The 96,318-nt window shown below is 50.9% G+C and carries 96 protein-coding genes and 4 pseudogenes; 72 read left to right on the forward strand and 28 right to left on the reverse strand.

The window, feature by feature from the left end; genetic code table 11:
* Window positions 1-775, reverse strand: a pseudogene (locus AWJ19_RS17870) (L-threonylcarbamoyladenylate synthase); the annotation flags it as partial.
* A 256-nt stretch (window positions 776-1,031) separates the two neighbouring features.
* On the opposite strand from AWJ19_RS17870, the gene AWJ19_RS17875 reads away from it, so the two are divergent.
* A complete protein-coding gene (locus tag AWJ19_RS17875) occupies window positions 1,032-2,504 on the forward strand; it encodes a hypothetical protein (RefSeq protein ID WP_068725759.1) in 1,473 nt (490 codons plus the stop codon).
* Window positions 2,505-2,829: 325 nt separating this feature from the next.
* Complete coding sequence (locus AWJ19_RS17880; protein ID WP_068725890.1) at window positions 2,830-3,777, forward strand: DMT family transporter; 948 nt, start codon at window positions 2,830-2,832, stop codon at window positions 3,775-3,777.
* A gap of 79 nt (window positions 3,778-3,856) precedes the next feature.
* Here AWJ19_RS17880 and AWJ19_RS17885 read toward each other — a convergent pair whose 3' ends face one another.
* Genes AWJ19_RS17885 through AWJ19_RS17895 form a run of 3 tightly spaced genes read right to left on the reverse strand, consistent with a single transcriptional unit; the run spans window position 3,857 to window position 5,329 of the window.
* Entirely contained in the window at window positions 3,857-4,612 is a 756-nt protein-coding gene (locus AWJ19_RS17885; protein WP_068725761.1) for a class I SAM-dependent methyltransferase, read from the reverse strand.
* Window positions 4,590-4,973, reverse strand: a complete 384-nt coding sequence (locus tag AWJ19_RS17890; RefSeq protein WP_068725763.1) for a cupin domain-containing protein — start codon at window positions 4,971-4,973, stop codon at window positions 4,590-4,592. The genes AWJ19_RS17885 and AWJ19_RS17890 overlap by 23 nt, the downstream gene beginning before the upstream one ends.
* 17 nt (window positions 4,974-4,990) lie before the next feature.
* Entirely contained in the window at window positions 4,991-5,329 is a 339-nt protein-coding gene (locus AWJ19_RS17895) for a cupin domain-containing protein (protein ID WP_068725767.1), read from the reverse strand.
* Between the two features lie 148 nt (window positions 5,330-5,477).
* Here AWJ19_RS17895 and AWJ19_RS17900 point away from each other — a divergent pair, with 148 nt between their 5' ends.
* The 7 genes from AWJ19_RS17900 (at window position 5,478) to AWJ19_RS17930 (ending at window position 13,580) form a co-directional block, all read left to right on the forward strand.
* Window positions 5,478-6,137 carry a Crp/Fnr family transcriptional regulator gene (locus tag AWJ19_RS17900; protein ID WP_241781798.1) on the forward strand — a complete coding sequence of 220 codons (660 nt, stop codon included), beginning with the start codon at window positions 5,478-5,480 and terminating at the stop codon, window positions 6,135-6,137.
* 78 nt (window positions 6,138-6,215) lie between these two features.
* Entirely contained in the window at window positions 6,216-7,148 is a 933-nt protein-coding gene (locus AWJ19_RS17905) for a hypothetical protein (RefSeq protein WP_068725769.1), read from the forward strand.
* Window positions 7,149-7,415: 267 nt separating this feature from the next.
* Window positions 7,416-8,330, forward strand: coding sequence for a class I SAM-dependent methyltransferase (locus AWJ19_RS17910; protein WP_068725770.1), 915 nt, complete (start codon window positions 7,416-7,418; stop codon window positions 8,328-8,330).
* Between the two features lie 143 nt (window positions 8,331-8,473).
* Window positions 8,474-9,433 carry an ABC transporter substrate-binding protein gene (locus AWJ19_RS17915; protein WP_082707974.1) on the forward strand — a complete coding sequence of 320 codons (960 nt, stop codon included), beginning with the start codon at window positions 8,474-8,476 and terminating at the stop codon, window positions 9,431-9,433.
* Between the two features lie 312 nt (window positions 9,434-9,745).
* Complete coding sequence (locus AWJ19_RS17920; RefSeq protein ID WP_068725771.1) at window positions 9,746-10,513, forward strand: SDR family oxidoreductase; 768 nt, start codon at window positions 9,746-9,748, stop codon at window positions 10,511-10,513.
* Window positions 10,514-10,647: 134 nt separating this feature from the next.
* On the forward strand, window positions 10,648-11,007 hold the full coding sequence (locus tag AWJ19_RS17925; RefSeq protein WP_068725772.1) for a hypothetical protein: 360 nt from the start codon (window positions 10,648-10,650) through the stop codon (window positions 11,005-11,007).
* A 188-nt stretch (window positions 11,008-11,195) separates the two neighbouring features.
* A complete protein-coding gene (locus AWJ19_RS17930) occupies window positions 11,196-13,580 on the forward strand; it encodes a polyprenyl synthetase family protein (RefSeq protein ID WP_068725773.1) in 2,385 nt (794 codons plus the stop codon).
* A 67-nt stretch (window positions 13,581-13,647) separates the two neighbouring features.
* On the opposite strand, the gene AWJ19_RS17935 is transcribed toward AWJ19_RS17930, so the two are convergent.
* From AWJ19_RS17935 to AWJ19_RS17965, 7 genes and pseudogenes are all read right to left on the reverse strand, one after another.
* The gene (locus tag AWJ19_RS17935) at window positions 13,648-14,502 is read right to left on the reverse strand and encodes an alpha/beta hydrolase (protein ID WP_082707975.1); all 855 of its coding nucleotides are present in this window, start codon (window positions 14,500-14,502) and stop codon (window positions 13,648-13,650) included.
* Between the two features lie 119 nt (window positions 14,503-14,621).
* Window positions 14,622-15,389 carry a dipeptide/oligopeptide/nickel ABC transporter ATP-binding protein gene (locus tag AWJ19_RS17940; protein ID WP_068725775.1) on the reverse strand — a complete coding sequence of 256 codons (768 nt, stop codon included), beginning with the start codon at window positions 15,387-15,389 and terminating at the stop codon, window positions 14,622-14,624.
* A complete protein-coding gene (locus tag AWJ19_RS17945; RefSeq protein WP_068725776.1) occupies window positions 15,386-16,177 on the reverse strand; it encodes an ABC transporter ATP-binding protein in 792 nt (263 codons plus the stop codon). The genes AWJ19_RS17940 and AWJ19_RS17945 overlap by 4 nt, the downstream gene beginning before the upstream one ends.
* Entirely contained in the window at window positions 16,177-17,025 is an 849-nt protein-coding gene (gene nikC, locus AWJ19_RS17950; protein WP_068725778.1) for a nickel transporter permease, read from the reverse strand. Before nikC ends, AWJ19_RS17945 begins: the two co-directional genes overlap by 1 nt.
* A 23-nt stretch (window positions 17,026-17,048) precedes the next feature.
* On the reverse strand, window positions 17,049-17,969 hold the full coding sequence (nikB, locus tag AWJ19_RS17955; protein WP_068725779.1) for a nickel ABC transporter permease: 921 nt from the start codon (window positions 17,967-17,969) through the stop codon (window positions 17,049-17,051).
* Window positions 17,969-19,476, reverse strand: a pseudogene (nikA, locus tag AWJ19_RS17960) (nickel ABC transporter substrate-binding protein). Before nikA ends, nikB begins: the two are co-directional and overlap by 1 nt.
* A gap of 231 nt (window positions 19,477-19,707) precedes the next feature.
* The gene (locus tag AWJ19_RS17965) at window positions 19,708-20,577 is read right to left on the reverse strand and encodes a hypothetical protein (protein WP_128083639.1); all 870 of its coding nucleotides are present in this window, start codon (window positions 20,575-20,577) and stop codon (window positions 19,708-19,710) included.
* Between the two features lie 341 nt (window positions 20,578-20,918).
* Between AWJ19_RS17965 and AWJ19_RS17970 the strand changes: the two genes are divergently transcribed.
* Both AWJ19_RS17970 and AWJ19_RS17975 read left to right on the forward strand, forming a co-directional pair.
* Entirely contained in the window at window positions 20,919-21,281 is a 363-nt protein-coding gene (locus AWJ19_RS17970; protein WP_068725783.1) for a BlaI/MecI/CopY family transcriptional regulator, read from the forward strand.
* Between the two features lie 2 nt (window positions 21,282-21,283).
* Window positions 21,284-23,428 carry a M56 family metallopeptidase gene (locus tag AWJ19_RS17975; RefSeq protein WP_068725785.1) on the forward strand — a complete coding sequence of 715 codons (2,145 nt, stop codon included), beginning with the start codon at window positions 21,284-21,286 and terminating at the stop codon, window positions 23,426-23,428.
* Between the two features lie 88 nt (window positions 23,429-23,516).
* On the opposite strand, the gene AWJ19_RS17980 is transcribed toward AWJ19_RS17975, so the two are convergent.
* On the reverse strand, window positions 23,517-24,068 hold the full coding sequence (locus AWJ19_RS17980) for a DUF1697 domain-containing protein (protein ID WP_068725787.1): 552 nt from the start codon (window positions 24,066-24,068) through the stop codon (window positions 23,517-23,519).
* 192 nt (window positions 24,069-24,260) lie between these two features.
* Here AWJ19_RS17980 and AWJ19_RS17985 point away from each other — a divergent pair, with 192 nt between their 5' ends.
* The 7 genes from AWJ19_RS17985 (at window position 24,261) to mnhG (ending at window position 30,748) form a co-directional block, all read left to right on the forward strand.
* Window positions 24,261-24,869, forward strand: a complete 609-nt coding sequence (locus tag AWJ19_RS17985) for a hypothetical protein (RefSeq protein ID WP_068725788.1) — start codon at window positions 24,261-24,263, stop codon at window positions 24,867-24,869.
* Between the two features lie 67 nt (window positions 24,870-24,936).
* Window positions 24,937-27,807 carry a Na+/H+ antiporter subunit A gene (locus AWJ19_RS17990; RefSeq protein WP_068725790.1) on the forward strand — a complete coding sequence of 957 codons (2,871 nt, stop codon included), beginning with the start codon at window positions 24,937-24,939 and terminating at the stop codon, window positions 27,805-27,807.
* On the forward strand, window positions 27,807-28,142 hold the full coding sequence (locus AWJ19_RS17995) for a Na(+)/H(+) antiporter subunit C (RefSeq protein WP_068725792.1): 336 nt from the start codon (window positions 27,807-27,809) through the stop codon (window positions 28,140-28,142). The genes AWJ19_RS17990 and AWJ19_RS17995 overlap by 1 nt, the downstream gene beginning before the upstream one ends.
* Window positions 28,139-29,617 (forward strand): Na+/H+ antiporter subunit D, encoded by a 1,479-nt coding sequence (locus AWJ19_RS18000; protein ID WP_068725793.1) that lies wholly within the window; start codon window positions 28,139-28,141, stop codon window positions 29,615-29,617. The genes AWJ19_RS17995 and AWJ19_RS18000 overlap by 4 nt, the downstream gene beginning before the upstream one ends.
* A gap of 6 nt (window positions 29,618-29,623) precedes the next feature.
* Window positions 29,624-30,103: a Na+/H+ antiporter subunit E gene (locus AWJ19_RS18005; protein ID WP_068725795.1), complete on the forward strand. Its 480-nt coding sequence runs from the start codon at window positions 29,624-29,626 to the stop codon at window positions 30,101-30,103.
* Window positions 30,100-30,393 carry a Na(+)/H(+) antiporter subunit F1 gene (locus AWJ19_RS18010; RefSeq protein ID WP_068725797.1) on the forward strand — a complete coding sequence of 98 codons (294 nt, stop codon included), beginning with the start codon at window positions 30,100-30,102 and terminating at the stop codon, window positions 30,391-30,393. Before AWJ19_RS18005 ends, AWJ19_RS18010 begins: the two co-directional genes overlap by 4 nt.
* On the forward strand, window positions 30,368-30,748 hold the full coding sequence (gene mnhG / locus AWJ19_RS18015; RefSeq protein WP_068725799.1) for a monovalent cation/H(+) antiporter subunit G: 381 nt from the start codon (window positions 30,368-30,370) through the stop codon (window positions 30,746-30,748). The genes AWJ19_RS18010 and mnhG overlap by 26 nt, the downstream gene beginning before the upstream one ends.
* 64 nt (window positions 30,749-30,812) lie before the next feature.
* Here mnhG and AWJ19_RS18020 read toward each other — a convergent pair whose 3' ends face one another.
* Entirely contained in the window at window positions 30,813-32,066 is a 1,254-nt protein-coding gene (locus AWJ19_RS18020; RefSeq protein WP_068725801.1) for an MFS transporter, read from the reverse strand.
* Window positions 32,067-32,335: 269 nt separating this feature from the next.
* Here AWJ19_RS18020 and AWJ19_RS18025 point away from each other — a divergent pair, with 269 nt between their 5' ends.
* Window positions 32,336-33,439 (forward strand): metallophosphoesterase, encoded by a 1,104-nt coding sequence (locus AWJ19_RS18025; RefSeq protein ID WP_068725802.1) that lies wholly within the window; start codon window positions 32,336-32,338, stop codon window positions 33,437-33,439.
* A gap of 85 nt (window positions 33,440-33,524) precedes the next feature.
* Here AWJ19_RS18025 and AWJ19_RS18030 read toward each other — a convergent pair whose 3' ends face one another.
* Entirely contained in the window at window positions 33,525-34,286 is a 762-nt protein-coding gene (locus AWJ19_RS18030; RefSeq protein WP_068725804.1) for a DUF975 family protein, read from the reverse strand.
* Window positions 34,287-34,870: 584 nt separating this feature from the next.
* Entirely contained in the window at window positions 34,871-35,095 is a 225-nt protein-coding gene (locus tag AWJ19_RS18035; protein ID WP_068725806.1) for a hypothetical protein, read from the reverse strand.
* 404 nt (window positions 35,096-35,499) lie between these two features.
* Between AWJ19_RS18035 and AWJ19_RS18040 the strand changes: the two genes are divergently transcribed.
* Window positions 35,500-37,347: a serine hydrolase domain-containing protein gene (locus AWJ19_RS18040; protein WP_068725807.1), complete on the forward strand. Its 1,848-nt coding sequence runs from the start codon at window positions 35,500-35,502 to the stop codon at window positions 37,345-37,347.
* Between the two features lie 98 nt (window positions 37,348-37,445).
* Here the strand turns inward: AWJ19_RS18040 and AWJ19_RS18045 are convergent, their stop codons facing one another.
* Both AWJ19_RS18045 and AWJ19_RS18050 read right to left on the reverse strand, forming a co-directional pair.
* Complete coding sequence (locus AWJ19_RS18045; protein WP_068725809.1) at window positions 37,446-39,506, reverse strand: methyl-accepting chemotaxis protein; 2,061 nt, start codon at window positions 39,504-39,506, stop codon at window positions 37,446-37,448.
* A gap of 164 nt (window positions 39,507-39,670) precedes the next feature.
* Window positions 39,671-40,957, reverse strand: coding sequence for a hypothetical protein (locus AWJ19_RS18050; protein WP_128083640.1), 1,287 nt, complete (start codon window positions 40,955-40,957; stop codon window positions 39,671-39,673).
* 331 nt (window positions 40,958-41,288) lie between these two features.
* On the opposite strand from AWJ19_RS18050, the gene AWJ19_RS18055 reads away from it, so the two are divergent.
* A complete protein-coding gene (locus AWJ19_RS18055; RefSeq protein WP_068725812.1) occupies window positions 41,289-43,286 on the forward strand; it encodes an AraC family transcriptional regulator in 1,998 nt (665 codons plus the stop codon).
* A gap of 113 nt (window positions 43,287-43,399) precedes the next feature.
* On the opposite strand, the gene AWJ19_RS18060 is transcribed toward AWJ19_RS18055, so the two are convergent.
* Complete coding sequence (locus AWJ19_RS18060; RefSeq protein WP_068725814.1) at window positions 43,400-43,777, reverse strand: PilZ domain-containing protein; 378 nt, start codon at window positions 43,775-43,777, stop codon at window positions 43,400-43,402.
* Between the two features lie 447 nt (window positions 43,778-44,224).
* Between AWJ19_RS18060 and AWJ19_RS18065 the strand changes: the two genes are divergently transcribed.
* The 5 genes from AWJ19_RS18065 to AWJ19_RS18085 are packed head-to-tail and all read left to right on the forward strand — an operon-like array spanning window position 44,225 to window position 47,556.
* Window positions 44,225-44,809: a TetR/AcrR family transcriptional regulator gene (locus tag AWJ19_RS18065; protein WP_082707986.1), complete on the forward strand. Its 585-nt coding sequence runs from the start codon at window positions 44,225-44,227 to the stop codon at window positions 44,807-44,809.
* Window positions 44,810-44,829: 20 nt separating this feature from the next.
* A complete protein-coding gene (locus AWJ19_RS18070) occupies window positions 44,830-45,651 on the forward strand; it encodes an ABC transporter substrate-binding protein (protein ID WP_068725815.1) in 822 nt (273 codons plus the stop codon).
* Window positions 45,652-45,693: 42 nt separating this feature from the next.
* Window positions 45,694-46,338 (forward strand): amino acid ABC transporter permease, encoded by a 645-nt coding sequence (locus AWJ19_RS18075; protein ID WP_068725816.1) that lies wholly within the window; start codon window positions 45,694-45,696, stop codon window positions 46,336-46,338.
* 19 nt (window positions 46,339-46,357) lie between these two features.
* On the forward strand, window positions 46,358-47,104 hold the full coding sequence (locus AWJ19_RS18080) for an amino acid ABC transporter ATP-binding protein (protein WP_068725817.1): 747 nt from the start codon (window positions 46,358-46,360) through the stop codon (window positions 47,102-47,104).
* Between the two features lie 17 nt (window positions 47,105-47,121).
* Window positions 47,122-47,556, forward strand: a complete 435-nt coding sequence (locus AWJ19_RS18085) for an OsmC family protein (RefSeq protein WP_068725818.1) — start codon at window positions 47,122-47,124, stop codon at window positions 47,554-47,556.
* Window positions 47,557-47,728: 172 nt separating this feature from the next.
* On the opposite strand, the gene AWJ19_RS18090 is transcribed toward AWJ19_RS18085, so the two are convergent.
* Window positions 47,729-48,616: a sulfurtransferase gene (locus AWJ19_RS18090; protein WP_068725819.1), complete on the reverse strand. Its 888-nt coding sequence runs from the start codon at window positions 48,614-48,616 to the stop codon at window positions 47,729-47,731.
* Between the two features lie 277 nt (window positions 48,617-48,893).
* On the opposite strand from AWJ19_RS18090, the gene AWJ19_RS18095 reads away from it, so the two are divergent.
* The 4 genes from AWJ19_RS18095 to AWJ19_RS18110 all read left to right on the forward strand — a co-directional run bounded on the left by AWJ19_RS18095 (window position 48,894) and on the right by AWJ19_RS18110 (window position 52,759).
* A complete protein-coding gene (locus AWJ19_RS18095) occupies window positions 48,894-49,907 on the forward strand; it encodes a phosphotransferase (protein ID WP_082707987.1) in 1,014 nt (337 codons plus the stop codon).
* A gap of 244 nt (window positions 49,908-50,151) precedes the next feature.
* On the forward strand, window positions 50,152-50,661 hold the full coding sequence (locus AWJ19_RS18100) for a DinB family protein (protein ID WP_068725822.1): 510 nt from the start codon (window positions 50,152-50,154) through the stop codon (window positions 50,659-50,661).
* A 612-nt stretch (window positions 50,662-51,273) separates the two neighbouring features.
* Window positions 51,274-51,804: a helix-turn-helix domain-containing protein gene (locus tag AWJ19_RS18105; RefSeq protein ID WP_068725824.1), complete on the forward strand. Its 531-nt coding sequence runs from the start codon at window positions 51,274-51,276 to the stop codon at window positions 51,802-51,804.
* Window positions 51,805-51,835: 31 nt separating this feature from the next.
* Window positions 51,836-52,759 carry an alpha/beta hydrolase gene (locus AWJ19_RS18110; RefSeq protein WP_128083642.1) on the forward strand — a complete coding sequence of 308 codons (924 nt, stop codon included), beginning with the start codon at window positions 51,836-51,838 and terminating at the stop codon, window positions 52,757-52,759.
* 588 nt (window positions 52,760-53,347) lie between these two features.
* Here AWJ19_RS18110 and AWJ19_RS36760 read toward each other — a convergent pair.
* The 3 genes from AWJ19_RS36760 to AWJ19_RS18120 form a co-directional block, all read right to left on the reverse strand.
* Window positions 53,348-53,542: an FAD-binding domain-containing protein gene (locus AWJ19_RS36760; RefSeq protein ID WP_241781799.1), complete on the reverse strand. Its 195-nt coding sequence runs from the start codon at window positions 53,540-53,542 to the stop codon at window positions 53,348-53,350.
* A gap of 8 nt (window positions 53,543-53,550) precedes the next feature.
* Window positions 53,551-54,717, reverse strand: coding sequence for an FAD-binding domain-containing protein (locus AWJ19_RS18115; RefSeq protein WP_241781800.1), 1,167 nt, complete (start codon window positions 54,715-54,717; stop codon window positions 53,551-53,553).
* Window positions 54,718-54,817: 100 nt separating this feature from the next.
* Window positions 54,818-55,189 carry a hypothetical protein gene (locus AWJ19_RS18120; protein WP_068725826.1) on the reverse strand — a complete coding sequence of 124 codons (372 nt, stop codon included), beginning with the start codon at window positions 55,187-55,189 and terminating at the stop codon, window positions 54,818-54,820.
* A 212-nt stretch (window positions 55,190-55,401) separates the two neighbouring features.
* Between AWJ19_RS18120 and AWJ19_RS18125 the strand changes: the two genes are divergently transcribed.
* Genes AWJ19_RS18125 through AWJ19_RS18145 form a run of 5 tightly spaced genes read left to right on the forward strand, consistent with a single transcriptional unit; the run spans window position 55,402 to window position 58,927 of the window.
* Window positions 55,402-56,373 (forward strand): ABC transporter ATP-binding protein, encoded by a 972-nt coding sequence (locus AWJ19_RS18125; RefSeq protein WP_068725827.1) that lies wholly within the window; start codon window positions 55,402-55,404, stop codon window positions 56,371-56,373.
* Window positions 56,366-57,115 (forward strand): DUF2705 family protein, encoded by a 750-nt coding sequence (locus AWJ19_RS18130; protein ID WP_068725829.1) that lies wholly within the window; start codon window positions 56,366-56,368, stop codon window positions 57,113-57,115. The genes AWJ19_RS18125 and AWJ19_RS18130 overlap by 8 nt, the downstream gene beginning before the upstream one ends.
* Window positions 57,115-57,495, forward strand: coding sequence for a GntR family transcriptional regulator (locus AWJ19_RS18135; protein WP_068725831.1), 381 nt, complete (start codon window positions 57,115-57,117; stop codon window positions 57,493-57,495). The genes AWJ19_RS18130 and AWJ19_RS18135 overlap by 1 nt, the downstream gene beginning before the upstream one ends.
* 2 nt (window positions 57,496-57,497) lie before the next feature.
* Complete coding sequence (locus AWJ19_RS18140; RefSeq protein ID WP_068725833.1) at window positions 57,498-58,199, forward strand: ABC transporter ATP-binding protein; 702 nt, start codon at window positions 57,498-57,500, stop codon at window positions 58,197-58,199.
* Window positions 58,193-58,927 (forward strand): hypothetical protein, encoded by a 735-nt coding sequence (locus tag AWJ19_RS18145; protein ID WP_068725834.1) that lies wholly within the window; start codon window positions 58,193-58,195, stop codon window positions 58,925-58,927. Before AWJ19_RS18140 ends, AWJ19_RS18145 begins: the two co-directional genes overlap by 7 nt.
* Before the next feature lie 84 nt (window positions 58,928-59,011).
* On the opposite strand, the gene AWJ19_RS18150 is transcribed toward AWJ19_RS18145, so the two are convergent.
* Window positions 59,012-59,389, reverse strand: coding sequence for a PilZ domain-containing protein (locus tag AWJ19_RS18150; protein ID WP_241781801.1), 378 nt, complete (start codon window positions 59,387-59,389; stop codon window positions 59,012-59,014).
* Between the two features lie 126 nt (window positions 59,390-59,515).
* Here AWJ19_RS18150 and AWJ19_RS18155 point away from each other — a divergent pair.
* A pseudogene (locus tag AWJ19_RS18155) lies at window positions 59,516-60,119 on the forward strand (pentapeptide repeat-containing protein).
* A gap of 91 nt (window positions 60,120-60,210) precedes the next feature.
* Here AWJ19_RS18155 and AWJ19_RS18160 read toward each other — a convergent pair.
* Window positions 60,211-60,495 (reverse strand): hypothetical protein, encoded by a 285-nt coding sequence (locus AWJ19_RS18160; RefSeq protein ID WP_068725838.1) that lies wholly within the window; start codon window positions 60,493-60,495, stop codon window positions 60,211-60,213.
* Between the two features lie 211 nt (window positions 60,496-60,706).
* Here AWJ19_RS18160 and AWJ19_RS18165 point away from each other — a divergent pair, with 211 nt between their 5' ends.
* Complete coding sequence (locus AWJ19_RS18165; protein WP_068725840.1) at window positions 60,707-62,338, forward strand: sensor domain-containing diguanylate cyclase; 1,632 nt, start codon at window positions 60,707-60,709, stop codon at window positions 62,336-62,338.
* 114 nt (window positions 62,339-62,452) lie between these two features.
* On the opposite strand, the gene AWJ19_RS37370 is transcribed toward AWJ19_RS18165, so the two are convergent.
* Window positions 62,453-62,578, reverse strand: a complete 126-nt coding sequence (locus tag AWJ19_RS37370; RefSeq protein ID WP_277815823.1) for a hypothetical protein — start codon at window positions 62,576-62,578, stop codon at window positions 62,453-62,455.
* A 252-nt stretch (window positions 62,579-62,830) separates the two neighbouring features.
* On the opposite strand from AWJ19_RS37370, the gene AWJ19_RS18170 reads away from it, so the two are divergent.
* The 14 genes from AWJ19_RS18170 to coaD all read left to right on the forward strand — a co-directional run bounded on the left by AWJ19_RS18170 (window position 62,831) and on the right by coaD (window position 71,930).
* Window positions 62,831-63,628, forward strand: coding sequence for a glycoside hydrolase family 73 protein (locus AWJ19_RS18170; protein WP_068725842.1), 798 nt, complete (start codon window positions 62,831-62,833; stop codon window positions 63,626-63,628).
* A 20-nt stretch (window positions 63,629-63,648) separates the two neighbouring features.
* Window positions 63,649-63,915: a holin gene (locus AWJ19_RS18175; protein WP_128083644.1), complete on the forward strand. Its 267-nt coding sequence runs from the start codon at window positions 63,649-63,651 to the stop codon at window positions 63,913-63,915.
* 116 nt (window positions 63,916-64,031) lie between these two features.
* Entirely contained in the window at window positions 64,032-64,454 is a 423-nt protein-coding gene (locus tag AWJ19_RS18180; RefSeq protein ID WP_068725844.1) for a hypothetical protein, read from the forward strand.
* Window positions 64,455-64,604: 150 nt separating this feature from the next.
* Window positions 64,605-64,739, forward strand: coding sequence for a sporulation protein YjcZ (locus AWJ19_RS35925; protein WP_197071804.1), 135 nt, complete (start codon window positions 64,605-64,607; stop codon window positions 64,737-64,739).
* 149 nt (window positions 64,740-64,888) lie between these two features.
* Window positions 64,889-65,347 carry a GNAT family N-acetyltransferase gene (locus AWJ19_RS18185; protein WP_068725899.1) on the forward strand — a complete coding sequence of 153 codons (459 nt, stop codon included), beginning with the start codon at window positions 64,889-64,891 and terminating at the stop codon, window positions 65,345-65,347.
* Window positions 65,348-65,361: 14 nt separating this feature from the next.
* Entirely contained in the window at window positions 65,362-67,071 is a 1,710-nt protein-coding gene (locus AWJ19_RS34170) for an alpha/beta fold hydrolase (RefSeq protein ID WP_082707978.1), read from the forward strand.
* Window positions 67,072-67,317: 246 nt separating this feature from the next.
* Window positions 67,318-67,830: a hypothetical protein gene (locus tag AWJ19_RS18195; RefSeq protein ID WP_082707979.1), complete on the forward strand. Its 513-nt coding sequence runs from the start codon at window positions 67,318-67,320 to the stop codon at window positions 67,828-67,830.
* A complete protein-coding gene (locus AWJ19_RS34175; RefSeq protein ID WP_082707980.1) occupies window positions 67,823-68,050 on the forward strand; it encodes a hypothetical protein in 228 nt (75 codons plus the stop codon). The genes AWJ19_RS18195 and AWJ19_RS34175 overlap by 8 nt, the downstream gene beginning before the upstream one ends.
* Before the next feature lie 17 nt (window positions 68,051-68,067).
* Window positions 68,068-68,370, forward strand: a complete 303-nt coding sequence (locus tag AWJ19_RS18200) for a hypothetical protein (protein WP_241781802.1) — start codon at window positions 68,068-68,070, stop codon at window positions 68,368-68,370.
* Between the two features lie 141 nt (window positions 68,371-68,511).
* On the forward strand, window positions 68,512-68,898 hold the full coding sequence (locus AWJ19_RS18205; RefSeq protein ID WP_241781803.1) for a LytTR family transcriptional regulator DNA-binding domain-containing protein: 387 nt from the start codon (window positions 68,512-68,514) through the stop codon (window positions 68,896-68,898).
* Window positions 68,899-68,997: 99 nt separating this feature from the next.
* On the forward strand, window positions 68,998-69,669 hold the full coding sequence (locus AWJ19_RS18210) for a stalk domain-containing protein (RefSeq protein WP_068725850.1): 672 nt from the start codon (window positions 68,998-69,000) through the stop codon (window positions 69,667-69,669).
* 377 nt (window positions 69,670-70,046) lie between these two features.
* Complete coding sequence (locus tag AWJ19_RS18215; protein ID WP_068725851.1) at window positions 70,047-70,430, forward strand: hypothetical protein; 384 nt, start codon at window positions 70,047-70,049, stop codon at window positions 70,428-70,430.
* Window positions 70,431-70,765: 335 nt separating this feature from the next.
* A complete protein-coding gene (gene rsmD / locus AWJ19_RS18220; RefSeq protein ID WP_082707984.1) occupies window positions 70,766-71,428 on the forward strand; it encodes a 16S rRNA (guanine(966)-N(2))-methyltransferase RsmD in 663 nt (220 codons plus the stop codon).
* Entirely contained in the window at window positions 71,412-71,930 is a 519-nt protein-coding gene (gene coaD / locus AWJ19_RS18225) for a pantetheine-phosphate adenylyltransferase (protein ID WP_068725855.1), read from the forward strand. Before rsmD ends, coaD begins: the two co-directional genes overlap by 17 nt.
* On the opposite strand, the gene AWJ19_RS18230 is transcribed toward coaD, so the two are convergent.
* The gene (locus tag AWJ19_RS18230) at window positions 71,902-73,131 is read right to left on the reverse strand and encodes a nucleoside recognition domain-containing protein (RefSeq protein ID WP_068725856.1); all 1,230 of its coding nucleotides are present in this window, start codon (window positions 73,129-73,131) and stop codon (window positions 71,902-71,904) included. The genes coaD and AWJ19_RS18230 overlap by 29 nt on opposite strands.
* A 137-nt stretch (window positions 73,132-73,268) precedes the next feature.
* Between AWJ19_RS18230 and AWJ19_RS18235 the strand changes: the two genes are divergently transcribed.
* Window positions 73,269-74,318 (forward strand): SepM family pheromone-processing serine protease, encoded by a 1,050-nt coding sequence (locus tag AWJ19_RS18235; protein ID WP_068725858.1) that lies wholly within the window; start codon window positions 73,269-73,271, stop codon window positions 74,316-74,318.
* On the opposite strand, the gene AWJ19_RS37635 is transcribed toward AWJ19_RS18235, so the two are convergent.
* Window positions 74,296-75,006, reverse strand: coding sequence for a nucleotidyltransferase family protein (locus tag AWJ19_RS37635; RefSeq protein ID WP_347231130.1), 711 nt, complete (start codon window positions 75,004-75,006; stop codon window positions 74,296-74,298). The two genes, AWJ19_RS18235 and AWJ19_RS37635, sit on opposite strands and share 23 nt — an antisense overlap.
* On the reverse strand, window positions 74,994-75,530 hold the full coding sequence (locus tag AWJ19_RS37640; protein ID WP_347231129.1) for a nucleotidyltransferase family protein: 537 nt from the start codon (window positions 75,528-75,530) through the stop codon (window positions 74,994-74,996). Before AWJ19_RS37640 ends, AWJ19_RS37635 begins: the two co-directional genes overlap by 13 nt.
* Before the next feature lie 149 nt (window positions 75,531-75,679).
* On the opposite strand from AWJ19_RS37640, the gene AWJ19_RS18245 reads away from it, so the two are divergent.
* The 20 genes and pseudogenes from AWJ19_RS18245 to hrpB all read left to right on the forward strand — a co-directional run.
* Entirely contained in the window at window positions 75,680-76,201 is a 522-nt protein-coding gene (locus AWJ19_RS18245) for a DUF177 domain-containing protein (protein WP_068725860.1), read from the forward strand.
* 53 nt (window positions 76,202-76,254) lie between these two features.
* Window positions 76,255-76,428, forward strand: a complete 174-nt coding sequence (gene rpmF / locus AWJ19_RS34190) for a 50S ribosomal protein L32 (protein WP_019911234.1) — start codon at window positions 76,255-76,257, stop codon at window positions 76,426-76,428.
* Between the two features lie 571 nt (window positions 76,429-76,999).
* Entirely contained in the window at window positions 77,000-77,596 is a 597-nt protein-coding gene (gene fapR / locus AWJ19_RS18250) for a transcription factor FapR (protein ID WP_068725862.1), read from the forward strand.
* Window positions 77,580-78,569, forward strand: coding sequence for a phosphate acyltransferase PlsX (plsX, locus tag AWJ19_RS18255; protein WP_068725864.1), 990 nt, complete (start codon window positions 77,580-77,582; stop codon window positions 78,567-78,569). Before fapR ends, plsX begins: the two co-directional genes overlap by 17 nt.
* A gap of 8 nt (window positions 78,570-78,577) precedes the next feature.
* Window positions 78,578-79,567 carry a beta-ketoacyl-ACP synthase III gene (locus tag AWJ19_RS18260; protein ID WP_068725902.1) on the forward strand — a complete coding sequence of 330 codons (990 nt, stop codon included), beginning with the start codon at window positions 78,578-78,580 and terminating at the stop codon, window positions 79,565-79,567.
* Window positions 79,568-79,641: 74 nt separating this feature from the next.
* On the forward strand, window positions 79,642-80,565 hold the full coding sequence (fabD, locus tag AWJ19_RS18265; RefSeq protein WP_068725866.1) for an ACP S-malonyltransferase: 924 nt from the start codon (window positions 79,642-79,644) through the stop codon (window positions 80,563-80,565).
* Window positions 80,566-80,607: 42 nt separating this feature from the next.
* A complete protein-coding gene (fabG, locus tag AWJ19_RS18270; protein WP_068725868.1) occupies window positions 80,608-81,357 on the forward strand; it encodes a 3-oxoacyl-[acyl-carrier-protein] reductase in 750 nt (249 codons plus the stop codon).
* Between the two features lie 122 nt (window positions 81,358-81,479).
* Entirely contained in the window at window positions 81,480-81,713 is a 234-nt protein-coding gene (locus AWJ19_RS18275; RefSeq protein WP_019911228.1) for an acyl carrier protein, read from the forward strand.
* 220 nt (window positions 81,714-81,933) lie between these two features.
* A complete protein-coding gene (fabF, locus tag AWJ19_RS18280) occupies window positions 81,934-83,172 on the forward strand; it encodes a beta-ketoacyl-ACP synthase II (protein WP_082707985.1) in 1,239 nt (412 codons plus the stop codon).
* A 15-nt stretch (window positions 83,173-83,187) separates the two neighbouring features.
* Window positions 83,188-83,890: pseudogene (rnc, locus tag AWJ19_RS18285) on the forward strand (ribonuclease III).
* Between the two features lie 205 nt (window positions 83,891-84,095).
* Window positions 84,096-87,665: a chromosome segregation protein SMC gene (gene smc, locus AWJ19_RS18290; protein WP_068725872.1), complete on the forward strand. Its 3,570-nt coding sequence runs from the start codon at window positions 84,096-84,098 to the stop codon at window positions 87,663-87,665.
* 29 nt (window positions 87,666-87,694) lie between these two features.
* On the forward strand, window positions 87,695-88,699 hold the full coding sequence (gene ftsY, locus AWJ19_RS18295; RefSeq protein ID WP_068725874.1) for a signal recognition particle-docking protein FtsY: 1,005 nt from the start codon (window positions 87,695-87,697) through the stop codon (window positions 88,697-88,699).
* Between the two features lie 384 nt (window positions 88,700-89,083).
* Complete coding sequence (locus tag AWJ19_RS18300; RefSeq protein ID WP_068725876.1) at window positions 89,084-90,547, forward strand: circularly permuted type 2 ATP-grasp protein; 1,464 nt, start codon at window positions 89,084-89,086, stop codon at window positions 90,545-90,547.
* A 72-nt stretch (window positions 90,548-90,619) separates the two neighbouring features.
* Window positions 90,620-91,573, forward strand: coding sequence for an alpha-E domain-containing protein (locus AWJ19_RS18305; protein WP_068725878.1), 954 nt, complete (start codon window positions 90,620-90,622; stop codon window positions 91,571-91,573).
* Window positions 91,570-92,436, forward strand: a complete 867-nt coding sequence (locus tag AWJ19_RS18310) for a transglutaminase family protein (protein WP_068725879.1) — start codon at window positions 91,570-91,572, stop codon at window positions 92,434-92,436. Before AWJ19_RS18305 ends, AWJ19_RS18310 begins: the two co-directional genes overlap by 4 nt.
* A gap of 305 nt (window positions 92,437-92,741) precedes the next feature.
* Window positions 92,742-93,551, forward strand: coding sequence for an SDR family NAD(P)-dependent oxidoreductase (locus tag AWJ19_RS18315; protein ID WP_068725881.1), 810 nt, complete (start codon window positions 92,742-92,744; stop codon window positions 93,549-93,551).
* Window positions 93,552-93,702: 151 nt separating this feature from the next.
* Window positions 93,703-94,047 (forward strand): DUF1801 domain-containing protein, encoded by a 345-nt coding sequence (locus AWJ19_RS18320; RefSeq protein WP_068725883.1) that lies wholly within the window; start codon window positions 93,703-93,705, stop codon window positions 94,045-94,047.
* 27 nt (window positions 94,048-94,074) lie between these two features.
* A complete protein-coding gene (locus AWJ19_RS18325; RefSeq protein WP_068725885.1) occupies window positions 94,075-94,464 on the forward strand; it encodes a DnaJ family domain-containing protein in 390 nt (129 codons plus the stop codon).
* Window positions 94,465-94,743: 279 nt separating this feature from the next.
* Window positions 94,744-95,028 (forward strand): hypothetical protein, encoded by a 285-nt coding sequence (locus AWJ19_RS35930; RefSeq protein ID WP_068725887.1) that lies wholly within the window; start codon window positions 94,744-94,746, stop codon window positions 95,026-95,028.
* A gap of 89 nt (window positions 95,029-95,117) precedes the next feature.
* The coding region (hrpB, locus tag AWJ19_RS18335) for an ATP-dependent helicase HrpB (RefSeq protein ID WP_068725888.1) at window positions 95,118-96,318 on the forward strand (1,201 nt) is incomplete at its 3' end.

Consider the following 96,318-nt stretch of genomic DNA (forward strand, 5'->3'; position numbering starts at 1 on the left):
CTCCGCCGGCCTGCGCTGCCCCCCCGGGTTCCCCGGAAGGCGGGGCAGCAACGGCACCAGCCACTGCCGCCAGCTGCTCGGCAGTAATCCCGCCCGGACGGAGGATGACGACGGTTCCGTCCGGCTGTACCTGGACTACCGTCGATTCGACGCCGACTCCGGTAGGCCGTCATCCGAGACCCCGCCGATGTAACCCGGCGAGGTCCTCCATTACATGGGCGGCCGCCGTGGGGCTCGGCCGCCCGGAGCCGGTTGGCGCTCGGCGCTGCCACGGGCAGCCGGAGCGCTCAAGCAGGGCCAGCGCTGCCGGATGATCCGGCATGCGCACGGCAACGGTGTCCAGTCCCGCTGTTACACGCGGGGACAGGACACCGGGGCGTACCGGCAGCACCAGGGACAGCGGGCCGGGCCAGAAGGCATCCATCAGGGCAGCGGCGGCCGGATGGATGTCTGAGACAAGCCCGTCTAGCTGCTCCCGCCGGGCAATATGAACAATCAGCGGATTGTCGGAGGGACGGCCCTTGGCGGCGAATACGGCCTCTACGGCAGCGGTATTCCGCGCATCCGCGCCAAGGCCGTAGACCGTTTCCGTCGGAAAAGCGACCGTGCCCCCGCCGGCCAGTATGGCGGCAGCTTCTTCAAGCGACTGATGGTCAGCAGCGGAATATTGCCGTTCAGCAGCACTGCTTCCGGCAGGCTCCAGCCGCCAGTAACGGGTTTCGCTGTATGGTTGTGTCCTGTGCTGGACAGCAAAGGAATAAGGGTTGGACATCATAGTTGCATCACGAACTTTCTGTTGGAATTTCTATGCAGCGGATTGAAACGGGATTCAGCTGATCCTGTAAATAGTAACATACCTGTTCGTTAATTTACAGGGATAACCGGCGTTCTCACAGCTGCAGCATAAACAGATTTGCCGTCTGAATAGGCACAGCTCACCAAATGGGTTATATTACTTGGGATGGAAAATTAAAGAATCTGCGAGGAATGCAATCCGCAAGAAGCCAGTGACAACGGGAGGAGACGTAGATATGCGCAAAATGGTAGTACGGTTTATGGCAGTCATTATGACCGCAGTTTTATTTGTACCGGCTGGTGCACGGGAAATTGAAGCTGAGGCCGCGGTTCGTGCGGTCAGTGTGGCGGGCGGAACTGCACACGGATTGGCCGCATGGAGCGACGGAACGGTTACCGGCTGGGGGTATAACAAGTTCGGCCAGGTTGGTGACGGAACGACAATCGATCAATACATCCCGCGAAAAATTTCCGGACTCACAGATATTGTTCAAGTGGCCGCCGGTGCCAACAATTCCTTTGCCCTGAGCGCAGCAGGGGAAGTATGGGGCTGGGGCTCAACCTACGGGACATATACGAGCCTTGATCCATTGTCACCTGTACAAAGAACCAGACCGTTCAAGCTCGAGGGGCTGCAGAATGTGGTTTCAATCGTCACGAATAGTTATACAGGCCTGGCAATAAAAAAGGACGGCACAGCAACGATGTGGTACCCGTCTTTCGAATCAGCTGATAACAGCCCGATGCGTATGATCGTGCGTTACCTGCCGCTGCCCGGTGTTTCCAGAATCAAATCGGCTGTTATTGCCGGTAACGATGCGCTGTTTCTTACCGGAGACGGTGCTGTAAAACAGCTGAGCATCTATAACAGCGTATACGGCAGAGTCCGCTGGGCCAGTGATCCCCTCACTGTGAACACACTTGCCGATTCGGGGATCAGACAAATCGCCGCCTCGGGTGACAATGATGCCTTCCTGCTGCGCACAGACGGCCAGGTACTGCGCTGGAACCGTACGCTGCAGACACCGTCTGCGGTTTCAGGTCTGGGCAGCAGCTACAAGCTTCAGACAGGCAGCAACAAGCTGTTTGTGGTGAAGATGAACGGGACGCTCTGGCAGTGGAATTACAATGCCGGTGGAGCAGCCAAGCCGTTTCAGATCCCAAATGCCCAGAGCATCACTGAAGTATGGGGCACCACGGGAACCTTTGGCTTTGCCCAGCGCAAGGACGGCACGCTGCTGGGCTGGGGGGAAGGGTTTTACGGCGGTCTTGCAACGGGCAGCGGTACTGTAACCAATGACAATACCATAGCAGCCGTACCGGTTCAGCAACCGCTCCAATATTCGGTGAACGGGCAGGCCGTTGATTTTTACGGGACTTCGGCGGTGGTCGGAGGCAAGCTGTATGTCCCTTATACCAGTGTGTTTAAGGCCCTTGGAGTGAAGGCGAATATGAGCCTGTCCAATCCTGATCCGAAATATAACAACTACCGGTTTACCGTGTGGTCGTTTGTCTATGGGGATACCACCGTGCACATCAAAACCACAGATCCGGCACAGCTGTTCATTAACGGCAAAAAGTCAGGACAGGCGGTTACGCTGCATAATTATTCTGACACCACCCTCTTCCCGCTACAGCAGCTAGCTGAACTGCTAGGTATACGTGTGAACTGGAATCCGGCAACCGGTGAAGTGCGGCTGGAGGGCTGATCTGGTCCAAAGAATCCCTTAGTCGCTGTCTAGTTAAATAGAAGTTTTGCTTAAATTTAAATCATTTAAGGGTTGACACCACCTGACTTGCCGTGTAACATATGAAAAGTCGTCATGCTAATAACTTCAATATTTCTCGTATAACCCCGCAGCCGTTAAGGCATGGATAGGGCGGGGGTTTCTACAGGAAGCCTATTCTTCCTAACTACGATGTTAAAGACCGTTAAGTCGGTCCTTATCACGGAGTTAGGATTTTTTGCGTGCTGCGGCAATTCATAGACTAAGAAGTTCAGAAGATTCAGGAGGCCTATTTAACATGAAAGATATGAAATACCTGATTTCCGTGCTGATCGGAGCGATGAGCTACGGTATCCTGTCAACAATTGTTGTACTGGCATACGGCCAGGGTTACAAGCTTGGTGAAGTGGTAGGAACACAGCTGCTGACCGGCTGCATACTGGCCTGGCTGCTGGCTGCCTTCACCAAGGTGAGAGCAAGCCGCAAGCTGAGCAGCGGCGGAAGCACAACGCCAGCGGTTACACCCGCATTTCAGGCGCTTACCTGGAAGCGCCGGCTGCTGCTGATGCTGGCCGGAGCACCGACTGTGGTTACAGGTCTGCTCTACTATCAGTCCCTGCGCTACATTCCGGCATCGCTGGCGATCATTCTGCTGTTCCAGTTTACCTGGATCAGCGTGCTGATCCAGGCTGTCAGCAAACGGCAGCGTCCGGATAAAATCACCATGCTGACCCTGCTGCTGCTGTTCGGCGGCACTCTGCTGGCAGCAGGAATTCTGGGACAGGGAACCTCCCAATTCAACCTGCTGGGGGTTGCACTCGGGCTGTTGTCAGCCGTCAGCTATTCCCTGTTCATTATTTTCAGCGGCAAAGCGGTTCCGGCAGCACATCCGGCATACCGCAGCGCATGGATGGTCACAGGCGGAATGGTACTGCTGTTCATTATGTTCCCGCCGCACTTCCTCTTTAACGGGCTCCTGTGGGGACCGCTGCTGCTGTTCGGCTTTCTGCTGGGTCTGTTCGGTGCATTTATTCCGCCGGTTATGTTCGCAATAGGAGTTCCGCATATCGGCGGAGGGATGGCCGGAATACTGGGTGCAGCCGAGCTACCGGTAGCCGTCCTGATGTCGTCCTTCGTGCTGAATGAGCATGTCAGCGGCCTGCAGTGGATCGGGGTTGTACTGGTCCTTCTGGGAGTTGTGCTGCCAGAGCTGTATAAGCTGCGCTGGAGTAATTCGGAGGCCGTTGCTTCTTAAGCATTGCCAATGAAAAAGAGGTGTCCCAAATCCGCTACCGGCGGATTGGGACACCTCTTTTTGCTTGTTCGGGCAAAATTTATTGCTTGCTGCTGCATACAGCGATATAGTTCAGATCCTTGCCTGTTGTATTGAAGAAGCTGTACATCTTTTTGAACTGGACGCGGTTTTCCTTTTTCATGGCATTCCGGAAAATACGCAGCGTACCTGCCAAGCCTTCATCGCGGAGCATGCCTTTAATGCTCATAAGAGACATCTGTCCGGTCGCGTTGTCCACCTTCTTGAAGCCGGCGGAGTAGAACAGGCTTTCCCAATGAGCAACAGGCAGCGGTTCCACGTTGACGTTGATAGTACTGCGCAGCTCGGCCAGCTCATCGGCCATATTGTCTTTGGCAAATGTGATATCATGTGTGAGCAGTACGCCGCCGGGCTTCAGCACCCGGAAGTACTCGGCAACTGCCTTTTGCTTGGCGTTCTGGGCCAGCATCGTCAGCATCGCCTCATTGATGACAACGTCAAAGCTGTTATCCTCAAAAGGCAGCTTCATCGCATTTCCCTGCATGACCTGAATATAGTCTGTTAGTCCGGCAGCCTTGATATTGCTTCTGGCCTTGTCCAGCGCCCGGTTATCCATATCGATGCCGGTAATGCGGCATTGATATTGCCGTGCCAGCTGAATGGAGGTTGTGCACATATTGCATGCAACCTCCAGCACTTTGCTGTCCTTGCTCAGCCCGGCATGTCCGATCAGCCAGTTTGTTGCAGCCACACCACCGGGACGCAGCCGTTTTTTGCCCAGCTTGGCCAGAAAATTATGCCCGACTTCCTTTTTCACTGATCCGGACCTCCTTTTTGTCAGGCTTTACGACCGTCAGCAGCATCTGAAAGGCTTCCTCTGCATATAGGGCATGGGGGATATTGGCAGGCAGAATGATGGTCTCACCGGCCATCACGTTGTATTCCTTGTCTGCTATAGTGATCCGGGCATGTCCCGACAAAATATTAACCATGGCATCGCCAGGAGAGGAATGTCCGCCAATCGAGGAGCCTTTGTCCAGCGACAGGAGTGTCATGGCCAGACTGGGACGCTGGACCAGTGTCAGACTGGACACCTGCTGTTCTTCCACTGTAATAATATCCCGCAGGTCTATTACTTCTGCCTGCGGCAGTTTTTTAATAAATCCGCCTTGTTCCATAAAATAAAACCTCCTGATTAGAGTTTGATCTGCAAAAATTTACAGCCTTCGGGTGCGGAGAATTCATGCCACGTATCCGCCTGAATCCAGAGTGAGGAACCTTCGGGGAGGCTGCAGAACTGGCCGTCCACGAGCATCTCCAGCCCGCCTTCGAGTACATGGATAAGCTTGGAGAATGGCGAGGTTTCAGAGCTGATTGTTTCATCCCGGTCCATGGCATACAACACCCAGCCGGGTGCCGCTTCATCTCCGCCGGGCAGACCGGCAAAGCCCAGCGGCCTGCTGGCGATCCGGTAAGGCCTGATCTGAATCATATCTTTAAACGAGAATACTGTACCTGCACTGATTCCGTTCATATTGTCCTCCTGTATCAGTTGATAGATTGCCTGCGTTTGATATAATGGATACTAATATGAGAATCGTTCTCATTTATTGAATTGTAGCAGAGTTTTCTCCATGACTCTGTTGCCATGGCAACAGGAGGAAGATAAATTGCAGGAATATATGAATAACTTACAGAGTACTGTGTTATTTAAAAATTTCACTGAATTTGAAATACGGGCTGCCTTAAGCTGTCTCCAGGGGTCTATTAAGGATTACGCCAAAAAGGATGTCATTTTCGCACAGGAGGAGCTGCTGGATTCTGCAGGCATTATTCTCTGCGGCAATGTACTGCTGTGTAAGGAGAATATATCGGGAACACGTTTTATCTTTTCTGAGCTGGGGAGCGGAGATATATTCGGGGAGACAGCGCTGCGCCTGGCGCAGGAGCCCAGCGGCTATGAGGCGGTAGCAGGCTCGGACTGCAAGATCCTGTTCATTCGTATAAATAAAATCATCCGTCCGGGCAGCCAGACCTGCCAGCTGAGGGCACGGATTATCGAGAATATGATGTTGCTGCTGCTGGAGAACAACCGGGCCGTATATCAGAAGCTGGATCTGGTCTCCCATAAATCACTGCGGGAAAGAGTGCTTCATTATTTGAGCCTGCAGGCGCAGAAGAACAATTCATCCAGCTTTGAAATTCCGTTCAGCCGCAGCGACCTGGCCGATTATTTGACGGTTGACCGCAGCGCATTGTCCAGAGAACTGCAGCGAATGGCGCAGGACGGGCTGATTGCCTTTTCCCGTAACCGGTTTGAGCTGCTGGCCGCGGATGCCTGAAGCCTGTGATTCATCAATTCCATATTTGTCCAAGTAGTCACAATAGGCCAAATCATTCACACTACAGGAGGCTAAGACATGAAACGACTACAGAAGACATTGGCGAAAACGGGCAGGGCTGTACTGCTGGGAGCAGCTTTGACTCTTACTGGAGGCACGCTAGCGGCAGGCGCACAACCGGTCTCTGCGGCTGCAGCAGCTGATGCCCAGGCCGTCTATAATCAGTTCCGCAAATATATCAGCAACCCGTCAAGCCTGGCTCAGGCACGCAAATATCTGATCAACCATATAGATGAAGCCGGCTTCTGGTATGCGACCGTAATGACACTGCAGCTGGAAAATGCCCAGAAGGCTGAGCTGGGACGCTTTTCGGAAAAAATCTATCCGGAGAGTGTGCAGAAGGTACTGATGGAAGCTGACATTACCAATGATCTGACCTATACACAGCTGCTGCAGCGGATAAAGGATACAGGAGTCCGCCAGCTTATTGAACAGACCTGGGATAAAGGGTATAAGCTGGAGACCAGTGAGGGCATGTATTATCCGGTCGTGCATTATGAAGGATTTAAAGTGTTTAAGCCTTATATCGGCAAAGACATCTCGGCCTATATTGATATCATGGCAGCAGAGAGCAATAAGCCGTCAACTTTTGATGCTGCTGTCGTAATAAGCTGGGATGAGCTGATCGGCAGAGCGGCAATCATGAGTGATTTCGTACAGGATTATCCGAAATCGAACCGTATTGCAGCCGTAAGGGAAGAACTATCCTATACAGTTCCCATGGTTATGCTTGGAGCAGATAATACCCCGGCCTATGATTACGATACCAATGAACTTGACCCTGAGCTCCGCCGGGCCTACGACGATGTCCTGCTGGAGGGTCCCGGTGACAATGAATTGCTGAATATCATCGCCAAGCTGATTCCGCTGCTGGATGCATCCGGCAATAAGCGTACAGAGGAGGTTTCAGCTTATCTGGAGCAGGTGGTAGACCGCTATACCAATCTCTGATCTGACCTCCTTGCAGGAAGAACCAGATCTATTTGAAGCAAGGGATTTTGAACGGATATTAAAGGAACAAATCAGCCAAAAAAAGGACTGAACAGCATCCCTCTCAGGGAAGTGTTCAGTCCTTTTTTACATAAAAAAATGCCTTATATATGGCGAACATGTGAAACTTATAAATTTTATACCTCTATTATACCATAAAATAACAAAAAAATCAAGTATTGTTTGACCGGCCAGCCGGATGTTACAACTGGAATGAGGTGATTAAAGATGAAGAACAGAAGCTTGACCGCTCTGGTCAGCGCGTTTGCCAGAGCCTATCATGCAGAGCATAACCAGCATCCCGTATTTAATGATAGTCTAGCCAGGGCTATGCTGACAGATGAGGAGTACCGTAACATCGGATTTAATATGTCACAAGGAACCGGGTTCTTCCTGCCGGAATTCAGAGGTTCACAGGAGGAAGGGCTGAGGGCGGTTGTTGACTGGCAGCTGTCTCCGACTCCGCTTGGCCGGGCAGCCTTTACCGAGCAGGCACTGCATAATGCGGTAATGCTGGGAGCAGGCCAGTATCTGATTGTTGCGGCCGGATATGACACGTTTGCTTACCGTCAGCCGGAGTGGGCAAATCACCTGCAGATCTACGAGATTGATCATCCTGCCACAGCAGAGGACAAGCGGCGGCGGACAGCCGTGTTACCTAACGGCAAGCCTGCCAATGTACATGAGGTGCCTGCCGATTTGACAGAAGCAGGGTGGGAGAAGCAGCTACTGGCGGCTCCTGAATTTGATCCGTCCCGCATCAGCTTCAGCAGCCTGCTTGGCATCAGCTACTATCTGACCAAGACTGAGTTTAAGCAGCTGCTGTCAGTGCTTGCAGATAGGCTTCCTGCCGGAAGCAGCTTTGCCTTTGATTATCCCGACGGCCTTACCTTCACTGCGGAAGCCGGGGAGCGGACCCAAAAGCAGCTTATCATTGCCGCACGGTCAGGCGAGCCCATGAAGGCGAGCTATACTTATCCGGAGCTGGAGCAGCTGCTGGAGGATTGCGGGCTTCTGATCTATAGGCACCTTACACCGCCGGAAATAACCAGGGAGCTGTTTCAGGCCTACAATGACAAGCAGCCGGAACATCCTCTTAGCGCTTTTGATAATGTGAACTATTGTCTGGCAGTTAAAAGGTAGTGTATAACCGCCCCTTTAGCAGTTCGTCCATGTTATTTGCCCGAAAAGTCCATGTTCAAAGCCTGCAGATTTCTCTATCATAACTACTATGATAATGATTATCATTATTAACAAAATTATATGTTGGAGAGTGGTAGTAGGCTATGAAAAAGAGAATTATGGGTATGGTACTTGCCGGGGTCATGGCACTGGGCATCGGTTCTGCAGCAAGCGTGAGTGCAGCTCCAGTCAACGTTGCAAAAGCTACAACGGCCACGCAGAAGATTACTTATAAAGGCAAGGTATACACCGTACCGGCCAAGACTGATAATATCGTCATTACCGGGGCACTGGAAGCAATGGAAGACGCGCTGGTATTGAATTTTAAACCAAAAGGCATGATTACAGTCGGGGGTAAATTCCCTTCATTGTTCTCTAAAATTTCAACCGGGGTTAAGGGAATCGGCGAAAAAACAGAGCCTGACTTCGAAGCCATTCTGAAGATCAAGCCTGCCGTTATTCTCAGCAGCACCAAATTCCCGGCTGAAACCAATGAAAAGCTGGCTAAAATTGCGACAACTATTCCTGTATCCCATATTGCAACAGACTGGATGGACAACCTGAAGCTGCTCGCAGCGCTGACAGGTAAGCAGAAGGAATCCACCCAGGCCATCGTTAAATACCAGAATGAGCTGAAGGTGGCCAAGACCAAGCTTGCCCCTAAATTTAAAGATAAGACAGTAGTAGCGGTACGTATCCGCAGCGGCAACCTGTTCCTGTATCCTAAGGATGTCTTCTTCAACCGTTCCCTGTATGCGGATCTCGGCGCAGCCGTGCCAAAAGAAGTACAGTCGGTAAAGGCACAGCAGAATATTTCTCTGGAAGCCTTCGCTGCAATCAATCCGGACTACCTGTTTGTGCAATTCTCAAAGGATGAGAATGCAGACAACCCTAAGGCACTGGAAGAGCTGCAGAAGAACGCGATCTGGAAGAGCCTGAAAGCAGTGAAGAACGGAAATGTCTATGTTAATCTGGTAGACCCGCTCGCTCAAGGCGGAACAGCCTACAGCAAATTCTCCTTCCTTGAAGCTTTGATGAAGACCAAGCTGTACACAGGCAAATAAAGAGAAATCATGTATAATTTTCATAAAAATGCAGGGAGCCGCAAAACGGCTCTCCTTTTTTTACGGTTACAAATAAAAAAATCAGATAACAGTGTGTTTTTTTACAAAAAGGAGTATTCGATCAAGTGTTTCTATGGTACAATTTAACTAATTTGTCGAAAAAGCTCGCATGAGGGCGGATTGTAACAGAGCGGGGATGCTGCCGCTTCATTACCGATTCCCTGTGAATACCTCCCGGGCTATTCTCCGGCTAGTTATTACCCGGATTCAAACGGCAAAGCCAGCAAATTACAACAAGAAAGCGGTGTTTAGATGAGTAGCAGATTTAATGGGAAAGTAGCAATCGTGACCGGAGCAGGAAGCGGGATCGGACGGGCTACAGCCCTCAAGCTTGCCAGTGAAGGTGCATCAGTAGTCTGTGTGACCATTTCCGAATCGGGAAAAGCTACGGTCCGTGAAATCACTGAACAGGGCGGAGAGGCGCTTTTTATCCAGGGCGACGTTTCTAAAGAGCCTGTTGTACAGGGCGTTATCCAAGAAACCATCGAACGCTACGGTAAAATTGACTGCCTGTATAACAACGCAGCCATCACCGGTGACAACACGCTTGTAGTAGACTATCCTTTGGAAACGTTTAACCGCGTTATCGAAACAAATCTCTACAGCCAGTTCATGATGATGAAATATGCGCTTCCGCATATGACATCAGGTTCATCCATTCTGAACTGCGCCTCCCTGCATGGTACTATCGGCATGGCCGGCGATGCTGCATACTCCGCAAGCAAGCACGCCATTATCGGCTTGACCAAGTCTGTAGCGGCTGAGGTGGGTCACCTCAACATTCGTGCGAATGTGCTTGCACCGGGACCGGTTCCGACTGTGATGATGGGCCGTTATGAGCGTCTGCTGTCTGATGATGTGGAAGGTCTGCAGGCGGCAATTGCCTCCGGTACGGCACTTAAGCGGTATGGTACTCCGGAAGAAGTAGCGAACTTTGTCTGCTTCCTGCTGAGTGAAGAGGCAGGTTTCATTACAGGTACTGTTCATTTGATTGACGGTGGCTATTCAGCTACCAAATAATAGCTCTTCCTGACAGGGAACTGTATATTATTAAATACATTAATTATATTCCTTTTTCTCTCAACAAAGCTTAAACAAAAACCGATATAAATCATATGTACATATGATTTAATATTATACTTGGAGGAATCAGCATGCCTTACACAATGGAAGTTAACACTGCAAAAAATCAAGTGGTTGTAAAAGCAATGGGCCTTACCGAAGCAGATGTGCCTTCTTACATCTCCGATTTCGAAAAAGCAATGAAACAGCTCAAACCGGGCTTCACCGGGATTACTGATGTAACAGGTTCCCCGACCATTCTGTCCCCTGAGGTTGCTGCAATGCTGGCTCCTACAGGTGAAATGGCTGTTGCCAACGGTCTTGGCGGCTGGGTTTATGTTGCTAACTCTCCAATCTGGAAAATGCAGATGAAGAGACTGTTCGGAAGCTTTGCTGTACACTATCCGACTTATGAAGAAGCAGATGCTTACCTGCTAAGCCTGAAGAAATAAGCTGCAGCATTACAGGAAGGGCCCTTCGGGGCCTTTTTTTTATACATAAGTTCAGATGCAGTATAGATTGAGCGTAACCTTCCTGCCCACAGTCCGTATAAGGAGGAGAAAAAGCCTGCACCGTGTTTGTTTAGCAGGACAAATCCAGTTGTTTACAGTACAAATAAGAGCCAAGGGTTGTGCATCGAATGAAAGAAAACTTCAGGAAGACAGCAACAGAGGAGTATGGCAATGCGGAACAGAAGGCGCTCAAATACTTCACGGCACTTCATAACCAGGTTACCAACAAATTGCAAATCCAGGTCCTGACCGAAGACATTCAGATATGGAAAAGAAATCATCTCCGGCGCTTCAGCGGATTATCCTTTTTCTCAAGAGCAGGCCGTAAACCGGATACCCGGGATTTTTACCGGTACATTCAGTGGCTTAAAGTTACAGGGAAGCTGACAGAATATCTGAACCGCAGCATCTCCTATATGTACATGAGAGATTTAGGCAAGGATTTGAATGCTCCGGAGACGCAGCGGCGCATACAGCGCACAGCTGATGATATGAGCCGGCTTCTGTCAAGACCCCCCGCCAGGAACGGCACTACGGGACCGGAGTTTATGAATCTGGCGGAGGTGTACCGCTGGGCCCGGAAAGAAGGTATAGAGACGGCAATCATCTGGCTGTTCAAGAAGCTGCGGGCCGTAGCTGCCCATATTCCCGAGGGAATGAGCGCAGAGCATGCCCAGCGCAAGCTGATCAAGATTATTATCGGGGTTGTCCTGCATGTCATTGACGAAATGGGGGAAGATGCAGCGCCGGCGGAGCGCTCCCGCAGACTGGACGCTGCAGTGAGGCTCGGTTATTCCTACGGTCTGACCTATCCGTTTGTGGATGATCTGCTGGATTCGAGTATTCTGACTCCCCTTGAAAAGGAGCAGTATTCCGCATTAATCGGCAGTGCACTGCTGTCCGGGGAAGTGCCTGAGCTGGGCGTATGGTCCGGTCAGAACAGGCAGCTGATACAGTACATCCATAAGGAGCTTACAGAAGCATTTGTCTATATCAGGGATCATCAGGATGCGGACAGCCGGCAGACCTTTTTTGCCCAGTCCCATGTCTTTTTTCAGGCTCAGGATATTGACCGGGTCAAGCTTCTTTCCTATAAGGAATACACCAATGAGGAGCTGTATATCCCCGTCATTCTGAAATCGTCCTCATCCCGGCTGATTGCCCGTTCAGTGATTAGTGCTCCCCCGGATGAAGGCTTTGAGGAGCGGACCTTTTTCTTCGGCATTTACAATCAGCTGGCGGATGATTTTGCCGATATGGAGCAAGACCTGAAAGACGGGGCTGTCACCCCTTATACTTATTATTTAAAGTATCATCAGGAAAGGCCTGATCTGATTAATCCTTTTGAAGTCTACTGGGCGGTTGTTGCCAACCTGATACACAGTGTCTACCATTCTGATTCCAAAGCACGCGAAGTTATACTGGACAGGGCGGTCAACGGGCTTAAACGGTACAGGGAACGTGCTGGAGCCGTCAAATACAATGAGACGATGAAGCTTTTTGCCGGCGACTTAGGGGAGTTGGGCCGTTTACTGCAGAAAATGGTCAGCAAGGCGGATGACGTGGACTTTTTTGACAAGCTGCTGCGTGACGGGTTAATCGATCAGCTCAAACAGGATGCCCGGGAGCAGGAGGAATTCTCCGGCACCCTGCAAAATGTCCGCTCCCTGATCAATAATGAACTGAGGTTCAGCAGTCCGCAGAGCCTGCCGGTTATGCAGGAACGGCTGATCCATGCCGCCAATTATAGTCTGGAAGGGGACGGGAAGCGGGTGCGTCCCATTCTGACCTGGGTTATGGGTGTGAACGGATACGGGCTGGACGCACCGGCAATCATGCCTCTGCTGCGGTCGCTGGAATATATGCATACGGCATCGCTGATCTTTGATGATTTGCCTTCGCAGGACAACGCGCCGACCCGCAGAGGACGCGAGACGCTGCACCAGGTTCAGAGCAGCGCGGTAGCCGAATTAACCGGACTGTACCTGATCCAGCAGGCGACCTTCCAGCAGGCGTCCCTGATCCGCTTCAAGCCGGAGACCGTATTGGGCCTGATCCGTTATTCGGCGCAAAAGGCAGCGGATATGTGCATGGGACAGATGATGGATCTCGATTCCAAAGGTAAAGCCCTGACTTTGGAGCAGCTGGACAGGATATGCTTTTACAAGACAGGAGTCGCTTTTGAGGCTTGTCTGGTGATGCCGGCGATGCTGGCTGAAGCGGAAGAAGCGGAGATTGAAGCACTGAAGCGGTTTGCTTACCATATGGGGATTGCTTTTCAGATCAGGGATGATCTGCTGGATGTGGAAGGGGAAGCTCATGTGCTCGGCAAGCCCGCCGGCAACGACGTACTCAATAACCAGTCGAATTTCGTCTCGATTCTCGGGCAGGATGGTGCCGGAAAGGAAATGTGGCAGCATTACTGTCTGGCAAGTGACGCGCTGCAAGAAATTCCCCGCAATATCCCTTTCCTGAAGCATCTGCTTAATTATGTGGTGAACCGGGAGCGGTAAATGAGTATGCTAAAAAGCCCGCATAGAATGCGGGCTTTTTTGTGCTTTTTGGTAAGCTTCAGGGTTATCAAACCATCCGCATAATTTCGTCCACAATCAGCCGGGGCTCTGAATACATGATCATATGCCCGGAACGGCTGGCTTCGACGAGCCTGCTGCCCGGGTGGCCTGCCGCCGTTTTCCGGTGGGCTTCAAGCAGCACAGGTCTGGTCTTCTTCTCCATCCGCGAAATATGGGTGCCGGAGATGATGGTCAGGGGGATACTGCCGAGCGGCACCGGCTGGTCCAGCAGTCCTTTCAGATCCCGTATGAAATCCCTGCCCTCTGCAAGTATGGTCCGGCCTGCCTGCGCCGTAAAGTCCTCACGCTTGTGATCAGCATAAATCTCGGCAGGCTGAACCCTGCCGGGTCTGCTCCCGATCAGCTTGTACAGGCCGCTTTTCATCATCAGTGGAATAATGAAGTCCATTCTGCCGTAATGCTTCGCTGCAGCCTCGCTGAAATACATGCTGCAGTTTTCATCCGTCGGATCGACGAGAATCAGCCCACGGATCAGGCCGGGGCCAAGTGAGGCTGCCACAGAACGGACAACCGGTCCGCCCCAGCTGTGGCCGACCAGAATGAACGGTCCGCTGCCAAGCTGCTGCAGAAGACAACTCAGATCCCCGGCAATACGGGCGAGCGTCCGTGGAGCAGAGTCGGCTTCGCTGCGGCCGATGCCTGCCCGGTCGTAAACGACAGCGCGTGTTGCTTCCCCGATCAGCGGCTGTACAAGCCCCCAGCATGAGCGGGACATTCCCATGCCTGATTCGAACACGACAGTGACTGCTCCGCTTCCTCTCTCCATATAATGAAGCTTACGGCCGTCAGGAGTTTCTATATAATGGCTGATTCCGAATGGATGTGTTTGTGTATCCGGCAATAGCGTCTCCCCCGTCAATTAAGAATGATTATCAATTGGTTTCATTGTAAGCGAAGGGAAGAGAATGGACAAGCCTTGCCGCAAATACAAGACAAATAGAGCAGGGCTCAGTTTATTATTCAATAGATGGAGATTAGCTCTTTCGTATATTCATGCCTGTCCTCCGCGAACATGTCCTGCCGGGCAAATTCGTCAACGAATTGCCCTTCACGCATTACCAGTAGGCGGCTGCTCATCCGGCTGACTGCAGCCAGATCATGGGAAATAAACAGATAAGCCAGATTCAGCTGGCGCTGCAGCTGCTCCAGCAGCGTGAGAATGGCCCCTTGGGATAACACATCGAGACTCGCTGTCGGCTCATCGAGCACAATCATCGCCGGTTCTATGCTGATCGCCCTGGCTATGGTTACCCGCTGCTTCTGGCCGCCGCTCAGGTCATGAGGATAACGTCCGGCGAGGGAAGAGGGCAGCTCTACTGCTTCCAGCAGCTCATCAACAAAGGCAGAGCGGGAAGAGCTGCTGAAATAGTTGTGCTGCATATGGCGGCTGTACTGGTTATACGGGTCCAGCAGGCTATCTCTGATGCGCAGCCGCGGATTAAGAGCCGCAGCAGGATTCTGGAACACGATCTGCATGTCCCGCCGGTAGGGGTTCAGCTGCTTTTCATTCAGCTGCTGGATCGGCTGCCCCTTGAAGGTTATAGTTCCGCCGGTTACCGGCTCAAGCCGCAGCAGACAGCGTGCCAGTGTGCTTTTTCCGCAGCCGCTCTCTCCAACAAGGCCCAGGCATTCGCCCTGTTCCAGGCTAAAGCTTACGCCACGGATAGCGTGTTTGCCGTTCTTGTATTCTTTGGTCAGCTGTTCTACGGACAGCAGAGATGTACTCACCCGCCCACCTCCTGTAGTCCGGACGGCAGGCGGGTCAGCACAGGGGCGGCAGCGATCAGCTGGCGCGTATAATCGTGACGCGGGTGATCGAGCACCCTGTGCGTTCCTCCGGCCTCCACAATCCGGCCTTCCTTCATGACGGCAATCCGGTCGGTATGCCGCCGGACATGCCGCCAGTCGTGGGTGATAAACAGGATGGAGCAGCCGGTGTCCAGCCGCAGCCTGTTCAGCAGGCTCAGCACACGGTGTCCGCTTACACTGTCAAGTGCTGTAGTGACTTCATCCGCAATAAGCACATCCGGTGTGAACAGCAGGGCAAGCGCGATGGAGGCGCGCTGCAGCTGGCCGCCGCTTAGCTGAAAGGGATACCTCCCCGCCAGGCTGCCTTCCAGTCCGACGGATTCCAGGGCAATAGCGGTACGGCTCCGGGCTTCTTTGAGATTTTCTTTATCATGGATGGCGATCGCCTCGCTGAAATGCTGGCCGATGGTACGGAAGGGGGCGAAGGCAGCCTGATAATCCTGGAAGATGTAAGCCAGCCTCCGGCCTAACACCTGTCTGATGTTTCGGCGGTTCATTCCAGTCAACTCAGTATCACCTAAACGGATGCTGCCTTCGGCAGACAGGTTGGGCGGAAGCAGAAGGCCGGCACTGCGGGAGAGCAGGCTTTTGCCGCTGCCGCTCTGCCCGACCAGGGCGTGCCATTCTCCCGGCAGGACATTCAAAGACACACGGTCAACGAGCACCCGTGAACGGTTACGTATCGTAATCTCATCAAAATGCAGCATTATCCGCGCACCTCCTTTTTAACGTCGTATAGATCCCGGATTGAATCTCCCAGTACCGTAAAGCACAGGACGACTAGTACAATTGCCAGTCCAGGGAAAAGCATCAGCTCGGGAGCAAGCTGGAAGTAGGGCCTTGAGTCGTTCAGCATCGCTCCCCATTCCGGTGTCGGCGGCTGCACACCAAGCCCGATATACGACAGCGAGGAGATCAAGAGAATAACCTTTCCCAGATCAAGACTGGCCAGGACCAGTACCTGTCCGGCAATATGCGGGAGCAGATGCCTGGTGAGCATCCTGGCCGGAGACAGACCGTTGGTACGGGCAGCGAGCATGTAATCCTGCTTGGATTCGGTTATAACGGTGGTTCGTACTACCCGGGCATAGCTGACCCATTTCACCATTACAATGGCTATGATCATGCTGTGCAGACCGGGCCCGAGCAGCCCGCTGAGTACAATGACGACGATCATGTCCGGGAAGGCCAGGAAGCCGTCGGCAATACGCATGAAGACGCGGTCCAGCCAGCCGCCGCGGTAACCGGCTACCATGCCTGCCGCGGTGCCAATCAACAGTGCGGCGGCGAGGGCAAGCAGGCTGTATCCTATGGTCTGCTGTCCGCCGAGCATCAGCCGGGTCAGCACGTCACGGCCCAGATGGTCCGTTCCCAGCGGGTGATCCAGGCTTGGCCCCTGCAGGCGGATGCCCAGATCCGTCAGCGTCGGGTCATGCCGCAGAACAAAAGCTGTATAGAGGTATACAAGAAGCAGGAGGGCAGCGAATATAGCGGCTGCGCCAAGCCGCAGCTTCCTGGCTGGACTGGTCTGAGTCTCTTTTAGCAAGCGTAGCATTTCTACACCCCGCCTCCTTTTAATCATAGCTCAGGCTTCAAATAACGGTTAAGAGAATCAACCCCTGTATTTACAGCAAATACAGTAATGGCCATAACGAGAATATAGCCCTGGATAACCGGGTAATCACGCTGGCGGATGGAGTCCACAATCAGTTTCCCGATGCCGGGATAAGCAAACAGCACCTCGATGACGACGACTCCGCCGATCAGGCTGCCCAGACTGACGCCAAACACCGTAATGACAGGCGGCAGGCTGTGACGGAAAGCATAAGTCCAGAAGATGCGCCACTCCGGAATGCCTCGGGCTCTGCCGGAGACGATGAATTCCTCTCCCAGTGAGTCCAGCAGGCTGGAACGGAGCAGCCGGAGATAGACGCTGGAAATGGCCAGTCCGAGGGTAAGAGAAGGCAGGATCATCGAAGAGAGGCCGCTGCGCCCCATTGTGGGGAGCCAGCCCAGCTGGACGGCGAAGAGATCAATCAGGATCAGGCCGAGCCAGAAGCTGGGCACGGCTGCACCGATCACGGACAGGGAGCGGCTGAGCTTGTCGAGCCAGCTGTCACGGTAAAGCGCGGACAAAGAGGCAAGCGGCAGGGTGAGCATGATCATGACTGCCAATGAGCCTAATGTCAGCTCCAGAGTAGCCGGCAGGCTGTCAGTAATCAGCTCAAAGGCCGGCTCGCCGGTGGCATAAGAATTGCCGAAGTCCAGCTGCAGAAATCGTCCCAGCCAGTGTCCATACTGGACAAGGAGCGGATCATTGAAGCCCATTTCCTCGCGTAAGGCTTCAATCTGTTCCTGGCTTACCGAGAGCTCGTCAACGTTCAGTATGGTCAGCGCGGGATCTCCGGGAGCAAGCCGGATGAACAGGAAGCTGATAAAGGTTATAAAGAGCAGAAACAGGACAACTTCTAGAAACTTGCGGGCAATAAGACGCAGCATTATTCCTGAACATCCAGTTCATTCGTGATCATGTAATACTCACTCCGGGTAGTTACCCAGTTCTTAACCTTCTCACTGTTATAAGCGACAATGGTGGACGGATGAAGGATGAAGGAGTTGATCATCTGCTCATGGACATAGCTGGCAGCCTGTTCTGCTAATGCTGCACGTTCTTCTGCACCCACGGTCTGATTCAGCTTATCAATTATAGCAGTCAGCTCCGGCTGTTCGGCCCCGCTGAAATTAAGGGCTCCGTCCGGATGATAGGTGGCATTCAGATAATAGCCGGCATCTCCGCGGGGAGCGGTCAGATTGCTGTAGGTGGCCAGATCCCAGTCCCGGTTCGAGGCCATATAATCCTCGGGCGTATCAATCTGGCGGATTTCAACCGCTACCCCGATCCGTTTCGCATCTGACTGGAAGACCTGGGCAATCAGCGGAAGGTCAGCACGGGCGCTGTATGTAAGCAGTACTAGCTGAAGCGGCTTGCCGTTCTTCTGCATAACCCCGTCCTGAAGGGAGTAACCTGCTTCATTCAAATATTGGACAGCGGCTGCTTCACCGCTTGGCCCCGGTTCAAAGGATGGGGCGAACGGCAGGGAGGGCAGGAAAGGGCCTTTTGCAGCTTCACCGTAGCCAAGGAGGATAGTATCCACGATCTCCTGCCGGTTAATCAGCGCATCCACCGCGCGGCGGACCCGGACATCCTGCATGCTGTTGCGCTCCATGTTCATCGTCATCTGATGCACACGGAAGGTAGAGGTAGCCTCTACTTCGATCCCTTTTTGTGCCCGCAGTACTTCCAGGCTTTCCACTTCGGGACGTAGACAATGTCTACCTGGCCGGACTGCAGGGCGAGCGTGCGGGCATTGGCATCCTCGTTAAAGGAAAAGGTGACGGAATCAAGTTTGGACGCACCGTCCCAGTACGCATCATAGCGCGCAAGCTCAAGCTTGCTGCCCGGGGCGAAGGAGACAAGCCGGAACGGGCCGGTGCCGGTGAGCCGCTGGTTGAAATCACTCTCCGTCACATCAATGATGGACACGTTCGGGTTGACCAGCTCGCTGATGAACTCCGGAAAAGGCCGGGTAGTCGAAATCCTCAGCTGATTGCCCTCCGCTTCAATCTGACTGATGTTGAGCGCATTGCGGATGGCAACGTTCTCGGTCATGGCCCGCTCCAGCGATGCTTTTACAGAAGCGCCGTCCATTGTTTTGCCGTTGTGGAACGTGATGCCTTCCCGCAGGTTAATGGTCCAGTGTATACCGTCCCCTCCTTCCCAGGATTCAGCAAGCCAGGGGACGACCTTCAGCTGTTCTTCGTCCAGCTTGACCAGCGTTTCGGTAATGCCGGCGCGCAGCGGGACATAGCTGGAATCGACATGCGGATCGAGTGAACGGGTGGAGAAATTATAGAGGAAATGGATATGCTTTTTATCTGTGCTTTCGTCTGAGGCGCTTTGCGGACTCTCTGAACATGCGCTTAATAGAGTCAATATAACGAGCATGGGCAGACTCAGGCAGAGCCGGAAGGCTGTGCGGGAGGAGAAAAAACGCAGCGGAGATGGTTGTGTACTCTTTTTCATGATGCACCCTCTTAATTAGTAATGGTTACGAATAAAGATATTATCGTAAATATTACGATTAATCAAGAATAAATCTTTTAGATACGGCAAAAGACCGAATCAGCTGCTCTGAGAGAGCGGTGATCCGGCCTTCAATCTGAAAGGTATAGGTGTTCAGGTAAGCTGCCGCTTCAATACTTCTGCATCCTCGATGCATAACGGATTCGCCCAAAAGTCCACATCCGGACGCTCAAGAAGTATTTTAAAGTTCCTATACTCAGCCATAAACGCTTTAACAGGATGATTTGTTAAACGGTATCCGTTTTTTATATCAAGCAGCCGCATTTGCTGGAATAAAGCTTCTCTGCCCGCAGCAAGGTCATTAAGATTAATGATCCAATAAGGAAAATCACCACAGGGGCTTAACATCATTAACAACCGGTCCTCCTCAGCCGGACCTTCGCTAAATAGCCTGCCCGAAGGATAATATACTAAACGCTGCTCCCTGGATCGTTCATTAAATTCAAATTGCTGATACTGGAGGTCTAGCGGCTTGCCGGTGTACTCAGTAACGATGTCATCCAAACAATTCTCGTACCATAAGGCATTTTCCATTGTGTCGGCTTTTTCTGCATTGAAGTAGAGAGAATCAAACCTTTCCGCTCGAATAGGTCTGCCATACCAGGCCCCGTCATCAGAATAAATATACCCTTTTGTCAGTTCAGCCAAGGCAGAGGCAATAAGGCCATAAGCCAGATTGATAATTGCAGGCTGCCCCGCTGATCTGCGGAATGTCCAGTAATGCCCGATAGACAAAGAGTCAATCACGTTGATGTATGTATCTCCATACTCTCTGAAACTATCCCAAATCTCCAAAGTGAGCTCATCAACTTTACAGTAATAGGCATCCGTCCCTCCGCCATCACTCGGTTCAACATAAAACCAGGCATACTCTGCATCCCAATCTGCAGTTTGGAGACTTGCATCACCTGGCAAAAGGATGGCTTCATCCAGTCGGACATGAATTTGCGGCATCTGCTTCACTTCATATCCTTCTAAAAAGCGGCTCAGCTTCCTGTTAGAAAGCTCCAGCAATGCTGTTACAGCTGGAACTTCAGGGATCCCCGGGTACACTTCAAAAGTTGTGCTGATTTTTCCTGTACCTCCTTATAGTTACTTCTATGAAATTATAAAACAAACCATTGCAATATAGAAGATTTTAACAATACATTCGATGTAATAAAAAACTTGAGGAGACTGAAACAAGTAGCTAAAGTGCGCCAGCTGCCTTTTTATGTGCTTGAGTATCGACAAATCGGTCTACAAGTTGTAAACTGGTAAAAACAGGAGGTCTACAAATTGTAAACCGTGAGGGGTTGAATATATTGAAAACAGTAAAGCTGACGGAAACAGAGGCCAGACTGGCAGAGCTGATCTGGAAGGGGGAGCCGCTGCCCTCCGGAGAGCTGGTGAAGCTGTGCGAAGCCGAGCTGGGCTGGAAGAAATCGACTACCTATACCATGCTGAAACGGCTGGAGGCTAAAGGGCTATTTCATAACGGAGAAGGAACGGTGGTGTCACTGATCAGCAAGGAGGATTTCCATGCTGAGAGAAGCAAGCAGTTCGTGGAAGAGACGTTCGGGGGATCGCTGCCGCGCTTTCTCGCTGCGTTCACGCGCAGCCGGAAGCTGGAAGAGAAGGAGATTGACGAGCTGCTGAAGCTGATTAACGAGAAAGAGGAGGAATAGTCATGACGGCTATTTTTCAGACCGTGCTGCAGATGAGCGTTGCCGGAAGCTATGTCATCACACTCGTACTGGTTGCCAGGGTCATGCTAAGAAAGGCACCTAAGCTGCTCTCTTATATCCTTTGGTTCGCGGTGCTGTTTCGTCTGCTCTGTCCGTTATCCTTTGAAACGTCCTACAGTCTGTTGCCGGAACTGGGGACGGGCAATCTGCAGACAGCCGCAGACGGTATACAGACTATAGTGCAGCATCCTCCGGATTCAGCGGCAGAGCCTTCAGGACCGGCAGGCGGTACGGCGGGAGGCACTATTGGCGGTTCCACTGCGGATGAGGACGGCTTGGCGGCAGGTACTGCTTCACCGGGAAAGGCTGGAACACTCCCTGTGGCAGCTGCAGCCGCCAAATCATCATCATCAGAACCCTGGCAGACTGTGGCAGGGTATGTCTGGCTCGGCGGAATGTCAGTTATGCTGGCGGGCGGCCTTGTCTCAGCCGTTCGGTTAAACAGGCAATTGAAGGGGGCCCGGCATCAAAGTGGAAACATCTACGAGTGGGGCGGGGCGAAGACTCCGTTCGTGTTCGGCCTGCTGAAGCCCCGCATTATTTTGCCTGCAGGGCTTGGAGAACATGAACGCGGCTATATCATCCGGCACGAGCAGGTTCATATCAGCAGGCTTGACCATCTGGTGAAGCTGGCCGCTTTTGCCGCGCACTGCCTGAACTGGTTCAATCCGCTGGTCTGGCTTGCTGTCCGATTCATGGATGAGGATATGGAGAAATCCTGCGATGAGGCGGTGATCCGGGAGCTGGGCAGCGGCATCAAGAAGGACTATTCTACCTCGCTGCTCTCGCTGTCGACAGGCAGAACCTTTACAGGCCGCACTCCGCTTGCCTTCGGTGAGAACAGCACGAAAGGGCGGATCAAAAATATTCTGAATTACCGGAAGCCGTCCTTCTTGGCGGTTGCGTCAGCAGCAGCATTAGTCATTATAACTGTTGCAATTGCCGGTTTAACGGGGAATATGCGCTCACAAACGCTGACTGAACACGATTATGCCAAGCAATATATAGCGGACCAGATAGCTGGGATAGAGAACGGGGTAAGCGGCGCTGTCATTGTAGACAGCGAAATGACCGTGTTTGAGCAGGCCGGCCGGGTAGAGGGTCTGCTGCCGGAGCCGCTTGAACTGTGGCGGCTGGAGTACCGGCTGGAGCCGGATGACCTCAGCAAGCTGCCGCTGGCTGGCGGTATGAACGCGGTCGACGGTAAGATTACGGAAGACAGCAGTATGGGTAAACCGGTGCTGGTGTTTGCTTATGAAGGAGATACTCCACGTTATGAAGGTGTAATCTGGAGTGCGGAATACGATCTGGGTACACCGGCCGGACGGGAAACGGCCCTGCAGGTCTTCTTTGAGGGCAAAGGGATGCTGGAACATGAGACGTACAGCGGTAATCATGCGATTGCGAAGTTTGAGATGTCGGATGGAACCTCTGCCCATCTGCTGCTGTCCCAGCCGGCAGTGCAGGGCGATTCCGGCATCTGGGTTGTCGAACGCTGGAAGGATGGCAACGGCTATGAGTATTTCGAGACTCCGGATACATCCTTACCTTCCGCAGATTATTTTGCCGGCCTGCAGGCAGAGGCAGACCAGGGGCAGAAGGCAGCTGAGCTGCTGGACCCTGCACAGGCAGCGGCTGCATTCGTACAGGATGAGCTGGGCTGGAACCTTACCAAAGAGCAGATTGAGCTGCATATTCCGGCTACAGCTGCAGATTTCACTGTCTCCCCGGTAAGTGAGCTTCTGGGGTACGTCAGCGCTATGACTCTGACGGAGCCCGGATTTAAATTCGATAATGCGGAGTGGCTGACAGAGGATGAAGATCCGGCCAGGCTGCGGAGGCTGGGCATTGACCCGGAGCGTGATATGCCGGGAGGCTTCTACGTCCTGAATAAGCTTGCCATCAAGGACCCGCTGGAGCTGTCGGACGAAGCAGAGTTTATTATTATGGACGGAGCTTCACCCAAAGCAGTCAGCAGGGCGGAATTTGTAGAGCGGCTTGATATAATGTCCGACTCCGGGATGCTTTGCACCGTAACAACGCAGGATGGCAGGGTAATCCGGATAGCAGAAAGATATTTGCCGTAGCGTTAAATAGAGGCCGTACCTGAGAGCTTACAGCTATAAGCCTTAGGTGCGGCTTTGATGTTTCAGAACATCCGGAGGTGCAGTTTTTTTATGCCTGCTGCGCTTCTGCCGCCAGCATAAGCTGGTAAATCTTGCGGGTCGTATTCACATTACGCACGGTCATAAGCTTGTACACTGTGCTGCCGATGAGCTTGGCCATTGCACTTTTGATTACATTCTCGCGCTCCACGGAATACAATACGGCGCCGGGAACGTACAGGAGGGTACCGATTCCGGGCTTCAGCGGCAGCTTGTCCAGTACGGATTCATCGTCTGCTTCATCCCACAGGAACATGACATCGCTTCTGAGCTTGTCGTCGTTGCTCCAGGAGTCAGGAATGGCCTCCATGACTGTACGGATCTCATCCAGGCTCCGGATCAGTACTTTAATGTTAAGGCTGAAGTCTTTTTGAATAGCCTGTTCGAGCAGATCCGGCAAATCCTCCCGCGAATGATTAGCAGCAAAAATGATATTCCCGGAGTTGATATAAGTAGTTACTGAGGTCATTCCGGCCTGTTCAAACGTCTGCTTGAGCAGCTTCATGCTGATGATATTGTTTCCGCCGACGTTAATGCCTCTTAGTAGTGCAACATAGATCATCCTAATCCCTGCTTCCTGTCATCTTGACTTTACCATGTCCGTAAACTTTACAAACAGTATGTTAATCGATATACTTTAAATATAACATTTCAGGGTGCAGAACAACAGAAAGGGGCTTACGCCAGTAGGCTCCTTTTGTATTTCTTGCCCAATTCAAACAGGAGGGCGAAGGTCATTCACAAGGAAAAGATTATGGTATGTGTTCATTATGGTCCCCACGGAGAGCGTTTAATCCGGCGCGGTGTCCAGCTGTCCGAGCTTATCGGGGCACCGTTGTATGTGCTTAATGTCGATAGTTCAGACACGGATGAATACAATCAGAGCAAGGAAATGTTTATGGCTGTCTGGAAACGTCTGGCTGAGGAGGCCGGCGCTGAGTTCATGGTCCGCAAACGCCGGGGCCGCAAGACTACAGATGTTATCGTCGAAGCAGCTGAAGAAAAAGAAGTAACCCAGATCATTATCGGACAGTCCGCTCAGACCCTGTGGCAGGAGCTGACCAAGCGTAATTTTGTCAATGAGCTGATCAGCAAAATGAAGATGATGGATCTGCATGTTGTGGCTGTCCAGCGGATGCGCGCGGGTCTTGAAGAAACGCATGAAGAAGGCGTTGTTTCCTATCTGGTCAAAAACGGAGGTGTTTATCAGCTTAGCGATGAGCCGGAGGGAACAGATTTTATTAAAGGGAAATTTTTTCATGAATTGCATACCGAATTTGAGAATGGCTTGTTCAGAATTGAGCAAGATGGTAAGGCGAGATATTTGCATATCTGCGAGGGGGTTTTGACCGACCCGCTGTAGCCATTATTTGCTTCCGGGAGTAAGTACCATTGTTCACAACTTAAAAATACAGGGTGGAAAAGGAGGCTTGCCTTTGCTTCATATAACCGTTCTTGTTCCGTTTCTGCTGGCCCTAATGATAGCGCTTCTACGCGGGAAGCTGCCGAAACTCCATAGAGGGTGGATGGTGCTTGCCGGACCGCTGGCGCTGTTCGTTTATTTTTTGACCCGCATACCGGTCATCAAGGGAGGGGACTCCGGATACGAGACTGTATCATGGATTCCGTCACTTGGCATTGATCTGGTGTTCCACCTGGATGGATTAAGTTTGCTGTTTGCATTGCTGATTACAGGGATGGGGACGCTCGTCATCACCTATTCCATTTACTATCTGGACAAACGAAAGGAAGAGCTGACCCCGTTTTATGTGTATTTGCTGTTATTCATGGGGGCTATGCTTGGAGTCGTACTGTCCGATAATCTGATGGTGCTGTACGGTTTCTGGGAGTTGACCAGTGTATCCTCATTCCTGCTGATTGCTTTTTGGCACCGCAGACAGAAGTCGCGTTACGGTGCACTCAAGTCGATGCTGATTACCGTTTTCGGCGGTCTGGCGATGTTCGCAGGCTTCCTGATGCTGTATGTCATGACCGGGACATTCAGCATCCGGGAAATCTGGAGCCAGGCTGGCGATATTAGCGGACATACGCTATTTATACCTGCGATGCTGCTTATCCTGCTAGGGGCCTTTACCAAGTCAGCCCAGTTTCCGTTTCACATCTGGCTTCCTGATGCAATGGAAGCGCCGACTCCGGTCAGTGCTTACCTGCATTCGGCAACCATGGTCAAAGCCGGCCTGTATCTGGTCGCGCGTTTCAGCCCGGTGTTTGCGGGGCAACATGAGTGGTTTTGGATTGTGTCGGGTGTCGGCCTGATCACCTTGATCTATGGATCGATCCAGGCGATGAAGCAGACGGACCTGAAGGCTCTGTTAGCCTACTCCACTATCAGTCAGCTAGGACTGATTATGGGATTACTCGGAATGGGATCGGCAGCTTCATTCTATACGGGTGAAGAAGCTGTATACTATACCGCCGCAACAACGGCAGCGCTGTTCCATTTATTTAACCATGCCATATTTAAAGGTTCATTGTTTATGGTTGTCGGAATCGTCGACCATGAGACGAATACCCGTGATCTGCGCAAGCTGGGCGGGCTGGTATCACTGATGCCGGTTACCTTTACAGTTGCGCTGATCGGAAGCTTCTCGATGGCGGGTCTGCCGCCGTTCGCCGGATTCCTTAGTAAGGAAATGTTCTTCACTGCAGTTCTGAATATCAGGGAGCTCGATATCCTGAGCGTGCAATCCCTGTTTACAATCGTTCCGGTTGTAGCCTGGATTGCAAGCATCTTTACCTTTGCATACAGCATGATTATGGTTTTCCATACCTTCTTCGGAAAGTACCAGCCTGAGAAGCTGGATAAGAAACCGCATGAGGCGCCGTTCGGGCTGCTGCTGTCGCCGATCCTGCTGGCTTTGCTGGCAGTGGTGACTGGCCTGTTCCCGAATATGCTGTCCAAAACGCTGATTGTACCGGGTATGAATGCGATCCATCCGCAGATAGCAGCGGGCTCTCCTTTTTACGTCAATATTTATTTCTGGCACGGCTTCACTACCGAAGTCTGGATGACGCTGGGTGTTATTATTCTGGGGATTGTTGTGTACCGGATCTATGGCCGGCTTAGCCTCGTGGATAAAGAATGGGGCAGAGGCAGAGGCTATACGCTTAACCAGGTATATGACGGAAGTATCCGGCTCGTCGAGCGGACTTCACGTTCGATTACCGGGCTCTATATGACGGGCTCAATGCGGCATTACCTGATGTATATTTTTACATTGATCATTGTGGTTGTAGGCGGGTCCATGCTGTATACAGACGGCATTACCCTGGGTCAGGGCGAGTATGCTCCGGTATCCTTCTTTGAAGTAGTTGCCGTATTGGTCCTTCTGACCGGTACACTGGCCATTCCGTTCGCCAAGTCCAGGGTGTCGGCGATTCTGCTGACAGGCATGGTGGGCTACATGGTAACGCTGCTCTTTATCCTGTTCCGTGCACCTGATCTGGCACTTACCCAGATGATTGTCGAGGTAGTGTCTGTCACACTGTTCCTGCTCTGCTTCAGGCATCTGCCAAGGCTTGGGCGGGAGAAGGTGAAATTCAAGCTGAAGCTGCCGAAGCTGATTATATCCATCGGGTTCGGAGCAACCATGACGCTGGTCGCCCTGGCGGCGCTTGACAGCAGCCCGTTTGAATCCATATCAACCTTCTATACAGAGAACAGCTATAAGCTGGGCGGCGGCAAAAACATCGTCAATGTTCTGCTGGTGGATTTCCGCGGATTCGATACCATGTTTGAAATTACCGTATTGGGACTGGCCTCGCTGGCCATTTATTCCATGATCAAGCTGAAGGTGGAACCGGATAATAAGCCTGCAGCAGTTAAGAGCATGTTTGACGATGAAAAGCCCCTTTACTCCCGCAGCAATGACGTGCTGCTTCAATCGGTAGCGAAGGTAGCATTCGTCATCATCATTACGTTCTCTTTATATCTGTTCTTTGCCGGTCACAATAATCCGGGCGGCGGCTTTATCGGAGCCCTGATGGCTGCGGCAGCGCTTATACTGCTGGCTATCGCGTTCGGTATGGATTTTGTTGAAAAGGTTCTTCCGGTCAATTACCGTGTGCTAATTGCAGTTGGTATCCTACTGGCTTTCCTGACCGGGATAGGGTCGTTTTTATATGATGTACCCTTCCTCAGCCAGGACTTTGGCTATTTTGATCTGCCGGTAATGGGTACAACCGAGCTGACCACAGCGATGCTGTTTGATCTGGGTGTCTACCTGTCGGTTATCGGTGTCACAATGAATATAATCTTTACGATCGGGAGGGATAACTGATGGAACTCCTTATTGCCCTGGCGATCGGTGTCTTGTTTACTGTGGGTGTGTATCTGGTGCTCTCCAAAAGCCTGCTTCGTATCCTGCTGGGGACGACACTGATTACTCACGGGGTTCATCTGCTGCTGCTCACCATGGCCGGACTCAAGACCGGTGCTTCACCGCTGCTTGGCGAGAAAGCGGAATCTTATGTCGATCCCCTGCCGCAGGCGCTTATCCTCACTTCGATCGTAATCAGCTTCGGGGTGTCGGCTTTCTTCATCGTTCTTGCTTACCGGGCTTACCGTTCGGCAGGTATGGATGATGTGGAAGGCAGCAAGGGGGAGAGACCATGAACAACCTGCTGGTGCTGCCTCTGCTGATTCCGGCTTTTACGGCAGTGATCCTGATTTTTCTGAAAGAGCAGATTGGCCTGCAGCGTATTATCAGTGCGGTCAGTGTGTTTCTGAATATTGCAGTTGCGGTAACGATTGTGTACCAGGTTAAAACGGATGGAATTCAAACGCTGCATATGGGAGGATGGCTGCCGCCGTACGGCATTATCTTTGTTGCAGATATGTTTGCGGCGCTGCTGGTCCTGGTGACGGCGGTCGTAGGTGCAGCTTGCCTGTTCTTTTCCTTTGCCAGCATCGGTGAGGAGCGGGAGCGGTTCTACTACTACACGTTTTTCCACTTTCTGCTCACAGGCGTGATCGGATCCTTCCTTACCGGTGACTTGTTCAACCTGTTCGTTTGCTTTGAGGTGCTGCTGGTTGCCTCCTATTCCATGATTGTGCTGGGCGGTACGAGAGTCCAGCTGCGCGAGACGCTGAAATATATACTGGTCAATGTCATTTCCTCTGCTCTGTTTGTAGCAGCAATTGCTTATCTGTATGGTGCGACAGGCACGCTTAACATGGCACATCTGGCTATGCGTGTCGCAGAGGCAGGACAGGGCGGCGTCATGAATGTTATCGCTGTGCTGCTGCTGCTCGTGTTCTCACTCAAGGCGGGTCTGCTGCTCTTCTTCTGGCTTCCGGATTCCTACAGCGCTCCTCCGCTGGCGGTAAGGGCATTGTTCGGCGCATTGCTGACCAAAGTAGGACTGTATGCCATCACCCGTGTGTTTACGCTGATCTTTATCCATAATCCGGATCTGACGCATTCGCTGATGGCCTGGATGGCGGGAGCAACGATGATTCTGGGAGCGATCGGAGCGCTGGCGTACAATGATCTGAGCCGGATTTTCAACTATAACATAGTAATAAGCGTCGGCTTTATTGCTTTTGGTATTTCAGTTCTAACCGAGGATTCGCTCAGCGGGGCCGTGTTCTATCTGATGCATGACATGATTGCCAAGGCGCTGCTGTTCTTCCTGGGCGGAATGATTCTGGCCGCTTCCGGAACAGAGCAGCTGAAACAGATGGGCGGCCTGATCCGCAGATACCCCTACACAGGGTGGATGTTCTTTATACTAACGCTTGCCCTGGTGGGTGTACCCCCGCTTAGCGGGTTTGCCGGCAAGGTTATGATGATCCGCAGCGGGTTTGGTGAATTGCATGTAGCACTTTCGCTGATTGCGCTGGCGTCAAGCTTCGTTGTTCTGTACTCGCTGATCAAAGTGTTCCAGGAAGTATTCTGGGGCGGCGAGAGAAGTGAGGAGGAGATTCATCCCCTGCGCTACAAAGCGATGATGGCACCGGCTGCTGTACTGTTTGTCCTTCTGATTCTGATGGGTATCGGTGCCGAGACGGTGAACGAATATGTTCTCCAGGCCGGAGCTGTCCTGGCTGATCCGGCACAATACATTAACGCTGTCATGAAGGAGTAGATGCGGATGGCTTTTCAAATATTGTTGAATTTCATGATAACTTTCCTGTGGATGTTCCTAAATAATGACTGGACGGCTTCCGGCTTCATTGTCGGCTATGTGCTGGGTATTGTTGTACTGTTCGGATTACGCCGGTTCTTTAACGGCCGCTTGTATATTGACAGAGGATGGGCTGTAGTAAAACTGGGTATATTGTTTCTCCGGGAGCTGGTCGTATCCAGTTATGTGGTAGTAAAGGCGGTGCTGAGACCCAATCTAAACATACGACCTGCTATTCTGATGTACACCACGGAGCTGGAGTCGGACTGGGAGATTGCCGTGCTGATTACCCTGCTCTGCCTGACTCCGGGATCGGTTGTTCTGGAGGTATCCAAAGATAACCGGACCTTATATATTCATGCTATGGATATCGAGGACGCCGAACAGTTCAGAGACAATATCCGCAATACGTTTGAACGCGCGATTCTGGAGGTGTCCCGTACATGATCCACTTTATACTCATGCTGTCGGTTTCCATCATGGTCATTTCTATAGGCATTTGTGCCTGGAGGCTGGTGAAGGGGCCGTCACTGCCTGACCGGATTGCCGCACTGGATACAATCGGCATTAATCTGCTGGCCATGGTGGCGGTGCTCTCGGTACTCTTTAAGACCCAATCCTTCATTGAATATATACTGCTGATCGGAATTCTCTCTTTTATCGGAACGATGGCCTTTGCCAGATATATCGAAAGGAGAGTGGTGTTTGAACATGGAAGTGATCAAAACGATAGTTGAGCTGCTGTTTGCACTGCTTATTCTGACTGGGGCGCTGTTAAGTGCGGTCAGCTCGTTTGGACTGATCCGTCTCCCCGATGTGTATCTGAGATCCCATGCCGCGGCCAAAAGTGCCACGCTTGGTGTCCTGTGTGTGCTCAGCGGCGCGTTCCTCTACTACGCCTTTTTCCTCGATTACATCAGCGCGAAGCTGCTGCTGGGGATTGTGTTCGTATTCATGACCTCGCCTTTGTCGGCTCACCTGACCGGGCGTGCTGCCTACCGGACCGGCGTTCCGCTGTGGAACCGGCGTATCCAGGACGATTTGAAAGAGGTCCTGGAGAAGGAGCGGATCAAGTCTGACCCGACTGCATAGCTTCAGAATTGAAACAGGGATGTCTTCCGGCCATGGCTGGCTGAGGGCATCCCTGTTTTTATGATTAAATGCTGTGTTGCAGTTTCTTGCGGTTATGCTGAGCGGTACGTCTGCGGTAAATATGCAGCATTACATAGGAGAGGACAAATGCTGCTGTTACAAGCCATAACGGAATCCGCGGGTCCAGCTTGTAAGCCCAGCCGCCGATGATGCCCGCAGGTGCGGTGAACAGCAGGATCAGCACAGACAGCATGGAAAATACCTTGGCCCGTTTGTCATCATCAATGGCGTTCTGCACGGCAGCTTCCAGATAAGGCGAGCTGATCATCAGTCCTACAGCCGCCAGAATAGTGCTGAGTCCGATCCACAGCAGGCTGGAGGAAGGGTAGATCACCAGCATGACATTCGAGACTGCAGACAGTCCAAATCCGGCCATCATGGCGTTATGGGCAGCCTGATCGGGAATCTTGGGCATCAGCAGCCAAAGCGTCACCAGCATAATGACGGAGGAGACCGCAGGGAAAAGAGAGATGATTCCGCTGTCAATCCGTAAGTAGTCTGCCATATAAAGCGAAAGATAAGTCGTCTTCAGCGTTGCCTGGAAATTGAATAGGATGTATACGCCAAATATCAGCAGCAGATTGCGGTCCGTTCCCAGCTCCCGGAAAGCGCCGCCATATTCGACCATGCTCTCTCTGAGTCCCAGCTCACGGGTCTCCTGGCGCTTCCTGATCCCAGCCTCCGTCTCACGTGTCGTCAGCTGGCGTCCGATAAACTGAAAGGTCATGAAGAGAAAGGCGATCACATACATAATCCGCATGCCTGTGACCATACCGTACTCATTCACAAGGAGGCCGCCCAGCGGTGCGAATAATCCGCCTATCACACCGATGATCTGCAGCAGGGTGAATACATAGGTCCGGTCAGAGGGACGGGTATCCTCAACAATCAGACAATAAAATGCGATATGCGGCACACGCTGGAAGCCGTTAATGATGGCAGCCGCCACAAAAAACCACAGGTTCTGCGAAAAGGCCCATAACAGGGTAGCCAGACTCCAGCTGAGCAGGTCAAAGTACAGAATTGCCCGTTTGCGGCCCATGCGGTCGGTCAAATATCCGCTCAGCAAAGAGGAGAGTACCTGCACAATCAGACCGATGGTTGTAATCCAGCCGATGTTCAGCTCGGTCAGTCCAAGCTCGTACATGTACAGGGTAGCATAGGTGGAGAACATGCTGTACGGAATCAGGAAAAAAGGCTCAAAGGTCAGGCAGCCCCGGCTGTTTCCCTGCAGCCGCGGAAAAAGAGTTTTTGCCATGAAGAAGTCCTCCGGATAGTAGTAAGAGATTATGAAGTCCAAACTATTAAATGATAATTATAAGATAATGTCAATATAAGTGCTGATAGAGAGGGCAAGTAACCGGCTGTGGCAGAAACTGCTTCTATATAGAACTCGTGCCTTGTACGTAACCGCGGAAGTTGCAGCGGGGTTTGATGTTACAGTAGACTAAGTTATAGCAACAGCTGAACATCCGAAAGGAAAAGATCATTTAATGCTGCGCTTACTCCAACAACAAGGTGGTTATCATGTTTATTATCCTCGGACTCGTATTTATTCTTTTATACGCTGCAATTGTATTCTATATCGGCTGGAGCGGCTGGAGCTGGATTAAGCCCGCGGTATCGTCCAGATTCCGTCTGGTCTATATCATTCTGCTTGTTTTTCTGGCAAGCTCGCTGATTCTGTCCAGGGTTGTTGCCGGATCAGCTGTTCTGAGTGTAATCGGCAGTTATTGGCTGGCCCTGTTCAGCTTATCTGTGCTTGTGCTGCCTGTTATCCATCTGATCGTGTGGTTAACGAAGCTGTCCCGGCTGCCGCGCCATGCCGTCCAGAAATGGTCAGGAATCATCACTTTGCTGCTGCTGGCTGGTCTGATCGGGTTCGGCAGCTTTAATGCTTTCAGTCCGGTGACACGCTCCTATGACATCAGGATCGACAAGCCCGGCCCGGAGAGCGGCAAGCTGCATATTGTGATGGCATCGGATATGCATTTTGGCTACCTGTCCGGCAAAAGCCATGCAGAGCGGATGGTCAGAGAGATCAACGCACTTAAACCCGATATCGTGCTTCTGCCAGGTGATATTGTGGATGATGACATTATGCCTTACAAAAATAAGGGGATCGGGGATATTTTGTCCGGAATAAAAGCGCCGCTTGGTGTGTATGCCTCCTTGGGGAACCATGACCGGTTCGAAGGGGAGACACAGGAGCTGATCAGCCTGCTGGAGGAGAGCGGAATGCAGGTGCTGTATGACGAGACAGTCCAGGTTGGAGACTGGCTGACACTGGTAGGGCGGAAGGATTACAGCGATAAGGAGAGGGCGGGGCTGGCTGATCTTATTAAAGAGACAGACCGCACCAAGCCGGTTGTGATGCTGGAGCATCAGCCGGTTGAATTCGCCACCGCAGAGGAGCAGGGCATTGATCTGATGCTGTCCGGCCATACCCACCGCGGGCAGATCGCGCCTGCTAATCTGATTACCTCGCGGATTTTTGAAAATGACTGGGGTTATCTGCAAAGAGGGCAGATGCACTCCATCGTATCCTCCGGATACGGCTTCTGGGGACCACCGATCCGCATCGGTTCCCGGTCGGAGATTGTGTCTATACAGGTGACGTTTGCTGACTGAATGGCTATTGCAAAATGTCACAAATAAGAAAACACCAGGAGCAGCCTGAGGGCTGCCTCCTGTGTTTCATTTAGCGGAGATTCCATTATTTAAAGAATGGGGGTTCCATCAAACGGAGCTCATACTCATTTGTTAAACCTCCGGCAAGCGCATTCCGGCGCAAGTCCAGGTAAAGCTCTGCCTTCGTCGCATTGACATAAGGCTGCACAAACAAGACGCCGATGCCGAGTGCCAACAGGCCCAGCAGAATCCAGCCGATAAAGCTCAGATCAAGCACAAATATCCGGAATTTCTGACCGTGTGTCATTTGTCTGCTTAATTCCACTGCCCGTTTGTAACCAATGTTCGGATTGTCCGCAAGAATGAACGGTACCTGACTGTACGAATAGGATTTAATGATACCAGGAATGATCAGAAGCAGTGTCCATAAGAAAAGTAAAAAATTTCTCCAGAGCATTGTGCCCACTATAGCCCAGTAGCGGTCCATTCTGAACGAATAACCAATATGCCGCATACTGACTTCACCTTCGGCAGACTGCTTGAAATAACGCTGGGAGCCAACAATTAGAGGTGAGCCAATCAGAATATGAAAAGCAATTCCTAACAATACGATGAACAAGCCGATGAACACTGCAATAAAAAGAAGAGGCCCTAAAACACCCCAGTCGGAAACAATACCCGAGTTTGTAATTTCTGTCCGCCCCGACGATCCCCAGTTTCGGTTAAAACTTGGAATGCCCGCACCTTCCCCGAGAATGACCAGGATTAAGCTGACTACAAAAGCCTTCCAATACGAGGTACGGAGCACCTCCTTGGCCCTTCGTTTCAGTTCTCCGCGTTCCCACATAATAAAACCTCTTTCATATGTATTTTGTTCTCAGTCTTACAATAGATACCATAAAATATGCCATAAGACAAACTATTCATGACAACCTTACTGATGCTTTTTTTGAATATATGCTCATGATAGATAATAACTCCAAATAAGGAGGTCTTCTTGCCGTTAAGTACCGCTATATTTTTGTAGATTTGCAACTCCAGCGTAGTGGTGCCTTAGGTTACGAGAATCTTCGGATTCTTGGCATTAGTCAGATCCAGCTTGTACGTTGCACCCTTGGCGGCATAAGACAAGAAGATCAACTTGCTTTTGAAAAGTGGTAAGTTGAAAATCATAAAGAAACGGAAAACTCCGTCAAAAACAGGTTAAATCACATCAGAAAAGAGCCGACAGCCCTTTACGTGGATTTTTTTTTGCCACTTTCTCTGTTTATAAGTCTGTGGGGTGACTGCAGCTAGTGACCGTTGATAATAAAAGTCCAGGTGGAAGGAGGGCTCAATAGGCTGAGTTTTTCTCATATGTAAAGCCGACTGACCATCCGCAGGTAAAGCGTTCGGAAGTCCAGTCCGGCTGGCGTGCTTTTAATGGTCCGATTAGCTATTCTGCTTATCCGCAGATCCGGATTCCTGACGCTTGATTGCTTCCTCATCGCGCACTGAATTCAATTCATATTCGTTCTGGTGAAATTCCTTGAGCATATTACGGTAAATATGGGCCTCCTGATGGTTCAGACCATCACGGTTTTCTTTCAAAACCCAATTTTCGACTGTCTTTTTAAGAAGTTCGCCTTTCCGCTCCAGCAGTTCCGTGTAACCCAATGTACTTCATCCTTTCAGATTTAAGAGTGCAGACTCCCGATTGAGCCTGTATAGTTGGTGATCCGCATTTTTAACTTCACACCCGGCGTAATGTTTATCATTATACAGGAAAGCCTGATTGTGCCCAATTTGTATGAGCCGTATTCATAGGGGGTGAGTGCAGCAGAGACAGGAACAGCAGACCTCAGCGGACCTCTCCTTACAAGTACGCCCATATGCTCCGGTATGCTGGCAGAAGCGTCTGCTGCTGCATAAATGTCTTATTCATCTTTTTTATATTATTACCAAAGAATTTTGGTAGAATAGGGGGACTGCAGAAATTTACCAGATAACGAGGAGAGGTTTTATTGTTAAGAAGAGGGATTATATTTGTATTCTCGGCCCTATTGCTATTGTCAGGAAGTATGACAGTATTTGCATCTGAAAAAACAGGAGGGGGTGCTACACCTTCCGGAATTCCGCTGGCCGGACTGGAAGCTTTTGTAGATAATTATGTAAAAGAGTACATAGGACAAAAGACCGTAGGTGCATCCATTGTTATGGTGAAGGATGGCCAGGTGGTTCTGTCCAAAGGTTACGGCTTCGCCGACGTGGAGCGGCAGATTCCGGTTTCACCGGATACGGTGATGGAGTGGGGCTCAATCAGCAAGCTTGCCGTTTGGACTTCAGTGATGCAGCTGGCTGAACGAGGGAAACTGGATCTGAATCAGGATATCCGCAGCTATTTGCCGCCGAATTTCCTTACCAGGCTGAAATACGACGAGCCGATTACGATGCTCAACCTGATGAACCATAATGCCGGATTTGAAGAGTATATGTTCGATATGGCCTATCAGTCTCCTGAGGAAGTGCAGTCACTGGAAGCGGGACTGCAGCTTGCCCAGCCGGCACAGATTTTCAGACCCGGAGAGGCTGTGGCTTACTCGAACTACGGGAATTCACTGGCTGCCTACATTGTGGAGTTAATCAGCGGGGAGCCTTACGATGAATATGTACAACAGCATATTTTTGATCCGCTGGGCATGAAGAATTCCATTGCGCATTCCGTTGTAGAAGACCGTCCAGAGCTGCTGGAGCATAAAGCTAAAGGATATCTCTTTGAAAAGGAAGGCTCCTTCAAGCCAGGATCATGGAATTATATGTCCATGTATCCTAACGGCGGCAATAACGGCACTGCAGAGGATCTGGCCAAGTTTGCAATGGCTTTCATGCCTGAAGACGGAGAACAATCGCCTTTGTTCAAGAAGCATGACACGCTGGATACAATGCTGTCCCAAAGCTATTCCCCGGCTGAGGGAATGCCTGGCATTGCCCATGGCTTCTGGGAGTATCCCGGTTTGCACCGGACGCTGGGACATGGCGGAAATACAATTGCTTTTGCTACCAATCTGCAGATTGTTCCCGAAGACCGGTTTGCCGTCGTCATCATGACCAATCAGGCCAGCGAATCCAATATTGTTCATGGTTTAACCAAAGCAATAGTGGGCACACGTGAGCAGCCGGTTGCTCTGGATCTCCCGGATACCTCAGAGGTGCAAGGCAAGTTCATGGCTGCACGCCGTCCGGGACATGGCTTTATGAATCTGTTCCCTTATCTTACGCTGCTGAAGCTTGAGCCGCAGGGAGAGGATCAGCTGCAGGCATCCCTTGCAGGCATGACTGCAAGCTATAAACAAGTGGAGCCGTACCTTTACCAGAAGGTGGGCGGAGATTCTGCACTTGATGTCTGGCCGATGCTGTATGCCAAGATGAGGGATGGCAAAGTGGAGGCAATCTCAGTATATACCTCTGACTATTTACCGCTTCCCGCAGGTAAAACCATGCCGATACTTATTGTAAATACTGTACTTGCAGTGCTGGCTGTCCTCTACTTTATCATTTCTCCGCTTGTATTAATGGTTCAGGCGGTCATGAACAAAGTTAGATCCAATACAAGCCCAGTGGCGCGTGCCGGCAGCCGCAGACTGGTGATTGGTCTTACCCTAACGGGTACGGGCATTGTGGCGAATAATATGATTTTGGCTGCAAGGATGCTTAGTAACAATGAGCGTGCGTACTCTGAAGTATACCCTCAGATTGTAGTGAACTATGGCCTGACAGGGGTGGCAGTGCTATTTGTCGCGTTACTCCTGTTATCCTGGAAAAATAAACGGCGGGCATTAACCGTTCGTGACAAGCGGATGGCTATACTGCCTATTGTAATGATGGCTGTACTGGTGGGGCTGCTTATTTTCTGGCAATTTTACAGCTAAGCGAGTTTGTGGTAAAGCCAAACAAATAGCCTGCGCAGACGCAGGCTATTTGTTTTGATTAGATTGGACGGTTGGGGCGGGCGCTTAATGTTAAACCGTCACTCCACCTTAAACTGCTTTAGCTCTTCCTCCAGCCTTTGGGAGACTTGGCTTAACTGTCTGGATAGTTCGGCAACCTGCTCAATGCTGCTTAATTGCTCCTGCGTATTGGCACTAACCTCCTGTGTAGAGGCGGAATTCTCCTCGGTGGTGGAAGAGATGACCTCGATTGCCTGTAAAATTTCATCCTTGTGCTTGTGGATAACAGAGGTGTTATTGCTGATCTGAATCATCCGTAGCTTTAACTCCTCTAAATCCCTGTTCAGGTCAAAGAAAACCTGCTTGGCATTCTCTACAGAGCTGGCGTTTTCCTCGGCAATCTTCAAGGCATTGTTAGTGTGCTCTACTGAGATTATTGTTTTTTCTTCGATTGCACTGACTTTTTTGTAGATTTCCTGAGTCGCTACTGCTGTTTGTTCAGCGAGCTTGCGTACTTCTCCGGCAACTACTGCAAATCCCCGGCCATGTTCACCTGCACGTGCCGCCTCAATAGAAGCATTTAACGCCAACAGGTTGGTCTGGGCAGCAATTTGATTCACAGTGCCTACAATGCCCGTGATCTCATGACGGCTTGTATCAATGGCCTCTATAATAGATGACACCGCCTGAGTGGATTTGTGATTGTCTTCCGCTGATTTGGACAGCTGCTCTACCAGGGCAAGACCTGATTCACTCAGCTGTGCAGAAATTTGCGCCATATTTTCTACAGCCTGTGCGTCACTGGTAATTTCATTAATTTGATCTGACAGTGCACCTGTTTTGTGCAGAATACTCTCTGATTCCTCTGACTGATAGTTTGTGGCGTTTGCAATCTCATTGATGGCCGTCGCCGTTTCGTTCATTGTTGTTGCTGTTTTGGAGGAGATAGCCTGCAGATTATGGGAAGATTGAGCCAACACCTGAGTAGTATTTGTGATTACTTGAATCATTCCCTGAATCCTCTGGACCATGCTGGAGATACCTTGGGCAATTTGCCCGATTTCGTTGCTAGAATTTTCTTTGAACTGAACCGTCAAATCCCCGTCCTCAATCCGTTTGATTGTGGAGAGCAGTCTTGGTATGGATCTAAGCAGGTAGCGGAGTGTGACATAACTGATCAGCACCAGCAAAAGGGCAGCTGCTGAAAAACCGGCAATCGTGCTCCGGGTAAAGGATTTCAGTTCGCTGAGCGCTTCTTGCTGAGTAATGGTCAGGCCGACAGACCACCCTGTATCCTCACTGGTAGCATAACCGATATAACGGGCTTCCCCATTGTCGTTAATCAGCTCAACGCCGGTATCGCCATTAATCATTTTTGTGCCGATTAAGCCGAGGTCACCCGGAATCTCATTGATTTTTTCATTCAGGACTTTCTCTTTGTCGGGGTGATACAGCAGGTCGCCGGAACGGGTAGCGAGCATGGAATAACCGGTGCTGCCCAGAGAGTAGCTCTGCATGATCGCCGGGATGTCATCAAAAGCAATATCTGCGGCAATAAAGCCGATCAGCTGATTGCTGTCATTTTTAATCGGATAAAAGATGCCCATCAGCAAAGTGCCGGTGTTGACGTCAGCATAGGGTTCAGAATAATACAGGCCGTCAGCTTCGCTGGCAGGCTTGAAATAGGGGCGTGAACGGATGTCGAAATCAGACTTGGAGGCGACACCGTCATTTTGCAGAAAATAACCCTTCCCGGATAATCCGGCTACCCAGGCATCGGCAAAGGAAGGCTCAGCCTTAACAATTTCCGCCAAGGTCGCTATTGTGTCAGCAGAATGAGGAGATGTGGTTACCTGACCTGGTGTTGTGCTTTCAATATATCGCTTGAATAGATCATTCGTGGACATTTGTTTGACCAGTGAGCCCTTTTCTTTAAACATGGCATCAAATTGACTGACAATGCCCTGGGTTTTGGTCATAAGGATTGACTCCTGCTGGTTGACCAAAATGCTTTTGGTGTTCGAATAGAAGAAGGTACCCAGAATCGAAAAGACGACAACGATAATGACAAGCAGGACGAGGGACAAAGTGTTTGCAATACTCGAAGATCGGAATGGCCGTTTTTTGATTAGCTGTGACATAAGTCATCCCCCGAATGCATATTTGAGCAAAAGCTCTTGAATAATATGTCGGAATTTGGGCGAAATTCTTTTAGGTTTTATGAAAAAACCGGCTTGGAATGTCGCTCCAAACCGGTTTGCAAAAGTTATTAGGTTACCGAACGTGTAAATACTATCGTCCAGCACTATTTTAAAATGTATTTTGTCAAAGTATTACTGAACCAGTTGTCTGAAAGATAGAGCTCGCCTTTTCCCGCATAGATATATTGGTGTCCGGCGTGATAGTCGTTCCACAGTGTGGAGAGATGGTAGTTAATCTGCAAATTCCCCGGATCAAGCACGTAAAAATCCTCTCTGGCTAGATCCCCCTCGAAAGTCTCTGGATCAATTACTGCCGGACGTTCCTGCCACTGGTACTGCTTCTCTACAGTAATTTCGCCCGAAGGCGTTATGCGGGAATTCCAACCGGTATCACCAAGCTCGCCAATTTGCTGCTTGCCGAGAAGCTGGTTGTCTTTGCTGTACAGCCGGTACACGGCATTGTTGCTCTGGACCAGATAGTTATTGCCGGTAATGCCGATGACACGGTCTTTAGGGTTAAGTGTGCGTACCCAATTCCTTTTGCCGTCCGCACCGAATCCGATTAGTTTGTAGTCAGTCTTGCTGTATAAGGAGACTAATACGGACCCGCCGCTGAAGGGCTGCACCCCCACATTGACGCCAACCAATTCTTTAGGGGCTGTGTATTTGACGAAAGGCGTTTTAAGGGAATCCAGACTCCGGTAGACATTAACACTGGTCTGGTCAGAATTGTGCACAATATAGCCGTTCGGGAGTATCTCCAATGTACCTGTTGTTAATACACCTTTGGTTATTGCCAGTTTTCGGACCTGCTTCCCGTCACTGCTGAACTCCTCGAAATGGCGGATAGAGGTCTTGCTTGAATAGTTGTAGGTGGTGTAATACAGCAGAAGATTTCCGGTATCCAGCATAACCAGTTCGAACGTATTATTGAACGTTTTGGTCCATTTCAGCTTGCCGTTCTCATTGACTGCGGAGAGGAGGACTTTTGTTCCGTTGTCGTTCCTTTTATAAAAATAACTGTTGCCATCCTTGCTGTAGTAAGGGTTCGATCCGCTGAAAATTTTGTCATTGGCAATATCAGAGTAGTCATAGACCCAGTTGGCAGTGCCCGTTTTGCGGTCTGCGGCTGCGTAGGTTAAGAGGGTGGACTTGGTTTGGGTTGATGAAACAGCCACTTTCTTGCGCAGCTGGAAAAACACACGGTTCTTGCTCTGTAAACTGTCGTAGGTGTTAAAAGTGGTGTAGCCCTCGGGCAGCTTGTAGCTCCATTCCGGCTCCGGCAGCTGCTGAGTTTTGTAAGCTGCGAAGGTTCTGCCCGGTGCCAGCAGCTGGGCGGCAAGCAAAATAGCCAGCATTGCTGTAAAACATTTGAATCGTCTTGTACTCATGCTCCTATACCTCGTTTTTCTATGTATTGGCATTACATTCCAGACTCTTATTGTAATAGCACGTGCCAGGAATGGACAAGGAAGGGAATGTCAGAAATAGAGAGGGAGAAGCGGCTGGAAAGGGGAGGGGGATGAGTATCTTAACGGCTTCATCCATATTGACTCCATTAATCATGTATAACGCGCTTCCCACAGGGACCTCGTTGGATTCACCGTTTATGGGAGCCATGAATTCTGTGGTGCTGCTCTGAACCTTAGCGGGATATAAACCTTGTAATTGAGAATGTTTATCAATTATACTTTGAGTAATAATAAACAACGGAGAATTATGATGAAATTGGACGATCATATTAGGCTATGGAACCATGCATCGATAAAAGTATTGGATATCCGCAGCTATAGTCTGGAGGCTGGAACAGAACTTCCTCTTTACCAACTACCAGCTAGCGCTTTTGTGTTTGCTTATCAGGGACAGGCCCATGTGCAGTTGGATGATATGGGGATTACATTGAGCCGGAATCAACTTGTGCATGGGGGACGCGGGGCTGTTCTGCATATTCTTGCAGAGGTAACTTTTGAATACTTTCTTGTTTTGTACAAGGCGGTGCTGCTGCTGCCCTCGTCCAGCAAACTGCAGGAGCAGCTCGAACGGGAGGATCCGTTTAAGTATCAATACAGCTTTCAACCACCCTATCCTTTACCACTGCTTATGAAGCTGGAACAAATGTATGGGGATTGGCTGACATTCGATCCGCTGCATTCCTTACATGCGAGGACGCTGTTTCTCCAATTTATTCATGAACTTCTTTGGCAACTGCAGCTTCAAGGGCTTGAACCGGTCAAGCCGGATTTGCTGGCTCAGGTGCTTCGTTACATGCAGGAGCACTATAGGGAAACGATCTCACTGGATTTATTGGCTGAGCTGTTTGACTGCAGTGTCAGTTATTTAAGCAAGCTGTTCAAGAGCCGGATGAATGAAAGTCCCATGCGTGTGCTAGCGCAAATCCGCTTGGAGGCATCTGTGAACCTTTTGTTATATAGTGATATATCCCTGCAGGAGGTGGCTGAGCGGGTAGGATATTCCGATGCACATACATTAAGCCGTAATTTTAAGAAGCAGTATGGCTTACCGCCTGCACGATTCAAAATTCAATTTGATGGAGACAGATCTGTACCAAAATCGCCTGCTCATCATCCGAAATCTGCCCTTGTAGCGGATAATTCCCAGTGCTATAGTATCAAAAGCAATGAGAATTATTATCATTTAAGCAAAAGAGGGGGATTACCAGTGAAAAGAGGAATGAAGACTTCGTCGGTTGCCACAGCAGCATTAGTGTTATGTTTGACATTGTTGATTAGTGCATGCTCCAATACAACGAAGCCGGCGAATAGCGCTACTGGCGGTAATAGTTCACAGGCGGTGATTACAACCAATCAGAATTCAGGCGCGGCCAATGAGAGCTCTAACGCAGGTAATGCTGCTGCAGCAACCAAAACCTATATAGACAGTAAAGGAGAGGTCACGATTCCACTGAATCCAGAACGGATAATTGATTTGACAGGCAGTGCGATTGGTAACTTGTTGGTACTGGATGTTAAGCCGATTGCCGCCGCCGCCGATTCATTAAAAAATCCGTTCCATGAAGGGCGCCTGGATAATATCATCAATATTGGCGCAGAGCCGAATGCTGAAGCCATTCTGGAACTGGACCCGGATTTGATCATCACTTTTGACTATATCGAAGAGTCGCAATACGAGCAGCTGGCACAGATCGCTCCGGTAGTAAGGCTAAAGTACGGTGCGGGCACTCCACAGGATTTATTATTGGAATTTGGGAAAATCACCGGCAAAGAAGACGCTGCGAAGCGGTGGATAGAAGAATGGAATGCCCAAATTGCTGAGGTCAAGCCTCAAATCAACAAGGTTGTAGGCGATAAAACCGTATCGATCTTACAGCCCTATGCAAAAGGTATTTATGCCTGGGGGGACAAGGGGGGAAGAGGCGGTGAGATCCTCTACGGGGACCTTGGGTTAAGAGCCCCGGACATTATCCAGAAGACTCTGATTGACGGCGAGGGGTTTGGTGGTGATCTATCACTTGAACTGCTGCCGGAATATGCCGGAGATTATATCTTTACAAGCAACTGGGGATGGGATGATGGAGATGCGAATGTCGTTTATGGAAGCAATATATGGAAATCACTTCCGGCGGTGAAAAATAAACAGGTATACTTCATTGATGAAAAAGGCTCTTATTATAATGATCCGATTTCTTTGGAGGCACAATTGAAATTCATTCTAGAAAGTTTTCTGGGTACAAGGAAGTAGGGGGAAAGTAGTGACTCCTCTGCTCGATGTTCTTATGTATTTGCTTCAAAATATAAGATAAAAGAATGTAAAAGGAGCACTCCCTTACGGGGAATGCTCTTTTTTTGTATCTCTCAACGAACCAATATTTTACCTTCACCAGCCAATGTGCGCAGCATTTTTGGAAGGCGATCCTTGTCAGCTTCAGGAATGTCCAATTGAATGCCGTAGTGAAAGGTGTCAGATTCCTCCCTATACCATTTCAATGATCCTTCTAAGTACATAGATTCTGAGGAGAGGGCCATCTCCATGCCTACACGTACCAGGTTAGCGTCCGGATTAATGTTCAAAGGAATCGATAACCGGCATCCCGAACGGCTAATGTCGTACAGTAGGGCACTTACGGGTTTGGGGGGAACAGGGATTCCGTTAATGGTAAGAATATATAGATCAAATGTAGCAGGTTCTTTTAGAGTGTAGCGAAAAGGTTCAGTTCTGCGGTTACTATTCATATGCTCCTCCATACTTTTCCATGTGTATCTAAAATTTATCGACACGGAAGCAGGATTAGTGAAGAGCTATAATCTCGGTGGTCCCAAGTATAAGTCGTCATGCCACAGGCCGGCTGATTAGCGTCTCAACCCTGTTTTGGGTCTGCAATAGCCGATGGGCACCGATAACCGCTAAGGAATATGCTAACTCAGCGTTGCTTTTGTCTGATTCCAGAAAAATATGCCCGTCTAACGTGATCATCTGACAGTCTGTCAGGCACTTGGCATATCGTTTGAGTTTAAGGTTCGTCAGCAGCTCCACAGGAAGAAATATTAAGAATCTATTGACAATAGCATAGTTATCCTATAGGATTTAAAAAAGACAACTGACTGACTAATCAATCGGGAGGGGGAGATGGATTGCCTATAGATGAAAACAACGGAAACATAGACCGCAGAACTCAGCTGATGCAGATTGCTTTGGAGAAGTTTGCCAGGCTGGGATATCATCAGACGAAAATATCGGACATCGTTCAGGAAGCGGGTGTAGCGCAAGGAACCTTTTATTGGCATTTTAAGAGCAAGGAAGCCATTGCGCTGGAGATTATCGAAACGGGCAAGGAACAGCTGCTGCAGGTGATTGCCCAAGGGTATCGTCAAGATCCGGGAGATATAGCGGATATGGTAAAAGCTTCAGAAGCACTGTTCCACCGGTTGTTCAATTTCGCCGCAGAGAACCGCCATCTTATGGAGATCCTCCTGATGGGAAATGGAGCAGATCAAAAGATAAGGAAGCGTATTTCGGCTACCCGGAATGCGATGGAGCAAGCTTTTCGCCGCAATATAGAAAGAGCGATAGAGCTGCAAATGCTCCCTGAGGGTATAGAGGTTGAGCTTCGCGCTGCTCTGTTGATGAGTATGTGTGACGGCTTGCTCTCACGCTGGTTATTTGGCTCCGAAGACATTCATTCTAAGGTTGCTGAGGCCTCGGCACAGCAATTAGCGAGTGAATTGGCCAGTTTCGAATTTTACGGATTGCTTGGAAAAATATAGATAAAGGGAGAGAAACAATAATGATAAAACGTAAATTTGCTATGGTTACAATAACAGCTCTGGCTGTGTTCGGTCTGGTTCTAAGCGCTTGCGGAGGGAACTCAGACTCGGGAACTACGGCTGCGAATGAACTGGAACAAATTAAAAAAGCGGGTGTGATCAAGGTCGGTACCATGGGAACCTATCCGCCGTATACCTTTTTGAATGATAAGAAAGAAGTAGACGGTTTTGACCCTGATATCGCCAAGGAAATTGCCAAACGTCTTGGAGTAACAGCAGAATTCACGACTCAGGATTTCTCCGGGCTGATCCCAAGTCTGCAAGCGGAGAAATTCGACATCGTGATTAGCCAGGTTACGATTACTGATGAACGTAAGAAGCAAATTGATTTCACGGATCCTTACATCACTAACAATGTCAAAATCATCGTAAATTCTAAAAATACAGATATCACTAAGCTGGAAGACTTCAAAGGGAAAACGATTGGGGTGGGGCTCGGAACGAACGATGAAACCTACCTGCGTACCGAAGTGCTGCCAAAAGTAGGTGATTTCAAGATCAAGACGTATGATGATGTCATTACCTCACTGAAGGATCTGGATGCAGGACGGATTGATGCGACCATTAATAATCTGTATGCCTTGAAGCCGATTGTGGATGAGAATGGCTTCCAGATTAAAGCGGTGGGCGAACCGATCAAATCCGATATGGCGGGTGTTGCTCTTCGCCAGGATAATGCAGAGCTTCGGGATGCCATGAATAAAGCGTTGGCAGATATGAAGGCAGACGGCACATACGACACTCTTTTTCAGAAATGGTTCAATGAGACACCTGCAAAATAAATGTTGGAGCGTGCGCCCTATGGCGGGAAGGGGGTAGTATTTATGCAACTCGTATTCGACAATCTGCCCTTCTTGCTGAAGGGCGCCGGTTACACTTTACTGTTGACAATTGTTTCTATGTTCTTTGGTCTGATCATCGGACTAGTAGTGGCAATCGCCCGTCTCAAAGGGAATCCGCCGATTCGGTGGATTGCCCGTTTCTATGTATCGGTCATCCGCGGGACACCACTCCTTGTTCAGATAGTTATCATATATTATGGGCTTGTTGATTATGGGATTACGCTTGGTTCACTGACAGCAGCCTATATTGCGCTCAGTGTAAATGCCGGGGCTTACTTGTCTGAGACGTTCCGTGGAGCCATTATGTCGGTTCCGAAGGGACAACTGGAGGCTGCTTATTCAACCGGAATGACGCCATGGCAGGCGATGCGCAGAATTGTGCTGCCGCAGGCCATGCGTATTGCTATTCCACCTATGGGAAATACGTTCATTGGTATGCTGAAGGAGACCTCACTCGTTTCAGTAATCACGGTCAGCGAACTCCTGCGTCAAGCACAGCTCCTCATTGCCCAGTATTATCAATATATGCCTTTTTATCTGGGGATCGGTGTGATGTATTGGATTATGAGTACAGGGCTGGCCTTCATCCTGGAGCGGTTCGAACGCAGATTGGCCAAAGCTTATTGAACATGGAGATGACGTTAACATGATAACGACTACAGGCTTATCGAAGCATTTTCAGGATCATGAAGTGCTGAAGGGCATTAATATACAGGTGGCAGCACAGGATATTGTCGTTGTGCTGGGACCGAGCGGTTCAGGCAAAAGCACATTACTTCGCTGCTTAAATGGTTTGGAGGACATCTCAGGCGGCAGCTTTGAAGTAAATGGGATTGTAGTAGATGCCACTGCCTCCAGACGTTTGCGTCAGCAGGCCACCCGGAATATCCGTAAGCAGAGCGGGATGGTGTTCCAGCAGTTTAACCTATATCCGCACAAAACAGCGCTCGGCAATGTGATAGAAGGTCTGATCACCGTGAAGAAGCTGCCGAAGGATCAGGCCGTAGCTATAGGCCGGAAGCTTCTGGACCGCGTTGGACTGGCAGATCGTGAAGAATATTATCCTTCCCGGCTCTCCGGCGGGCAGCAACAGCGAGTGGCGATTGCCCGTTCTCTGGCGATGGAACCCGCAGTAATGTTATTCGATGAACCCACTTCTGCGCTTGATCCTGAGCTTGTGGGTGAGGTGCTGAGCGTAATGCGTGAGCTGGCTCAGGAGGGTATGACAATGCTGGTCGTGTCACATGAGATGAAATTTGCCCGTGAAGTGGCGACCAAAATCATTTTAATGGCAGATGGTAATATTATCGAAGAAGCGGCTCCGCAGCGGTTTTTTGAAGATCCCCAAGAGGAACGGACACGCAGATTCTTGCGTCAAATCAACGAAATTTAAGGGAGAAGGTAAATATAATGAAAGTATCGACCATTTGGAAAGGTAAACGGATGTTTGATTCAACAGGTCCATCCGGCTATTCCGTGGGGATGGATGCAACTCCTAAATACGGGGGTAACGGCGAAGGCATGACTCCGATGGAATTGCTGCTTGCCGGGTTGGGAGGCTGCATGGGCATCGATATCACCATGATTTTGGACCGGTTCCTGCCAGAAATCACACGACTCGAAATTGTAGCAGAAGGAACCCGCAAGGAAGCAAATCCTTCCGGATTTACAGCAATTGATCTATTTTTCCATATTGATGGGAGTGTCCCCGATTACCGGCTCTGGAAAGCCATCCTGATGGCTGAGGAGAAGTACTGTGCCGTCTCGGATTCGCTTAAGGCAGAGATTAACCCCTGTCTAATTCTCAATGGAGTAGAAGTAGAGAAACCTGAGAAAACAAGCTAATGTTAGGATTGGACTGAACCAGGAACGTTATGTGTCCTCTCAGTCTCCCATGCCTAAATCCTGCAAAGCGAGAGGATCATCACCCGAGGCCGCTCTGTAACTACTTTCCGACCCTACATCGATATAACTCCAGCACAAAAAGCCCGCGTCCGACGCGGGCTTTTCATGTTGACTATTCCCCAGTTGCCACCGGATTCTCCTCATAACTAATCCAGTCACTCCAGCTCCCCGCATACAGCCGCACGTTCTTGAAGCCGGCCTTCTCCAGCGCCAATATGTTCGGGCAGGCGGTTACGCCGGAGCCGCAGTAGACGATGATCTCACGGTCTTTGTCAAGGCCTACGAAGTGATCTTGTAGTTCTTCGGCGCTCTTGTAGCTGCCGTCAGCATTCTGCGTGTTTTTCCAGAAGTAGTTTAGGGCGCCAGGGATATGGCCTGCTTTCTTATCGAGCGATTCGTTCTGGCCGTGGTAACGGTCATTCGCCCGCGAGTCGATCAAGATTGGCAGGGTAGGTTGAGGTTCTGATGAGCCATTATTAACGGTGTCAGCCTTAGCTGCAACGGTATTTTCCGATACCTCCCGGACCGCATCCACACCAGCCAGCATCTGCTGCTGCACATTTGCAGTGAACGTGCTCGGCACACGCACCGGCTGATGATCCGTCACCGGATATTTCGCTTCTTTCCAGGTACTGAAGCTGTCCTCCAGAATAAATACCTGCTCATGCCCCAGGTAGCGCAGCAGCCACCAGAGACGGGCCGCGTTCATGCCGCTTTCGTCGTCATAGGCTACAATGCGTGTATCATTGCTGATCCCAAGCCGGGAGAGACGGGATGCAAGCACCTGCGGGTCGGGCAGCGGATGGCGCCCGCCGTGTTCAGTGACCGGGCTGGACAGGTCAAGCTCCAGGTCGAGATAGACCGCTCCCGGAATATGCTCTTGCTCATAGCTTTCCCGGCCGGCCTGAGGCTTGCCTAGTGTGAACCGGCAGTCCACAATCGCCTGCTCGGGGTCATACAATCTGGCCAGCAGCCAGCGTTTGGATACAGTTGCTTCCATTACGAATCCCATCCTTTGCGCTATGATATGTATTGCATTATTATAACGGAAAAATTACTGGGACGCATACACGCTCCTAATCCATTTATTCTGTTACGTTGCCGTACGTCATCTTCCAGTGCTCCCGCCACTCCGAATAAGTCATTTCTTTAATCTGGGTCAGTGTTTTTAATTCAATAGTCATTTTGGAAAAGGGGTTTGACACACTGGGGTGACAGCTATAGTATTGCTTTTGAACTAAGAGGGTTCGAAATTCATGAGAGAGAGGCATGAGCCTGTGGAAACAATAGTGAGGGAGCTTTGGCCGGAATGGGCCGGAACGCTGAAGAAACGCAGCGGAGGCTGGAACAACACAACCTATATAGTGAACGGTAACGGCCGGAAGGGTGTTCTGCGCATTTATGATACACATCGTGACAGGGAAAAAATTGAATTCGAACATTACGTGCTGCTTGAGCTGAACAAGCTGTCTTTACCGTTCAATACTCCGCTGCCGGTTCAAAACGTATATGGAGACACACTGGTGCAGCTTGAAGGGGGTAAAGGCAAATATGCCTGCTTGTTCAGTTATATTGACGGAGATTCTCCCGGCGAGGAGGTTACGGGTTACTATGAGTCGTTCGGCGCGTCTGCAGGACAGCTGTCGTCCGTTCTGTCTGAATTAGCTCCCGGCCCGAAGCCGGTTTACCGTCCCTATTACGAACTCCGGCAGGCATATCCGTTATGTACAGATGAGACGGTCCGGGAGCTGTGCATGAATCCGCCGGAGGCGCTGGCTGAGCTGAAGGTGGAGCTTGGCAGGATATATGAGGCCTATGTAAATATTGCAGATTGGCTAAAAGAACTGGAAACACTCCCGCATCAGCTGATCCACGGAGATCTCAATGCTTCTAATCTGCTGGTGGATACGGGTGATCACAGCCGGGTTGCGGCACTTCTTGATTTTGAATTCTGTACCTATGATTTGCGGGCCATGGACCCTGCAGTCATTCTGTCGGGGCTGCTGGGCCATCCGGAGCAGCAACAGGCAGTCCGTGATTTCTGCAAAGGCTTTAGCCGGAGCGTAACGCTGACCGCTGAAGAACTGACAGCTATCCCAGTCTTGATGCTGCTGCGCAAAATCGATGTGTTCCTGCATTTTGCCTCCCGTTATCTGGAAGGAACGGACGAAATCAGCGTGCTTCATGAGCAGACGCGGCTGCTATCCGCTGATCTGATCCAGCTGTCGGCAGGAACAGCAGGGATTGTGGAGCTTTTACGGGAAGAGCAGGGTAGATCCGGCAGGGGATAAGCGACTCAAGCTGTCAAAAGAAAATAACAGTATTAGACTGTCAATGCTTCATTAAACTAACGGGCAGAATAGCGTGGCGGCGAACCAACAAAGTGGTTGCTTACTCTCTATAGTTGGAAGGAAAGTTCTATTCTGTCGCGAATTCATTAGTCATGCCAAAGTTACGAATTTCGTAAAAAAGTCGCGGTAGAGCATTAGAAAGAGCAGTTTAGTTATCTATATCTTCATAGAAAGGTGATTACGTATGAACCAAAGACCGTCTGAAGAAGAATACGCTGGGGACGTGGGCGTGTATATCCAGTTGGTACCGGAAGGCAGCATCATCGACATATTGATCACCCAGGAAAAGCAAATGACCGAGCTGCTGGCATCTTTGACCGAAAGCCAGAGCGCCTATCGGTATGAGGAAGGAAAATGGACGCTGAAAGAAGTCGTGGGCCACATCACAGACAGTGAACGCGTCATGACCTACCGCCTGCTCCGATTTGCAAGAGGGGATCAGACACCTCTGTCCAGTTTCGACCAGGAATTGTTCATTCCTCCTTTCGGAAGCTGGACAACTGCGCAATTGGCCGAAGACTACCGGGCGGTACGGCACTCGACGATCACACTGCTGCGCGGGTTGCCGACGGAAGCTTGGTCTCGCAAGGGCACAGCCAACAACCTAAGAATTACTGCGCGCGCCCTCGCTTACGGCATCGCAGGACACGAACTTCATCACATGGGGGTCATCCGAGATCGTTACCTGAGTTAGTCGTCCTTACTTTATAGGACCCTTCCACCCAGTTCATAGACTGATATGAAGAGAGGACAAGACGGGTTGAAAAAACAGCGGCGTTTGGTAGCTGACTGGAGTTTTATCTAAAAATGAATGAATAGCAAATAATAATCTCTTACAAGAAAAAGTCATTCAACTAAAGGGAAACGATAACGCTATGACATAACGGCAGTTAGTCATACGCTCGGCTGCCGTTGTTTGTTGAAGTATCGGGCAATTTACTTTACTTTAATGACATTGTAGTAGGGAGCGTCAAATAACCTTCATCTATTGATGAGGGCTTTTTGACGTTCACCCAACCCTGGTTCTAGGTTTTCTCATGAGTCCTGAATTGCAGATAATCTAAAAATCTCTTAACCGCGAGTGGTGCTTACAGTGACAATGAAATTTGTTCATTTAAAGAATATTCTATGCATTGGATAGGAAAGAATAGGATGGAGAATAGAGTCAGGAGCTCATTGAGGCAGCTGAAAGAGCAGATATTATAACCTTCTTTTAAATGAATGGATTTTATTAAGAAATGTGAAACGGCTTGAATAATCCCATTGTTGGTATTAATATTATATTTGGAATCAATGGAGGTGTAACATGTCAAAGGATATATATGATGTAATGATAAATCCTACGCGAATGAGAATTGTACAAATACTTGCTTCGCTAGAAAAAAAGACAGCTACCGAGTTATGCGAAATAATAAGTGATGTTCCACGAACTACTCTATATCGGCATATCAACATCTTAATAGATGCCCATGTGCTGACAGTTGTTGAGGAAAGAAAAGTACGTGGAAGTGTTGAGAGGACTCTTTCGCTCAATACGGATGAATTGAGCAAGCAAAATACTATGGAGGACGTCCCAAAAAAGATGTTTACGTTCCTTATGAACATCTATACAAAATTTGATAAGTATTTCAATCGAGTGAAATTTAAGCCGGGAAACAACAAGATATTTTTCAATAATACTATCTTAATGATGGACGATCGGGAATTTGACCAATTCCTTTTGGAACTACAAGGCTTACTCATAAAACACTCGCACGAAATGTCAGAAGGAAGAAGACCAAGAGATATTTCAATTATATCTGCCCCCCCGAAGAAAGTGAGGAATAGAAATGCGTAAACACTCAAAAAATAAAAGGTGGAAGAAAAAAATGTTGACTATTCTTGCTGTTATCCTATGCATTATGGTATCGATAAACCTTATTAGCTTAATTATCAACCAGGTGTTTTTTTCCAAAGAGTTAGAAAAAATCACACCATATGGAGAAATAGTTGAAGTAAACGGTCAAAACATGCACATCTATTCAATGGGTGAAGGAGAAAAAACCATTGTACTACTACCGGGTTTTGGAAATCCGTTGCCTTCTGCTGATTTCGGGCCGTTGATGCGAGAGCTGTCAAAAAATTATACCGTTGTCTGTGTGGAGTATTTTGGTGTTGGTTTTAGCGATGAAACAGAAGTGCCGAGGACGAACGAAAATGTTACACAAGAAATAAGAACGGCTTTATCCGAAGCTGGTTTTTCCCCTCCGTATTTACTAATGCCACATTCCGGATCTGGCATTTACACTGAACACTACGCATCAACATACCCTGATGAAATATCCGGAATTATTATGCTCGATCCTACATCATCGGCTAAGAAGGGAGCCGATACACCCGGTTTTGTGTATGGGATAAGTAAGATACAGGAGGCTATTGGGCTAAGTAGATATGTTAATCCTCTTATCGTATCATCCGTGCTTTCCATGAAGGAATCCAATGGATATACCGAACAAGAAATTGATGATTATACCAAATTTATGAACCATGTAAATAATGATAATCTCATAGATCAGATGAAGCGTCTAAATGATAATATTCTTCAAGTAATGGATATGGATTTTCCAGAGAACATTCCTGTTTTAATAATAGGCGCCTCCAAAACAGGAGAGGAATACCAGACAGAGCATTTGAAACGGCTCGGCAAGAACGCAGAATTAGCCATCCTTGAAGGATCACACTATATCTATCATTCCCAGGTTTCTGAAATACACAATAAAACCGACATATTCGCTGAAACACGGATAAAGTAATACCTTCACTCAAGTGCCGGTGAAGAAGAGATGAATTATAGTCGATCAATCTCTGAGACGGAACAGGCGCCTTAATGAATCGGCCGGTAGTCCGAAGGGACTTTCCGGCCGTTCCTATGTATTCACTTTAGTGTCGATTGTTCGTAGTAAAAATACTGTTCTCAGCCCCACTGGTTATTGGAGCCAGTCTGTTCACCAGCTACTTAAACATCTAGAGAGGGAAGGCTTCGAGGGAGCACCAAGATTTCTCGGAATCGACGACTTTAATCGTGTAATATTAAACATTCGTTTCAGGGGAAGTTCCAGGATACGATTACCCTGACCTTGAACCTTACATGTGGTCGGATGAAACGCTTGTGGGCTTAGTACACCTCTTAAGCATTGATGTAAAAGAAATAAATTATCGCTTTGAGCGTTGAACTATCGGGAAACGTTAGTTTAAAGACTACAGCGGAGTCTAAAACTTTATTTTCAACGAAGACCTGCGTATTTACGAATAACCACCAAAAAACTCCATATCTCATCAAAAACAGCTGCAGCATGGAACCCCTGGAAGTAAGTCTAGGGTTCTTGCTGCAGCTGTTTAGTTTACCCGCTGATCACATCCGGCGTACCTCTTAGTATTTCTTTATAGGTCTCAATCGCCAGCGCCCGTGAACGCTTCAGGTCGACAATGGCCTGCGGACGGGGCAGATGGATCTCTTTGTCGGATAGCCCGGATAACTCCGGTAGCCAGGCGCGGATATAGCTGCCGTCCGGATCATGGGTCTGAGACTGCGTCACCGGATTCATCACCCTGAAGTACGGTGAGGCATCGTATCCGAGCGAGAGCTCCACAGCCAGCCGCCGCGGTTCAGCACATTATCGTAATCCTTCAGCTTCAGGCGGAAGTACCGTTCCCCGTAGATGAACGGACAGCCCAGGTTTTTGGTCAGGAACATGGCGGTAATCATCCGCAGCCTGTTCGGCATCCAGCCGGTCTCGTTCAGCTGGCGCATAGCTGCATCTATTACCGGAATCCCGGTATTGCCGCTGGACCAGGCTGCAAAATGATCTGTGCTGAGAGCTGACAGGTCATACACCTTTTCGTAGCTGAAGAAATCCGGGTCCATCCGGGCCTGATACAGGTAGAAATCCCTCCAGCCCAGCTGCCTCAGCCAGTCTTCCCCGCTTCTGCCGTCCTCGCTCAGCCGGCTGTAAACCGTCCGTACCGAGATGGCTCCGGTGTTGAGATGACGGCTGATCATGCTGGTTCCCTGCTGCGCATATTTGTCGCGTGCCACCCGGTAGTACTGCAGCTCACTCTGCAGGAAATCATCCAGGATCAGGCCGGGACTTATGCTGCGTGCCGATAAGGTCAGCTGAGAGAGCTGACGCGTGATCTCCTCGGGAAGCCTGAATTCGGAAACGGCTTCGGCATCGAGTGATGCGGTGTCGAGCTGCTGCAGGCGGGCAGTGTAGGGCGGGCGGAAGCGTTCAGCAAGGAAGCTGCGCCAGCGGCGGTAAAAGGGAGTGAACACCTTGAACGGTTCGTTCCGGCCGCTCCACTCCATAAAATCATTGTGGTCACAGAGCATGCTGTCCTGGCAGGAAAGAAAGCGGATGCCAAGGCCCGTTGCGGTATCGCTCAGCAGGGTGTCTCTTTTTAACGCGTAAGGAGTATAGTCGGTATGGGTTATTACGAGATCAATCGGGTGGAGCTGAGAAAGCTTGCGCATTATGACCTCAGGCTCGCCGTACAGAAGGTGAAGCAGCTTGCCCTCCCGGGCATACTCCTCCTGTAACCTGGCTACATGTGTAAGGAAGTTGATGCCGCTGTGTTCAAGATGGCGACCGTTGCGCAGAAGAAAAGGTTCGAGGATCAGTACATGCAGCGAACGATCACCGGCAGCTTGTATGAGGTCAAATGCCGGCAGATCATAAGTCCGCAGATCCTTGCGGTGGATGAATAGAATCATATGGGCAGCTTCCTTTCACAGTCGAAAAAGTATTACTCATTATTAAACTGTGAACCGGGCAATGAACTATACCAGCACTAAAATGATTGTGCCAGGCCGTTTAGATCAGCCTGTACCCCGAAGGCAGGTCGCCGGTTCTGCGGATTTCCCGGATTTGCGCGAGGGTGAGCCGCTGATTGGTTGATATAATGGATTCTACATCATTGCCGCGGATGAAGTCATCCAGATCACGGATGTTAGTATTACCGCGGAGCACGCGGAAGCTGCCTCTGAACCGGGTTCTGCTGAACAGCACCAGGGTTGCATTGCTGCTGGTAGAGAAAAAACGCAGGCTCTCAATACCGTCAAGGATATTATCTGTATTACGGATGCCCAGGTTACCGGTATAAGTTCTTCTGCGGCCCAGGTAATTTTCTTCCTCAAAGACTCTCAGGCGGGGGTAGGTCTGGGATACATGAACGTTTGGCTTCATCTTCATTCCTCCTAAGGTTGTCAAATCTGATGCAATTCTATTTTATGTACGGGCAACATTTTGGTGTGGTTGATAGACTAGCAGTCCCCTAATAGGGCACCTAAACCGGTATAACGTATCGGAGTCAGAATAATCCGGAAGTTCAGGCTTTACTTTACCATTATCCTAGTGTACTATGTAACTAATACACCAGTACAGGAGGTACAACGGGAATGGAACGGACTTCAGTGAATCAGCTACAGTCAGATGCGGCAGTCGATCTGCCGGTTCTGCAAATGAAAAGTGTTACGAAGATGATCAAAGGGAAGGCGATCGTCAACCAGCTGTCTTTTGAAATCCGTAAAGGGGAGATTGTTGGGCTGCTCGGACCAAACGGTGCAGGCAAAACAACGGCAATCCGCCTGATGACCGGACTGATCCGAATGACCGAGGGTGACGTCCTGGTTCACGGGCACAGCATCCGCCATGATTTTCAGCAGGCTATCGGCCATATCGGGGCCATTATCGAGAACCCTGAGTTTTATTCCCATATGAGCGGTCTTGATAATCTGAAGCAATACGTGCGGATGAGCGACGGGATTGCGGAATCACGGATAGCTGAGGTGATAGAGCTGGTAGGGCTGCAAGGTGCGATGGATAAAAAAGTGAAAGCCTATTCCCTCGGGATGCGTCAGCGGCTGGGGATTGCCCAGGCTCTGCTGCACTCGCCAAAGCTGCTGATTCTGGATGAGCCCACCAATGGACTTGATCCGGCGGGTATCCGGGAGATGCGGGAGTATATGCGGAAAATCGCCGAGGTGGAAGGGATTTCCATCCTGATCTCCAGCCATATGCTGGGCGAAATCGAGCAGATCTGCCATCAGGCGGTCGTCATCCAGAACGGTACGCTAGTCAAAGTTACCCGGCTTGGAGCACAAGACAGCACAGAGAGTGAGGTCTCCCTGAGCATCAGGGTTGATAATCTTAAAGCGGCGGCAGCTGTTATTCAGTCGGAAGAGGGAGTGCGGCTGACTGCCACAGATGAACAGCATTCCGAGCTGATTATCAGCCTGCACGACCGTAAAGTGCCTGAGCTGGTTGCTTCTTTCAGTGCAGCCAAGGTCGGCCTATACCGGATTACGGAGCATAAACAGAGCCTTGAAGATGATTTCCTGAAATGGACTGGAGGGAACCGGATTGCGTAAATTTCATTTGCTGGTTATTAATGAATGGGTGAAAATGGCCAAGAAACGCTCCTTTGTTGTACCTTATCTGATTCTTCTGCTGTTCCCGCAGCTTTTGGGATATATTATCCATTCTGTGTCTCCTGGCTCCTTTGCTTCTGCAGCGGGTTTTACGAGGGAAATGCTGCTGCCGACCGGAATGGGCCAGGTGATGACGATTCTGTCCATCATCGGAACTGCGGGGATTGTGGCCAAGGAGCATAGCCGCGGGACCATCAAGTTCCTGCTGATCCGCGCCCGCAGCCGTACAGCCATTCTGGCATCCAAATATGTGACCGTTCTGCTCTATGTTCTGAGTCTGACCGCTGTTGCGGCGGCAGGTATTTTTCTTAGCGGCGTAATATGGTTTCAGGCAGGCGGCGGAGACACAGGAATAGCGGATATACTGCTATCGCTGCTGTACGGTTGCATATATTCTTTTGTATATGTGACTCTGGCTTTTATGCTGGGTGTACTGACCCACTCGACAGGTGTTGCTATCGGTCTTTCAATGTTCCTGTTAACAATAGATAAAATGGTGATTTCGCGCAGCTTCTATAAGTATTTCCTGTTCCCCAACCTTGATCTGTCCGTATACGGAAGCGGTCAGCAGCCTCCCATGCCCGGCATGACGCTCGGCTTTTCAGTCGTAGTACTCGCTGTTTACATGACAATATTTCTGCTGGCGGGCTTTCTGGTGTTCAGACGAAGGGACGTTGCTTGATGACGATCGAATTTGATAACAACCAGCCGATTTATTTACAGATTATGAACTATCTCAAAGGCGAGATCATCACAGGCAAGCTGAAGCCCGGTGACAAAATCCCCTCCGTACGCGAGCTTGCAGCAGAACTGCAGATTAATCCGAACACGGTGCAAAGAACCTTTCAGGAACTGGAGCGTGAAGAGATCGTGGAGACGCGGCGCGGCATGGGGAGATACGTAACGGGGAGGGAAGAGACCATTATGAAGATCAAACGGGAGATGGCCCAGGACATTCTTGAGCGGTTCGTCCGCGGCATGCAGGAGCTCGGCTTCCAGAGTGAAGAGATCGTAAAGGCTGTGGCTGACAATATTGCGGCAAAAGAAAGCAGGGGGATGTAGGGGTGGACAGTATACTACAGGTTCGGCAGGTATCCAAAACATACGGCTCCAGGCAGGTACTGCACAATGTATCTTTTGAACTGGGCCCCGGCAAAATTGTCGGACTGCTGGGCAGCAACGGAAGCGGAAAAAGCACAATGATGAAGTTAATCGCAGGGCTTGCACAGCCTTCCGCCGGCAGCATCTCGGTACTGGACACACCTGTTGGGGAAAAAAGCAAGCTACTTGTATCCTTCATGCCTGACCGTCCGCTGACTGAAAAATGGATGAATGTAGGCGACGCACTGAAATTTATGAGGGACTTTTACCCTGATTTTGATCCGGAAAAAGCCCGCCGCATGCTTGACTTCATGAAGCTGAGTGAAAAAAGTAAAGTATCCTCGCTATCCAAAGGGATGAACGAGCGCCTGCAGCTTACGCTTGCCCTGTCCCGCAGGGCCAGGCTGTATATGCTGGATGAGCCGATTGGCGGCGTCGATCCGGTGGCCCGGACCAAAATCCTCAATGCCCTGATGGAGTTTTATGAGGAGGACAGCACGATTCTGATCTCTACCCATCTGGTATCGGATATCGAACGGATTTTTGATGAGGTGATTTTTATTAAAGAAGGGGAAATATTCTTGCACAGTGATGTTGAGGAATTGCGGCTGCAGCGCGGTAAGAGCATAGATGAGCTGTTCAGAGAGGTGTTTGCGGAATGCTGAAGCTGATTTCCTACGATTTCCGGCGCAGCCGTGACCGGATACTTGCGGTACTGGTAATAATGATCCTGTTTCAAATCGGGGTCTGGTTATCTTCCGGTACAACGATTGAAGAGACAGTATCCATACATTTAATCGTCTATTTTGTGGTAGGAACCATCTTCCTGTTCTTTGCCGCCTTCAGCTACAACAGTAACCTGAAATCATATTCGCGCAGGCTGATTCCTGTAAATGCAATATATACCGTACTATCGCCGCTCCTGCTGTACTGGCTGCTTCTGGTATCTCTGCTGCTGATCGGGCTGATTCATCTGGGATTGTATGTCCTGCTCTATTCAGTTGATTTCATGCCGGCTAACTTCTGGCCGGTGGCTGCATACAGCGCATTACAGTGTACCTGGTCTGCCGGATTGATCCTGCTGATGGTAATGTTCGCCTGCACGGTGGCATGCAGTATACCGTTAAAAGGGAAGGTTTGGATTACACTTGCTGTTGTGGCAGTGTTGGAGAATGGGGTGGCTTACCTTGAGAAGCTGCTGTTTAACAACTATTTTGTCGGGCTTGACAATGCGTTCCGGTTTGAGGTTATAAAAGCCTCTGAACTCCCCAGCGGAATAGAGCTGGTCTATACCGGCTCAGATTTGATCGGGGTGCTCGCCTTTGAAGCCGGGGTTGCTGTACTGCTGGTCTATGCGATGATCTTGATGATCAGGAAAAGAACGGAAATATAAACACATAAAACGGTCACAAAAGCAGAGCTGTCCGGCAGCTCTGCTTTTTTGTCTTCATGGGGGATGATATAGTTCCTGGGGACATTACAGCGCCGTGCGCGTATTTGTCCACAATTCCAGTTCACGTACCAGCTGTTCTTCTTCCTGTTCGTTCAGCTCAAGCCTGATTCCGTATTGGAATTGTCCTATACCAAACATCCAGCCCCAGCGCACGCTGCCTTCAAACTGCAGATTCTGTTCGGCCAGGCGGAAATGGATAATCAGCTTGGTGTCGCCAGAAGTAAAGCGGAGGTTCAGTGAAGTGCGGACCTTACAGCCCGAGCGGCTGAGATCAAGCAGCACCCCCTCGGTTAATTTGCCGGCGCCCGGACCGGTGTTGCCAGCCGGAACTTCGAGCCAGCATTCGATCGGCTGGTTCATTACATATCGGAATGGTTCTTTTCTGCTGGAGTCGTCCATCATTTACCTCCGCCTGTTTTTTTGCTATTATAGCGGAATGACAGGATGAGAACAATCTACTATAGTGCCATTTTTAAGAGAAATAATCATTTATTTATCTCAGCAAGAGATAAAAGGGGCGTGCAGGTCTTGTATCAGTATGATAATAAAAGCTTTCTGGAGCAGAAATTTGATTACGCATCTCTGCAGGACGGAGAACTGAACGGCTGTACCTTTGAGCGCTGCTCATTCAGGGGGGCATCGATGGAGGAGATGAACTCCAGCGGCTGCAGATTCATCGACTGCGATTTTTCAGGGGCACAGCTGAATGCATCGCTGCACCGGGGAGCAGCCTTTACGAACTGCAAATTTACGGGGGCCAATCTGTTTGTTGCGAAATTTGAGGACTGTAAAATGACAGGTTCTGATTTTGCCAATGCTTCTATGGACGGCATTACACTGGACGGCGGGGACTGGTCATATACAAATCTGCGGCATATCAACTGGCGCGCCAGGATTTGCGGGCATCCGGTTTACAGAGGCGGACATGCTGGGCTGCAATCTGCAGAAATGTGACCTGCGCGGTGCGGATCTGAGCCGTGTGCGGCTAAGCCAGTGCAAGCTTGAGGGCGCCGATCTGCGGGATGCAAAGCTGGAGGGAATTGATCTGAAGAGCCTTGACCTGAAGAACGTAAGGATTGACGTGGAACAGGCTGTGCTGCTGGCCCGCTCACTGGGGGCCAAGGTAGGCTGAAGGATAAGCCGGAACAGGGCTGCAGCCCCGCTCTTATGATTGAAGAGGCGGAGCTGCTTTTTTGTGCGGACGTTCATCTTCTGATAACGGATCAGAGCTGGTAGAGCGAAGCCATGCAGTCAACAAACATTTTGTTGTATTGCGAACGGGTAAGGTCGTGAGTTGAGGCTATATCGCGGCCAAGGAACTCGAACCAGGTAATTTCAGTGCCGTCTTTTTTATAAACAAATCTCTCATGCCGGATTAAAAAGGTGTCATTCTCGTATGAGGGGACTTGCTCATAGTTAAGCTCGGTACCCTGCTTCTCGCAGACTAGGGTTGCCAGAAGAATCAGCATCTTGAAAGGGTCATCATACATTTCGAATTGTTCGCTCACGGGACTATCACTCCTTGGTTTGGGCATGTGCTGCTGAGCAGAGTATACTACAGCGTCCTTGAGGTAGCACTAGCCCCGAAAGAAGTCAGTATTATTTTGATACAACATATCAGCTTAATCAAGAAAAGTACATAATTGCAGACCTGCTTATTATCAATACGGTTCTATCCGATATATAATTATCGACTTTCTTCGACAAGGAGACATGTGTATGTCATTTAACCTGCGCACTTTTTTTTCAGGCGCATTCGCTGTCATTATTATTCTGCTTACAGCCCTGCTGATCTGGATCATCGGCAGTGAGTCAACGAAATCAGTGGAAAAGAGCATTGGCGGCTCGCTAGCCGCGGAAGCAAACCAGATGGCCGAGAAGCTGGATCATTTCATGTGGTCACGTTCCGGTGAAGTTCAGGTGCTAAGCAAGCTTTCCGCTTTTCAGGAGCCCTATGACAAGGCTGAAATCAGCGGTCTGCTAAATGAGCTGAAGAGCAGCCTGCCGGTGTTCACCTGGGTGGGATTTCTGGATCCGGATGGTAATGTGCTGACGTCCACGGATAATATTCTGTCGGGACAAAATATCAGCCAGCGTCCTGTTTTTCAGGAGGGAATGAAAGGTTTGTTCATCGGGGATGTACATGATGCCGTGCTGTTGTCCAAACTGCTGCCGAATCCCGGCGGTGAACCTCTGCAGTTTGTTGATGTCAGCGTGCCTATCTACAATAAACAAGGACAGACAACTGGGGTACTGGCAGCACATCTCAGCTGGGAGTGGTCACGTGAGGTGGAGAAGTCGATTGTCGATCCGCTCAAAGAACGGTTGAACGGTGTCGAGGTGCTGGTTATCAGCCGCAAAGATGACACCATACTGCTTGGGCCAGACAATCTTATCGGAACGAAGTTTTCAGATAAAGTGCTTCAGAAGGTAAGGACGGGGCAGAATTCCTGGATGGTGGAGCGCGAGGGGGGAAATGACGCTTATCTGACCGGATATGCCTATGGTGACGGCTATCTGAATTATCCCGGTCTCGGCTGGTCGGTCATTATCCGCCAACCTGCGGAAATTGCCTTTGCTTCCGTTCATCAGCTGGAACGGTTCATTATTCTGAGCGGCCTGGCAGCTACTGTTGTGTTCGGTGTTATCGGCTGGTTCCTGGCGGGATGGATTTCCCGGCCGCTGAATGCCATTTCCAGGACAGCGGATTTGCTCAGCTCCGGCGCATGCGTGGACATTCCGACTTCGGCCAGAATCACAGATGTGGCGGTTCTCTCCGCTTCCCTTCAGAACCTGGTGGATAACCTGACTAAGACAGAGAGCAAGCTCAGCTATATGTCAGATATGGCCATGCATGATTCACTGACCGGGCTGCCAAACCGTACGGCACTTGATGAATTTATGGCCCATGCGGTCAGCAAGGCCAAGCAGAATCAGACTACACTCAGCGTTCTGTATTTGGATCTGGACGGATTCAAAAGGGTGAACGATACATACGGCCATGCGACAGGCGACGTGCTGCTCCAGCAGGTTGCGGGCAGACTGCTGGAATCCACGCGTGATCACGAAATCGTTGCCCGGCTGGGAGGGGATGAGTTCGTTGTCATTCTACATACCTCCGCCGGCAAGCCGATGCAGGAGTCTGAGATCGTGGCTACACGTATCATCAACAAGATTAATCTTCCGTTCCTGATTGGAGGCGAGAGTCTTCATGTCGGCTGCAGTGTAGGTGCAGCAGTATGGTATCCGGATGCGGGGGAGCCAGCCGAAGCGATGCGGCTTGCAGATGAGGCTCTCTATATTTCCAAGCGCAGCGGTAAAAACCGGATAACCTTTGAGGCGGCAAGCTGATGCTCTGCCGTTCTGAACAGAAGAAAGCTCTTTTGGCCTGCAGATTTCTAAATGCCCTGCAGCTCAAAAGAGTTTTTTATATAAGTGAAAGAATATGTAAACCGCTAGAAACCGTTAACGCAGCCTTTTACGCGGGTTAGACCACCATTTGATCCACAGATTGTTTTCGTCGTCATGAAAGAACTTGATTCCAATCCACTTCAGAGGTGTCCACACCTCTTTAAAATAATATGAAGGCATAGTCTATTATACCCTCCTTCTAGTTATATTTTACTATATAATACGCCTAAATATTGGATTTAACAAGACAAGCCAAAACGAATCTAAAAAAATAAAGTTAAAATTGTAGTAATTGTGTATAGGGGACGCCCGAAGCATAGCTCCGGCGTTTCTTTGAGCTGGAGTAAAAGGTGCATGCTGCCGGGGCCTTTAGGGATAAGCACAAGCCTTTCAGCAGAAGGTGCATTTAATATAGAGAAAGGATGTGAGAGCATGACCAATGCCGAATTTATCGCGCGGATTGTGCCCTTTGCAATAGCGGATATGCAGCGCAGCCACATTCCCGCTTCACTTACCATAGCCCAGGCTGCACTAGAGTCCGGCTGGGGGAACAGCGGATTAACGGTAAAGGCCAATAACCTGTTCGGGATCAAAGGCAGCGGACCGGCAGGAAGCATTGCTGTCCGGACAACGGAATATTTAAACGGCAAGCCTGTTCAGGTAACTGCAGCCTTTCGCGCTTATAATGACTGGGGTGAATCTGTAGCGGACCATTCTGCGCTTATCGTCGGGGGCGTATCATGGAACCGTAATCTGTACAGCAAGGTTATCGGTGTGGACGGACAGACCGCCGCCCGGGAAATTGCTGCTGCCGGATATGCCACTGACCCTAATTATACAGCCAAGCTGATACAAATTATGGATACCTTCAATCTGTACCAATATGACGAGATCAAGGAGGATGATGAGATGTCGGCTGAGGATAGACAGAAGCTCGCGAATCTGGAGACGGAACTTAAAGATCTGCGCGTCCTGCTGGCCGGACTTACGGTCAGCCGGGATACACTCAAAACCGGGGTGCAGGAGCAGGGCCAGGCAATCAAAAATGTCACAGACCGGCTTGCCGTCATTGAAGGGCGGGCGGTTATGAATGTTCCGGCCTGGGCGGAGCCGGCGGTTAACGCGGCTGTGGCTGCAGGCCTGCTGGATACGCCGACTGGGGGAAGCTATGACTTTTACCGTCTGCTTACAGTGCTTCACCGGGCGGGACTGCTGGTGACCGGGAGGTGAATATGATGGTTAACGAGGCGCTGAGCAATGTACTCGCCTTCGCATCCGTACTCGCTGTATTTGTCATGGCGCTTGTCCAGCTGGTGAAAAACAGTGTAAATCTTCCTAAGCAGGTTGTTCCTGCGGTTGGACTGGCAATCGGCCTTATAGTCGGAGCAGTTTCTTACCCTTTCACCGATATGACACTTGTGCTCCGGCTGTGGGCCGGAGGTCTGGCCGGGCTGTCGGCCACCGGACTGTTTGAGCTTGCTTTTAACAGGCGGGACGGGAACACAAAGGACAAATAGCATATGCAGGAGACCGAGGTGCAAGGATATGCTCCTGCCTGTAGGTAATATGATTAAACAATTGCCGGACGAAGCTAATATGATGAACTATGTATTAAAGGAAGGAGGTGCTTCATATGGGAACTTATCTTGATGCCAGAACCTCTCAGAATGCCAGTACAGCGAACTCTATTGCGATTCCGATTCTGCTCATCAATACGCCCCAGCTGTTCGGCCAGATCGGCTTGTTAAGTGAGGGGGTTACGACCAACCCGCGCGTGCTGTTAAAAGGAACAATCTCGGTACAGCTGCCGCTTGCGCTGGTCGGTATAACCATAACAATTGTAAGAGGAACGCTGCCGACCGATCCGGTCGTCTATTCCGCCACTTCCACATTCAGTCTCAGTCTGCTTGCTCCGCAGGTCATTGCGTTCTCGGCTGCCGACTACAATCCGCCGGTAACCCCGCAGCTGACTTATACAGCTTTTGTATCCTCCAACCTGCTTGGTACAGTCCGGGTGGGGCCGGAAAGCTTCGACGGCATACTGGTTTCAGATTAATGGCAAGCCGTGCATCTTGTCATACCTGTAAGAAGGTGCGGCAAGATGCATTTCTTCTGTTCAGCCTAAAAAAAGTCCGTTCTGCCCAAACTGTGCAATGCATTCGTACATATTCTATTCTGTAGTCATTATCTTGAAGGAGGTTATCTCATGGGTGCAGATTGCGGATACGGCGGTAATGTTGGCGGTGCTAATGTAGGTCCTGTAGGTCCTTGGACTTCTACTGGCGCGATTCTGGTTCTTTATATCCTGCTTGTTATTATCTTGAGTGCCTGCTTCATCTAAAGGGGGTCCCCTCAGGCGTGTTTCCGGTAAATCCGGGAGCACGCCTTTTTTACTGCATCGGGATTTATGTTTTCTCGGCAAGGAAGTAGGGCATAAACGCAGTCTTGAGTTATAATGGAGAATAATGGATGAGATATCAGGAGGAGCTTATGATTATCAGACAATTGCTGGAACATGATAGACCACCCATGGAGCTTCTGCTTTCAGCAGACCCTTCGCGTGATAAAGTAGAAGCTTATTTTAAAAGAGGAGAATGTTTTGCAGCATTTATAGGAGAAGAAATCTCAGGCGTTTATGTGCTTCTTCCCACAAGACCGGGCACGGTCGAGCTAGTGAATGTTGCGGTTGCTTTACAGTATCAAGGACAAGGCATAGGTAAAAAGCTTGTACAGCATGCAGTGCAGACAGCTGCGGATGCAGGTTACCGGACGATGGAGGTTGGTACTGGAAACTCAAGTGTGAATCAGCTGGCACTGTACCAGAAATGCGGCTTCCGGATCGTTAGCGTGGATCTTGATTTTTTTACGAGACATTATCCGGAGGCTATTTATGAGAACGGAATTCTGTGCAGGGACATGCTGAGGCTGACAAGAGAACTGCACCACTAAAGGAGAGATCATATATGCGGAAAAAAATCGTAACAGTGCTCATCTGCAGTCTCCTGCTGCTTGAGGGCGGAGGGGTAACACCAGCACCGGTATACGGGGCGGCTAATCAGCCTGCTGTTATACTGAATAATGTGACTCTTAAACTTAATGATGAGGTACGGCCTTATCTTGACGGAAAAGTGGTAATGATGCCCGTCCGGCTGACGGGGGAAGGTCTTGGTTATAAAGTGAGTTACATAAAAGCGCAGAATAGTCTGCAGGTGACTGGAAATGAACACACCTACGTTTTAAAGCTGGATGAAAGCACAGTTACTGTAGACGGCAAAGACAAGCTGGCTATTGACGGCAAGGCTGTTTTGAAAAGAGACCGTATTTATGTTCCATTAACTTACTTCAGCGCACTTGGAATGATAACCTCGTATGATTCCGCTGCAAATCTGGCTGCTGTCAGCACTCCGCAAAAGTATGCCGATCATGTAGCGGGCCTGCTCAGCACTGGGCAATATATGGAGCTATGGCAGTCGGTGTTCAATAAAGAGGTCCAGCAGGCGCTTCCGGTATTAAAAATGCAGTCCGTCTGGGAGATGCTGGTGGGAACCTATGGCGCGTTTGTCCGGCTGGATACCGCCTCAGCATCGTCTGTAGATGGACATACTGTTATTCAGGTGCCAGTTGTATTTGAACAAAACAGCCTGAAAATGTCCGTTACAGTTGACAGCTCCGGTCGCTTGGCCGGTTTATTGTTCACGCCAATAGCACCGGCGGATGATCTGGAGCTTCCGGCAGGACTAAGGGAAGAGGAGGCCGTAGTCGGTGCCGGAACTGCACAACCCTTAAAGGGAACGTTGACATTACCCGAGAATGCATCAGGCCCTCTTCCGTCGGTAGTGCTGGTACACGGATCAGGCTCGTCGGACCGGGACGAAACTGTCTTTGGTTACAAAACCTTCCGCGATCTAGCCTGGGGGCTTGCCAAACAGGGAATTGCAGTCCTGCGTTATGACAAAAGAACCTATACTTATGCGCAGCAATATGCCGGGGAAGCGTCAGCAGGCCTGACGGTCAAGGAAGAAACGGTAGAGGATGCTGTGCTGGCAGCCAAGCTGCTGAAGCAGGATGCGCGTCTGGACCCTAAGCGGGTATATGTGGCCGGGCATAGCCTGGGCGGAATGCTGGCACCGCGGATTGATGCCGCTGGCGTTGATGCTGCCGGACTCATTCTGCTGGCCGGTTCTCCGCGCAAGCTTTGGGAGATCGTCTATGACCAGAACATGGCGGGTATCCACGCTATGAATGACAGTGATCCGCGCAAAGCCCAGAATGCTGCGCTGGTCGACGCCGAGCTCCAAAAGGCCAAGGCTCTGGCCTCCATGTCACTTGAGCAGGCGGCTCAGGCAGAGCCGGTATTCGGGTTACCGGCGTCTTATTTGCTTGAGATGCAGCAGCAGGATACGGCAGAGCTCGCCGGGAAGCTGACCAAGCCGGTACTGGTGTTGCAGGGAGCGGACGATTTTCAGGTGTATGCTGATAAGGACTTTGTGCAATGGAAAGAGGTGCTGAAGCATAACCCGTCGGCAGAGTTTAAGCTGTATCCGGGGCTGAATCACTTTTTTGTCGATTATGACGGGGAAGGCGCCGGAACCGTGGAGGAATATTATGTACCCGGTAGAGTGAGTGATCAGGTAATTACAGATATTGGAGCCTGGGTCGGCAGACAGAAGTAGAGCACGCAGCGCTGTATTTGTATTTTGATTGTTTCAAATTTTTCACAATTATCATCTATACGGATATAGGACTAAAGTTATATTATAGAGTTGATCTTTTTAGTAATGATAATGGGCCGGGCGGTGTAGGTGTTGCTGTTGGAAGTTGCAGGATTCATGTTTTTTTCAACCATAGAAGGTTTATCACTGTATTATTTAATTATGTGTTTATTCCGATTTAAATGGAGAGGGTATCTATGGCCCGCCATGACTATCATTCTGCTTAATAATATCCAAAGCTATCTGCTGCGCAATGAGTTGAATTTGGATAATCTCTCACCGCTGATAACGGTCATTGTACTTATCCTGCTGTTTGCTGCAGTTGTCCGGATGCCGGTGGTGCTGGCGGTCATGGCTACGGTGTCGGGATATGTTATTTTTGCGGCCATTCAGACAGCGCTGGTCTTTATTCTGTTCGGATCACTTGAGGCTGTAAACGCGGACCTGTCGAACGGGTATTTGCTGCAATCCGCTACCGCAGCAGTAGTCGTAACCAGCTTCTGGTACCTCTACCGTAAAGGCAGAGGCTTCACCTTTGATCTGGACAAGCTCAGGTTCAAGCTTGAGGATATCGTGCTTACTGTGATGATCATCGTATTCCTGCTGGCGATCACTGTGGTTCTATTTTATAATAACCTTCTATTTAATATTGTGTTCTTCATCGTGATGTCAGTATTTCTACTGTACTATTCCACTAAGAAGGAGCAAGAGGATGCTTGAACGGATGGCAGGATGGTCTGCGGCCAGAATCAAACAGATTGTCCCGGAACATCCGGCATCGTATGCAGTTCTCAAGTTTGCTCTTGCAGTGCTTTTTAATGTTGTACTGGTAATAAGCTGTACATTGCTGGTTTCGCTGGCTACCGGCCATACGGCGGAAGCTGTGCTGATTCTGATTTTTTTGCGCTGCTGCGGCAGGTCTCCGGCGGAGTCCACCTGAAGTCAGGCATAGCCTGTGTGCTTTTTACAACAGCTTTGTTTACCGCGTTATCCTATGTACAGGCCGGGCAGCTCTGCGTCCAGATTATGAACGGACTAAGCCTGCTGCTCGTCCTGCTGTTTGCCCCTGTCGGAATCGACCAACAGACCCGGATCCCGCGGCGGCACTGGCCGGGGCTTAAGATCATTGCGGCTGTGCTCGTAACTGTTAATTTCTATATGGCATCTCCGGTTATTGCGGCTGCATTTACAGCCCAGTCCATAAGCTTGGTACTTGCTTGGAGAAAGGGGAGCGGAAATCATCAGAACATTTCAGCATAAGGCTGTCTATAAGCTGGCGTCTGTCCTGTTGGCCGTTGCTGCTTTTATAGCAGAGGCTGTACCTAGTGTACTTTACATCCACCAGCCGGAGATTCCGGAAGAATTACTGAAATAGTATTGGAGCTGGTTTTATTGAGCAGTATGTCAGTAACCCGTGACGCCAAGGGGGATTCCGGATTAGTTGCCCTTGAAATTACGGAAATCACGTATATGGAGTTTGAACGCAGTCTGTACCGGATTGTGATCCATACCAAAGATGAAGTGTTTTACACAGTAGGGACCTTGAAATATTGGGTAACCACCCTGAAGAGCTCCGGCTATAAATTTGTCCTGGCAGACCGCAACACCCTGATCAATGTCACTAATATCACCCAGCTGGACAAAACCTTCCATGTCGCCTATTTCGGCGAGAACCGCAAGGGCATAGAGCAGAAGTGCTTTCTGTCTGAAAAGGGCTACAAGGAAGTAGTTAAGGATGTCAGACTCACGCAGCCGAATATTTCGTTTATTGAGCTGCCGCTTTGGTAGTTCTTTTTTAATACAGGAAAATATTGCATGCCGCGTGACGATTCTTTATACTCCATGGTAGCACTTAAAATTTGAAATACATGGAGGGAATTGAACAAGGTGAAAAAGAAAATGACAGCTGCGTTAACGGCTTTTGCTGTTCTGGGCGGGATGGGTGCGGGGGTTGCAGCCGGTGCCAACCTGCAGGCGATAAAAGCATTCCTGAACCCGGGTATCAAATTTAAAGTGGACGGTCAGCCTGTCCAGCTGAAGAACAGCAGCGGTGCGGTAGTAGCTCCAATAACATATAACAACACTACCTACCTTCCGGTAAGAGCGATCTCCGATCTGCTGGGGGTAACGGTTAATTTTGATGCTGCATCCAGCACCATTTCTTTAGGCGAACAGCTTGAGGGAGTATCCATTGCCGCAGGTTTTGACTCAAACTATCACACCAAAGATCCTGATAAAACGGTCTATCTGGATAAGGACTACAAGGATGTTCATTTCGATAACGGCAGCGGTACACGCGGCAGCTCCTTCATGCTGTATCCGGATAAAAAATATCAGAAGCTGTACATCCAGGTGGCAGCCATCGGCGGCGACATTAAAGACTTTACCATTCAGGACAGCGATACAGATACCGTTCTCAAAAAACAGACGATTACAGCCGAGCAAGGGCTCGTTACCATTGAGGCCAACATAGCCGGAGTTAGCAAAATTTACGTAACCGGCCAGGTTAAAGACGGCGCATCCATGTTTATTCCGTTGACTACTTCGTATTATAAATAAAACGGAATACAGGACCAGTATCCAAATGAATTATTTTTCTGTTGAAGTTGTTTTTGCAGACACCCATAAATAGTTCATCACTTAGCAGGTGTATCTGGACTGAGGCGTTTTGTGTTATCGAGTGTTAAATTATTGCAGAATACATTAGTAACACCGTCCAGTTTTTGGGTTTGTCAACATTAGAGAAGTCTATCTGTAATAATATAAAAATTTTAACATTAAGTAACAGGCTAAGTATACATTCTTTTCTAAATGATATATACTTGCTCTAACTTATTAGTGTGATTCCCATCATTAAGGGTGTTCCAGTGCGCTGAGCTAAGGCAATAGGCGTAGGAACACCCTTCTTGCATTTCTAAGTTAGAGAGGAGTGTTAAATGAAAAATGTAGACGAGTTGAAGAAAGACTACCAGATGATCGAAGAGAGGATTATGAGATTTATAACCGAACATTCAGCTGTTGTGTATGCAGTAGATTCTGGAGATATTGTGGAAGGCGGGATATTCACCTGGGCCGCTTTAAGTTCAGATGACAGAATTTTGCAAGCTCAACTTAGGCTTGATTATATAGCTGTTTCAGAATTAGCCAGACAGAGGCTAGAACATATTCATAGCAGGTACATAGCGGATTTCGACCGGAGCCGTGAAATGGTACTTAGATATATCAGGCAGGATTCCATTCTGTTAAAGATACTCACTTTAGAAGCAACTGCCGAAGTTGCTAAGAATGAGCTGTATCTCCAAAAGTTTTTACTTACTTAAAAATTAAATATATGTAAAAAATCCGCCGGGCTATGCCTGACGGTTTTTTTGTTTACATTGATGTATGCTCACTTACTTCAAATCATTGTTACAAAAAAAATCGAGGCCCTATTGCTAGGGCCTCTTTCATGGGAGAGGAGAAACCGGACGAAGAGCTTATGGGGAAACGTAAGCCTGCTCCGCGGTTGTCTACGACATTTTGTGATGTCGATAGTTACATGATGTCCGGGATTGAAAGGTTCTATACATGGTGTTTGATTATTTTTTTGCTTTACTCCAAACGTACACCAATAGACAAACTTTTTATTTAACCGGTTAATTGTGGTACTATAGGCTTGGACTTATGCCCCAAACGGCATAATAAACAGAGACATAGAGCAGGTGAATCGGTGAGAGTTGTATCGGGAAGTGCCAAGGGGAGACCCCTGAAAAGTGTACCGGGTAACGGGACGCGTCCAACGACCGACAAGGTGAAGGAAGCGCTGTTCAGCATGATTGGCCCTTATTTTGAGGGCGGCATGGCGCTGGATTTGTTCGCCGGAACCGGCGGTCTTGGAATTGAAGCGCTGAGCAGAGGAATGGAACGCGTGGTGTTTGTAGACATGGAGCAGAAAAGCATTGATACGGTGCGGGCGAATCTGAAGGCGGCAAAGCTGGAGGAACAGGCAGAGGTATATCGTAATGATGCCGGACGGGCTCTTGGTGCGCTGGAGAAGCGGGGACGGGCTTTTGATCTTGTGTTTCTTGACCCGCCTTACCGGATGAAGCACGGCGATGAGTTAATGCTGACCCTGGCCGGCAAAGGCTTGCTTAACCCTGATGCGGTCATTGTACTGGAACATGAATCAGGCTACGCCTACCCTGAAGAGATTCCGGGGTTCTACCGGACAAGGCAGGCTATATATGGTGAGACAGCGATTTCCATCTATCAGTACGAAGCTGCTTCAGAAGAAGCTGTTGAGAGCGGCAGGGAGGGTAACGATGAGTCTGCAAATTAGAAAAGAACGTGTTGCCATCTATCCGGGAAGCTTTGATCCGGTGACGATGGGACATATCGATATTATCCGGCGCGCTGCCAAACAGTTTGACAGGCTTATAGTTACCGTGCTGAATAATCTCAGCAAAAAACCGATGTTTACCGTGGAAGAGCGCACAGAGCTGCTCCGGCAGGCAACGGCGGACCTTCCTAATGTGGAGGTGGACAGCTTCCGGGATCTGCTCGTGAATTATCTCCGCCAAAAGAACGCCCAGGTCATCGTGCGCGGAATCCGTACGGTAACCGACTTCGAATATGAGCTGCAGACCGCTTCAATTAATCACAGCCTGGACCCTGAAGTGGAGACCATCTTCATGATGACTAACCCCAAATATTCCTACCTAAGCTCAAGTGTAGTGAAGGAGCTGGCCCATTTCGGCGGGAATGTATCCGAATTTGTCACCCCCGAGGTCGAGCAGGCGATGAAGCTTAAATTCAGCCAGCTGGACGCCGGAGCCAGGTAACCATATATACAACTGCAGACAAGACAGCTAATAGTAGTATTAGAAGAGCCTGCAGGCTCAGCAGCTGTGGAACCATATTCCAGACGGCAAGCGGACCGGTTATTCCGGCATCGCCTGCCGTTTCCGCGCTGCTGATGGCCGGAAGAACAGGGGCAGGCACATGCTTAAGAGGCTGCCAGAGCACAAAGGTCAAGCCGAAAGCATACAGGCTGTGCAGCAGACGTCCGGCCGCGTATGGAAGAAACCGGGCTTTGGCCTGCTTCAGTGCAGTCAGTGCCTGAAGCTGTCCGCAGATTCCGCTCCACCCGAGCACTGCGGACAGGAGTGCAAGGCTGGTTACACCTATTGCCCCAAAGGCAAACGGTTCTGCTACCTGCGAAGTCATGGCATTGGCGCCCAGATGAATCTCGAGTACACTGGCGGCAAATCCCGGTGACAGCTGCGGGAACCAGGCGGTGATAATGTTGATAACAACGGAGAACATGATCATATAGCCGCCGATTACCATCAGGCTCTGCACTGCGGTAGATACAGATTCGCCCAGCAGTCTGCCGAAGCTGCGCCCGTCCTTTTCGCGTGCCTGAAGCATGGTCTGGCGGACCCTAGACGGCAATGATGCCGGCTTGACAGCCGGAAGTTCCGGGCCGCTGGCTATTGAACGGTCTCTGCCCGAGAACAGTGCTGCCGTTAATCCTGCAGCCAGACCGGATACCCAGTGAATGGCTAACAGGGCATAGCCTGCTGCCGGACTGTGCAGGAAAGCTGCACCGACTACAATTACTATAGTTACAGGGCTAGCAAAATGGGCCAGTGAAGCGAGGCGGCCGGCATCCTTGTCCGAAATGCCGCCCTGCTTATGAAGCTGCTGCACACCGCCTGCCCCTGCGGGGAACCCGGCGGTCATGCCGAGAGCCAGTGTCCAGCCTCCGGCGCCCGGCAGCCGGAACACTCGGGTCATGAGCGGCCCCAGCAATACACCGAAGCCGTGTACGAAGCCTGAGGCTGTCAGCATTTCCGAGAGGATGAGGAACGGCAGCAGCGCCGGGAAAATCAGCGTCCACCAGAGCTTGAGGCCCTGCAGTGAAGCCGCAAAGGACGATTCCGGAGACGAGATGATGGCCGCTGCAAGCAGAATGGCCGCTGCTCCGGTCAGAAAAGGGGCCGAAGCTGAAGATATTCTCCGTATTTTAACGTTATTCATTTTGAGCTTCACCTCTTCATAGGTTAAGACATGGCTTAAGACTGTTATCAATTTATGCACTGCAGACAACCATCATGCCATAGCTGTCACAAGCCGCCTGAAGCAGGCAGAGAGCCGCAGGAAAGAAGGGAATAGCATTGAGGCAGCATAAACGCCGGGTAGGATTCCGCGCGATCGCCTACTTGTTTACTTTTGTGGTTATACTCTATGTTACTGTTTTTATGAATACTCCTTATATTGTGTATCAGCCGGGGAGAGCCTCCGAGGTGGCACCGATGATCAAGGTGGAGAATGCAGACAAGGATGAAAAGGGCACCTTCATGATGACCACGGTATCAGCAAGCTATGCGAATGTGGCGCTGCTTATCGCGTCAGTCTTTAATTCCAACAGTGAGGTTGTGCTGAAGGAGACGCGGCTTGGAAACAAAACAGAGCAGGAATACGCGGCGGAGCAGGTATATTATATGAACAGCTCGCAGTCTTTCGCCGTACAGGCCGCTTATCATGCGGCGGGTATCCCTTATGAGGACGTAGTGGATTACCTGTATGTGTTCTCTGTGCCGGGTACGGGTAATCCTGGTCAGTTCCGTCCGGGAGACCGGATAGTCAGCGTAGAAGGTCAGCATATCCCTGATCCTCAGGCCCTGTCTGCGCTGCTGTCATCCAGAACAATTGGAGACCGGGTTGAGGCCGTGCTGCAGCGGGACGGGAAGGAAATTACAGAGCAGGTAACACTGGTTGAGGTAATTGATGCGGATACCGGAAAAGGAAAACCGGGATTAGGCGTAGTGATCGGAGCTGTCCAGAAGGTGAAGCCCAAGGTTGCGGGCAAATCGGTCAGCTTCACGGATACCGATGTCGGCGGACCGTCAGCAGGGCTTATGTTCACTATGGAAATCTATAACCAGCTTACTCCGGGCGATTTGACCGGAGGGCACAGAATTGCCGGGACGGGGACTATAAATGCTGAAGGCACCGTGGGAGCCATCGGCGGGGTCAAGCATAAAATTGTTGCTGCCGACCGCGAGCACGCAGAGGTGTTCTTCGTGCCGGTCAAGAACTTTGACGAGGCCAAAGCGAAGGCAGACGAAATAGGCACCTCGATGAAGCTGGTGCCTGTTGCTACGCTGGACGAGGCGCTTGATTATATGGAGAAGCTGCCGGCTACATTATCACCGGCGGCTTGAGATAGTCAGCGTACAGATCAGCCCGTTGGGGCTCATTGAATGCTCCGGCGTAGGCAGCAGCGGCCCGGAGGTCACGGTCTAATCCGGGATGGGTGAACTGCGCAGGTGAGAGAACAACCGGCCAGGCTGCCGTCCGCTTCATTTTCTTGAGCAGTTTGCGCCCGCTCTCGCGGAAGCCTAACACGCGGATGTATCCGGGTCCGCCAGCTAATGCGGACGGGGCCAGTTCGGCTTTGCTGTGATTCAATAAGGCATGAACAAGCAGGCGCTGCAGGCGGGTATGCGTGTAGCGCTTGCTTTTTAGCGCTTCCAGCAGCCCGCTGACTGTAAATTGATCCAGCTGCGGCATTACCTTGAGCAGCCGGTTCTCCAGCCCTTCATTCATATCCTGAAGCTCCCGCAGCTCTTCAGCGGTCCGGGTAATGAGGACGTGGCGCAGCTGGCTGCGGAAGTCCTCCAGACTTACCGGGCCTCTGCCTGCCGCATGTTCCCTCTCCAGGATGGACATGCTATATTCCGGCAGGTATGCCGCCGGAGACCCCCCTTCCAGCAGCAGCCGGCGGATCGCCGTTGCGCTGGCAATGGACGACCCGCGCTGCAGCGGGTCGTGGAACCCTGCGCCGGTGCGCGGCACGGTGAAGGGCCTGATCGCGCTGCCAAGCCGGCGCAGCGCGATCAGGTAGTGCAGGCCGAGGCTGTTGTTGGCTGCGCAGCAGCGCCTCGGCCTCTAGAGGACTCCCGTGCCCGGCGGGAGTCCCGGACCAGACGGCCGCGCAGCAGCCCTGAGGCGGCCGGGAAGCTCGCTCCGAGCGCCAGGCGGCGGCGGAGCTCTTCCTGCAGCTCGCTGCTCTCATCGGCCAGGAACTCAGCCAGCCCGAGCAGCCCGCTTAAACTGCCTGCTTCGGAGCCGAAGCACAGGCTGTCCACGACTCCGGTCGCTTCCAGCAGTGAAACTGCTCCGAAGGCGAACCACTCGGCCGGCTGCAGGGCATAGCCGACCGGCAGCTCAAGCACGAGGTCGGCGCCCATGTGCAGCGCCATCTCAGTGCGGGCCTGCTTGCTCACCGCCGCCGGCTCGCCGCGCTGGGTGAACGGCCCGCTCATCACGACGATGGACGTGTCCGCGCCGGTCAGTCTTTTGGCCTCGTTAAAATGATGGACATGGCCGTTATGTAATGGATTATATTCAGCGATTATGCCGACTGTGGTCACTGGTCGTGTCACTCCAAATCGTATTTGATATATTGGGTTAATAGTTATATCATAAGTTGTCCCGGTTATCGAAACAATATAAAGGAAAATGGTTGACAAACTTCGGTAATTCTAGGTATAATAATTTTTGTTTGTTTGGAGTGATGAATATGAAGATTCACTTTCGCAAATTGGCAAATGCCGACGAGCCACTGCACCTCCATGAGACACTGGATGTCAGCGAGCTTGTCAAAGGGCGGAAGGATATACTTTCTGTTGCACCGCTTACAGTGAACCTTAAAGCGCTGCCCGCGGGAACCGATAGTGTGAACGTGGTGGGAACATTGGAAGGGAATGTGGACATGTTATGTGCACGTTGCCTCAGCGAGGTTAACAGCAAATTGAACATTCCTTTTGCTGAGACTTTCAAATGGCTTAAGCAGCCGCTTCTTCCTGAAGACGAAGATGACGAACTCATCTACGTTGAGGACGAGATTGTGGATCTTGTTCCTTACGCGGAAGAAAACTTCGTACTGCACTTACCGGATTCGGTATTGTGCAAGGCAGACTGTCTTGGTCTTTGTCAGACATGTGGACAAAATTTGAACGAAGGCACCTGCAGTTGCGACAACACAGTAGTCGATCCCCGGCTTGCTGCGTTGAAAGGATTCTTTACCAAGCAAGATGACTAAGAACAAATCCCGGGTTATAACGGGTCAACAACAAATTCAGGAGGTTGATAATCATGGCAGTACCACAACGCAGAACGTCCAAGACTCGCCGCGACAAACGTCGCACCCACTTCAAACTGGTAGTACCAGGTATGGTGAAATGTGAACAATGCGGAGAGCTGAAACTGGCTCACCACGTATGCAAAGTTTGCGGAACTTACAAAGCTAGAGAAATCATCAAACAATAGTTTGTGATAAGAGATAGCACTTCATCTTAGGGTGGGGTGCTATTTTTTTATGGGCCGAAGTATTTTAGGCTTGCTGCGTGGCAGGTGTCGGGGACTTGAGCCTAAGGGAGTGCATTTGAGTCCGTCTGCTAATGACACTTAAGAATTCATCGGATTCTCGTCATTTTATTTCACTTTTTTGCCTGACTTCAAAGAATTGGTTGTAAGTTAGCCCGATTACATAACATCCTAACGGGAAAATAGACTTGCCGGGAGCCCGGCTCAGAGCTGGACCGTCCCGGCAAAGGATGCCTTGTGAATGTAACTTTCTTGTCAATGCTTTATTTTTGGCGGCTTATGCTTTATACTACATATTAGTACCTGGTTCTAAAATGATATTTTAACCATAACGTAAGTGATGACAGCGGCCTTTTCCGCGGCCGGATGCTTGTTTCAGATATAAGAATACTAAAGGCGTAACGCCATAAATCATCCTTATATTGCAGGCTGTTATAGGCAAACCGTCCGCTTCCGGATGGTTGAGCTGTTTTATGCCTGAGCATGTGCCAGGAGGTGAGCCGCCATAGAGCGGATGTCCAAGAAAGAGCGCCAGCAGAAGCTGCTTCAGATCATCGACGGCAATCCGTTTGTGACAGACAGGGAGCTGACCCGGCAGCTCAAGGTGAGCATCCAGACCATCCGGCTGGACAGGCTTGAGCTGGGAATACCGGAGCTGCGCGAACGGATGAAGCAGATGGCAGAGCACTCCTATGATCAGGTGCGTTCACTGCCGCCTGATGAAGTGGTCGGTGACATTGTTGATCTGCAGCTGGACAAGAGCGGAATATCCATCTTTGAGATCCGTGAAGAGCATGTTTTCTCCAGAAACGGGATCGCCCGCGGCCATTATGTGTTTGGTCAGGCGAATTCGCTGGCAGTGGCTGTGATCAATGATGAGATTGCACTGACGGCTTCCGCCGATATCCGGTTTGTGCGGATGGTGCGGCTCGGAGAGAAATGTATTGCCAAAGCGCAGGTGCGTTCACTTGCCGGCCGGGGCGGCAAGGCTGAAGTGGACGTGTTTACGTATGTCGGGGAAGAGCTTGTGTTTCAGGGTCATTTCGTAGTGTACCGCTCTGCAGTTGAAGAATACAGCGAAGGGGGAAACCGCAATGCTGATCGCCATTGATGCCATGGGCGGAGATAATGCACCCGAATGTAATGTGGAAGGTGCTTTGTCAGCGGCCGCAGAATGGAGCGATACCCAGCTGGTGCTGGTCGGCGACCAAGCCAGACTTGAACCGCTGCTGAAGAATAAGCCTTCGAACGTGACAGTGCGTCATGCGGGGGAAGTAATCGGTTCCGATGAGGAGCCTGTAAAGGCGGTCCGCCGCAAAAAGGATTCATCCATGGTCGTAGCGGGAAGGATGGTGCGCGAGGGTGAAGCCGATGCCATGATTTCTTCCGGGAATACCGGAGCGCTGATGACTACCGGGCTGCTGGTTGTGGGAAGAATGGACGGTATAGAACGCCCTGCACTGGCCCCGATGATTCCGACACTTGATGATGTCGGCGTACTGGCGCTGGATCTTGGAGCCAATATGGACGCCAAACCGCAGCATCTGGCACAATATGCACTAATGGGCAGTATATACCGCAGCAAGGTGCATGGGATTGCGCGGCCCCGGGTCGGCCTCCTGAATGTGGGGACGGAGCCGGGTAAAGGCAATGAGCTGACCAAAGAAGCCTATCCGCTGCTTGAAGCACTGCCGGGCATTCATTTTGTCGGCAATGTAGAAGCGCGCGATGTGCTCACAGGCGCATGTGACGTGCTTGTCTGCGACGGCTTTGCCGGAAACATTCTGCTCAAGACACTGGAGGGAACGGCCGGAGCGATGTTTTCCCTCCTCAAGGAGCAGTTCAGCAAATCCCTCAAAACTAAGCTCGGCGCAGCGATTCTGATGCCTGAGCTGAGAAGTCTCAAAGGCAAAATGGATTATAAGGAGCATGGTGGTGCCCCGCTGCTGGGCCTTAGCGGCCTGGTTGTAAAGGGCCACGGCTCTTCGGACGGCAATGCGGTGAAGAATGCGGTCAGACAGGCGCGGATTGCGCTGCAGGCGGGCCTTGTGTCCGGCATATCGAAGGAAATTAGTGGGAAGTGAGTGACGAGATGAATCAGTTGCGTTCGGTAGGGATAATCGGGACAGGAAAATATGTGCCTGAGCAAATATTGACTAATAGTGATCTTGAGAAGATAGTCGAAACCAATGATGAATGGATTGTCAGCCGCACAGGCATCCGGGAACGGCATATTGCGGCACCGCATGAGGCGACCTCGGATCTTGCGTATGAAGCTGCGCTCAAAGCGCTGGAATCTGCAGGGATGAAGGCAGAAGATCTGGAGCTTATTATTGTTGCTACCATTACTCCGGACACATCATTCCCATCCACAGCCTGCATACTGCAGGATAAGCTGGGAGCTAAGGGAGCAGCCGCATTTGACTTGTCTGCAGCCTGCTCAGGCTTTGTCTACAGCCTTGCTACAGCTACAAACTTTATTAAGACCGGCATGTATAACAATGCACTGGTTATCGGTGCCGACACTCTTTCACGCATTACTGATTATACCGACCGCAACACCTGCGTCCTGTTCGGCGATGGTGCGGGTGCGGTGATTCTCGGTGAGGTTCCGGAAGGACGCGGATTCCAGTCATTCGACCTTGGAGCGGAGGGTGCAGGCGGCAGCCTGCTGAAGCTTGAAGCAGGGGGCTCGCGCCTGCCGGCATCTGCCCAGACTATTGAAGACAAGAAGCACTTCATATATATGAACGGCCGTGAAGTGTTCAAGTTCGCCGTACGTGTAATGGGTACAGCCACAGAACGCGTTCTGTCCAAGGCAGGACTCGGCAAGGAAAATATTGATCTCTTTGTACCGCACCAGGCGAACATCCGGATCATTCAGTCTGCGATGCAGCGTCTGGATCTGCCGGAAGAGAAGGTGGTCGTCAATGTTGACCGTTATGCCAACACTTCCGCAGCTTCGATTCCGCTTGCGCTGGTAGAGGCGGCAGAGGAAGGCCGGATGAAGGAAGGCGATACCGTACTGATGGTTGGCTTCGGCGGCGGACTTACGTGGGGAGCTTCCGTATTAATCTGGTAAACGAATAATGGACCCCGCACCAGCCGCTGGATAGCGGCGGGACAGTGCACGGGTTATGTGAAGGAGTCTGTACAATGGGTAAAATTGCATTTGTCTTTCCCGGGCAGGGTGCGCAGGCAGTCGGGATGGGTAAGGATGTATATGACGCACTGCCGCAGAGCCGTGCCGTATTTGATAAAGGCGACGAGGTGCTCGGATTTTCCTTGAGCCGGCTTGTATTTGAGGGGCCGGACAGCGACCTGAAACAGACTGTAAATACGCAGCCTGCTCTTGTTACAACAAGTGTAGCGTACCTTGAAGCGCTTGCCGGCAAGGGACTGAAGCCGGATTATGTTGCCGGACACAGCCTTGGCGAGTACAGCGCACTGGTTGCCGCCGGCGTGCTTTCCTACGAGGATGCTGTGCAGCTTGTACGGCTGCGCGGTCGTTTCATGGAAGAAGCGGTGCCGGGCGGACAAGGGGCAATGGCTGCAGTACTGGGGGCAGAACGCGAGGCGCTTGCGGGGCTGTGCCGCAGTATTTCCGAGGAAGGCAATACTGTAGAGCTTGCTAATGTGAACTGTCCGGGGCAGATCGTCGTTTCCGGCTCTCAGGCGGGCGTTAGCGCTGTTGTAGAACGGGTTAAGGAAGCCGGCGGCAAACGGGCGATTCCGCTTGAAGTCAGCGGACCGTTCCATTCCTCCATGATGAAGGAGGCTGCTGAGCGTCTGGCTGCCGAGCTGCAGCGCGTAACCTTTAATGCTCCTGCAGTTCCAGTCGTAGTTAATGTAACGGCCTCACCCGTAACCGATCCCGAAGAGATCCGTGAGCTGCTTGTGCGTCAGGTATACTCACCGGTTCTCTGGCAGGACAGCGTGGAATGGCTGATTGCTAATGGTGTGGACACCTTTGTAGAGATCGGCTCCGGCAGCGTGCTGGCCGGCCTGATCCGCAAAATCGACAAAGCGGTTAAGGTAATAGGCATTAACAGCCTGGAAAGTGTGCAGGCTGAACTGTAACTGCCAGAATTTAAACAGGGCACTTGGAAAGGGGAATATAGAATGTTCTCAGCATTAAAAGGCCAGACGGCCCTGGTCACCGGCGGCTCCCGCGGAATCGGGCGCAGCATTGCGCTGGCGCTGGCGGAGCATGGCGTGAAGGTGGCCGTGAACTATTCCGGAAGCGAGGCTGCAGCGCAGGAGACTGTAGCGCGTATTGCCGAGCTGGGCTCTGAGGGCATCGCGCTCAAGGGGAACGTAGGAAGCAGCGAACAGGCGGAGAACCTTGTTAAAGAGGTTATCAACACCTGGGGCAGAATCGACATTCTGGTTAACAACGCCGGTATTACCCGGGACAATCTGATTATGCGCATGAAGGAAGAAGAATTCGATCAGGTCATCGAAACCAATCTCAAAGGTGTGTTTAACTGCCTGAAGGCCGTTACACGTCCGATGATGAAGCAGCGCTACGGCCGGATCATCAATATTTCCTCCGTCGTGGGCGTAACAGGAAATCCCGGCCAGGTCAACTATACCGCTGCCAAGGCAGGCGTAATCGGTATGACCAAATCGGCGGCGCGGGAGCTGGCTTCCCGCGGAATTACCGTGAATTGCATCGCTCCGGGGTTCATTGATACCGACATGACCCGTGAGCTGTCCGATGAAGTCCGCAGCGAGCTGGTGAAGGGGATTCCCCTTGCCCAGCTTGGGCGGCCGGAGGACATTGCTAACACGGCTGTATTTTTAGCCTCGCAGGGGGCAGCTTATATGACAGGCCAGACACTTCATGTGGACGGCGGTATGTACATGTAAGCCTGAAGAAAGCTTGGAACAGCTATGGAGGGAACGGGAAGAGGCGGCCGGAAAGCGTTTTTTATGCTCTATGGTATTTTGACTTCATATCTCGTATAATACCAAAAGAGGAGGTGAACCGGATGTCCGATGTATTGGAGCGTGTAAAACGCATTGTCATCGACCGCTTGGGTGCCGATGAAGCGGAGGTAACATTAGAAGCGTCTTTCAAAGATGATTTGGGTGCTGATTCTCTTGATGTAGTAGAATTGGTTATGGAATTGGAAGATGAATTCGACATGGAAATCTCTGATGAAGATGCAGAGAAGATTACGACCGTGGGTGAAGTTGTGAAGTACATACAATCTCATACCTAGAGTCATATGATTGAGGGTCCCGCCCCCCTGGGGACGGGACTTCTCCTCATTTTACACATCATTTGCAAGTCCAAGGATGCCGAGAGCACCTTTATCCGAGGAAAATTACAGAACCGCAGGCAGGACATGCTATTGCGGGGATTGCAGTTTATATAGAGATTTCAGAGAGCAGTGCTTCGTTAGAAATGAAGTATACAGCCTACAGATGGGGTGATTGCGTTTGAGTCATAGAGTGGTTGTTACCGGTATGGGCGTTATAACGTCCCTGGGCAAGGATCTGGATACGTTCTGGGATAGCCTGATGAACGGCAAGTCCGGAGTATCAACGGTGGATTCATTTGATGTAAGTGACTACACCACCAAGATTGCAGCTTCTGTTAAGGATTTTGATGCGGAGGAGCGTTTCGGCCGCAAGGAAGCACGCAAGATGGACCGTTTTGTGCAGTTTGCAGTAGCAGCCGGTGAGGATGCGCTGAGAGACAGCGGACTTAAGATCGGTGAAGATATTGATGCAGAGCGGATCGGCGTATCCGTCGGCTCCGGCATCGGCGGACTGGGAACATGGGAAGACAATCACAACCTGCTGCTCGAAAAAGGGCCCAAGCGTGTGAGTCCGTTCTTTATCCCGATGATGATTGCCAATATGGGTTCCGGACAGCTGTCGATTAACCTCGGCGCCAAAGGTCCTAATACAACAACCGTTACCGCCTGTGCGACAGGAAGCCATTCCATCGGTGAATCGTTCCGGCTGATCCAGCGCGGGGATGCGGATGCGATGATCTGTGGCGGTTCCGAAGCGACAATCCGTCCGACAGGTATGGCCGGCTTCTGTGCAATGAGAGCAATGTCCACCCGTAACGACGAGCCTGAGAAGGCAAGCCGCCCGTTTGATGTAGACCGCGACGGCTTTGTAATGGGTGAAGGCGCCGGCATTCTGATTCTTGAATCGCTGGAGCATGCCGAGAAGCGCGGGGCGAAGATCTATGCCGAAGTTATCGGCTACGGCCTGAGCGCTGATGCCCACCACATGACTGACCCGGATCCTGACGGTGCAGCGCGCTGCATGAAGATGGCTATCCGTGACGCCGGAATTAATCCGGAGGATATCGATTATATCAACGCGCACGGAACATCCACACCTGCCGGCGACAAGTCCGAAACGACAGCCGTGAAGAAGGCGCTTGGAGACCATGCGTACAAGGTTGCAATCAGCTCGACCAAGTCGATGACCGGGCATCTGCTGGGTGCGGCAGGCGGCGTCGAAGCGATCATCTGCGGTCTTTCCCTGCAGAAGAATATGATTGCACCAACGATCAACCTGGACAACCAGGACCCGGAATGTGACCTGGATTATGTTCCGAACGTTCCTAGGGAAGCTGATCTTAACATTGTTATGTCCAACTCGTTCGGATTCGGGGGACATAACGCTACCGTTATTCTCAAAAAATACAAACAGTAAGGGGAGAACAGTGCAGTGAAAGGAGACCTGAAGCAGTTACAAAGCCAACTTCAAATCCAATTTCACGATCCTGTACTTCTGAAGCAGGCCTTTACCCATGCATCCTATGTGAACGAACACCGTTTCAACCAGCATCAGGACAATGAGCGTCTGGAGTTTCTGGGCGATGCCGTGCTGGAGCTTACGGTTTCCGAATATTTGTACAACCTGCTGCCGGACAGGCCTGAGGGAGAATTGACCAAGCTGAGAGCCGCAATTGTCTGCGAGCCTTCTCTGGTCAAATTTGCCGAGAGCCTGGGCTTCGGCCGGTTTGTACTGCTGGGCAAAGGGGAAGAACTTACGGGCGGACGTACCCGCGGCCTTGCTGGCCGATGTGTTTGAATCCTTCGTGGGAGCGCTTTATCTCGATCAGGGCCTGGAGACAGTGCGCCGTTTTCTGGATAATCATGTATTCCCGCTGGTGGAGACGGACGGCAAGCTGCAAATGCAGATGAGCGATTTCAAGACAGAGCTTCAGGAGCTGATACAGCATCACGGTTTAGGTACGCTGGAATATCGGATTATTGAAGAGCGTGGACCGGCGCATGAGCGTGAATTTGTTTCTGAGGTGTATATGGCCAGCCAGTCACTCGGCAGAGGCAATGGCCGTTCCAAGAAAGAAGCAGAACAGCAGGCTGCGGCAGCTGCGCTTTTGCGGCTGAAGGAAGACGGTGCTTGAAGCTATAGTTGCAATCGTACAAGATAAGGCTACCCCAAGCAATTAGCGGAGGAGAGCAGCAATGGTCTGAATGCCGGCTTCCAGGCGGAGGTCAGACCTTTGCTGCTCTTTTTCGTTTTATGGTACAGCATCCAGTGCAGGCCCCACTTTGTGGGGTTATTTCAGAAACGCTATGTTATAATAGGTCAGAGGTGATAGGCGAGTTATGTTTTTGAAACGGATCGAATTGGCTGGCTTTAAATCTTTTGCCGACAAAACCGAAATGGAGTTTGTACGCGGCATCACCGCTGTAGTAGGGCCAAACGGCAGCGGCAAAAGCAATATATCCGACGGGATCCGCTGGGTGCTTGGTGAACAGAGCGCGAAATCACTGCGCGGCGGCAAGATGGAGGATATTATCTTTGCCGGCAGCGATGCCCGCAAAGCGGTGAACTATGGCGAGGTTTCGCTGACCCTGGACAATGAGGATCATGTGCTGCCGCTGGATTTCAGCGAGGTAACAGTGACCCGGAGAGTGCACCGCAGCGGTGAAAGTGAATATCTGATCAATAAACAATCGTGCCGGCTGAAAGATATTACAGAGCTGTTTATGGATACCGGTATCGGGCGTGAAGCGTATTCCATTATCGGCCAGGGCCGGATTGAAGAAATTCTCAGTACCCGTTCCGAGGACCGGCGCGGGATTTTTGAAGAGGCATCAGGGATTGTTAAATATAAATCGCGTAAAAAAGACGCCGGACGCAAGCTGGATGAGACGGAGCAGAACCTGCTGCGGATTCATGATCTGCTCAGTGAGCTGGAGGACCAGATTGGTCCGCTGAAGGAGCAGTCCGAGAAGGCGATCCGGTATAAGGAGCTGCGGGAAGCGCTCAAACAGCAGGAAATATCGGTCTATGTTCATCAGATCGAAGGAATTCATACTGCCTGGAAGGAAGGCAATGCACGGCTTGAGGTACTGAATAAGGAACAGCTGGAGCTGTCTACCATTGTATCTGCGCATGATGCCAAGCTGGAAAGCGGACGGGCTGAGCTGCGGACATTAGAGGAGCAGGTAGAGAAGCTGCAGGAGCAGCTGCTCCGTTACAGTGAAGCTTATGAAAAGAGCGAAGGCTATGGCGAAGTGCTCAAGGAGCGTAAAAAGAACCTGGAAGCCAACCGTGAGCAGCTGCTGTCCACGCTCGGTTCCGTAGGTGAGCGTTCGGCAGACCGGCAGCGTGAGCTGGCTGAGCTGGAGCTGAAGCTGCAGCAGGCCCGTCAGGCGCTGGAGGACCTCCGGAGACAGATTGCCGAGGAAGAGAGCAGGCTGGAAGGCGTCGCCGGCGGCATCAGCCAAAGCAAGGAAGAGCAGCTCAAAAGCGCATTGCTTGAACTGATGAACCTGATGGCCCAGGCACGCAACGAGATCCGCTATGCGGATCAGCAGAAAGAAAGCCTGGAGCGGCGGATGAGCCGGAGCCGGGAAGAAAGCGGTAAATGGAGTGCACGTCTCGAGGAGCTGTCCCTTTCCCAAAAGACGCTGAAGGACAAAATTGCGCAGCTGGGCAATGAGATCTCCAAGCTGCGCAACAGCTATATTACCGAGAGCGAGCAGACCAACAAACGGCATAAGCTGATTGAAGAAACCCAGTCAGGTCTGCGCAAATGGGAGCAGAAGCGTGAAGCACAGGTGTCCAGGCATGAGACGATGAAGGAAATGCAGGACGACTACGACGGCTTCATGCTGGGCGTCAAGGAAGTGCTGAAGGGGGCCCGCAAAGGCCAGCTTAGCGGTGTTCACGGCGCTGTGGCGGAACTCATTTCCGTACCGGAGCGGCTGGAAATGGCAGTGGAAACTGCACTGGGTGCTTCGGTGCAGCATGTGGTTATGGAGAATGAAGCAGTGTCGCGCCAGGCAATAGCCTTCCTGAAGCAGCGTCAGCTGGGACGGGCCACCTTCCTTCCGCTGGATGTCATCCGGCCGCGCCAGATTACCGGCAGTGACCGCAGCATGATCGAAGGGGCGGATGGCTTTGTCGGCATCGGTGCCGAGCTGGTTGGCTTTGAGGAGAAATACAGCAGCATCGTAGGAAGCCTGCTGGGCAACGTAGTCATCGCTGAGAATCTGGAGCAGGCCAATAAGATTGCTGCCAGATGCCAGTACCGCTACCGGGTTGTAACGCTTGAAGGGGATGTCGTAAATGCCGGCGGTTCGATGACCGGGGGCAGCCAGCACAAGAAGAACAACAGCCTGCTGAGCCGCAAACGGCAGATGGATCAGTTATTCGAAGAGATTGAAGAGAGCGAGCGTCAGATCGCCAAGCTGAAGCAGGGCATCGGCCGGCTGAAGGATGAGCAGGAGAGTGCTTCACGCAAGCTGGAGCAGCTTCGCCATGACGGGGATGAGAAACGTCTGGAGGAGCAGCGTGTTGCCGGAGATCTGAAGCAGCTTGAGCAGGAGCTGCGCCACGTGCAGGAGCAGGTGGATGGAGCAGGTGCGGAGCGCAGCGGCTTTGAAGCTGAAGTGAAGGCGCTGGAGGAAAGCCGGGCACAGGCGGTAGCTGAGCTGGCCCGGCTGGAACAGGAAGAGCAGGCAGCCCATGAGGCGATCCGCAGTGCCGAGTCGGAACGCAAAGCGAGCGAATCGGTCAAGGAGGAGCTGCAGAGCAAACTGACCGGCATGAAGGTAACGGAAGGCAAGCTGGATCAGGAGATTTTTTCACTGGAAGAGCAGCTGCGCCGGATGCGCCAGGATGCCGGATCACAAGACAAAGAGCTGCGTCAGAGCCGCAGCCTCCTCATTACGATGGAGCAGGATCTGGAAGAGAACGTCCGCGAATCAGTCAAGCAGCAGGAGAACCTGAACAGCTACCGGCTGAAGCGGGATGAAAGCGCGGCAGCGCTTGATCTTGCCCGGGCAGACCGCGCTGCCCTGACACGCAGGCTTGAGCTGGCCGAAGGGGAAACCAAAGACCAGCGCCAGGCACTTCGCGCTGTTGAGGACAAGCTTCGTACAACCGAGGTGTCCGTCGGACGGCTTGATGTGGAGCTGGACAATATTTTGCGCAAGCTTAGTGAGGATTACGAGCTGAGCTATGAGCTGGCCAAACAGCGCTATCCGGTTCCGGAGGATGTTCCGGCAGCCCAAATGGAAGTTCAGCGGCTGAAACGCAGCATCTCCGCACTTGGTGAAGTCAGCCTGGGTGCCATTGAGGAATATCAGCGTGTGCATGAACGTTATACCTTCCTGAGCAGCCAGAAGGATGACCTGGTTGAAGCTAAAACAACCCTGTACCATGTCATACATGAGATGGAAGAAGAAATGTCCAAACGCTTCAAACAGACCTTTGATGCCATCCGCCGTGAATTCGGGACGGTGTTCTCGAAGCTGTTCGGCGGCGGCCGGGCCGATCTGCAGCTGCTTGATCCGGAGAATATGCTGGAGACAGGCATCGATATCGTTGCGCAGCCGCCGGGCAAAAAGCTGCAGAATCTGCAGCTGCTCTCCGGCGGGGAACGTGCTCTGACGGCCATGGCGCTGCTGTTTGCCATCCTGCAGGTGAAGCCTGTGCCGTTCTGCGTACTGGATGAGGTTGAGGCCGCGCTGGATGAAGCCAACGTTGTCCGGTTTGCCCAATACCTGCGCGAATTCTCGGAGCAGACCCAATTTATCGTCGTTACCCACCGCAAGGGCACGATGGAGGAAGCGGATGTGCTGTACGGCGTCACCATGGAGGAAGGCGGCGTATCCAAGCTCGTCTCCGTGAAGCTGGAGGATGAGGAAGCGATAATCGCATAGTATAGATTTTAACTTATAGGGGGACCATAATGAGCTTTTTCAAGAAACTAAAAGAAACCATTTCCGGCAAAACGGAAAGTGTAACCAAAAGCTTCCGCGACGGGCTGGAAAAAACGCGTAAAGGCTTCGTTGAAAAGGTCTCTGACCTGATTATCCGCCGCAAAAAGATCGATGAGGAATTCTATGAGGAGCTGGAAGAAATCCTGATCGGTGCTGACGTAGGCGTTAACACAGTCATGACGCTGGTCGAGGAGCTGCGCGCTGAAGTAAAGCAGAAGCGTATTGAGGACGCTTCGGAGCTGCAGCCGATTCTCTCCCGCAAGCTGATGGAGCTGCTGCGCGGCGATGATGACAACAGCCTGAAGGAGAACCCGGACGGCATAACCGTTATTCTGTTTGTCGGCGTCAACGGGGTCGGGAAGACTACGACAATCGGCAAGCTGGCTCACCGCTACAAGCAGGAAGGCAAAAAGGTTCTCCTTGCTGCAGGAGATACCTTCCGTGCCGGAGCGATCGAGCAGCTTGAGGTCTGGGGTCAGCGGGCCGGAGTGGACGTAATCAAGCAGCAGGCCGGCTCTGATCCTGCAGCGGTGATGTTCGATGCCGTACAGGCAGCGAAGCAGCGGAATGTGGATGTGCTGATCTGTGATACAGCAGGCCGACTGCAGAATAAGACCAACCTGATGGAAGAGCTGAATAAGATCTTCCGGGTCATTCAGCGTGAGATTCCAAGTGCGCCGCACGAAGTGCTGATGGTGCTTGATGCAACGACCGGGCAGAACGCGCTTAGCCAGGCCAAGCTGTTCGGTGAAAAAAGCGGTGTTACCGGACTTGTACTGACCAAGCTGGACGGTACAGCCAAGGGCGGTATCGTTGTGGCGATCCGCCAGGAAATGAATCTGCCGGTGAAGCTGGTCGGCCTCGGTGAAAAGATGGAGGATCTGCAGACCTTTGATTCCAGCCAGTTCGTCCATGCCCTGTTTGCCGGAATGATCAGCGAGGAAGCGGCTGAGTCCGGAGAAGAGCAGGAATAAGAATTTAGTAGATTTTGATCTGACAAAATCGGAAAGAACCCGTTTACCGGCAGAGGCTGGAGAACGGGTTCTTTTTTACGGACACTATATCTAAATAACAACATATGAAAAATTCATAATAGTACTGCTTGTCAGCGCTCCCGCATACAATTCATTGTATCCTTAACGTTACAGCACCGGGAAAATACACTCATGAGAAAGGAAGCGATTCCATTTATGCGGAATGGTTCATAAACTCCATTTTGCTGTTATATATATTGACATCAAGAATATCATTTACGTATTATGAGAGTAGAATCAAAGTTTTTCGTGATTAAATCTATAAATTTTAAATTTATTGTAAACAAACTTAACACATCTGAATATCCGAAAGGAGTCGGGCTCATGTCCAAATTAGATCCTTTGCCCGGTATTTCTCCGTATCCGCTGGAGCATTTTTACGATGAAATGTACGCTGATGAACGGAGTATCCGGCCTCATTACAGACATGTGAGCCGCATGTTTTCCGGGATGAGCCCCGAAGAGCTGCATGCCAAGCAGAAACTGATGCAGCGCAGGATGATGGAAGAAGGAATTACCTTTACACTGTATAATCCGGCCCAGGATCAGCCGATGGAGCGGACGATTCCCTTCGATATGATTCCGCGGATTATCCCGAAGGGAGAATGGGAGCGGCTGGAGGCCGGGATCATCCAGCGGATTACCGCACTGAACTTATTCATTCATGACATCTACCATGAACAATACATCGTAAAAGACGGGATCGTACCGCGGCGCATGATCATCAGCAATGTCTATTTCCGGCCGGAGATGTCCGGGCTCAGGGTGCCCGGCGGAGCTTACGTGACTACTTCAGGTATCGACCTGATCCGCCATCATGACGGGGAATATTATGTGCTGGAAGATAATCTGCGTACTCCCTCCGGTTTTTCGTACCTGTTCAAAGGCAGGTCACTGATGAACCAGCTGTTCCCTGAACTGGCCTTTGCCAGCCGGGTCCGGGATGTGGATCACAGCCTCAACCGGTTTCTTTCTGTACTGCGCAGCCTGTCTCCGTCCAGAACGAAAGATCCTGTTATAGCCCTGCTGACCCCCGGGCAATACAATTCTGCTTATTATGAACATGCTTTTCTGGCGCAGCAAATGGGCATTCATCTGGTTGAAGGACGGGATCTGGTAGCCCAGGACCATAAAATTTATTTGCGGGAAATGAACAGCCTGCGCAGGGTCGATGTGCTGTACCGCCGCCTGGACGATGATTATATTGATCCGCTCGCGTTTCAGCCGAATTCGCTGCTCGGAGTAGCCGGTCTGATGAATGCTTACCGGGCCGGCAATATCGCAATCGCTAATGCTCCCGGGACCGGAGTGGCTGATGACAAAGCCATGTATGTCTATGTTCCGGATATGATCCGTTATTACCTGAACGAAGAGCCGATCCTGGGCAATGTGCCGACCTATCTGCTGTCACGGCCGCAGGAACGCCAGTATGTGCTGGATCATTTACCGGAAATGGTAGTCAAGGAAACATCCCTCTCCGGCGGCTACGGGATGCTGATCGGTTGCGAAGCGACGAAGGAGGAATTGATGGACTTCAGGCTTAAGATTCTTGCCGACCCGGCCCGTTATATAGCCCAGCCGATCATGTCCCTGTCACGGGCGCCGGTATTATCCGGTGCAGAAATGGTACCGCGCCATATCGACCTGCGCGCATTTGTGCTGATGGGAGCGGACCGCAAGCCGCATGTTATTCCCGGCGGGTTGACCCGGGTAGCCATGAAAGAAAACTCACTGGTCGTAAATTCTTCACAGGGCGGCGGAGTTAAGGATACCTGGGTTATGGCCTGATGCGTAACAAGGCAGCAGGCAGTGGAAAGACAAAGTGCGGCATCAAAATGTTGGAGCGGAGGAGTGGTGACGATGCTGAATCGCAACGCGGAAGCTTTGTTTTGGATCGGACGGTATATTGAACGGGCGGAGAACCATGCACGGCTGATCGATGTCCATTATCATATTCAGCAAGAAGAGGATTTTCAGTCGGAAGGGCATAAATGGTCAAGGCTGATTGATGCATTAGGGGTCAGAAATGAGTATCTTAAGCAGTTTGAGAGCTTTTGCGAGCAGGATGTGCTGTCTTTTATCACACTGGATCTGGGCAATGCCAATTCTTTATTCTCTTGTGTGCACCAGGCGAGGAATAACCTGCGTACACTGCGCCAGCATCTGCCCAGCGAGCTGTGGGACATCGTTAACGGCTTTAATCTCTGGCTCGGGGAGCAGTCCGTAGCGGATATTATGAGCGGTCCGCATCAGTTCTACCAGCAGGTCAAAGAGCGTGCGGCAATGTTTCTCGGCGCGGAGCAGTCCGTAATGCTGCGGGGAAATGAATGGCATTTTATTGAAAGCGGACGGTTTCTGGAACGGGCCGAGAATACAACACGGATTCTGCAGGCCGTTACAGTATCATGCAAATCCAAAGAGAACAGCACCATCTATACCCAGCTGCAGGCTGTGCTGAAATCGGTAAGCGGCTATCAGGCCTTCCGCCGTTATTATGCCGATGATATGTCACCGGAGTGCATTCTGGAATTTCTGATCGTTAATGCACGTTTTCCGCGTTCGGTGCGCTTCTCGTTCCACAAGCTGGAGGAGCATCTGGCCAGACTGGAGCTGGATTCCTCAGAAAAGGGCTCAGGGCATGAGAAGGTGATCCGTCAGGCAGGCAAGATTAAGGCTGAGCTGGATTATATGGAAAAAGAGGAGATGTCAGGCGATCTCGCCCTTGATGTCCTGCATTCCCTGATGATCTCGTGCCAGCGGTTAGGGAAGACGATGGAGGGCGCCTTTTTTCGCCGTGAAGGAGCCCATGTATGAAAATTCAAATCAACCACACAACCACCTATTCATATCCGGAGCCGGTTACGGACAGTGTCAATGAAATCCGGCTGACCCCGCGCACCAATTACCGGCAGTCCTGCTACCATCATGAGGTGGAGGTGACTCCAGCGGCGCATCTTTTAACGTACGAGGATTTTTTCGGCAACCGGGTGCACGCTTATTCAGTGAATAAGCCGCATACAGAGATGGTGATTCATACCAAGGCGACTGTCGTGACACTTGATAAAGCACAGGGTGCCGACCTCCCGCATATCCCGCTCGCAGATCAGGTTAAGCTGCTGAATGACGAAAAGTTCCAGAACCGTTATATTGAATTCATTCTGCCAACCCGTTACACGGAGGTTACGCCGGAGCTGGTGGAGTTCGCGTCCCAGCACCCTTTTGATGAAGCGGATGATATGTATGCCTGGACCAAAAAGCTGTCCTCGACGATCTATGAGCAGTTTACCTACGATCCCGAAGCGACAAGCGTGAATACTACGGTCAAAAAAGCGCTCAAGCTCAAGCGCGGCGTCTGCCAGGATTATGCCCATCTGATGATCGCCGTCTGCCGGAGTGTCGGGCTTCCTTCACGGTATGTCAGCGGATACCATTTTGTCGGTGATCTGCAGGGCGGTAACGCCGATTTCGAGCAGGCCTCCCATGCCTGGGTCGAAACGCATATACCCGGAACGGGCTGGCTTGGCTTTGATCCGACCAATAATGCGGAAGTGAACTGGCGCTACATCAAGCTGGGCCATGGCCGGGATTACAAGGATATTGTACCGGTAAAGGGTGTTTACCGCGGCGGAGCCGGGACACTTAGCGTCAAGGTGGATGTGCGTAAGCTGGACAGCTGAGCGCAAGTAGTGCGGCAGGTACGGAAGACGCTGCTAATGTTAAGCCCCACGTTGTGGGGGCTTTTAAGTTTATACTATCGGGAGAAGGGATGGCTGAAATGAAGGGCAAAAATGCCTTTGATTTCGCCGAACTGGACGAAATGATTAGTAAGTAAAAGGGCATTAAGCCGGCATCGGGCGCCTGCTATGGCACGCTTGCACAAAGTTTGTGCAAAATTTGCACAAGGGTGATTATAATTGAGCCGCAATTGGGTAATCTTGAAACAGAATCACGAATATGGATGATGTGGAAGGAGAGTGTGCATATGAGCCCAAATATAGCTAAAAAACAGCGGTTTATCGGTAAAACAGCCATAATTACAGGTGCGGGCTCCGGGATCGGCAGAGCGGCAGCGATCCAGATGGCGCGCGAAGGCGCCAATGTAGCTCTTTTTGACCTGGTTAACGAACGCACATCGGTGCTGGAGCAGAAGCTGAACAAGCTGCGCAAGGATTGCGCACTGGCCATTGATGTCGATACCTCTGATGCTGAACGGATGGAGGAAGCGGTGCGCAGAACGATTGAGCATTTTGGCAGCCTGGATATTGTTTTTGCCAACGCGGGAATTAACGGTGTGGTCGGGCCGATCGAGGAGCTGAGCCTGACGGATTGGCAGCATACGATCAACGTGAACCTGACCGGAACGTTCCTGACACTCAAATATACGATTCCGCATCTCAAGGAAAAAGGCAAGGGCAGTATTATTATTACAAGCTCCATTAACGGAAATACACGGTTTACGAGCTTTGGCTGGTCACCATACAGCACGACCAAGGCGGGTCAGGTGGCTTTTGCCAAAATGGCTGCGCTGGAGCTGGCCAAATTCAAAATCCGCGTCAACGTTATCTGTCCGGGTGCGATCTCTACCAATATTGATGAATCAACTGAATTCAATGAAGAGGTAGAAGAAATCATCATCCCGATTGAATTCCCGGAAGGAGCCCAGCCGCTGGCTGACGGCCCAGGTAAGCCGGAGAATGTAGCCGATCTGGTCTCTTTCCTCGCTTCCGATGAATCCATTCATATTACCGGGGCGCAGATAGTCATTGATGGTGCAGAGTCACTGTTAAGCTAAGACAGTAAAGCAAGCTGCAAAATATAAGGTTTAAGCTGCAGCCATACTTCGGGAGATATAACCGGGGTAGGGCTGCTTGTGATGCGCAGGGTTGTAAAGTGAGCAGGGTATGGTAAAATCTGTGCATACTATGAATCTGAAGGAGGGTCCTATGAATCAGGAAGTTACTGATTTTATCAATAGTGTAAAACAGCCTTGGCAAATGGAGATCTGTAGCATGCTGCGTCAGCTCGTTCATGATTCTATTCCGGATGTGCAGGAACGTATACAGTACGGCAAGCCGCATTTTCTCAAAAACGGCAAGTATGCTGCGGTGATAACAACTGCGAAGGGATGGGTTACCTTTACTATTTTTAATGCAGCAGGACTTGAAGTGCCGGAAGGTGTGTTCGAGCCCGGAAAGCCGGAACGGTTAACAGCCAAGCTGCTGGAGGGGAAGCCGGTTGATTATAAGCTGTTTGCTGGCCTGCTGAAGCAGGCTTCTGCTGAACTGTAAGTATGCAATAGGAGAGGGGATGGGCCGATGCTGTCATGGCTGGCGGAGCAACGGATTCAGGAGGCAATGAGAAACGGGGAATTTGCAGATTTGCCGGGGCATGGCAAGCCGCTGGAGCTCGAAGATCTGTCAGGCGTTCCCGAAGAGCTGCGGATGTCGTTCAAGATTATGAAAAATGCCGGGATTCTGCCGGAAGAGCTGACTTTGCGGGCGGAATGCGTGACTTTGGAAGAATTATTGGCAGCCTGCCGCAACAGCGGAAATGCTAACTCATCTGAGCAGAGATCCCTTGAATCCAAGCTGTCTTTAAAAAGATTGCGCCTGGAGCAACTGCTGCGTGATCGCGGTCTGGAGAGTAGCAGCATTTTTACAGAGTACGGGGATCGGATCCGTCAGCGGCTGTCAGATCAGGAATAATAGCATTCAGTGCGCACGGTTCACAGGGCTGTGTGCACTTTTTATAGATTAAGGGTCAGAAATAATACGGAGGTGTCAGATGCAGGTCCGTAATTCTACTTATAATATCGGAATTGTAGCTACGCACGGAAAATTCATCGGGTACATAAGCAGGCGGCAAACTTGTTATTATTGATATCGATGACGGTATTTTTTGCGCGGTCAGTCCGGATTGCGTTACCCTGACAGGAGTGATCCGCAAGCTGGCGGCCCATCAGGCTGCCAAGGGAGGAAACCGTTATGTCGGTCGGACGATTCCGCGGCTTTTGGCAGAGTGCGGTTATACGGATGTTGATATGGATGCAATTCAGCATAGTGACCTGCACGGCAGGGAAGGCTTTAGGCGGCAGTTCGACATCAACCGGTATACGGTCTTTTTTTGAAAAAGGGATTATAAATGAAGAGGAATATAATCAGCTTAAACAGGCATGCGAGAATTTGAACAGTTCCCCGGATGCTTACGCGATGATGACCTTTGTTATGGCCTGCGGCAAAAAGCCGGAGGTTTCCTCAGGAACCGCTTGAAATCCCGGACCGTTTCGCCCATGCTATAAGAGGCGTCTGGTAATTCAACCAGAGTGCACATAAGACAGACAAAGTTATGGAGATACAGAATGAAACAGCTTCCGATTATGCAGGTGCTTCCTGACCTGAAGAAAATACTATCCGTCAGCACAGCTGCAGTACTTATCGCTGAACCCGGTGCAGGGAAGACGACGGGAACGCCGCCGGCTTTTCTGGATGAGCCGTGGATGGCGGGCAAAACGATATTAATGCTGGAGCCGAGAAGACTGGCTGCCCGTTCAGCAGCTGTATATATGGCAGCTTGCCTTGGAGAACAAGTAGGACAGACTGTGGGTTACCGGATGCGGATGGACAGCAAAGTAAGCAGACATACCCGTATAACAGTTGTTACCGAAGGCGTCCTGACACGGATGCTGCAAAGTGATCCCTCGCTTGGTGATGTGGGACTTGTCATATTTGACGAGTTCCATGAACGGAGCCTTCACGCTGATCTGGGCCTGGCGCTGGCGCTTGAGGCGCAGTCTGTGCTGCGCGAAGATCTGCGGATTCTCATCATGTCGGCTACCCTGGATGCTGAGCGGGTATCTGCTCTGCTCGGCGGAGCAGCCATCGTCGATTGTCCCGGACGGACGTTCCCGGTGGAGACAATCTATGCACCCGCCGGTAATGACGCAACGCTTGAACAATCTGCAGCTTCCGCAGTACGCCGCGCTTTGGCGGAACAGCCGGGCGATGTGCTGGTCTTCCTGCCCGGAGAGCGGGAGATCCGCCGGACTGAGCGCGAGCTTGCCGGCGGCAGCCTTCCTGCGGGCACGATTCTGCGGCCGCTGTACGGCCAGCTTCCGCAGGCCCAGCAGGATGCTGCTGTGGCTGCCGCTGTGCCCGGCCAGCGCAAGGTGGTGCTGGCGACCTCGATCGCCGAGACAAGCCTGACGATTGAAGGGGTACGCACGGTAATTGATACCGGCCTGCGGCGCACCCAGGTGTTTTCGCCGCGCACCGGAATGCCGCGGCTCACAACCGTGCCGGTATCCAAGGCATCGGCGGACCAGCGGCGCGGCCGGGCAGGCCGGACTGCACCCGGAGCCTGCTACAGGCTCTGGAGCAGGGAGGAGCATGCCCGGCTTCCGGAGGACAACGTGCCGGAAATGCTTGAGACCGACCTGGCCCAGCTCGCCCTGGAGCTGGCGCTGTGGGGCGTGCGCGATCCTGCCGCGCTGCCCTGGCTGGACCCGCCGCCCGCTGCGCCTTACGCGCAGGGTACGGCATTCTGCTGCGCCAGCTCGGCGC

It is taken from the genome of Paenibacillus sp. DMB5 (genome assembly GCF_001517085.1).
Classification (GTDB): Bacteria; Bacillota; Bacilli; order Paenibacillales; family Paenibacillaceae; genus Paenibacillus_AQ.

Coding starts and splice junctions, on each gene's coding strand:
- AWJ19_RS18080 (WP_068725817.1), top strand. CDS start 46,358: ATGATAACGACTACAGGCTTATCGAAGCATTTTCAGGATCATGAAGTG.
- ftsY (WP_068725874.1), top strand. CDS start 87,695: ATGAGCTTTTTCAAGAAACTAAAAGAAACCATTTCCGGCAAAACGGAA.
- AWJ19_RS18165 (WP_068725840.1), top strand. CDS start 60,707: ATGTCATTTAACCTGCGCACTTTTTTTTCAGGCGCATTCGCTGTCATT.
- AWJ19_RS18310 (WP_068725879.1), top strand. CDS start 91,570: ATGAAAATTCAAATCAACCACACAACCACCTATTCATATCCGGAGCCG.
- AWJ19_RS18320 (WP_068725883.1), top strand. CDS start 93,703: ATGAATCAGGAAGTTACTGATTTTATCAATAGTGTAAAACAGCCTTGG.
- nikC (WP_068725778.1), bottom strand. CDS start 17,025: ATGCTACGCTTGCTAAAAGAGACTCAGACCAGTCCAGCCAGGAAGCTG.
- AWJ19_RS34175 (WP_082707980.1), top strand. CDS start 67,823: ATGCTTGAACGGATGGCAGGATGGTCTGCGGCCAGAATCAAACAGATT.
- AWJ19_RS18245 (WP_068725860.1), top strand. CDS start 75,680: ATGAAGATTCACTTTCGCAAATTGGCAAATGCCGACGAGCCACTGCAC.
- AWJ19_RS18045 (WP_068725809.1), bottom strand. CDS start 39,506: ATGTCACAGCTAATCAAAAAACGGCCATTCCGATCTTCGAGTATTGCA.
- AWJ19_RS37370 (WP_277815823.1), bottom strand. CDS start 62,578: ATGCCTTCATATTATTTTAAAGAGGTGTGGACACCTCTGAAGTGGATT.
- plsX (WP_068725864.1), top strand. CDS start 77,580: ATGCTGATCGCCATTGATGCCATGGGCGGAGATAATGCACCCGAATGT.
- AWJ19_RS18145 (WP_068725834.1), top strand. CDS start 58,193: ATGCTGAAGCTGATTTCCTACGATTTCCGGCGCAGCCGTGACCGGATA.
- AWJ19_RS18065 (WP_082707986.1), top strand. CDS start 44,225: ATGCAGATTGCTTTGGAGAAGTTTGCCAGGCTGGGATATCATCAGACG.
- AWJ19_RS18060 (WP_068725814.1), bottom strand. CDS start 43,777: ATGAATAGTAACCGCAGAACTGAACCTTTTCGCTACACTCTAAAAGAA.
- AWJ19_RS18050 (WP_128083640.1), bottom strand. CDS start 40,957: ATGAGTACAAGACGATTCAAATGTTTTACAGCAATGCTGGCTATTTTG.
- AWJ19_RS35925 (WP_197071804.1), top strand. CDS start 64,605: ATGGGTGCAGATTGCGGATACGGCGGTAATGTTGGCGGTGCTAATGTA.
- AWJ19_RS18150 (WP_241781801.1), bottom strand. CDS start 59,389: ATGATGGACGACTCCAGCAGAAAAGAACCATTCCGATATGTAATGAAC.
- AWJ19_RS17930 (WP_068725773.1), top strand. CDS start 11,196: ATGAAAGAAAACTTCAGGAAGACAGCAACAGAGGAGTATGGCAATGCG.
- AWJ19_RS18275 (WP_019911228.1), top strand. CDS start 81,480: ATGTCCGATGTATTGGAGCGTGTAAAACGCATTGTCATCGACCGCTTG.
- fapR (WP_068725862.1), top strand. CDS start 77,000: ATGTCCAAGAAAGAGCGCCAGCAGAAGCTGCTTCAGATCATCGACGGC.
- AWJ19_RS17920 (WP_068725771.1), top strand. CDS start 9,746: ATGAGTAGCAGATTTAATGGGAAAGTAGCAATCGTGACCGGAGCAGGA.
- AWJ19_RS18115 (WP_241781800.1), bottom strand. CDS start 54,717: ATGATTCTATTCATCCACCGCAAGGATCTGCGGACTTATGATCTGCCG.
- AWJ19_RS18025 (WP_068725802.1), top strand. CDS start 32,336: ATGTTTATTATCCTCGGACTCGTATTTATTCTTTTATACGCTGCAATT.
- AWJ19_RS35930 (WP_068725887.1), top strand. CDS start 94,744: ATGTCGGTCGGACGATTCCGCGGCTTTTGGCAGAGTGCGGTTATACGG.
- AWJ19_RS17890 (WP_068725763.1), bottom strand. CDS start 4,973: ATGGAACAAGGCGGATTTATTAAAAAACTGCCGCAGGCAGAAGTAATA.
- AWJ19_RS17900 (WP_241781798.1), top strand. CDS start 5,478: ATGAATAACTTACAGAGTACTGTGTTATTTAAAAATTTCACTGAATTT.
- AWJ19_RS18070 (WP_068725815.1), top strand. CDS start 44,830: ATGATAAAACGTAAATTTGCTATGGTTACAATAACAGCTCTGGCTGTG.
- AWJ19_RS18020 (WP_068725801.1), bottom strand. CDS start 32,066: ATGGCAAAAACTCTTTTTCCGCGGCTGCAGGGAAACAGCCGGGGCTGC.
- AWJ19_RS18120 (WP_068725826.1), bottom strand. CDS start 55,189: ATGAAGCCAAACGTTCATGTATCCCAGACCTACCCCCGCCTGAGAGTC.
- AWJ19_RS17985 (WP_068725788.1), top strand. CDS start 24,261: ATGGTATGTGTTCATTATGGTCCCCACGGAGAGCGTTTAATCCGGCGC.
- AWJ19_RS17880 (WP_068725890.1), top strand. CDS start 2,830: ATGAAATACCTGATTTCCGTGCTGATCGGAGCGATGAGCTACGGTATC.
- smc (WP_068725872.1), top strand. CDS start 84,096: ATGTTTTTGAAACGGATCGAATTGGCTGGCTTTAAATCTTTTGCCGAC.
- AWJ19_RS18230 (WP_068725856.1), bottom strand. CDS start 73,131: ATGAATAACGTTAAAATACGGAGAATATCTTCAGCTTCGGCCCCTTTT.
- AWJ19_RS18300 (WP_068725876.1), top strand. CDS start 89,084: ATGTCCAAATTAGATCCTTTGCCCGGTATTTCTCCGTATCCGCTGGAG.
- AWJ19_RS17975 (WP_068725785.1), top strand. CDS start 21,284: ATGACGGCTATTTTTCAGACCGTGCTGCAGATGAGCGTTGCCGGAAGC.
- AWJ19_RS17925 (WP_068725772.1), top strand. CDS start 10,648: ATGCCTTACACAATGGAAGTTAACACTGCAAAAAATCAAGTGGTTGTA.
- coaD (WP_068725855.1), top strand. CDS start 71,412: ATGAGTCTGCAAATTAGAAAAGAACGTGTTGCCATCTATCCGGGAAGC.
- AWJ19_RS18030 (WP_068725804.1), bottom strand. CDS start 34,286: ATGTGGGAACGCGGAGAACTGAAACGAAGGGCCAAGGAGGTGCTCCGT.
- AWJ19_RS17875 (WP_068725759.1), top strand. CDS start 1,032: ATGCGCAAAATGGTAGTACGGTTTATGGCAGTCATTATGACCGCAGTT.
- fabD (WP_068725866.1), top strand. CDS start 79,642: ATGGGTAAAATTGCATTTGTCTTTCCCGGGCAGGGTGCGCAGGCAGTC.
- AWJ19_RS18260 (WP_068725902.1), top strand. CDS start 78,578: ATGAATCAGTTGCGTTCGGTAGGGATAATCGGGACAGGAAAATATGTG.
- fabG (WP_068725868.1), top strand. CDS start 80,608: ATGTTCTCAGCATTAAAAGGCCAGACGGCCCTGGTCACCGGCGGCTCC.
- AWJ19_RS18215 (WP_068725851.1), top strand. CDS start 70,047: ATGAAAAATGTAGACGAGTTGAAGAAAGACTACCAGATGATCGAAGAG.
- AWJ19_RS18195 (WP_082707979.1), top strand. CDS start 67,318: ATGACTATCATTCTGCTTAATAATATCCAAAGCTATCTGCTGCGCAAT.
- rpmF (WP_019911234.1), top strand. CDS start 76,255: ATGGCAGTACCACAACGCAGAACGTCCAAGACTCGCCGCGACAAACGT.
- AWJ19_RS18100 (WP_068725822.1), top strand. CDS start 50,152: ATGAACCAAAGACCGTCTGAAGAAGAATACGCTGGGGACGTGGGCGTG.
- AWJ19_RS18185 (WP_068725899.1), top strand. CDS start 64,889: ATGATTATCAGACAATTGCTGGAACATGATAGACCACCCATGGAGCTT.
- AWJ19_RS17910 (WP_068725770.1), top strand. CDS start 7,416: ATGAAGAACAGAAGCTTGACCGCTCTGGTCAGCGCGTTTGCCAGAGCC.
- mnhG (WP_068725799.1), top strand. CDS start 30,368: ATGGAAGTGATCAAAACGATAGTTGAGCTGCTGTTTGCACTGCTTATT.
- AWJ19_RS17905 (WP_068725769.1), top strand. CDS start 6,216: ATGAAACGACTACAGAAGACATTGGCGAAAACGGGCAGGGCTGTACTG.
- AWJ19_RS18005 (WP_068725795.1), top strand. CDS start 29,624: ATGGCTTTTCAAATATTGTTGAATTTCATGATAACTTTCCTGTGGATG.
- AWJ19_RS18075 (WP_068725816.1), top strand. CDS start 45,694: ATGCAACTCGTATTCGACAATCTGCCCTTCTTGCTGAAGGGCGCCGGT.
- AWJ19_RS18125 (WP_068725827.1), top strand. CDS start 55,402: ATGGAACGGACTTCAGTGAATCAGCTACAGTCAGATGCGGCAGTCGAT.
- AWJ19_RS17995 (WP_068725792.1), top strand. CDS start 27,807: ATGGAACTCCTTATTGCCCTGGCGATCGGTGTCTTGTTTACTGTGGGT.
- AWJ19_RS18010 (WP_068725797.1), top strand. CDS start 30,100: ATGATCCACTTTATACTCATGCTGTCGGTTTCCATCATGGTCATTTCT.
- AWJ19_RS18040 (WP_068725807.1), top strand. CDS start 35,500: ATGACAGTATTTGCATCTGAAAAAACAGGAGGGGGTGCTACACCTTCC.
- AWJ19_RS18205 (WP_241781803.1), top strand. CDS start 68,512: ATGTCAGTAACCCGTGACGCCAAGGGGGATTCCGGATTAGTTGCCCTT.
- AWJ19_RS18090 (WP_068725819.1), bottom strand. CDS start 48,616: ATGGAAGCAACTGTATCCAAACGCTGGCTGCTGGCCAGATTGTATGAC.
- AWJ19_RS17895 (WP_068725767.1), bottom strand. CDS start 5,329: ATGAACGGAATCAGTGCAGGTACAGTATTCTCGTTTAAAGATATGATT.
- AWJ19_RS17945 (WP_068725776.1), bottom strand. CDS start 16,177: ATGCTGCATTTTGATGAGATTACGATACGTAACCGTTCACGGGTGCTC.
- nikB (WP_068725779.1), bottom strand. CDS start 17,969: ATGCTGCGTCTTATTGCCCGCAAGTTTCTAGAAGTTGTCCTGTTTCTG.
- AWJ19_RS18105 (WP_068725824.1), top strand. CDS start 51,274: ATGTCAAAGGATATATATGATGTAATGATAAATCCTACGCGAATGAGA.
- AWJ19_RS18055 (WP_068725812.1), top strand. CDS start 41,289: ATGAAATTGGACGATCATATTAGGCTATGGAACCATGCATCGATAAAA.
- AWJ19_RS18180 (WP_068725844.1), top strand. CDS start 64,032: ATGGGAACTTATCTTGATGCCAGAACCTCTCAGAATGCCAGTACAGCG.
- AWJ19_RS18110 (WP_128083642.1), top strand. CDS start 51,836: ATGTTGACTATTCTTGCTGTTATCCTATGCATTATGGTATCGATAAAC.
- AWJ19_RS17915 (WP_082707974.1), top strand. CDS start 8,474: ATGAAAAAGAGAATTATGGGTATGGTACTTGCCGGGGTCATGGCACTG.
- AWJ19_RS18135 (WP_068725831.1), top strand. CDS start 57,115: ATGACGATCGAATTTGATAACAACCAGCCGATTTATTTACAGATTATG.
- AWJ19_RS17980 (WP_068725787.1), bottom strand. CDS start 24,068: ATGATCTATGTTGCACTACTAAGAGGCATTAACGTCGGCGGAAACAAT.
- AWJ19_RS18085 (WP_068725818.1), top strand. CDS start 47,122: ATGAAAGTATCGACCATTTGGAAAGGTAAACGGATGTTTGATTCAACA.
- AWJ19_RS34170 (WP_082707978.1), top strand. CDS start 65,362: ATGCGGAAAAAAATCGTAACAGTGCTCATCTGCAGTCTCCTGCTGCTT.
- AWJ19_RS18170 (WP_068725842.1), top strand. CDS start 62,831: ATGACCAATGCCGAATTTATCGCGCGGATTGTGCCCTTTGCAATAGCG.
- AWJ19_RS18305 (WP_068725878.1), top strand. CDS start 90,620: ATGCTGAATCGCAACGCGGAAGCTTTGTTTTGGATCGGACGGTATATT.
- AWJ19_RS18325 (WP_068725885.1), top strand. CDS start 94,075: ATGCTGTCATGGCTGGCGGAGCAACGGATTCAGGAGGCAATGAGAAAC.
- AWJ19_RS18315 (WP_068725881.1), top strand. CDS start 92,742: ATGAGCCCAAATATAGCTAAAAAACAGCGGTTTATCGGTAAAACAGCC.
- AWJ19_RS18000 (WP_068725793.1), top strand. CDS start 28,139: ATGAACAACCTGCTGGTGCTGCCTCTGCTGATTCCGGCTTTTACGGCA.